Origin of the sequence: Salicola sp. Rm-C-2C1-2, assembly GCF_040196175.1 — a bacterium.
Classification (GTDB): Bacteria; Pseudomonadota; Gammaproteobacteria; order Pseudomonadales; family Oleiphilaceae; genus Halospina.
Map to the genome: position 1 here is coordinate 971,782 of NZ_JBEFNF010000001.1, position 114,730 is coordinate 1,086,511.

Annotated in this window: 99 protein-coding genes, 4 tRNA genes and 2 pseudogenes (2 of these 105 running past the window's edge); 49 read left to right on the forward strand and 56 right to left on the reverse strand. The window is 59.4% G+C overall.

Features of this window, described 5'->3' with window-relative positions; genetic code table 11:
• Nucleotides 1-4,926: the 3' portion of an excinuclease ABC subunit UvrA gene (gene uvrA, locus AAF659_RS04425; protein ID WP_349750475.1), read on the forward strand. It extends 627 nt beyond the left edge of the window; 4,926 of the gene's 5,553 nt are visible here — the last part of the coding sequence; the start codon falls outside the window, past its left edge; the stop codon is at nt 4,924-4,926.
• 85 nt (nt 4,927-5,011) lie between these two features.
• On the opposite strand, the gene AAF659_RS04430 is transcribed toward uvrA, so the two are convergent.
• Nucleotides 5,012-5,374 (reverse strand): thiol-disulfide oxidoreductase DCC family protein, encoded by a 363-nt coding sequence (locus AAF659_RS04430; protein ID WP_349750476.1) that lies wholly within the window; start codon nt 5,372-5,374, stop codon nt 5,012-5,014.
• A gap of 135 nt (nt 5,375-5,509) precedes the next feature.
• On the opposite strand from AAF659_RS04430, the gene AAF659_RS04435 reads away from it, so the two are divergent.
• The gene (locus AAF659_RS04435; protein ID WP_349750477.1) at nt 5,510-6,325 is read left to right on the forward strand and encodes a RibD family protein; all 816 of its coding nucleotides are present in this window, start codon (nt 5,510-5,512) and stop codon (nt 6,323-6,325) included.
• Here AAF659_RS04435 and AAF659_RS04440 read toward each other — a convergent pair.
• The 4 genes from AAF659_RS04440 to AAF659_RS04455 are packed head-to-tail and all read right to left on the reverse strand — an operon-like array spanning nt 6,288 to nt 10,479.
• Nucleotides 6,288-7,178, reverse strand: coding sequence for a lysylphosphatidylglycerol synthase transmembrane domain-containing protein (locus tag AAF659_RS04440; protein WP_349750478.1), 891 nt, complete (start codon nt 7,176-7,178; stop codon nt 6,288-6,290). The genes AAF659_RS04435 and AAF659_RS04440 overlap by 38 nt on opposite strands.
• The gene (locus tag AAF659_RS04445) at nt 7,175-9,079 is read right to left on the reverse strand and encodes a glycosyltransferase (protein ID WP_349750479.1); all 1,905 of its coding nucleotides are present in this window, start codon (nt 9,077-9,079) and stop codon (nt 7,175-7,177) included. The genes AAF659_RS04440 and AAF659_RS04445 overlap by 4 nt, the downstream gene beginning before the upstream one ends.
• Nucleotides 9,066-9,464, reverse strand: coding sequence for a 6-pyruvoyl trahydropterin synthase family protein (locus tag AAF659_RS04450; RefSeq protein ID WP_349750480.1), 399 nt, complete (start codon nt 9,462-9,464; stop codon nt 9,066-9,068). The genes AAF659_RS04445 and AAF659_RS04450 overlap by 14 nt, the downstream gene beginning before the upstream one ends.
• Before the next feature lie 13 nt (nt 9,465-9,477).
• Complete coding sequence (locus tag AAF659_RS04455) at nt 9,478-10,479, reverse strand: zinc-dependent alcohol dehydrogenase (RefSeq protein WP_349750481.1); 1,002 nt, start codon at nt 10,477-10,479, stop codon at nt 9,478-9,480.
• A gap of 70 nt (nt 10,480-10,549) precedes the next feature.
• Here AAF659_RS04455 and AAF659_RS04460 point away from each other — a divergent pair, with 70 nt between their 5' ends.
• Both AAF659_RS04460 and AAF659_RS04465 read left to right on the forward strand, forming a co-directional pair.
• Complete coding sequence (locus AAF659_RS04460) at nt 10,550-11,296, forward strand: CDP-alcohol phosphatidyltransferase family protein (protein ID WP_349750482.1); 747 nt, start codon at nt 10,550-10,552, stop codon at nt 11,294-11,296.
• Entirely contained in the window at nt 11,265-11,891 is a 627-nt protein-coding gene (locus AAF659_RS04465; RefSeq protein WP_349750483.1) for a YceI family protein, read from the forward strand. Before AAF659_RS04460 ends, AAF659_RS04465 begins: the two co-directional genes overlap by 32 nt.
• Here the strand turns inward: AAF659_RS04465 and AAF659_RS04470 are convergent.
• A complete protein-coding gene (locus AAF659_RS04470; protein ID WP_349750484.1) occupies nt 11,804-12,214 on the reverse strand; it encodes a DUF7352 domain-containing protein in 411 nt (136 codons plus the stop codon). The genes AAF659_RS04465 and AAF659_RS04470 overlap by 88 nt on opposite strands.
• A gap of 97 nt (nt 12,215-12,311) precedes the next feature.
• On the reverse strand, nt 12,312-13,196 hold the full coding sequence (locus tag AAF659_RS04475) for a LysR family transcriptional regulator (RefSeq protein WP_349750485.1): 885 nt from the start codon (nt 13,194-13,196) through the stop codon (nt 12,312-12,314).
• 139 nt (nt 13,197-13,335) lie between these two features.
• Here AAF659_RS04475 and AAF659_RS04480 point away from each other — a divergent pair, with 139 nt between their 5' ends.
• The gene (locus tag AAF659_RS04480) at nt 13,336-14,175 is read left to right on the forward strand and encodes a histone deacetylase family protein (protein WP_349750486.1); all 840 of its coding nucleotides are present in this window, start codon (nt 13,336-13,338) and stop codon (nt 14,173-14,175) included.
• Here AAF659_RS04480 and AAF659_RS04485 read toward each other — a convergent pair.
• From AAF659_RS04485 to AAF659_RS04500, 4 genes are all read right to left on the reverse strand, one after another.
• Complete coding sequence (locus AAF659_RS04485; protein ID WP_349750487.1) at nt 14,166-14,561, reverse strand: group III truncated hemoglobin; 396 nt, start codon at nt 14,559-14,561, stop codon at nt 14,166-14,168. The two genes, AAF659_RS04480 and AAF659_RS04485, sit on opposite strands and share 10 nt — an antisense overlap.
• A 128-nt stretch (nt 14,562-14,689) precedes the next feature.
• Nucleotides 14,690-16,387: a choline dehydrogenase gene (betA, locus tag AAF659_RS04490; RefSeq protein ID WP_349750488.1), complete on the reverse strand. Its 1,698-nt coding sequence runs from the start codon at nt 16,385-16,387 to the stop codon at nt 14,690-14,692.
• 20 nt (nt 16,388-16,407) lie between these two features.
• Nucleotides 16,408-18,450, reverse strand: coding sequence for a choline BCCT transporter BetT (betT, locus tag AAF659_RS04495; protein ID WP_349750489.1), 2,043 nt, complete (start codon nt 18,448-18,450; stop codon nt 16,408-16,410).
• A 288-nt stretch (nt 18,451-18,738) separates the two neighbouring features.
• Nucleotides 18,739-18,828 (reverse strand) — tRNA-Ser (locus AAF659_RS04500).
• A 156-nt stretch (nt 18,829-18,984) separates the two neighbouring features.
• On the opposite strand from AAF659_RS04500, the gene AAF659_RS04505 reads away from it, so the two are divergent.
• Nucleotides 18,985-20,115: an aminotransferase class V-fold PLP-dependent enzyme gene (locus AAF659_RS04505; RefSeq protein WP_349750490.1), complete on the forward strand. Its 1,131-nt coding sequence runs from the start codon at nt 18,985-18,987 to the stop codon at nt 20,113-20,115.
• 9 nt (nt 20,116-20,124) lie between these two features.
• Nucleotides 20,125-20,874 carry a sulfite exporter TauE/SafE family protein gene (locus tag AAF659_RS04510; protein ID WP_349750491.1) on the forward strand — a complete coding sequence of 250 codons (750 nt, stop codon included), beginning with the start codon at nt 20,125-20,127 and terminating at the stop codon, nt 20,872-20,874.
• Here AAF659_RS04510 and AAF659_RS04520 read toward each other — a convergent pair.
• Nucleotides 20,875-22,289: pseudogene (locus tag AAF659_RS04520) on the reverse strand (alanine/glycine:cation symporter family protein).
• Between the two features lie 80 nt (nt 22,290-22,369).
• On the opposite strand from AAF659_RS04520, the gene AAF659_RS04525 reads away from it, so the two are divergent.
• The 5 genes from AAF659_RS04525 to pgsA all read left to right on the forward strand — a co-directional run bounded on the left by AAF659_RS04525 (nt 22,370) and on the right by pgsA (nt 27,379).
• The gene (locus AAF659_RS04525; RefSeq protein WP_349750494.1) at nt 22,370-23,656 is read left to right on the forward strand and encodes a lactate 2-monooxygenase; all 1,287 of its coding nucleotides are present in this window, start codon (nt 22,370-22,372) and stop codon (nt 23,654-23,656) included.
• An 86-nt stretch (nt 23,657-23,742) separates the two neighbouring features.
• Nucleotides 23,743-24,321, forward strand: coding sequence for a hypothetical protein (locus tag AAF659_RS04530; RefSeq protein WP_349750495.1), 579 nt, complete (start codon nt 23,743-23,745; stop codon nt 24,319-24,321).
• Between the two features lie 24 nt (nt 24,322-24,345).
• On the forward strand, nt 24,346-24,996 hold the full coding sequence (gene uvrY / locus AAF659_RS04535) for a UvrY/SirA/GacA family response regulator transcription factor (RefSeq protein ID WP_349750496.1): 651 nt from the start codon (nt 24,346-24,348) through the stop codon (nt 24,994-24,996).
• Nucleotides 24,986-26,830 (forward strand): excinuclease ABC subunit UvrC, encoded by a 1,845-nt coding sequence (gene uvrC / locus AAF659_RS04540; RefSeq protein WP_349750497.1) that lies wholly within the window; start codon nt 24,986-24,988, stop codon nt 26,828-26,830. The genes uvrY and uvrC overlap by 11 nt, the downstream gene beginning before the upstream one ends.
• Nucleotides 26,831-26,833: 3 nt before the next feature.
• Entirely contained in the window at nt 26,834-27,379 is a 546-nt protein-coding gene (gene pgsA, locus AAF659_RS04545) for a CDP-diacylglycerol--glycerol-3-phosphate 3-phosphatidyltransferase (RefSeq protein WP_349750498.1), read from the forward strand.
• On the opposite strand, the gene AAF659_RS04550 is transcribed toward pgsA, so the two are convergent.
• Complete coding sequence (locus tag AAF659_RS04550) at nt 27,340-28,641, reverse strand: sensor domain-containing diguanylate cyclase (protein WP_349750499.1); 1,302 nt, start codon at nt 28,639-28,641, stop codon at nt 27,340-27,342. The two genes, pgsA and AAF659_RS04550, sit on opposite strands and share 40 nt — an antisense overlap.
• A 210-nt stretch (nt 28,642-28,851) precedes the next feature.
• On the opposite strand from AAF659_RS04550, the gene recC reads away from it, so the two are divergent.
• The 6 genes and pseudogenes from recC (at nt 28,852) to AAF659_RS04580 (ending at nt 39,633) form a co-directional block, all read left to right on the forward strand.
• Entirely contained in the window at nt 28,852-32,094 is a 3,243-nt protein-coding gene (gene recC, locus AAF659_RS04555) for an exodeoxyribonuclease V subunit gamma (protein ID WP_349750500.1), read from the forward strand.
• Nucleotides 32,094-35,540, forward strand: a complete 3,447-nt coding sequence (locus AAF659_RS04560; RefSeq protein WP_349750501.1) for a UvrD-helicase domain-containing protein — start codon at nt 32,094-32,096, stop codon at nt 35,538-35,540. Before recC ends, AAF659_RS04560 begins: the two co-directional genes overlap by 1 nt.
• Nucleotides 35,537-37,366 (forward strand): exodeoxyribonuclease V subunit alpha, encoded by a 1,830-nt coding sequence (recD, locus tag AAF659_RS04565; protein ID WP_349750502.1) that lies wholly within the window; start codon nt 35,537-35,539, stop codon nt 37,364-37,366. The genes AAF659_RS04560 and recD overlap by 4 nt, the downstream gene beginning before the upstream one ends.
• 21 nt (nt 37,367-37,387) lie before the next feature.
• Entirely contained in the window at nt 37,388-37,552 is a 165-nt protein-coding gene (locus tag AAF659_RS04570) for a hypothetical protein (RefSeq protein WP_349750759.1), read from the forward strand.
• Nucleotides 37,497-38,073, forward strand: a pseudogene (locus AAF659_RS04575) (alpha-hydroxy-acid oxidizing protein); the annotation flags it as partial. The gene AAF659_RS04570 and the pseudogene AAF659_RS04575, both read left to right, overlap by 56 nt.
• Nucleotides 38,074-38,280: 207 nt before the next feature.
• The gene (locus tag AAF659_RS04580) at nt 38,281-39,633 is read left to right on the forward strand and encodes a TrpB-like pyridoxal phosphate-dependent enzyme (protein ID WP_349750503.1); all 1,353 of its coding nucleotides are present in this window, start codon (nt 38,281-38,283) and stop codon (nt 39,631-39,633) included.
• 29 nt (nt 39,634-39,662) lie between these two features.
• Here AAF659_RS04580 and AAF659_RS04585 read toward each other — a convergent pair whose 3' ends face one another.
• The 4 genes from AAF659_RS04585 to pyp form a co-directional block, all read right to left on the reverse strand.
• A complete protein-coding gene (locus tag AAF659_RS04585; protein ID WP_349750504.1) occupies nt 39,663-40,136 on the reverse strand; it encodes a Dps family protein in 474 nt (157 codons plus the stop codon).
• Nucleotides 40,137-40,240: 104 nt separating this feature from the next.
• Nucleotides 40,241-41,815, reverse strand: coding sequence for an HAL/PAL/TAL family ammonia-lyase (locus AAF659_RS04590; RefSeq protein WP_349750505.1), 1,575 nt, complete (start codon nt 41,813-41,815; stop codon nt 40,241-40,243).
• On the reverse strand, nt 41,805-42,980 hold the full coding sequence (locus AAF659_RS04595; RefSeq protein ID WP_349750506.1) for an AMP-binding enzyme: 1,176 nt from the start codon (nt 42,978-42,980) through the stop codon (nt 41,805-41,807). The genes AAF659_RS04590 and AAF659_RS04595 overlap by 11 nt, the downstream gene beginning before the upstream one ends.
• Nucleotides 42,980-43,357, reverse strand: coding sequence for a photoactive yellow protein (gene pyp, locus AAF659_RS04600; protein WP_349750507.1), 378 nt, complete (start codon nt 43,355-43,357; stop codon nt 42,980-42,982). The genes AAF659_RS04595 and pyp overlap by 1 nt, the downstream gene beginning before the upstream one ends.
• A 239-nt stretch (nt 43,358-43,596) precedes the next feature.
• Between pyp and AAF659_RS04605 the strand changes: the two genes are divergently transcribed.
• The 5 genes from AAF659_RS04605 (at nt 43,597) to AAF659_RS04625 (ending at nt 48,673) form a co-directional block, all read left to right on the forward strand.
• Nucleotides 43,597-43,672: transfer RNA gene (locus AAF659_RS04605), tRNA-Gly, on the forward strand.
• 18 nt (nt 43,673-43,690) lie between these two features.
• Nucleotides 43,691-43,764: transfer RNA gene (locus tag AAF659_RS04610), tRNA-Cys, on the forward strand.
• Between the two features lie 440 nt (nt 43,765-44,204).
• Nucleotides 44,205-45,902: a VRR-NUC domain-containing protein gene (locus tag AAF659_RS04615; protein ID WP_349750508.1), complete on the forward strand. Its 1,698-nt coding sequence runs from the start codon at nt 44,205-44,207 to the stop codon at nt 45,900-45,902.
• Entirely contained in the window at nt 45,902-48,151 is a 2,250-nt protein-coding gene (locus AAF659_RS04620) for an ATP-dependent DNA helicase (protein ID WP_349750509.1), read from the forward strand. The genes AAF659_RS04615 and AAF659_RS04620 overlap by 1 nt, the downstream gene beginning before the upstream one ends.
• 231 nt (nt 48,152-48,382) lie before the next feature.
• Complete coding sequence (locus tag AAF659_RS04625; protein WP_349750510.1) at nt 48,383-48,673, forward strand: cytochrome c oxidase subunit 3 family protein; 291 nt, start codon at nt 48,383-48,385, stop codon at nt 48,671-48,673.
• 5 nt (nt 48,674-48,678) lie between these two features.
• Here AAF659_RS04625 and AAF659_RS04630 read toward each other — a convergent pair whose 3' ends face one another.
• A complete protein-coding gene (locus AAF659_RS04630; RefSeq protein ID WP_349750511.1) occupies nt 48,679-49,023 on the reverse strand; it encodes a DUF6482 family protein in 345 nt (114 codons plus the stop codon).
• 81 nt (nt 49,024-49,104) lie between these two features.
• Nucleotides 49,105-50,523 (reverse strand): aminotransferase-like domain-containing protein, encoded by a 1,419-nt coding sequence (locus AAF659_RS04635; protein ID WP_349750512.1) that lies wholly within the window; start codon nt 50,521-50,523, stop codon nt 49,105-49,107.
• 319 nt (nt 50,524-50,842) lie between these two features.
• On the opposite strand from AAF659_RS04635, the gene AAF659_RS04640 reads away from it, so the two are divergent.
• Both AAF659_RS04640 and AAF659_RS04645 read left to right on the forward strand, forming a co-directional pair.
• Nucleotides 50,843-51,619 carry a class I SAM-dependent methyltransferase gene (locus AAF659_RS04640; RefSeq protein ID WP_349750513.1) on the forward strand — a complete coding sequence of 259 codons (777 nt, stop codon included), beginning with the start codon at nt 50,843-50,845 and terminating at the stop codon, nt 51,617-51,619.
• 111 nt (nt 51,620-51,730) lie between these two features.
• Nucleotides 51,731-51,816, forward strand: a tRNA-Leu gene (locus tag AAF659_RS04645).
• A gap of 24 nt (nt 51,817-51,840) precedes the next feature.
• On the opposite strand, the gene AAF659_RS04650 is transcribed toward AAF659_RS04645, so the two are convergent.
• From AAF659_RS04650 to AAF659_RS04670, 5 genes are all read right to left on the reverse strand, one after another.
• Nucleotides 51,841-54,516, reverse strand: coding sequence for a tetratricopeptide repeat protein (locus AAF659_RS04650; RefSeq protein WP_349750514.1), 2,676 nt, complete (start codon nt 54,514-54,516; stop codon nt 51,841-51,843).
• Nucleotides 54,513-55,904 (reverse strand): PEP-CTERM-box response regulator transcription factor, encoded by a 1,392-nt coding sequence (prsR, locus tag AAF659_RS04655; RefSeq protein WP_349750515.1) that lies wholly within the window; start codon nt 55,902-55,904, stop codon nt 54,513-54,515. The genes AAF659_RS04650 and prsR overlap by 4 nt, the downstream gene beginning before the upstream one ends.
• An 88-nt stretch (nt 55,905-55,992) precedes the next feature.
• Complete coding sequence (gene prsK, locus AAF659_RS04660; RefSeq protein ID WP_349750516.1) at nt 55,993-58,086, reverse strand: XrtA/PEP-CTERM system histidine kinase PrsK; 2,094 nt, start codon at nt 58,084-58,086, stop codon at nt 55,993-55,995.
• Between the two features lie 36 nt (nt 58,087-58,122).
• Complete coding sequence (locus AAF659_RS04665) at nt 58,123-59,076, reverse strand: SDR family oxidoreductase (RefSeq protein ID WP_349750517.1); 954 nt, start codon at nt 59,074-59,076, stop codon at nt 58,123-58,125.
• The gene (locus AAF659_RS04670) at nt 59,073-59,891 is read right to left on the reverse strand and encodes a lysophospholipid acyltransferase family protein (RefSeq protein WP_349750518.1); all 819 of its coding nucleotides are present in this window, start codon (nt 59,889-59,891) and stop codon (nt 59,073-59,075) included. Before AAF659_RS04670 ends, AAF659_RS04665 begins: the two co-directional genes overlap by 4 nt.
• 63 nt (nt 59,892-59,954) lie before the next feature.
• Between AAF659_RS04670 and AAF659_RS04675 the strand changes: the two genes are divergently transcribed.
• On the forward strand, nt 59,955-60,380 hold the full coding sequence (locus tag AAF659_RS04675; protein ID WP_349750519.1) for a phasin family protein: 426 nt from the start codon (nt 59,955-59,957) through the stop codon (nt 60,378-60,380).
• A gap of 6 nt (nt 60,381-60,386) precedes the next feature.
• Here the strand turns inward: AAF659_RS04675 and AAF659_RS04680 are convergent, their stop codons facing one another.
• The 11 genes from AAF659_RS04680 to AAF659_RS04730 form a co-directional block, all read right to left on the reverse strand.
• Nucleotides 60,387-61,013 carry a TetR/AcrR family transcriptional regulator gene (locus AAF659_RS04680; protein ID WP_349750520.1) on the reverse strand — a complete coding sequence of 209 codons (627 nt, stop codon included), beginning with the start codon at nt 61,011-61,013 and terminating at the stop codon, nt 60,387-60,389.
• Nucleotides 61,014-61,039: 26 nt separating this feature from the next.
• Nucleotides 61,040-61,852, reverse strand: coding sequence for an exodeoxyribonuclease III (gene xthA, locus AAF659_RS04685; protein ID WP_349750752.1), 813 nt, complete (start codon nt 61,850-61,852; stop codon nt 61,040-61,042).
• Between the two features lie 84 nt (nt 61,853-61,936).
• The gene (locus tag AAF659_RS04690) at nt 61,937-62,680 is read right to left on the reverse strand and encodes a hypothetical protein (protein ID WP_349750521.1); all 744 of its coding nucleotides are present in this window, start codon (nt 62,678-62,680) and stop codon (nt 61,937-61,939) included.
• Entirely contained in the window at nt 62,664-63,200 is a 537-nt protein-coding gene (locus tag AAF659_RS04695) for a DUF2878 domain-containing protein (RefSeq protein ID WP_349750522.1), read from the reverse strand. The genes AAF659_RS04690 and AAF659_RS04695 overlap by 17 nt, the downstream gene beginning before the upstream one ends.
• A 2-nt stretch (nt 63,201-63,202) precedes the next feature.
• The gene (locus AAF659_RS04700) at nt 63,203-64,483 is read right to left on the reverse strand and encodes a class I SAM-dependent methyltransferase (protein ID WP_349750523.1); all 1,281 of its coding nucleotides are present in this window, start codon (nt 64,481-64,483) and stop codon (nt 63,203-63,205) included.
• On the reverse strand, nt 64,471-65,352 hold the full coding sequence (locus AAF659_RS04705) for a DUF1365 domain-containing protein (RefSeq protein WP_349750524.1): 882 nt from the start codon (nt 65,350-65,352) through the stop codon (nt 64,471-64,473). The genes AAF659_RS04700 and AAF659_RS04705 overlap by 13 nt, the downstream gene beginning before the upstream one ends.
• A complete protein-coding gene (locus AAF659_RS04710) occupies nt 65,352-66,614 on the reverse strand; it encodes an NAD(P)/FAD-dependent oxidoreductase (protein WP_349750525.1) in 1,263 nt (420 codons plus the stop codon). Before AAF659_RS04710 ends, AAF659_RS04705 begins: the two co-directional genes overlap by 1 nt.
• A gap of 8 nt (nt 66,615-66,622) precedes the next feature.
• Nucleotides 66,623-67,435: an SDR family NAD(P)-dependent oxidoreductase gene (locus AAF659_RS04715; protein ID WP_349750526.1), complete on the reverse strand. Its 813-nt coding sequence runs from the start codon at nt 67,433-67,435 to the stop codon at nt 66,623-66,625.
• Nucleotides 67,411-67,842 carry a nuclear transport factor 2 family protein gene (locus AAF659_RS04720; RefSeq protein WP_349750527.1) on the reverse strand — a complete coding sequence of 144 codons (432 nt, stop codon included), beginning with the start codon at nt 67,840-67,842 and terminating at the stop codon, nt 67,411-67,413. Before AAF659_RS04720 ends, AAF659_RS04715 begins: the two co-directional genes overlap by 25 nt.
• The gene (locus AAF659_RS04725) at nt 67,826-68,791 is read right to left on the reverse strand and encodes an acyl-CoA desaturase (protein WP_349750528.1); all 966 of its coding nucleotides are present in this window, start codon (nt 68,789-68,791) and stop codon (nt 67,826-67,828) included. The genes AAF659_RS04720 and AAF659_RS04725 overlap by 17 nt, the downstream gene beginning before the upstream one ends.
• A gap of 141 nt (nt 68,792-68,932) precedes the next feature.
• A complete protein-coding gene (locus tag AAF659_RS04730) occupies nt 68,933-70,399 on the reverse strand; it encodes an HD domain-containing protein (RefSeq protein WP_349750529.1) in 1,467 nt (488 codons plus the stop codon).
• A gap of 114 nt (nt 70,400-70,513) precedes the next feature.
• Here AAF659_RS04730 and AAF659_RS04735 point away from each other — a divergent pair, with 114 nt between their 5' ends.
• The 3 genes from AAF659_RS04735 to AAF659_RS04745 are packed head-to-tail and all read left to right on the forward strand — an operon-like array spanning nt 70,514 to nt 73,255.
• Complete coding sequence (locus tag AAF659_RS04735) at nt 70,514-71,701, forward strand: PP2C family protein-serine/threonine phosphatase (RefSeq protein WP_349750530.1); 1,188 nt, start codon at nt 70,514-70,516, stop codon at nt 71,699-71,701.
• The gene (locus AAF659_RS04740; RefSeq protein WP_349750531.1) at nt 71,694-72,182 is read left to right on the forward strand and encodes an STAS domain-containing protein; all 489 of its coding nucleotides are present in this window, start codon (nt 71,694-71,696) and stop codon (nt 72,180-72,182) included. Before AAF659_RS04735 ends, AAF659_RS04740 begins: the two co-directional genes overlap by 8 nt.
• Nucleotides 72,183-72,214: 32 nt before the next feature.
• A complete protein-coding gene (locus AAF659_RS04745; protein WP_349750532.1) occupies nt 72,215-73,255 on the forward strand; it encodes an NAD(P)H-dependent glycerol-3-phosphate dehydrogenase in 1,041 nt (346 codons plus the stop codon).
• Here the strand turns inward: AAF659_RS04745 and AAF659_RS04750 are convergent.
• The gene (locus AAF659_RS04750) at nt 73,244-74,419 is read right to left on the reverse strand and encodes an aminotransferase class V-fold PLP-dependent enzyme (protein WP_349750533.1); all 1,176 of its coding nucleotides are present in this window, start codon (nt 74,417-74,419) and stop codon (nt 73,244-73,246) included. The genes AAF659_RS04745 and AAF659_RS04750 overlap by 12 nt on opposite strands.
• A 95-nt stretch (nt 74,420-74,514) precedes the next feature.
• Here AAF659_RS04750 and AAF659_RS04755 point away from each other — a divergent pair, with 95 nt between their 5' ends.
• On the forward strand, nt 74,515-75,096 hold the full coding sequence (locus tag AAF659_RS04755) for a DUF1285 domain-containing protein (protein ID WP_349750534.1): 582 nt from the start codon (nt 74,515-74,517) through the stop codon (nt 75,094-75,096).
• 176 nt (nt 75,097-75,272) lie between these two features.
• Complete coding sequence (locus AAF659_RS04760) at nt 75,273-75,728, forward strand: FKBP-type peptidyl-prolyl cis-trans isomerase (protein ID WP_349750535.1); 456 nt, start codon at nt 75,273-75,275, stop codon at nt 75,726-75,728.
• A gap of 88 nt (nt 75,729-75,816) precedes the next feature.
• On the opposite strand, the gene AAF659_RS04765 is transcribed toward AAF659_RS04760, so the two are convergent.
• Entirely contained in the window at nt 75,817-77,472 is a 1,656-nt protein-coding gene (locus AAF659_RS04765) for an electron transfer flavoprotein-ubiquinone oxidoreductase (protein WP_349750536.1), read from the reverse strand.
• Between the two features lie 224 nt (nt 77,473-77,696).
• Here AAF659_RS04765 and AAF659_RS04770 point away from each other — a divergent pair, with 224 nt between their 5' ends.
• The 4 genes from AAF659_RS04770 to AAF659_RS04785 all read left to right on the forward strand — a co-directional run bounded on the left by AAF659_RS04770 (nt 77,697) and on the right by AAF659_RS04785 (nt 81,599).
• Nucleotides 77,697-78,446, forward strand: a complete 750-nt coding sequence (locus tag AAF659_RS04770; RefSeq protein WP_349750537.1) for an electron transfer flavoprotein subunit beta/FixA family protein — start codon at nt 77,697-77,699, stop codon at nt 78,444-78,446.
• On the forward strand, nt 78,447-79,388 hold the full coding sequence (locus AAF659_RS04775; protein ID WP_349750538.1) for an electron transfer flavoprotein subunit alpha/FixB family protein: 942 nt from the start codon (nt 78,447-78,449) through the stop codon (nt 79,386-79,388).
• An 89-nt stretch (nt 79,389-79,477) separates the two neighbouring features.
• Nucleotides 79,478-79,912 (forward strand): ion channel, encoded by a 435-nt coding sequence (locus AAF659_RS04780; RefSeq protein WP_349750539.1) that lies wholly within the window; start codon nt 79,478-79,480, stop codon nt 79,910-79,912.
• A 121-nt stretch (nt 79,913-80,033) separates the two neighbouring features.
• Entirely contained in the window at nt 80,034-81,599 is a 1,566-nt protein-coding gene (locus tag AAF659_RS04785) for a cation:proton antiporter domain-containing protein (RefSeq protein ID WP_349750540.1), read from the forward strand.
• A gap of 5 nt (nt 81,600-81,604) precedes the next feature.
• On the opposite strand, the gene AAF659_RS04790 is transcribed toward AAF659_RS04785, so the two are convergent.
• The 9 genes from AAF659_RS04790 to AAF659_RS04830 all read right to left on the reverse strand — a co-directional run bounded on the left by AAF659_RS04790 (nt 81,605) and on the right by AAF659_RS04830 (nt 91,846).
• Nucleotides 81,605-83,578, reverse strand: a complete 1,974-nt coding sequence (locus AAF659_RS04790; RefSeq protein ID WP_349750541.1) for an acetoacetate--CoA ligase — start codon at nt 83,576-83,578, stop codon at nt 81,605-81,607.
• 33 nt (nt 83,579-83,611) lie between these two features.
• On the reverse strand, nt 83,612-84,502 hold the full coding sequence (locus AAF659_RS04795) for a hydroxymethylglutaryl-CoA lyase (protein ID WP_349750542.1): 891 nt from the start codon (nt 84,500-84,502) through the stop codon (nt 83,612-83,614).
• Nucleotides 84,499-86,511: an acetyl/propionyl/methylcrotonyl-CoA carboxylase subunit alpha gene (locus AAF659_RS04800; protein ID WP_349750543.1), complete on the reverse strand. Its 2,013-nt coding sequence runs from the start codon at nt 86,509-86,511 to the stop codon at nt 84,499-84,501. The genes AAF659_RS04795 and AAF659_RS04800 overlap by 4 nt, the downstream gene beginning before the upstream one ends.
• On the reverse strand, nt 86,504-87,313 hold the full coding sequence (locus AAF659_RS04805; RefSeq protein ID WP_349750544.1) for an enoyl-CoA hydratase-related protein: 810 nt from the start codon (nt 87,311-87,313) through the stop codon (nt 86,504-86,506). The genes AAF659_RS04800 and AAF659_RS04805 overlap by 8 nt, the downstream gene beginning before the upstream one ends.
• Before the next feature lie 10 nt (nt 87,314-87,323).
• Nucleotides 87,324-88,931, reverse strand: coding sequence for a carboxyl transferase domain-containing protein (locus tag AAF659_RS04810; protein WP_349750545.1), 1,608 nt, complete (start codon nt 88,929-88,931; stop codon nt 87,324-87,326).
• A gap of 3 nt (nt 88,932-88,934) precedes the next feature.
• Nucleotides 88,935-90,098, reverse strand: coding sequence for an isovaleryl-CoA dehydrogenase (locus AAF659_RS04815; protein ID WP_349750546.1), 1,164 nt, complete (start codon nt 90,096-90,098; stop codon nt 88,935-88,937).
• A 12-nt stretch (nt 90,099-90,110) separates the two neighbouring features.
• On the reverse strand, nt 90,111-90,506 hold the full coding sequence (locus AAF659_RS04820) for a MerR family transcriptional regulator (protein WP_349750547.1): 396 nt from the start codon (nt 90,504-90,506) through the stop codon (nt 90,111-90,113).
• 74 nt (nt 90,507-90,580) lie between these two features.
• Nucleotides 90,581-91,213: a transglutaminase-like cysteine peptidase gene (locus AAF659_RS04825; RefSeq protein ID WP_349750548.1), complete on the reverse strand. Its 633-nt coding sequence runs from the start codon at nt 91,211-91,213 to the stop codon at nt 90,581-90,583.
• Nucleotides 91,214-91,228: 15 nt separating this feature from the next.
• Nucleotides 91,229-91,846, reverse strand: a complete 618-nt coding sequence (locus AAF659_RS04830) for a type II secretion system protein N (protein ID WP_349750550.1) — start codon at nt 91,844-91,846, stop codon at nt 91,229-91,231.
• Between the two features lie 96 nt (nt 91,847-91,942).
• Between AAF659_RS04830 and gspE the strand changes: the two genes are divergently transcribed.
• From gspE to gorA, 10 genes are read left to right on the forward strand one after another with little or no spacing between them, the layout of a single operon-like run.
• The gene (gene gspE / locus AAF659_RS04835; protein ID WP_349750551.1) at nt 91,943-93,442 is read left to right on the forward strand and encodes a type II secretion system ATPase GspE; all 1,500 of its coding nucleotides are present in this window, start codon (nt 91,943-91,945) and stop codon (nt 93,440-93,442) included.
• A 3-nt stretch (nt 93,443-93,445) separates the two neighbouring features.
• Nucleotides 93,446-94,654: a type II secretion system inner membrane protein GspF gene (gene gspF, locus AAF659_RS04840; protein ID WP_349750552.1), complete on the forward strand. Its 1,209-nt coding sequence runs from the start codon at nt 93,446-93,448 to the stop codon at nt 94,652-94,654.
• Between the two features lie 5 nt (nt 94,655-94,659).
• A complete protein-coding gene (gspG, locus tag AAF659_RS04845) occupies nt 94,660-95,097 on the forward strand; it encodes a type II secretion system major pseudopilin GspG (RefSeq protein ID WP_349750553.1) in 438 nt (145 codons plus the stop codon).
• Between the two features lie 7 nt (nt 95,098-95,104).
• Nucleotides 95,105-95,653 (forward strand): type II secretion system minor pseudopilin GspH, encoded by a 549-nt coding sequence (gene gspH / locus AAF659_RS04850; protein ID WP_349750554.1) that lies wholly within the window; start codon nt 95,105-95,107, stop codon nt 95,651-95,653.
• Nucleotides 95,653-96,045, forward strand: a complete 393-nt coding sequence (gene gspI, locus AAF659_RS04855) for a type II secretion system minor pseudopilin GspI (RefSeq protein ID WP_349750555.1) — start codon at nt 95,653-95,655, stop codon at nt 96,043-96,045. The genes gspH and gspI overlap by 1 nt, the downstream gene beginning before the upstream one ends.
• Complete coding sequence (gspJ, locus tag AAF659_RS04860) at nt 96,042-96,746, forward strand: type II secretion system minor pseudopilin GspJ (RefSeq protein ID WP_349750556.1); 705 nt, start codon at nt 96,042-96,044, stop codon at nt 96,744-96,746. Before gspI ends, gspJ begins: the two co-directional genes overlap by 4 nt.
• Complete coding sequence (gspK, locus tag AAF659_RS04865; protein WP_349750557.1) at nt 96,743-97,777, forward strand: type II secretion system minor pseudopilin GspK; 1,035 nt, start codon at nt 96,743-96,745, stop codon at nt 97,775-97,777. Before gspJ ends, gspK begins: the two co-directional genes overlap by 4 nt.
• A gap of 34 nt (nt 97,778-97,811) precedes the next feature.
• Nucleotides 97,812-99,107: a type II secretion system protein GspL gene (gene gspL / locus AAF659_RS04870; protein ID WP_349750558.1), complete on the forward strand. Its 1,296-nt coding sequence runs from the start codon at nt 97,812-97,814 to the stop codon at nt 99,105-99,107.
• Nucleotides 99,107-99,625: a type II secretion system protein M gene (locus tag AAF659_RS04875; protein WP_349750559.1), complete on the forward strand. Its 519-nt coding sequence runs from the start codon at nt 99,107-99,109 to the stop codon at nt 99,623-99,625. The genes gspL and AAF659_RS04875 overlap by 1 nt, the downstream gene beginning before the upstream one ends.
• 13 nt (nt 99,626-99,638) lie before the next feature.
• Nucleotides 99,639-101,003 carry a glutathione-disulfide reductase gene (gorA, locus tag AAF659_RS04880; protein WP_349750560.1) on the forward strand — a complete coding sequence of 455 codons (1,365 nt, stop codon included), beginning with the start codon at nt 99,639-99,641 and terminating at the stop codon, nt 101,001-101,003.
• 8 nt (nt 101,004-101,011) lie between these two features.
• Here gorA and AAF659_RS04885 read toward each other — a convergent pair whose 3' ends face one another.
• From AAF659_RS04885 to AAF659_RS04910, 6 genes are read right to left on the reverse strand one after another with little or no spacing between them, the layout of a single operon-like run.
• A complete protein-coding gene (locus AAF659_RS04885) occupies nt 101,012-102,949 on the reverse strand; it encodes a HAMP domain-containing hybrid sensor histidine kinase/response regulator (protein WP_349750561.1) in 1,938 nt (645 codons plus the stop codon).
• Nucleotides 102,946-103,902: a hypothetical protein gene (locus AAF659_RS04890; protein WP_349750562.1), complete on the reverse strand. Its 957-nt coding sequence runs from the start codon at nt 103,900-103,902 to the stop codon at nt 102,946-102,948. The genes AAF659_RS04885 and AAF659_RS04890 overlap by 4 nt, the downstream gene beginning before the upstream one ends.
• A gap of 11 nt (nt 103,903-103,913) precedes the next feature.
• A complete protein-coding gene (locus AAF659_RS04895; RefSeq protein ID WP_349750563.1) occupies nt 103,914-106,007 on the reverse strand; it encodes a TonB-dependent receptor plug domain-containing protein in 2,094 nt (697 codons plus the stop codon).
• 19 nt (nt 106,008-106,026) lie between these two features.
• Complete coding sequence (locus AAF659_RS04900; protein ID WP_349750564.1) at nt 106,027-106,779, reverse strand: SDR family oxidoreductase; 753 nt, start codon at nt 106,777-106,779, stop codon at nt 106,027-106,029.
• Nucleotides 106,776-107,969 (reverse strand): 1-acyl-sn-glycerol-3-phosphate acyltransferase, encoded by a 1,194-nt coding sequence (locus tag AAF659_RS04905; protein WP_349750565.1) that lies wholly within the window; start codon nt 107,967-107,969, stop codon nt 106,776-106,778. The genes AAF659_RS04900 and AAF659_RS04905 overlap by 4 nt, the downstream gene beginning before the upstream one ends.
• A gap of 55 nt (nt 107,970-108,024) precedes the next feature.
• On the reverse strand, nt 108,025-108,240 hold the full coding sequence (locus AAF659_RS04910) for a helix-turn-helix domain-containing protein (RefSeq protein WP_349750566.1): 216 nt from the start codon (nt 108,238-108,240) through the stop codon (nt 108,025-108,027).
• A gap of 420 nt (nt 108,241-108,660) precedes the next feature.
• Between AAF659_RS04910 and AAF659_RS04915 the strand changes: the two genes are divergently transcribed.
• Nucleotides 108,661-110,667 (forward strand): transglycosylase SLT domain-containing protein, encoded by a 2,007-nt coding sequence (locus tag AAF659_RS04915; protein WP_349750567.1) that lies wholly within the window; start codon nt 108,661-108,663, stop codon nt 110,665-110,667.
• A 6-nt stretch (nt 110,668-110,673) separates the two neighbouring features.
• Here the strand turns inward: AAF659_RS04915 and AAF659_RS04920 are convergent, their stop codons facing one another.
• The 4 genes from AAF659_RS04920 to AAF659_RS15105 all read right to left on the reverse strand — a co-directional run bounded on the left by AAF659_RS04920 (nt 110,674) and on the right by AAF659_RS15105 (nt 111,644).
• Nucleotides 110,674-111,210 (reverse strand): DUF4442 domain-containing protein, encoded by a 537-nt coding sequence (locus AAF659_RS04920; RefSeq protein ID WP_349750568.1) that lies wholly within the window; start codon nt 111,208-111,210, stop codon nt 110,674-110,676.
• 13 nt (nt 111,211-111,223) lie between these two features.
• A complete protein-coding gene (locus AAF659_RS04925; RefSeq protein WP_349750569.1) occupies nt 111,224-111,367 on the reverse strand; it encodes a hypothetical protein in 144 nt (47 codons plus the stop codon).
• Between the two features lie 66 nt (nt 111,368-111,433).
• Nucleotides 111,434-111,583 (reverse strand): hypothetical protein, encoded by a 150-nt coding sequence (locus tag AAF659_RS04930; RefSeq protein WP_349750571.1) that lies wholly within the window; start codon nt 111,581-111,583, stop codon nt 111,434-111,436.
• Nucleotides 111,561-111,644, reverse strand: coding sequence for a HAMP domain-containing protein (locus tag AAF659_RS15105; protein ID WP_502949196.1), 84 nt, complete (start codon nt 111,642-111,644; stop codon nt 111,561-111,563). Before AAF659_RS15105 ends, AAF659_RS04930 begins: the two co-directional genes overlap by 23 nt.
• 262 nt (nt 111,645-111,906) lie before the next feature.
• Here AAF659_RS15105 and AAF659_RS04935 point away from each other — a divergent pair, with 262 nt between their 5' ends.
• From AAF659_RS04935 to AAF659_RS04945, 3 genes are all read left to right on the forward strand, one after another.
• Nucleotides 111,907-113,436, forward strand: a complete 1,530-nt coding sequence (locus AAF659_RS04935; protein WP_349750572.1) for a GNAT family N-acetyltransferase — start codon at nt 111,907-111,909, stop codon at nt 113,434-113,436.
• Nucleotides 113,437-113,511: 75 nt separating this feature from the next.
• Entirely contained in the window at nt 113,512-113,985 is a 474-nt protein-coding gene (locus AAF659_RS04940; RefSeq protein ID WP_349750573.1) for a helix-hairpin-helix domain-containing protein, read from the forward strand.
• A 205-nt stretch (nt 113,986-114,190) separates the two neighbouring features.
• Nucleotides 114,191-114,730, forward strand: partial view of a putative bifunctional diguanylate cyclase/phosphodiesterase gene (locus tag AAF659_RS04945; RefSeq protein WP_349750575.1) — the 5' portion only. 1,293 nt of this gene lie beyond the right edge of the window; only the first 540 of its 1,833 coding nucleotides appear in the window; it begins with the start codon at nt 114,191-114,193; its stop codon lies beyond the right edge, outside the window.

Below are 114,730 nucleotides of genomic sequence, written 5' to 3' on the forward strand. Positions count from 1 at the left end.
GTCGAAGGGGCGTTACGGGCCGGGCAGGGCCGGATCATCGCGCAGCCTCTCAATGACAACCGCGAACCCGAGGCGGAGTGGCTCTATTCCCGGGGCCTGCACTGCCCGGACTGCGACCGGGACTACACCGACCCCATTCCCAACAGCTTCTCGTTCAATTCCCCCATGGGAGCCTGTGAGGAGTGCCGGGGTTTCGGGCGCGTCATGGGCATTGACTACCGACTGGTAATCCCGGACGACTCGAAATCAATTGAAGAAGGCGCCGTAAAGCCCTGGCAGACAGAGAGTTATTCCGAGTGTCAGCAGGATCTTCTGAAGAAGTGTCGTCTGGAAGGGGTGGCCACAGACATCGCCTGGCGGGAGTTGCCCGAGGCCGATCGCCAGTGGGTGATTGAGGGCGACAAGGACTGGCGCTGGAACGTCAGCCGTGGCGGCTGGTACGGCGTGCGGCGCTTCTTCGACTACCTGGAGAGCAAGTCCTACAAGATGCACATCCGGGTGCTGCTCTCGCGTTACCGTTCCTACGACCGCTGCCCGGCCTGCCATGGGGCGCGCCTCAAGACCGAATCCCTGCTCTGGCGCCTGGGCTCAGAGGCGGACGTGGATGCGGTTGTCGCGCCCAGCGAGCGCTTCCGGCCCATGGGCGTGACCCTGCCGCAGGAGACACTGGAACAGCAGCCGGGCCTCAACCTTGCGGACCTGATGAACCTGCCACTGGGGAGGCTGGCGGCGCTCTTTGACCGGATCGAGCTGCCCGCGCCCCTGGACGAGGCTGCAGATTTGCTGCTGGCGGCCATCCGCGCCCGCATCGGTTATCTGGTGGCTGTTGGGCTGGATTACCTGACCCTGGACCGCCAGTCGCGCACACTGTCAGGCGGCGAGGTCCAGCGCATCAACCTGACCACGGCTCTCGGCACCTCGCTGGTGAACACCCTGTTCGTTCTGGACGAGCCCAGCATTGGCCTGCACCCGCGGGACATGGACCGCATCATCGGCGTTATGCACCGCCTGCGTGACGCCGGCAACTCTCTGCTGGTGGTGGAGCATGATCCCCAGGTGATGCAGGCCGCAGACCGCATCATCGACATGGGGCCGGGCCCGGGCGAGCAGGGCGGCCGCATCGTGTTCGAAGGGGGGCCGGACACTCTGATGCGAGAGGGTCAGTCATTGACCGCCGACTACCTGACCGGGCGGCGGCAGGTGAATGCCATTGAGCACGGCGCCCAGGCGGCGACGGTAGATCCTGACGATGCCGTCCGCATCCGTGGCGCCCGGGAGCATAACCTGAAAGACCTGGACGTGGATCTTCCATTGAACGCGCTGGTCGTCCTTACCGGTGTCAGCGGGTCCGGGAAGTCTACCCTGATGGAAAGCGTCCTGTACCGCGCTGTGGCCGAGCTCAAGGGTCATCCTGGGGAGGTTTCCGGACTCCATGACGCCATCGAAGGTCATGAGCGTATCGACGACGCGGTGCTCATTGACCAGTCACCCATTGGTCGGACCACGCGCTCCACGCCAGCCAGCTACGTGGGCGCCTTCGACGCCATCCGCAACGTGTTCGTGGGCCTTCCGGAAGCGAAAGAGCGGGGCTACAGCCTCGGCACCTTCAGTTTCAATGCCGGCAATGGTCGCTGCCCCACCTGTGGCGGCAACGGCTTTGAGCACGTGGAGATGCAGTTCCTGAGCGACGTCTACCTGCGGTGCCCGGACTGCGATGGCCGCCGCTTCCGCCCCGAGATTCTGGAAGTAACGCTGCCTCCCTCAACGGAAAGCCCGGTGCCGCCGCAGTCCATCGCGGGTGTGCTGGAAATGTCCGTGAACCAGGCGGTGAGCTTCTTTGCGGACTACCCGAAAGTCCTGCAGGGCCTGGAGCCACTGCAGGCCGTGGGCCTGGGCTACATGAGCCTGGGCCAGCCGGTGCCGACACTGTCCGGAGGCGAAGCCCAGCGCCTGAAACTGGCCGGGCATCTGGCGAAAGCCGCCGGGCGCAAGAGCGCCAGTGGCCACCTGCTGTTCCTGTTCGATGAGCCCACCACCGGTCTGCACATGGACGACGTGGCCACACTGCTCGGGGCCTTCCGGCGGTTACTCGCCGAAGGCCACTCCCTGGCGGTGATCGAGCACAACCAGGACCTGATGGCGGCTGCTGACTGGCTCATCGACCTGGGGCCTGAAGGCGGCGACCGGGGCGGGGAGCTGATCGCCAGCGGCACACCGGAACAGGTGATGGCGGTGACTGAAAGCCACACCGGGAAAGCACTCCGGGACTATCTGGGCCACACCACGGAGGCGGAAACCCAGCCCATGGTGGCCGAGGCGCCGGCACCGTACAGCGGCGACCCGGATGCCATCACCATCCACCATGCGCGCGAGCACAACCTCAAGAACGTGGACATCCGGATCCCGCGCAACCAGATGACCGTTCTCACTGGATTGTCCGGTTCCGGCAAGAGCACCGTGGCCTTCGACATTGTCTTCAATGAGGGCCAGCGGCGGTACCTGGAGTCCCTCAACGCCTACGCCCGCCAGTTCGTCCAGCCCGCTTCAAGGCCGGATGTGGATGCAGTCTTCGGCATTCCGCCCACGGTGGCGATTGAGCAGCGCACCAGCCGGGGCGGGCGCAAGAGCACGGTGGCCACCATGACCGAGCTCTACCACTTCCTGCGGTTGCTGTTCGTGAAACTGGGCACCCAGTACTGCCCGGCGTGTGTGCTGCCGATCGACGAGCAGACGCCGGAAGCCATCCGCGCCCGCATCCTGCGCGATGCGCGGGGGCAGGAGGCAACCCTGCTGGCGCCCATGGTGGTGGCGCGCAAGGGCTACTACACGGATCTGGCCACCTGGGCTGGCAAGAAGGGTTTTGACCATCTGCGCGTGGACGGCGAATACCAGCCCACCGCCAACTGGCCGCGATTGGCCCGGCATCAGGAGCACGACATTGACCTGCCCATGGGCACGCTCAACGTCAGCCCCGGCAATGAGGCGACGCTGGACCGTCTGATCGGCGAGGCGCTGGCCTATGGCGATGGCACCATGAAGCTGCTGACGGATGCCGGCGAGACCATCTTCTCCACCGAGCGCGCCTGCCCCGGCTGCGGGCGCAGCTTCCCGGAGCTGGACCCGCGCCTTTTCTCCTACAACTCCAAGCACGGCTGGTGCCCGTCCTGTTATGGAACCGGGTTGGCGCTGAGTGGTTTCGATGAGGACCAGACCGGAGAAGAGGCTGTGTGGCTGGAGGCAGATGACGACCAGGAAACAGGTGTCTGCCGCGCCTGTGCCGGGCGTCGCCTCAAGCCAGAGGCGCTGTCGGTCTACTTCCGGGAGCGCAACATTGCTGAGTATACGGCGCAGTCCGTGAAAGAGGCGGCGGACCGCTTCGAGGCCTTGGCGCTAACCGGACGTGATGCGGAGGTCGCTCAGGACATCATGCCGGAGATCCGTACGCGGCTGGACTTCCTGCAGCAGGTGGGACTGGCCTATCTGAACCTGGACCGCGCCGCGCCCACGCTCTCCGGCGGCGAGGCCCAGCGCATCCGCATCGCGGCCCAGCTGGGCTCCAACCTCCAGGGCGTGTGCTACATCCTGGATGAGCCCACCATCGGCCTGCACCCGCGCGACAACCGCATGCTTCTGGACACCCTCGGCCGTTTGGAAGGCAAGGGCAACACCATTTTGGTGGTGGAGCACGATGAGGACACCATACGCCGCGCCGAGCACGTGATTGATCTCGGACCGGGTGCCGGCGTCAACGGCGGGCGGGTGGTTGCCGAAGGCACGGTTGCAGAACTCGAAGCCAATCCTGAGTCCACCACCGGCCGTTGCCTGTCGGACCCCATCCGGCATCCGCTGATCGCTGAGGACCGCCGGCCCGTCGAGGCCGAGAAATGGCTTTATGTAAGCGAGGCCAGTCTGCACAACCTGCGCGGCGTGGACGTGCGCCTGCCGCTGGAACGGCTGGTCTGCGTGACTGGCGTATCCGGCTCTGGTAAGAGTTCACTGGTGCGCGGCATCCTTCATGACAACCTGCGGGTGCTGAACGCCGCGGGGCGGGATAAGAAACCCACCACAAGGGGCTGCCGGCGCATCGAGGGCTGGCAGGCGCTGGATCGGGTCTTCGAGGTGGACCAGACGCCCATCGGCAAGACGCCCCGCTCTTGTCCGGCGACTTACGTGGGCATCTGGGACAACATCCGCAAACTTTTTGCCGGTACCGAGGAAGCCCGTCTGCGCGGCTACAATGCCGGCCGCTTCTCGTTTAACACAAAAGAAGGCCGCTGCCCGGGCTGTGACGGCCAGGGCCTGAAGCGGGTGGAAATGAACTTCCTGCCGGATGTGTCCGTGCCTTGTGAGGTCTGTGGCGGCGATCGGTTTACGCCCGAAACCCTGGCTGTAACCTATGGCGGTAAGCACATCGGCGAGGTACTGCGCATGAGCGTGGACGAGGGCGTGGAGTTCTTCCGCGCCCACTCAAAAATCCACCATGCACTTGAATTGATGCAGGCGGTGGGGCTGGGCTACCTGAGCCTGGGCCAGCCGAGCCCGACGCTGTCTGGGGGCGAGGCCCAGCGCTTGAAGCTGGTCACCGAGCTCGCCCGGGCACGGCCGGACGTGCGCCGCCAGAGCCAGCCCCATACGCTCTACATTCTGGATGAGCCTACGGTCGGGCTGCACATGGCGGATGTGGAACGCCTCATCCATGTGTTGCACCGGCTGGTGGATGCGGGCAACAGCGTAATGCTGATTGAGCACAATCTGGACCTGATCGCCGAGGCGGACTGGGTGCTGGACATGGGCCCGGACGGCGGCGATGGCGGCGGTCGGGTGGTCGCCGAGGGTGCGCCCGAGACGCTGATGAAAAACGGCCATGAAAGTGAAACCGCGCGCGTGCTCAGCGACTTCCTGGCCGAAAGGTCTCGCCATGGCTGAGGAGCTGGAAATCCGTCGATGACAGGCCGGCGGCTTCCCGTGCTTGCCTGAGATGCTCGGGAGGTTCGTCCAGCGGCCTTGTGATTCAATGACCGGAGGGTGGCACAGTACAGCCGTAGCGCTGGCAGTAACGCCGCTCAGCCCAGCGGCCATAGGCCGCCTCGGCCAGTGATCGAACGCCCGGGATCAACAGCAGACGGAACACAAAGCCGAAGGGCGTATGGCACCAGGTCTGAACCGTTGCGTGGAGCCCAGTGCGGTAAATGCCCTCGTCGTCGAGCAGATGCAGCCGTTGAAGAAGGTGCTCCCGGGGAACGCCGGGCCAGGAGTCGGGGTTCTCAAGCCCGTGTACATCGATCAGTCTCAGGTCGGCATCCCCGATGCGCCGAAGGAGATTGATTTCTTTCATGCAGAGAGGACATTGACCATCGTAGAACAGCGTATCCATGAAGTGTTCCCATAAACAAAGTAGATACTAATCATTTACGGTAGCGCGCTCCAGGTGGACCAGCAGCAGTCCATAAAACGGTTTTCAGCGTAATCAGTACAGACTGGTTGCCCGCGTAAAGGCTGGCAGAGTTCTATGCAGACCATTGAACGAGTCTGGGAAATGATACTGGGAGCCGGAGTCAGGCGGCGGACTCTACCCGAAGACGTGGCATACACTGAGCCATCGTGGGCGGAACAGCTCCTGCGCGTGTTCCGGCCTCTCTGCCCTGGAGACAGCGGCTGGGTGATCGGGCAGCTGGGGCAGAGCCTGGATGGCCGTATTGCCACGGCTTCGGGCGCCTCCCGTTATATTAACGGGGATGATGGGCTGACCCATCTGCACCGGCTACGGGCGGTCGCCGATGCCGTTGTGGTGGGCGCCGGAACCGCGCTTGAGGATAATCCCCGTCTCACGGTCAGGCGTGTGGCCGGAGCGCAGCCCGTGCGCGTGGTTGTGGACCGCAGGGATCGTTTGCCCGTTGATCACCATCTACTTGCCGATGAAGGCGCACCCACCCTTCATCTGGTAGCGGGGGATGCCATTCCGGAGCGTGACCGGCCCTGCCCAGAAGCCGGTGTTACTCGCGTTCCCTGCTTGGATCCGGAGTGCGAGACCATTGATCCGGATCGCGTTCTGGCAGTGCTGGCGCGTTTCGGCCTCACGCGTGTCTTTGTGGAAGGCGGCGGCAGAACGGTTTCGGCGTTCCTGACGGCCGGCCGGCTTGACCGCCTGCATGTAATGGTCGCACCCATGATCATTGGCAGCGGCTATCCGGCCTTCACGCTTCCTGCGGTCGACCGGTTACAGGATGCCATCTGGCCCGAGGCCCAGGTGGTGAATCTTGGCAGTGACGTGCTGTTTGACCTTGATCTCAGGCGTTCCGGGGCGGCTCACCGGGTGCAGGAATAAGGCCTGGCAGACTGCCCACAAGGATGGCCACCCCATAGGCAATGCTGAGCGCCACACCCTCGCTGGCGGGAAAGCCGGCCAGGGGCCAGAGCGCCGCCGCAACCCCTTCGCGAACACCCCAACCCGCAATGCTTACTGGCAGTACCATGCTCAGAAGAAGGCAGGCATGCAGGGCGAGCTTTTCCAGTGTGAGCGCCTGACTGGCGATGCCGGCATCGAGCAGTGCCAGGGTGGCGAAGTAGGTAGCCACCACGGCTGCGGATAGACCAAGCTGGATGACAGGCGCGGGCCAGCGCAGCAGCGAAGCACAGATATCACTACGCAGGAGGGCGCTATAGTCCCGTATACCCGGCAGGCGCAGTGCGGCGAGCATCAAAAGCAGGCCCACGGCAAGACTACAGCCCCATCGGCCGCTAAGGCCCGTGTCTGGTAACGCAAAGGGCGGTGCCATGGCCACGAGTGCAACAATGGTGAGCAGAAGGGCCAGCTGGCCGGAGAGGCGCTCAAGCAGCACGCTGTGGGCCGCCGCGCTGGTACGTGCTTGCGGATGCCGGACGCGCCAGGCGCGCTCTACGTCACCCAGAACCCCGCCCGGCATGACCTGGTTGACCAGTGTTGCCCGGTAATAAGCGATGACACTCTCCTGAGCCTCCAGAGGCAGGCCCAAACGGTGGGCGGTATAACGCCAGCGCAGGGCGGAAAGCACCACCTGCGGTACTGACAGGGCAAGGGCGGCAACCAGGCTCCAGGCCGGCAGGCGCTGCAGCACTGTGCCCACGTCCCGGGGCTCAATGGTTATCGCCACCAACCCCAGAAGGACCAGGCTGACCAGGAGCCGACCGTAACGCCTCATGATCGCTGCGTTCCGGAGGGTGGCAGTGCCAGCAGGTCCAGATGATCCACTCGTATCTGCAGCTGCCCGTCCCGGGCCTGTGCATGGCGCAGGGCCCGCCACTCGTTAATGCGGGACCGCTCCCCAGGCGCCTGTTCACGGGCGGCCTCGCACCATCCCGTCATCAGGGCCTGCTGGAGATCGGAATGATGGTGGTCCAACTCCCAGGGGCTGGCTTCGGTAAAAACCTCAAAACCATGCGCGCTCAGGGCTGCGGACAGGAATCCTGTGGCATCAGGGCCGGCGGCGCTGCCGGTGCCCTTGTCCCGGTGCTGGTGGTTATTGACGGTATCGCGAAGCCATTGATCGCGTGAATCAGAAGGTTGCACCTCAAAGTTGCCGCAGTAGCTGAGAACTATCAGCAGCGGAGCCCGACGTTGGGCGGCGGTCCGCGCGAGGGTTTGAAGCCAGTCCGGGCTCATCAGGTCGAGCAGGGCTGAGGCGGTGATCAGGTCTGCCTTCTCCGGAATGACCTCGTCCAGGTTCGACGCAGTAACCTCTTCCTGAAGCCAGCGAGTGGTCGTGTCATTGCCCGCTTCGGGGTGGTAAATGGTGGGGCGCAGAGCGGCGTCCGGTTCCACCATCAGCCACTGCTGGGGATCAGGGAGCCGGGGAGCCAGATAGCGCTGGTTCGAGCCTGTCCCCGCGCCAAGATCACAGATTGTGAGGGGCGCTTCCAGGGTGCTGAGGTAATCCCCGAGTCTGGCGGTTAAACGCTCACTGCGAGCCGCATGGTCGGCCGGCTCACGCAGCTGGAGCCAGTCCGCCTCGAAGACGGCGCTGCCATGTTCCCGGCGGTTCACCCTCAGGGCATTCTCGAATTCCTGTGCTGCCGTGGACCAGGCCCGGAGGGTGCGGGCTGAATCGCAGGCCGCACGAGCCTGGCTGTATAGCTGGTCCGGGTGCTCGAGCCAGAGGCGGATATGGTCTCCGATGACCCTGTGGTCCTCTGCGGGATGCAGGCGGATGCCGGGGCGATCAGCAGTCTCAGAAAGGGCGCCACCATCGGAGCTCAGCACTGGCAGGCCAGCGGCAAGGGCTTCATCGATCACCATGCCATAGCCCTCGTAGCGGGCGGGCAGTATAAAGCCGTGGGCGCGTCGCCAGAGGGCGGCCAGGGCGTCTTCATCCAGTTCGCCGGTGAGTGTGACCTGATCCTTGAGATCGTACCCGGCCAGCATGTCGCGGAGACGTGCGGTGAAGTCCGAGTCCCTCGTGGTGCTTCCCGCCAGGGTCAGGTGCCAGTTGGCGCCGGCGATTGGCGCTAGGGCTTCGGCAAGAATATCCTGCCCCTTACGGGGCGCCAGGTGAGCGACGCAGAGCAGCTCGAGTCGAGTGCTCGGATCCCGGCGTTCGCGCGGCGCGGGTAGCTGCGCAATGGCAACGCCCGGGGGAATGACTGTGACGTCCGTTTGATGGAATCCGTACGCCACCAGTTCACGGGCCGTGCTCCGGCTCGTGGTCACGATGGCGCTCATGCTAGCGAGCGCGCGCCGCTCATTGTCGAACAGGTTCGCTCGGGTCTCCTCCGTCAGGCCTGTTTCGAGCGCCAGAGGATGATGGATGAGCGCAATCAGCTGAAGCCGCTGTGCATGAGGCGCAACCGCCTCTGGCAGGCCACCGAGCGCCAGTCCGTCAATTACCACGGTGGCTTTTTCAGGGAGGCCCTGCAGGCATTGGTCCATGGCTTGCAGGGCCTTGTCGTCCGCAACCGGGAACCGGCCGGGTAGGCCCACAATTCGGACAGACCAGCCTCGGGCCTCCAATGCCTCCGCCAGGTGCCGCACGTAGCCGTAGCCGCCGGTACGCTGTCCGGGATCCCCCGGCACGATGAAGGTCAGTCCGTGTTCAGAGTTCGCCACGGTAGCTGGCCCAGGCGATATGGGATTCGCTCAGTGTGATGTCAAGCGCCGCTACACCGTGGGCGGATTGACCCAGGCGGCCCGCCTTTATCGCTTCGGCGAGCCGCTGGAAGACGATCCCAGCCATGAACTCCGTGGTGGTGTTGCGGCCCTTAAGGTCCGGGTGCTCGTCCAGGTTGCGCATGTTGAACTCGCCCAGGACCTCTCCGAGAACCTGTGTAGCCAGGCCAATGTCCACGACCAGGTTATTGTCATCAAGCTGGGGCCGCTCAAAGGTGGCATCCACCACGTAGGTTGCCCCGTGCAGGGCCTGGGCGGGGCCGAAGGCCTCACCGGTAAAACTGTGGGCGATCATCATGTGCTGTCGAACAGTCAGTCGGTACATGGCATCCTCGGGGTCAGTGGTTTTCCGGGTAGTGCACCCGGTGGCAAAGGGCAGTGCTGTCGTTGCGGCAGAGGGCTGCCATGGTTTCGGGCAGCGCCTCGAAGTTGCTCTCGCCGTCAATGAGTACGTCCAGTTCCACGTGCGTGAGCAGCGACAGGGCCAGCTCCAGGCGATCACGGTGTGACCATGCCGGACGCCTTTCGGGGCTGACATGGCCAACCTGACTGGCCCTGAGGGTCAGGCGGCGGGAATGGAAGGCACCACCCAGCGGGACGTTGACCGGTTGATCGCCATACCAGCTCATCTCGATGATCCGGCCCTCGGTGCCCGCAAGGGCGATGGCGTGGTCGAGGCCTGCCGGGTTGCCGCTGGCGTGGATCACCAAGTCATGGTCATCACTGCGCAGATCCGGGTCAAAATGTACGCCCAGTGCCTCAAGGATGCGCTGACGGGAAGGTTCCGTATCCACGGCTGTCACCCGGGTGCCCGGCAGGCGCTGGCAGAGCCAGGCCATGAGGGCGCCAACAACGCCACAGCCAACAACGGCGATGCGCTCGCCAATGGCGGCCTGTGCATCCCAGACGCCGTTGATGGCGGTTTCCATATTGGCCGTGAGGACGGCGCGTTCGGCTGGTACGCTGTCCGGTAACGGCACAACTGCGGAGACCGGCACCCGGAAACGCGTCTGGTGCGGGAACAGGCTGAAAACGGTGCAGCCCTGCAGTTCCGCGGGCCCCTGGACCACACGACCGACATTACTGTAGCCGTGGCGCACCGGCCACGGGAACTCACCTGCCTGGAAGGGTGCACGCATGCGCTCATGCTCCGAGTAGGGGATGCGGCCATTGAAAACCAGGGACTCGGTGCCACGGCTGATGCCAGTGTATAGGGTGGCGACCTCCACCGTTGGCTCGCTCTCCGGGGCGTCCAGGTCCGGGTTGGTGGGCTGGATCTCCCCCAGGGCTGGGCCAGTGATCCAGAATGCGCGTACTCTAGGGTTGGGTTCAGCGTTCATGCTTGGCGCCTTTAGGTTTTGGTCAGCGTTATTATTGACCTTGACGCGGGGTTGCGGCAAAGGGGATCAGATGGCCATTTGGAAAGGGATAGAGCGCAACGGTGTCAGCGAGGAGCTGCTGCTGATAGCCGTGTCCTTCGCCGTCATTACGGGCGGGTTCTGGTACTGGATCGGTATGCCGCTGGGGTTACTGGTCGTACCGATCTTTGGGTATGTGCTGCTTGCGGGGTTGGTCATGGCCGGGATAGAAGGGCAGCAGGGCCTTGGCCCCGCCAACAGGGTGACTTTCTACCGGGCGCTGGGCGTGCTCGCCCTTTTGAGCGTTCTGGGGGAGCCTCAGGTGCTGGCTCGATTCCAGTGGGCCTGGGTGATACTTGCGCTCGCGGTCCTCATTCTGGACGGCCTGGATGGCTATCTGGCTCGACGCTTCCGCGAGAGCTCGGCGTTCGGGGCAAGGTTTGATATGGAAGTGGACGCAGCGCTTACCCTGACGCTTTGCCTGGGAGTCTGGGTACTCGACATCACAGGGCCCTGGGTGCTTGTTCTGGGTCTGATGCGCTACCTGTTCGTTGCCGCAGGCTGGGTATGGCGCTGGGTCAATCACCCCTTGCCCGAGAGCTTCCGGCGTAAGACCATCTGTGTATGGCAGATTGCCAGCCTTGTGATCGTCCTGGTGCCGGTCACGCCGTTATGGCTTGCGGTCTGGATACTGGCGCCGGCACTGGCGCTGCTGGCGTACTCATTCACCGTGGATCTGGCCTGGCTTTACCGGGCGGGAGGACAGCATGAAATGCACGGGCACGGCTCTCAAACGTAACGCACTCGCAGCGGCCATCCTGGCCGGGGGAATGGTAATCAGCGGCAATGCGGTTGCGGAGCCACAAAAGTACACCATCGATGATGAGCACTTCACCATGACCTTCAAGGTCATGCACATTGGTTATGCCCGGGTGATCGGGATGTTCCGGGAAGTGGAGGGGCAATTCGTCTATGACCCGGAGAAACAGACCGTAAGCGACGGCGAGGTCGTTTTCCAGGCGGACAGCGTGTTCACCAACCACGAGGAGCGGGACGAGCATCTACGGGGCGAGGACTTCCTGAACGTCTCAGAGCACCCGGAAATCCGCTTCGAGGTTACGGGCTTCGAGATGACCGGAGAATCCACCGGGAAGCTGACCGGAGACCTGTCGATGCTGGGCAAGACGAACCCGGTAACTCTGGATGTTGTACTGAACAAGGCGGCAGAGTACCCCATCGGACATGGTGACTATACCCTGGGGCTTTCAGCGCACGCAGTGATCGAGCGCAGTGACTGGGGGATGACCTATGGGATTGCGGACGAACTGGTGGGGGATGAGGTGCGATTGCAGTTCGAGTTTGAGGCCAATCGCAACGATGGCGGCTGGTTCTGAGGGCTGCTCTCTGAGGCCGACGCCGGTGGGCGGGCACCCTTCTGGCCAGCGAACCGAATGAACACGTGATAGGCTTCAGGCGCATGGGTGTCGAGAGCGGTGCCCACGTAGCCGAAATCATCCCCGATGGGCTGCCCCGAGGCGATGACCCGGAACTCCACCCTCGACTCGGGCGTCCCCGCTTTCAGGGGAATCTCTACCCAGAGGTGAACCCGGTTCTCGGCCGGAATGTACTCGGTGCGCACAACCCGGAAACCATCGGTCAGTGTCAGAGAGGTATCGTTGTCAGAGGCATCGAGGCGGTACTTGAGGATGGTTTTCATGGCCGGTCTCCTCTGTTGGTGACAGGCTCAGTATCATTGGCTGATTGCATCCAATAAATAAGGTTTTCTAAGTTTCTATGGCGAAAAAATCTGATGATCAGCCGCCGGAGCAGATGGCCTTTATCCCCGGGTGACGCATCCCTTCCACGCCATAAAGGGCATAGATCTGGTCGCGTACGGTCTCAATGCTCGCGATCTCTTCGACCTGGTACTGGCGGCAGACTTCCTCGCGGATCAGTGTCGGGGCGGCGAACACGCCGAGTCCAGTACGGCCAAATACCTTGATCAGGGCACTGTCATCAATTTCCGCGGCTTCTCGCACACGGATGCCCTGGTCGCGGAACCACTGCATGAGCTGCTGGTAGTAGGGCGCATCCAGGGCGCTGGCAAGAAAAGGAAAAGCGTCCAGACTGGCGGGGAATCCCGGCGCCAGACGTTGCGCCAGAGATGGTTCCGCAAACAGGCTGATAGCGGATTGGCTTAGGGGATTCAGATACCAGCGGAAATCCTCTTCCCCTGCCGGTGGTCTGTCCGTGATCACTACATCCAGATCATGGCGGGCCAGGGCACCGGTGAGGTCTTCCGGGGTCCCGGTGCGGCATCTGAGGGTGACGGGCGTGGCGATATCAAGTGCTGGCGCAATCACCCGGTAGGCAAACAGCTTGTGGATTGAGGCCACGATGCCAACTCGCAGCTTGCGTGCCGGTGCCGCATCCGCGTCGTCCAGCCATGCTTCCAGTTCCTCCGCGGTGCGGAACATCGGGTCGGCATACTGGAAAACTGTGCGCCCGGTATCGGTCATGAGCAGACGGCGACCGCGGCGCTCAAAGAGGCGTGTTCCCAGATCTGCCTCGAAGGTACTGATCTGACCGCTCAGTGTCTGTGGCGCAAGGTCCAGTGCCTCGGCGGCTCGTGCGATTGAACCTTCCCGGGCCACCACCCAGAAATGGTGCAGATGACGGTAATTCAGCCGTTGGCGCACGTCTGGTCCTCCTTCAGGTTGGCAAGGCTTCGGGTCCCTTATACAGTTATACGATCCCTGAGTGAAAGGTCTTCTTGTGGTTCCAATCATCCATCACCCGTGCTACAGCTTCCCGTTCCCGGGGTCACATCGCTTTCCCATGAGCAAGTTCGGCCTGCTCATGGAGCATCTCAGCGAAACCGGGATCGCCACTGCGGCCAATCGCTTCCGGCCAGGGCGCTGCCGTCGCGACTGGCTGCACGCGGTGCACTGCCCGGATTACATCGAGCGCTTCCGCAACAACTGGCTCACTCACCGGGAACTCAAGCGGGTAAATCTGCCTTGGAGCGAAGGGCTGGTCCGTCGCACATTGACGTCACCGGCCGGCACGGTTCTGACAGCGCAGCTGGCCCTTCACTATGGGGTCGCCTGCCATCAGGCCGGCGGCACCCATCACGCCCAGTACAATGTTGCTGCTGGGTTCTGTATTATCAATGACCTGGCCGTGGCATCCCATGTTCTGGTTGAACACAATCGACTGGAGCGGATCCTGATTTTCGATTGCGATGTACATCAGGGCGATGGCACTGCGCGCCTGCTGGCGGATGAGCCACGCGCCGTCACCTGTTCCATTCACTGTGGCCGGAATTTCCCCTTCACCAAGGCCCTGAGCGATGTGGACGTGGCCCTTCCGGATGGGCTGGAGGACGACGATTACCTGAACGAGGTTTCCGACTGTCTGCACGCGCAGCTGGACCGATGGCAGCCTGATTTGGTGCTGTACGCGGCGGGTGTGGACATCTACTCAGGAGACCCATTGGGGCGTCTGAGGGTCAGCGAAGAAGGCATCCGGCGTCGGGAGGCGCTGGTTCTGGATACCCTGAAAAAGCGCCAGATTCCCGTGGCGAGCGTTATCGCGGGTGGCTATGACGATGACCGGCAAGCACTGGCGCGCCGCCACGCAATTGTGACTGAACAGGCATACCGACTCTACCTCTGAGTCTCCAGCAGCCAAGTCTGTAGATTGATCAGGATGCGGTCCGCAACCCGGTGCGCCTTATCGGCATAAGGCCCCTCGAACAGCTCGTTCACAGTCGCATGGAAGTGTGCCCCCCAGCGTTCAAAATGTTGCGGCTCCAATGGCTGCTTCGCATGCACCGCTTCATGTTTTGCAACCATGTTCTGTGTGTACGCGCCGCGCTCGCCCAGCAGCATCTTGCGCCAATAGGCCTCAATGGTGGGCAGATGATGATCGAGGTCGACGCCAGCGGTTTCCAGAAATACGGGCGCCATGACCGGGTCGTCCAAGAGCCGGCCGTAGAAAGTCTGAACCAGTTGGTGGATGGCTTCAGGGCTGTCGAGATCGGTTTCCGGTCGCTGATCCAAGGGCATCGGTTCCAAGCTTAGCTGTCCGCATCTGGTTCAAAGTCTGCCACCTGGTTCCGGGCATAGCAATTGCCCGGAAGCTATTGGGTCGATGGTGCATTGTGCCTTGAATCATTGGCGACTGGGCGTCATTTCGCCTCGCGTGCAGGTGAGCCTTCACGCTGCTGCGCCTGCCAGCTCGGAGCGTAGTAGACATCCGCTTGAGACGGCGGCAGCGGCTCGCGACCCAGAATATGGTCGGCCGCTTTTTCGCCGATCATGATGGTTGGGGCGTTGATATTGCCGTTAGTAACAGTGGGCATGATGGATGAGTCCACCACGCGCAGGTTCTCCACGCCGCGCACACGACATTCCGGATCTACTACCGCCATGTCGTCCTCGCCCATGCGGCAGGTTCCGCAAGGATGATAGGCGGTCTCCGCACTTCGGGCGACCCAGTCGTCAATCTCATCGTCGGTCTGGACTTCCTTGCCTGGCGAGACTTCGTTGCCTCGATAGGGATCAAACGCCGGCTGAGCAAAAAGTTCACGGGTCAGGCGCAGCCCGTCGCGGTAAGCCTGCTTGTCCGCTTCCTCGGTCAGGTAGTTGAACTGCATCCGGGGTGGATCTGATGGATCCGCCGACCGCAGCCAGACACGACCGCGACTGTAGGGCTTGTTGGCGCCCAGGTGCACCTGGAAGCCGTGTCCCTTGACCGCGCTGGAGCCGTCGTAGGCGATGGCGCCGGCGAGGAAGTGGTATTGCAGGTCCGGGTATTGGAGGCCGGCGCGACTACGGATGTAGCCGTTGGATTCGAACTGGTTGCTGGCGCCCAGGCCGGTTTTGGTCAGGAGCCACCGGGCCCCGATCCACCCTTGGGCAATGGGGTTGAGCCAACCGTTCAGCGTGATTTTCTGCGTACAGCGCTGCTGAACCCAGACCTCAAGATGATCCTGCAGGTTTTCGCCCACGCCAGGCAGATCCTTGACGACCTCAATGCCATGCTCGCGCAGCTGCTGGGCTGGGCCAATGCCTGAGAGCATGAGCAGCTTGGGCGAATTGAAAGCGCTGGCGGACAGGATGACTTCCTTGCGCGCACGCACCCGCACGAATTTGTTGTGCTGTTTGTATTCCACACCTACGGCGCGCTGACCTTCCATGATCACGCGCTGCGTGTGTGCGTGCATTTCCAGTTGAAGGTTATCGCGTTTCAGGGCGGGCTTGAGATAGGCGTTGGCTGTGGATGCACGCACGCCATTTTGCACCGTCATATCCATGCGACAGAAGCCTTCCTGACGGTAGCCGTTATAGTCGCCGGTCTGGCCGTATCCGGCTTGCTCGCCCGCCTCTATAAAGGCGCGGTAGAGTGGGTTACGCATGTTATTACCGTTGCATACGCCCAGCGGTCCGCCGGTGCCGCGGTAGTCGTCCGCGCCATAGATGCAGTCCTCGGCGCGCTGGAAGTAGGGCAGTACATCCGAGTAGTCCCAACCGCGGGCACCGCGTTCCGCCCATTCAGCAAAATCCCCGGCAGAGCCGCGAACATAGGCCATGCCATTGATCGACGAGGAGCCGCCGATTACCTTGCCCCGGGCCTGATGAAGGCAGCGGTCATGCAGCCCCGGCTCCGGCTCCGTGTGCAGGCCCCAGTCAAAGCGGGGTTTGTTCAGAGGGATGGAGAAAGCAGTGGGCATCTGGATGAAGATGGAGTTGTCTTTGCCACCGAACTCCAGCACTAAGACCTGATGGGTCCCATCCCGGCTCAGCCTGTCTGCCAGAACGGAGCCGGCAGAGCCGGCCCCCACGATGACGTAATCGAATTCCCGGTCAAAGTGCTGTTCACTCATGATCTGCCCTCGGTTCCTGTTTATTCCCCGCTTTGGTTGCGTTGGCCCGGCATGGAGACATCGCCAGGCGCTTCCCGGCACCGTTGCAGATAGTCCATGTGACGCTCGTACTGATCAAGAATGTCCTCAATGATCTGGGACTGGGTATAGTCCATCAGGTCGTAGCCCTGACCGCCTTCTGCCAGATGCACCTCAAGCTGGCAATAGTCGTTGTGCTCGGCGTGGGGCCGGATAGCGAAGGCGGGCATGGTCGCCATACGGGGCCAGACCTGATAGGTGAACAGGCCGTCCTCGCCCAGATCCACGTCGAGCTCCAGATGCCGGAGGTCGTCATCCCAGCCGCTGGTCCTGGCTTCCACACCCCGTTCGCGCAGTTCGTGTTCGATCTCGCCCATTGCCGGTTTTACGGTCTGCTCAAGAAAGCGCATGGCCTGATTGTAGTCCGGGAAACTGATGGCCCGGGTCAGGCGCTGACGCCAAGTGGGCGCATTGACGTCCGTGCCGGCGAAGGCGCCCGCCGGGGCTGGCCTTGGACGGCGATGCTTGAGCGACTCGGTCTTCAGCGCTTTGTAGAGCCCCACCATGATGAAGAAAAGCACTACCGAGAACGGCAGCCCCATGATCACAACTGTGCTCTGGAGTGCGTGCAGGCCACCGGCCATCAGCAGTGCCAGGGTGAGGAGACCGATGATGGAGGCCCAGAGAATGCGCATCCAAACCGGTGCGTCATGGTTCACATCCTTCAGGATAGAGGTGAAGTTTGACAGTACCAGTGCGCCTGAGTCGCCGGAGGTGACAAAGAACACGATCGCCAGGATGGAAACCACAATCGTAGTCAGCCCTGCCCAGGGCAGGCTTTCCATGAACATGTAGATCGACGATGCCGGATTGTTCATCGCCTGTTGGCCAAAGGATTCGGCGCCATTCATGACCATGTCGATAGCGCTGTTCCCCATGATGGACATCCATACCATCATGAAGGTCATGGGCAGAATAAGCGTTCCGACCGTGAACTGCCGGATGGTTCGGCCGCGTGAAATGCGCGCCAGGAAAAGCCCTACAAAGGGACCCCAGGCAATCCACCAGGCCCAGAAGAAGATGGTCCAGCCATTGAGCCAGTCGGTGGGTTGATCATAGGCATAGGTGTTGAACGACATACTGATGAACCCGGTAATGTAATCGCCGATGTTCATCACCAGGGCGTTCAGCAGAAAGATGGTGGGTCCGGCGACCAGTACGAAGATCACCAGCAGCGCAGCCAGCAGCATATTGAATTCGGACAGCCGGCGAATGCCTTTTTCCACACCGCTCACGGCCGAAAGAGTAGCGAAAATCACGATCATGAGCACCAGTAAGGCCTGAACCCAGGTGGTTTCCGGCAGGCCGAACAATTCGGCCAGGCCGTAGTTCAACTGGATCACACCGATACCCAGGCTGGTGGCAATGCCGAACACCGTGCCCAGCACCGCGGCGATGTCCACTACATGGCCGATAGGGCCGTAAATGCCGCGCCCGAAGATGGGGTACAGGGCTGATCGAATCGTCAGTGGCAGGTTATGGCGATAACTGAAATAGGCCAGGGACATACCTACCAGGGTATAGATGCCCCAGCCGGATACGCCCCAGTGCAGAAAAGTCAGCTCCATTGCATGGCGAGCTGCTTCGACGGTCCCGCCCTCGCCCTGTGGGGGTGCCAAGAACTGGGAAACCGGCTCGGCAATGCAGAAGAACAGCAGGTCAATGCCGATGCCGGCGGCAAATAGCATCGACGCCCAGGACACGATATTGAATTCCGGTTTGGAGTGGTCCGGGCCCAGGCGGATATCGCCAAAGCGTGAGGCTGCGATGATGATCACGAAAGCCAGATAGGCTACTACCGTGAGGAAGTAATACCAGCCGAAGGTGTTCGAGACCCATCCCAGCACGGTGTTGATTGCGCCTTCCGCCGAACCCGTAAAGAACATGGTCCAGAGCGCGAAGAGCACGATCAGAACGGATGATGCGAAGAAAACGGTTGGATTGAGCCGGTCGCGGGCTTCGGCCGCTGGGGCCTGTTGATCCATACGGTAACTCCCCAATTTTTATTTGTGGTTTTCAATCGTCGGGATGTTATCCCACCCAAGCTACCTTGGGCTATCGGTACTTAATCTTGGTATCTGATATGTCGAGTCGAGCGTAATTTGGACTTCGTGACCCGGTATCCAGAATCTCCTAGTACCAATAAGCTGAAATCAGAATAACTAAGAGTTAAGCGTAGCAGTCAAGAAAGCAGGGGAGCGTTATTGTTTCCGGATCTCGGTTGAACGGATGTCCAACTCGGGGGAAGCGCACTGCAGGCCAGTCTCTGGAAATGGCGGAGAGGGAGGGATTCGAACCCTCGGACCGCTTACACGGTCGCCGGTTTTCGAGACCGGTGCAATCGTCCACTCTGCCACCTCTCCGCAGCAAGGGTCGTATTCTAACGGCTCTGCGGCGCGGCGAAAAGCCAGGACTATTCAGGCTTTTTGCCGCTGGAAAGCGTCTCCTCAGGTGGAGGGGAGGACTGGAAGATGTTAGAAATAGGCTCTTCTCTTTTCGGCCTTAGGAGTGTCTGAACCATGTCAAAGCAGATTCCGATCGTTGATTCCGAAGGACTTCTGGAGTACTCAGTGGTATTCAACGACCGTTCCCTGAATCATATGAGTAAGGAATTTCAGGGGGTTATGAATGACATCTCAGGCACTCTGAAAAGCGTCTATAATGCCAGTGCGACTATCGTAGTGCCTGGCGGTGGGAGCTATGGCATGGAGGCGGTGGCGCGTCAGTTCGCCAATGACGCAGGTTGCCTGATTGTACGCAACGGCTGGTTCAGCTATCGCTGGAGTCAAATTCTGGACGCCGGGCGCATCGCCTCGGAAACTACTGTGCACAAGGCCCGCCAGCTGGAGGAGGGCAGTCAGGTTCCATTCCGTCCAGCGCCGCTGGACGAGGTCGTTGCTTCGATCCGCGAGAACAAGCCGGAGGTTGTGTTTGCGCCCCATGTAGAGACAGCCGCGGGCTTGCGGCTGCCTGATGAGTACCTGAAAAAGGTGGCGGGTGCGGCCCATGAAGTGGGCGCGATCTTCGTGCTTGATTGTGTGGCATCGGGTGCACTCTGGGTGGATATGCAGAGCATCGGAGTGGACGTGTTGATCAGTGCCCCCCAGAAGGGCTGGAGTGCTTCACCCTGTGCGGCGCTGGTGATGCTCAGTGACCGGGGCCTGGAACGGCTGCAATCGACGACCAGCAGCAGCTTTGCCTGTGATCTGAAAAAATGGCACCAGATCATGCAGGCTTATGACAATGGTGGTCATGCTTACCACGCCACCATGCCCACTGATGCGCTGAAAGACTTCCGGGATGCCATGAATGAGACGGTCAATGACGGTCTGGATGCGACCCGGGCGCGTCAGGAAGAGCTTGGGCGCCGCGTACGCGGGCTGTTTGCCGAGCGCGGGTTCGTAAGCGTTGCCGCCGAGGGTTTTGAGGCTCCAGGCGTTGTGGTGCTCTATACAGAGCGTGATGATTTCCATAAGGGCAGCGGCTTCATCGGCCAGGGTCTGCAGACGGCTGCTGGCGTGCCCCTGGCCTGCGATGAGCGGGATGATTACAAAACGTTCCGGATTGGCTTGTTTGGGCTGGATAAACTGCGCAATAGTGATCGGGCTGTTGACTGGCTTGCGCAAGCGTTGGACGGTCTCGGCGTCTGAAACCCTGCCGTGATCGAGTCATTTCTGCCGCCCTCTTTGGACCCGCTAACAGCGGGTCTGCTTCTGGCGGCCTCGCTGCTCACATCTATGATTACCGCCGCCCTTGGGGCAGGGGGTGGGGTTCTACTACTGGGGTTGATGGCCGTATGGCTACCGCCTGTGGCCATTGTTCCGGTGCATGGCCTGATTCAGCTCGGCTCGAATGCCGGACGCTTCGCGATGACCTGGCGCCGGGCAGACTGGGGAGCACTGGCCGCTTTTGCGCCCGGCGTTATAATCGGCATGGCAGCAGGGGCCCTGTTGCTGGTACGACTGCCGGAGCAGGTCTGGCAGATCACCATCGCCGGTTTCATTCTGTTTCTTTGCTGGGGGCCATCACTGGCGTCGGCGGCGCTGGGGCGCTCCGGTATCATGCTGGCCTCGATGGTAACCAGCTTCATTACTCTGTTTGTAGGGGCTACAGGGCCGTTTGTGGCCGCCTTCATCAAGCAGCTCCACAGCGACCGATTCCGCACCATTGCCACCTTTTCCGGGGCCATGTTGCTTCAGCATCTTCCCAAGGCGCTGGTGTTCACCATGGCAGGCTTCAGTTTTCTTGAATGGCTTCCCTGGGGTGCCGCGATGATCGCCTGCGGTCTCGCCGGCACCCGTCTCGGGCTGAACCTGGTCCATCGCATGGGCGATCATACTTTCCAGCGGCTGTTCAGCGTCATCCTGACGCTGTTGGCGTTGCGCCTGCTATGGCAGGCACTGCCCTGATCACTCCCAGATCTCTTTTTCCACACGGTCTTCCAGCTCTGGATAGTTGCTGAGCCGGAAACGCGGAATGTGGCCCTGTTTGCGCTGGGCCAGGTAATCCCGTGTGAGTTTCACGACAGTGCCGGATAGGAAGACGATGGCGATCAGGTTCACTGTGGCCATCAGACCCATTGAGGCGTCGGCGGTATTAAAGACAGTGATTACTGCCTGATAGCCGCCCCAGATCACCATGGCCAGCGCCGCGCAACGCAGGGCATAGATCCAGCCCCGGGAGCGGGCGCCAAGGTAGACCAACGCGTTTTCGGCGTAGGAGTAATTGGCGACAATTGAAGTGAATGCGAAGAACATGATGGCAACAGCGATGAACTCACCGCCCAGGTCGCCAAGATGAATCTCCATGGCAAGCTGCGTCAGTTCTGCACCGGTGACCTCCGTGCCACCCTCCATAACCCCGGAAGCAGGATCATCACGGCCGTTGCGGTGCAGATTACAATGGTATCCACAAAGACCGCAAAGCCCTGAATCAATCCCTGAGAGGAAGGATGATGCGGCACCGGTGTGGCGGTAGCGGCAATGTTTGGCGCCGACCCCATGCCCGCCTCGTTGGAAAACAGACCGCGTTTGATGCCGTTGAGCATGGCGGCTGTAATGGAGCCCGCAGCGCCGCCGGCAGCTTCGCCGAAGCCGAATGCGTTCTGTACAATGCTGGCGAGAATGCCGGGAACCTCGGTGATATTAAGGACCATGATTCCGACGGCGAGGAGAACGTAGAGGCCCGCCATGATGGGAACAATCAGCTCCGCAAAGCGCGCGATGGAGCGCAGCCCACCGAAGATCACCAGGCCGGCGACAGCGGCCACTATGATGCCAACAATTCCCTGATTGACGCCGAAGGCGCCCTCAACGGCGGTGGCGATGGCGTTGGACTGGACGGCATTGAATACGAGACCGAAAGAAAGAATCAGCGAGAGGGCAAATATAACCCCTGCCCAGGGCGCTTTCAGCCCACGTGCCATATAGAAGGCGGGACCACCCCGGTATTGGCCATCACTATCACGGACCTTGTAAAGCTGCGCCAGGGTACTTTCCGCGTAACCTGTCGCCATGCCCACGAGCGCCACCATCCACATCCAAAAGATGGCTCCGGCGCCGCCTAGATAGAGGGCTACCGCCACGCCTGCCAGATTACCCGTGCCCACGCGCGAGGCAAGACTGGTACAGACAGCCTGGAACGGCGAGATCCCGGATTTATCACTCTGGCGGGAGCCGCGGATGGCGCGGATCATCTCCCCGAAATTGACGAACTGCAGGAAGCCCAGACGGATGGTGAAGAACACCCCGACGCCCAGCAGGCCGTAGACGAGAATGTAGTTCCAGAAGATGGTATTCAGAAAGCCGACAATGGATTCCAACAAAGCACAAACTCTTGCAGGTAATTGGTTAGGTGGTATTTTGACTGTTCGCCATCAAATAATAGCAGTAGAGCAGGCTACAGATGAATGACAACAATAAAGAAATGGTTATTCCGACACTGGATCGCCAGCGTGAAATCTATCTAAACGGATTGAGCGGTGATCGCCCGAGCGTTCCCGTGGATTACAATGAACTCCAGGTGCGTGCTGAGCGCGCTCTGACGCCGGAAGCCTATGCCTATATCGCCGGGGGCGCTGGTCATGAGCACACTATGGATAGCAACCGCGAGGCGTTCAGTGAGCACCGTATCCTGCCACGCATGCTTAATGATGTCTCGCAGCGTGATACCAGTGTTACGCTTTTCGGGCGAAAGCTACCTAGTCCGATGTTGTTGAGTCCCATCGGGGTAATGGAGATGGTGGACTCCAAAGGCGATGAGCTGGTGGGACGGGCCGCCGCCTCGGAGCAGGTCCCCATGATCTTTTCGAACCAGGCTTCCCAGCCCATGGAGACTGTTGCAGGGGCTATGGGCGATGGGCCCCGCTGGTTCCAGCTCTATTGGAGCAAATCCGATAACCTGGTGAAAAGCCTGGTCACGCGTGCCGAGAAGGCCGGCTGCGAGGCCATCGTTGTGACCCTCGATACCACTGTTCTGGGCTGGCGCACCCGGGACCTGGACTTGGCCTATCTGCCGTTTCTGCGCGGTAAGGGTATTGCGCAGTACACGAGTGATCCGGTGTTTCTCGAACGCCTTGAGCAGGCTGTTCAGGAAGATGCCGACGGGGCTCCCAAACCACGGGTAACCATGGAAACGCTCAAGGTGCTGCGCGAAGTAGCCCAGGCCTGGCCGGGCGGCACATTGGAGGGGCTGCGCTCGGGTAAGGCGAGGGCCGCGGTTCAGGAGTTCATCAATACCTATTCCCGCCCCTCGCTGACGTGGGATGACCTCGCCATGCTGCGTGAACACACCCGTCTTCCAATTGTGCTCAAGGGCATACTGCACCCGGAGGATGCCCGAATGGCAGTGGAATACGGCATGGATGGTGTGATGGTTTCAAATCACGGTGGTCGTCAGGTCGACGGCGCTGTATCAAGCTTCGAGATGCTGCCGCGTGTGGTGGAGGCCGTTCAGGGTCGGGTGCCCGTAATCATGGACAGCGGCATCCGGGGTGGCGCTGATGTATTCAAAGCGCTCGCCATGGGGGCTACAGCCGTGGGGATTGGTCGACCCTGGGTCTATGGGCTGTCCCTCGATGGTGAAGAGGGTGTGCGGCAGGTGCTGCGCAACCTGAAAACCGATTTTGAACTGACCATGGGCCTGGCGGGCTGTGCATCCACTGGCGAGATTTCGCCGGAAAACCTGTCATGACCAACAATCCGGGCAACTGCTGTTGCCGTCTCTCCCTTTAGGTTTCACAATTCAGAACGATGGCGGATCCGAATGGGGATAAACGGATGATGGTCAGGCCTCTGTATACCTTTGCTGCGGCCCTGGTACTACTATTGGCTGCATTGCCGGCGATCGCTCAGCCGCTCTCGGATGCGCGGATTGAGCGTTTTATTGCGAGTCTGGGTGACCTTGACCAACTGGCGGAGCGGGTCGAGCAAACCGATATGTTCGGGAGCATGGGCCAGGAGATCCAGAAGGCGGCTCGTGAGGGCGAATTCCGCCCCATGCATGTCATGATTGAGAAGATGCGCAACCATGACATGCATGGCGAATTCGCCGCGATGGTTTCCGAGCATGGATTCAAGCGGCCCGAGGACTGGGCCGACACCAGTGACCGCATCATGCGGGCCCTGACGGCCATGGAGCTGAAAAAACACAATCAAGACGATGTGCAGGCCGAGATGAGCACCATGATGGAACAGATGAAAAACAACCCCAATATCTCGAAGGAGCAGCGCAAGCGCATGCGCCAGCAAATGGAGCAGGCCATGGCAGGGATGAAGGCGATGACCGACGCACCCGAAGCGGATATCAAAGCTGTGCGTCCTTATCGTGATCGCATACGCCGGGCGATGAACGACTGAATCCAGTCAGCGGGAGGCAATAGCGTGATACGGATTCTGGTTGTGGATGATCATGAGCTCGTGCGTACCGGCATAACGCGTATGCTGGAGGACGATGGCGAGATCGAGATCATGGGGGAGGCTGACTCCGGTGAAACGGCCGTCGAGCAGGTCCGGCGAGACCCGCCAGACGTGGTGCTTATGGATCTTCGGATGCCAGGAATCGGCGGGTTGGAAGCCATGCGGCAGATTCACCGCATCAACGATGACGTGCGAGTGATTGCGGTGACGGCCTGTGCAGACGATCCTTACCCCACCCGGGTGATGCAGGGTGGCGCTCACGCTTACATCACCAAAGGCGCGGAGTTGCAGGAGATGCTTCAAGCCGTGCGACGCGCGTCGCTTGGGCAGCGCTACATAAGCCCGGAGATCGCCCAGAAAATGGCGCTGGGTAAGGTCAATGGCGGTACCGAAGAGTTCAGTGCGTTTGATGAGCTTTCGGAACGTGAGCTCCAGATTGCCACCATGATTGTTCAGGGGCAGAAGGTTCAGGTGATCTCAGACAAACTCTGTGTCAGCCCCAAGACCGTGAACACCTACCGTTATCGCATTTTTGAGAAACTTGGGATCGACAGCGACGTTGAGCTGACGCTGAAGGCGGTGAAATACGGCCTGTTGGATGCCGATGAAGTCTGAAACCGCTGACTCCTTTGATGCCGCGGCTTTTCTTAAGCAGGTTACTGAAAAACCGGGCGTCTACCAGATGTACGATGCCAACGGTGATATTCTCTACGTTGGCAAAGCAGCCAATCTGCGTAAACGGCTCGCGAGTTACTTCCGGAAACAGGGACAGGCGGTCAAGACGCAGTCGCTGGTGAGCCGGATCGCGGACATCCAGGTTACGGTTACTGCGAGTGAGACCGAGGCGCTGCTGCTGGAGCAGAACCTCATCAAGTCCCAGCGCCCGCCTTACAACATCCTTCTGCGGGACGACAAATCCTACCCCTACATTTATCTCTCCAATCACAGGGATTACCCATCGCTGACTTTCCGGCGCGGCAAGAGTAAGCGGGATAAAGGCACCTTTTTTGGGCCTTTTCCCTCCGGTAGCGCGGTACGCGAGAGCCTGAACATCCTCCAGAAAGTATTCCGCATCCGTAACTGCAGCGAGAGCTACTTCCGCAACCGCTCACGACCGTGTCTTCAGTATCAGATCAACCGCTGCACCGCGCCCTGTGTGGGCATGATCTCACCGGAGGAATATCAGCAGGATGTGCGCCGCGCCAGGCTGTTCCTGCAGGGTAAGAACCCTGAGATTATTCAGGAGCTCATGGATGCGATGGAACAGGCATCCACCAGTCTTGATTTTGAGCGTGCGGCCCAGTTCCGTGATCAGATCAACTACCTGCGCCAGGTGCAGGAGCAGCAGGCCATTGAAGGGGGCAGTGCGGAGCTCGACGTGATCGGCCTCAGCCAGGAGGCCGGTGTCGTCTGCGTGGTGGTGCTTTCCGTCAGGGGCGGTCGTATTGTGGGCACCCAGCATTTTTTCCCCCGGCTATCCATGGACCAGGCTGAAAGCGAACTCATTACCGCCTTCATCGGTCAGTTCTACCTGGGTGAGGACAACCCGCGCGAGATCCCCAGAGAAATTATTGTGGGGGATGAGATACCAGACCGGGAGGTTCTTGACCAGGCGCTTTCCAACCAGGCGGGGCGGGACACGCGGGTACGCCACCGGGTCCGTGATGAGCGCCGACGCTGGTTGCAGATGGCTCGCACCAATGCCGAGGAAACGCTCCGCAGCCATCTCTCGAATAAAGAGACCGTCTACCGCCGTCTGCTGGCGCTTCGGGAACTTTTGGAGATGACCGAGGTCCCGGCGCGGATGGAGTGTTTTGATATCAGCCACAGCCAGGGCGAGAACACGGTCGCATCCTGCGTGGTTTTTGACGAGAATGGCCCCCTTAAGAGCGATTACCGACTTTATAATATTGAAGGCGAAACAGCCGGAGACGACTATGCAGCGATGGGGCAGGTTCTGCGGCGACGCTATCGGCGGATCAAAGCCGGTGATGGCAAGCGTCCGGATCTGGTGTTCATCGACGGTGGGCTTGGTCAGCTCAATGTCGCACGGGCGGTGTTTGAGGAACTGGGGATAGATGATATTACCCTGATTGGCGTGGCCAAGGGCGAGGCGCGCAGAGCGGGTATGGAGGAGTTGATCGAGGCGCTGACTGAGAGCCGTTTTCGGGTGCCGCCGGATTCGCCGGCGCTGCATCTGGTGCAGCATATACGAGACGAAGCTCATCGGTTCGCCATAACCGGCCACCGGCAACGCCGCGATAAGAAGCGCAGCAGCTCGACTCTTGAGGGGATTCCCGGGGTGGGGCCGCGCCGGCGCAAAGACCTGATAAACTACTTCGGTGGGCTGCAGGAGCTCCGTAAGGCCAGCGTTGGTGAAATTGCCAAGGTGCGAGGAATAAGTGGGAGCCTGGCCGAATCCATTCACGCAGCACTGCATAACGAGTAACGCATGAATCTACCCAACATACTTACCTTCTCACGGATCGCCATGATCCCTCTGTTCGTCCTGGTGTTTTTCATGCCGTTCCAGTGGGTTTACATGGCCAGCGCCATCATTTTCGCGGTGGCAGCGCTTACTGATTGGCTGGATGGTTTCCTGGCCCGTCGCTGGGACCAGTCAACGCCCCTGGGCGCCTTTCTGGATCCTGTCGCAGACAAACTGATGGTGGCCGTGGCTCTGGCTCTCCTGATCCACGATTATGGCTCGACGTTGCTGACCATACCGGCAATTGTGATCATTGGGCGAGAGATTGTGATCTCGGCGCTACGCGAGTGGATGGCGGAGATGGGCAAGCGAGCCAGTGTCGCGGTGTCGCTCATCGGTAAGCTTAAGACAGGCTTCCAGATGGTGGCTATCGTGATGCTTCTGGCCTATCCGCCGGGTGAGCCGGTTGCCATGGCAGGACTCGTGATGCTGGCACTAGCGGCCGCGCTCACGCTTTGGTCAATGTGCGTCTATCTGAAGGCCGCCTGGGAAGAAATCAAGGCTACCTGATTGCGGCCTGAGCTTTTGGCTTGGTACAGGGTGCTGTCGGCGCGTTGGATGAATCTTCTGAGTCCTTCCATCCGGTTGTACTCGGAAACGCCAATGCTCATTGTGATCGGGGTGTCACCAACCCTGATGTAGGCGGAGGTGGTTTGGCGAAGCGTCTCAGCCACCTGCTGAGCTCCCTCATGCCCCGTTTCAGGGAGGATTACGAAGAATTCCTCACCGCCCCAGCGGCCCATCGAGTCCGTCGAGCGCAGGCGCTCGGTGAGCGCGACCCCCACCTGAATGAGCACTTGATCGCCCACGTCATGACCATGGTGGTCATTGACCCACTTGAAGTGATCCAGATCCAGCGCCAGCAATGACAGGGGCGATCCCGTGCGGTGAGCGCGATTGATCTCCTCTTCTAGGATCTGTTCCGTACGGCGCCGGTTGGGCAGCCCGGTAAGCTGGTCCTCGTGCGCCATGCGCTCAAGTTGCTGCTGAAGCTGACGGGGTTCAGTCATATCCCGGGAGAAACCAATGAAACCGGTGAAGGTGCCGTCCTCGTCGAGCAGGGGAAGCTTCTGCGTTTCATAGATGCGGGTATTGCCGTGCTGATCAGTGATTTCTTCTTCGTCGGATTGGCGCTCACGGGTCGTCAGAATCCGTTCATCAAGCAGCCGACAGCTTTCCGCGGAGTCAGTGGGCAGAATGTCCTCATCCCGGCTACCGATGATCATCTCCGCCTCATGGCCATAGAGACAGGCGGTATGCTGATTCAGGTAAACGTAACGCCTGTCGGTATCCTTCAGATAGATGCAGGCGGGGGCGTGGTCGAGAACCGTTTCAAGGAGCTTCTGCTTTTCGCGCAGAGCTTTCTCAAGCTGGATCTTCTCGGTGATGTCGGTGGATACGCCCGTCATGCCCCGGATGGTACCGTCTTTATCGTAAAGGGGGCGTTTGATGGTCCAGAACCAGCGTTCTTCGCCGCTTGCCGCAATGATGTTGCGTTCCTGGGTTTCGATCGTTTGCCCGTAGAGCAGTACCTGCTCGTCATTCTCACCCAGGTCGTTGGACACATCGAGGGCGAAGAAGGCGCTGTCGTCGCGTCCAATGATGTCTTCCTTGGCGCGGCCAAACAGAGCCTGTACTTTTGCGTTGGCGTAGGTATAACAGCCATTGCAGTCCTTCATGAAAATATAGGACCCAATGCTGTCCAATGTTGTGTGCAAATCATCCAGTTGCTGCCGGGCATCCGTGGGGGCTGTTAATTCCCGAGTCTCCATGACAACGTTTCCCTTGTTGGATGGATATTAACCGTAGAGATTACTTCAGTTGGATTGCTGATGCAAAAATGCCGTCAAAGGACTCTGACAATGTCAGTTTGATGGTGACTGCGACAGTTTATGTCGTGAGCCTCCGCCACTATGGTCGAGTGGGCGCATGGGCTATCCTTCCTGTCGTCTCAATCAAGGACTGCCCCCAGGAGCAACCGGATGATCCACACGTTTCCCGGCAATCAGCTGGAACACCTCGTTGGGCCGCTCGCCAGGTTGCTGGCGATACCGGTTGCCAACCCGCTCCAGCCGGATGTGATCATGGTTCAGCATCCAGGGATGGCGCACTGGCTCAACATGGAACTTGCCAGTGAATCATCGAGGCGGATTGCGATGAACCTGGAGTACCCGCTGCCGGTGCGGTATTTCTGGACCCTCATCCGTTGCATCCTGGGCCCTGAGCGTATGCCGGAGATCTCTCCCTATCAGCGTGAGATCCTGGTGTGGCGCCTGTATGCCCTGCTGGGATCGGAGACCGTGACACGCGACCCGGCCTTTGATGAACCTACGCGCTACTGGCAACAACAGAGCCCGCGTCAGCAGCCGCTGCGCCGTTTTCAGCTGGCTGGCGAATTAGCGGATCTGTATGAGCAGTACCTGATGTATCGCCCGGACTGGATCCGGGAGTGGGACGCGGGCCAGGGCGAACACTGGCAGGCTCAGCTCTGGCAACAGCTGGTTGCGCAGCAGCCGGATCACCCGCTCCGGCTTATGGATGAGGCACGCGAGCGTCTGATGACACCGGTAGAGGCATTGCCAGAGCGCCTGTTCATCTTCGGCATCAACAGCCTGGCGCCTCTGTGGCTGGAATTCATCAGCGAGGTATCGCGCAGGGCAGGGGTGGATTTCCATATCCTGTACCTCAACCCCTCGGACGAGTACTGGGGGGATACCATCAGCGATAAACAGGCAGCCCGCCAGCGCGCACGCTGGCTCGAGGAGCACGATGATGAAACCGGGCTGATACTGGACACCGGTAACCCTCTTCTGACGGGGCTCGGGCACCAGGGGCAGCAGTTTGTGCGTCTTCTCAGCGAGGTGGCGGACGAAGAAGTGCCCTTGTTCACCGAACACGCCGAGGACCATCTGCTTGCGAGGCTTCAGAGCGATGTGCTGCATCTGCGTGATGGCCGCGAGGCACCTGACGACCACTGTTGTGACGACAGCGTTAGTGTGGTCAGTGGCCATAGTGCGCTGCGCGAGGTTCAGGCTCTGCATGACTGGCTTTTGCATCGGTTCAATGAGGATCCGGAGCTGGCACCACGGGACGTTGTGGTGATGTGCCCCAATGTTGAAGAGTACGCTCCTTTTGTGGAGGCCGTGTTCGCCGGGCGGGGGGAAGCCATCTCCGAGCGGGTTCCGCCATTGCCCAGCTCCATTGCGGATCGCAACCCAGGGGATGCGGACCCGGCCGTGGCGGCCTTCATTGAAATGCTGTCGCTGCCCGACGCCCGCTTTGAGGTGAGTCGGGTGATCAGCTGGCTCCAGGTGCCTGCCATACAGCAGCGCTTCGGGTTCGACACCGAGCAGATCACTGAGCTCAGCCAATGGCTTAATGCGGCTGCCATCCATTGGGGACTGGACCAGCAGCACAAGCAGCAGTGGCTCGGCGAGGGGGCCAGTGAACGCTATAGCTGGGATCAGGGCCTTGAGCGGCTGCTGATCGGCTTCGCCTGGGGCGATGATGAGGTGGTGTTGCGCGGGCGGCTGCTGCTGCCTCTGGTGGAGGGCAACGACGCGGTAGTGCTTGGGCGGCTTGTTGCCTTCCTTCGCACGCTCAAAGCATTGCGACGGGACATGCTTGAAATTCGCGCCATCAGTGACTGGCAGACATTTCTTCATGAGCGCCTGCGTCTGGCCCTTTTCAGCGCTGAACGCAGCCATGAATGGATTCACGAGCAGCTCCGTGAGGTGATCCGGGAGCTGGGGCAATACGCGAGCGAAGCGGCTTTTACGGATCCGGTTCCGCTGGCAGTGATTCGCCATGCCCTTGAACAGAACCTGCAGAGTCCCGCCCGTACCGGGCGCCAGTTCATGACCGGTCAGATCACGGTCTGTTCCATGGTGCCCATGCGCTCCATCCCGTTCCGGATCGTGGCGATTCTGGGGCTGAACGACGGCGCATTTCCACGCCAACGGCCCCCGTTGGGCTTTGATCTGATGGCCAATGACCATCCTCGTCCCGGCGACCGGTCCCGACGTGGGGATGACCGCTATCTGTTTCTGGAAGCCATCCTGTCGGCCCGGGATCATCTGTACCTGAGCTTCCAGGGCCGGGATGTGAACACCAATGCTGCGCGCCAGCCGTCTCTGGTTCTCACGGAGCTGATGAATTACCTGGAGGGCGCCACTGGCTGGCATCGTGATGCCATCAGGGTGCTGCCACTGCAGCCGTTCAGCGCGGCCAATTACCAGCGGCGGGAACCGAGTTTTGATCCGGGCTGGCTGCGCCTTACCCAGACGCGCGCGGCCACTGAGCAGGTACAGCGCCTGCCCGCGCCTGAGACAGAGCCGCAGAGCCTGCCTCTGGTGCAGCTGATCCGGGCCCTGGAGAATCCGGCCCGCCATCATGCGCATCAGCGCCTCAGTCTTTATCTTGAGGCATCCGAGTTGCCTGAGGTTGAGGACGTGGAGCCTTTCGCCGCCAATCACCTCAGTCGTTATCGGATCCAGGAGGCGTTGATCCACTGCCAGCTCGAGGGTAGCGATAGCACGCCCGTTCTGGAACGCGCGCGCCTTTCCGGCGAGCTGCCGGAGCATGCACCCATGGCCTCGCAGCTCGCTGACTGGCAAGAGCAGGCAAGGCGATTTGCAGCATCGCTGGAAACCTCGGGTGTCGGTGGTGTCCAACACCAGGACGTGGAGCACACCATTGAAGACGTACCACTGGCAGCGGAACTTCCGCTGGCCCCCGACGGACGTGTGATTTTTTGGCGCATGGCCAACCCCAAGGGGAAAGATGTACTACGGCTCTGGACCCATCACTTGATCGCCAACCTCAGCAATCAACGAACCTCTGTCAGCCTGCATCGGGGTGGCGAGGGCGCGCTGAGGGTATTAAAGCTTGAACCGATCACACCGCAAGAGGCAGAAAAACAGCTTGCCGCTTTGCTGAAGGCATGGCGGGAGAGCTTATGCGAGCCCTCTCAGCTGCATGGGGATCTGCTGCCTGCAGTAGCCAGAAAGGGCGCTGATGCGGATGAGGTGAAACGGCTGAAAGCATTGCGTGATGCGTGGCTGGGCGACAGCTATAACGGCTTCCCAGGAGTAAAGGACGATGCCTACATGGCGTGGTTCTATAACGAAGCAATTGAACCAGAAGCCCTTCTGGCCGCCATGGATAACCTCTACGGGCATCTGCTGGCCACCCTGACGATCACTGACACCACGGAGGTGGCCTGATGCAGGAACTGGACGTCACCCATCTGCCGCTGGACGGCATCCATCTGATCGAGGCCAGCGCGGGCACCGGCAAGACCTATAATATCACCCGTCTGTACCTGCGCCTGCTGTTGGAGCGGGAACTGGAGGTGCAGAAGCTGCTGGTCATGACGTTTACCCGTGCCGCCACAGCTGAGCTCAAAGGGCGTCTGGCAGATGAAATACATCGGGCTCATGAGCAGTGGGAGGAGCTGGACGACCCCTTTTATGCCGCGCTCCGGGCACGCTTCCCGGATACTGCCAGGGTTAAGGCCCGCCTTCGCCATGCCGCATTGCACATGGATGAAGCCGCCATCTACACCATCCACAGCTTCTGCCGGCGGGCGCTGACCCAGGAAGCGTTCACCAGCGGCATCAGCTTTGAGGCGGCCATGGAGGTCGACAGCAGCGGCCTGGTGCGAGAGGCATTGCAGGACTGGTACCGCCAGCAAGCGCAGAGTCCTGACTTTCAGCAGCTGTATGACTATCAGCCCACGCCTGAGGCCTTCGCGAAGGTCTGGGAAAACACCATCAAAGGAGCGGCAACACTTGCCGAACCTGATGTGCCCGATCTGGAAGAGGCCTGGCAGGCCTTCTGCCGCCGCTGGCCGGAGGAACGTGAAGCTTTCGCGACCCTGAATGTCGCCTCGCGGAAAACAGCCGAAACCAAGGCCGGTTGGCAGGCCGTTCAGGACGAGCTTGAGCGCCTCAGTGGTATGGTCTGGGATGGCAACATCCCAGAGGTGTTTCAGGGGCGATTTTTGAAGGATGCTTTCAGCAGTGAAAGGAAAAAGCAGGCCATGCCGGCGCTGTATGAGCTGGCCAGTGGCATTGCCGGTCTCAAACGGGCCCGGGATGCCTGGTGGGCCTGGAAGGGCGTGACCTTTGCGCGTGAGCATCTGGCTGCCAGCAAGGACAGGCTTGACCAGCTGGATTTCAGCGATCTTATCCGTCGTCTCAGCGAACAGCTGGCGTCATCGGAGCGTGGACCGGCTCTGGCTCAGAGCCTGGGTGAGCAGTTTCCGGTGGCGTTGGTGGATGAATTCCAGGATACAGACCCTGATCAGTACGCCATCCTGCAGCGCCTTTACGGGCAGGCCGCGGATCAGGGCCGGATGCTGTGTATGATCGGCGATCCCAAGCAGGCCATTTACGGCTTCCGTGGAGGCGATGTCTTTGCCTATCTCACTGCCCGTAATGATGCAGACTATCAGTGGGTGATGGGGGCCAATTACCGCTCTGCACCTGAGGTCATCGGCGGCTACAATCGGCTCTTCCATGGTCAAACTGTCCCGGCGGACCCCCGTGAGGCGGATCCGCATGACAGAATTTTCGGCTACGGCATCCAATACCCGCCGGTCAGCGCCGGCAGACCGGATCGTGAGCCAGTACGGGGGCCGACAGGGCGGTCGGCCTTCCAATGGGGGCTGCTGCCGGTACAGGACGATATCGAAGGGCTGAACAGCAAGGGCAATGGCTACACGAAGGAAGGCCAAAAACCACTGGCCCGATGGACCGCCCGGGAAATACTGCGTCTGCTGGGCGAGGCAACGATTGATGGCAGCAGGGTGGCGCCAGGGGATATTGCGATTCTGGTGCGCGACCGCAATGAAGCCGCCATCATGCAGCAAGCGCTCACCGCTCAAGGCCTGGAATCCGTCTACCTCAGCGCCCGTGACAATGTGCTCGAAAGCCCGGAATCGCTGGAGCTGCTGCGGGCACTGCAGGGGATTCTCAATCTCGAGGATGATCGCCAGCTGATGGCCGCCCTGGCGAGCAGTCTTTTCGGCTACAATACACGCCAGCTTTTTGATCTGCGCAACAGTGAGCGTGAATGGGCCAGGCAGCTGGAAGAGGTCACAGCGCTGCGTGAACGCTGGCATCGCAAGGGGTTCATGAGCATGGCGCTGCAGCTGCTGCAGTCACGGGCGCAGCCGGAACCCGCTCGACACGAACGCAGCCTAACCAATCTGATGCACCTGATGGAACTGCTGCAGGAGGCCAGCCAGCAGCACCGCCAGCCGGAAGCGCTACTGCACTGGTTTGAGCAGGCCCGCAGGGACACCACCGTTAAGAACACGGAACTGCGGCTGGAAAGTGACGGCCACCTGGTGCGCGTAGTGACGATGCACGGGGCCAAGGGCCTGGAGTACCCCGTTGTTTTCCTACCATTTGTCAGCTTCGGCAAGCAGAGCCAGCAGGGGCGGGACCTGATGGTGCGCTACCATGACCCGCAGGATCAAAGCGCTCATCTGGTGCTGAATCCGTCGGATGAGCAGATCGAGTGGTCACGGCAAGAGGAAGCGGCGGAGGCCATACGGCTGCTGTACGTGGCTGCAACGCGAGGCGAGCGCCGGGTTTATTTGCTGGCGGCCGCGTTTGATCAGCTGGCGCCATCGCCTCTGGCGCGCTGTCTCCAGATCAGTAGTTTCGAGGCACTTGACGAATCAGTGCGCGAGCAAGTCAGGCAAGGGGCCTGTGGGGTGCTGGATATCACCCTCGTCGATGAGCCGGTCAGCGGTGCGCCGGAACCGCCACCACAGGACGGCCTGGAGGCCGCTGAATTCCGAGGCCGCATTGAGAGGGACTGGTGGCTGTCGTCATTCTCGGCGCTCACCCGTAATGCCCGCCATGGCGGTGCCAGTGCCCGCGATCGGGACCAGGGCGAACTGGAGGAGGTGGCACCTCATGGAGATGTGGAAAATATCCGGTTTTCGCTCCCAAAAGGGGCTGAGGCCGGCAACCTGTTGCACGATGTGCTGGAGTGGTTGGATTTCAGCAATCCGGATCTGGACGGGGTTCTGGATCAGGCGGAAAGACGCTATCCGGGGCTGCTGCACCCCAGCGACGTCCTACGTGATCCCGTGAAAGCCTGGTTGCGCGATATCCTGGCAGTGGCGTTACCCAGTGGCGCCACTCTGGGCGCTCTGACGCGGGATAAGACTCTGCGTGAAAGTGAATTCTATTTCCCGATGAACGCGCATCAGAATCCGCCGCTTGGCCGTATCCTGGCCCAGCACCGGGACTGTACCGCGTCTGTCACACTGCCGCCGGCAGCCACCCTGAAAGGCATGCTTCATGGGTTCATCGACCTGGTCTACGAGTGGCAGGGGCGATATTACATTGTCGACTACAAGTCCAATCACCTGGGTAACGGCTTCGGCTATTATCACTCGGAGGCACTGACAACCAATATGCGTCAGAGCTTTTACGACCTTCAGTACCTGCTCTATATGCTGGCTCTGCACCGCTTCCTGCGGATCCGGATCCCGGATTACGACCCTCGGCAGCATCTCGGGGGCGTGCATTATCTTTATCTGCGCGGCATAGCGCCGGGCCGTGACACCGGTATCCACGCACGGGAACCGGACCTGGCCGCGCTGTTCGCCCTGGATGCTCTGTTCGAGGGGCGGGAGATGGCGGTATGAGCGCGGTTCTCAACTCGTTGCGGGAAGGCGAGGCCCCGGAAGTCATCGACCAAGCGCTGGCCGATGCGGTGTGCGAGTGGATCGGCTGTCGGGAGGACTGGTTCCGACATACGCTGATGGCCGTCAGCGAGGCACTGCAGGAAGGTCATACTTGCCTGCACCTGCCGTATTGGGCGGGCCAGACCCGCTGGCAGAGCGACATCTCCTCGGGTATCCAGTTGCTGGAGCTAGCTGATTGGCGGGAAAGACTGCAGGCGTTGGCCATTAGGCCAGACGACAACGCGCCCGTGGTGTTTGAACAGGACCGTTTTTACCTGCGCCGTTACTGGCGTTTCGAGACGGAAGTGGCGTCGTCCATCCGCAAGCGTTTGGCGGTCACCGAGAATGTTGATGCATCCAGCGCCCGGGCAACCCTTGAGCGGCTCTTTCCCAGTGGGGAAGGGCGGAGCGGGCCCGACTGGCAGAAGGTTGCCGCGGCCAATGCCCTGTTGCAGCGCTTCAGCGTGATCGCCGGCGGGCCCGGCACCGGCAAGACGCATACGGTCACACGGTTGCTGGCACTGCTGATTGAAACGACGGCCTCTGATAGCAGCGGGACTCTCCGGGTGCATCTTGCAGCGCCCACCGGTAAGGCGGCCCAGCGCCTGGCACAATCGGTGGTGAAGGCACGTTCAGGACTTGCCCCGGACGTGGATGACCAAGTACATCAGGCCATCCCCCAAGAAGCCACTACGCTGCACCGGCTACTGGGCGTGATTCCGAACAGCCATCGCTTCCGTCACAATGAAGACAATCCGCTCAACGTGGACATACTGGTGGTGGATGAGATCTCCATGGTGGACCTGCCCCTGATGGCCCGCCTGTTCCGGGCTTTGCCGCCGAAGTGCCGGGTGATTCTGCTCGGGGACGCAGACCAGCTGCCATCGGTCGCCGCGGGGTCGGTACTGGCGGATCTGGCGCCTAGAGATGTAGCAGTCTATAGCTCCGAACGCTGCCGGCAGCTCGCCACACTCGGCATTGATCTTGACCCCGCCGACGGCGGTTCGGGCGGGGCGGACTACCTGAGCTTGCTGAGGGAGAGTCGGCGGTTCGAAGGCAGCAGTGGTATCGGCCAGCTTGCCGCTGCGGCCATCAGTGGCGATGGCGAGGGCACGCTCAACGTCTTACGTGGCGCCTATGACGATGTGGTCTGGCACGCCGGGGATGCGCTGTCCGAGCAGCTTGCGTTCTGGACGGAACAGCAGTTCCGGCCCGTTACTGAAGCCGGCAATCTGGAGGAAGCCTTCGAGCGGCTGCGGGCCTTCCGCGTCCTCTGTCCGGCTCGGATCGGCCCCAATGGTGTCCACGCCATCAATGAACGCGTCACCGCTGCGCTCAACCGGGAGCGCCAGCGTTTCTTCCGTGGGCAGCCCATCATGATTACGCGTAACCATTACGGGCTCGGTCTCTATAATGGCGATATCGGCCTGATCTGGCCGGATGAGCCGGAGCGCAAAGGCGAGACACCGCCGTTGCTGGCCTGGTTTCCGGGCGAAGAGGGTTTTACTCCCATGGCGCCCGGGCGGCTGCCGGACCATGAAACGGTCTACGCGATGACTATCCACAAAACACAGGGCTCGGAATTCGATGCCGTGGCCCTGGTGCTGCCCGAAAGGCCGTCCGCCATTGTCAGCCGGGAGCTGATCTATACTGGGGTTACCCGTGCCCGTTCCCGGCTGACGGTGATTGGAAGCGAACCCGTCTGGCGTGCCGGCATCAGCCGGGTGGTGGAGCGCCATTCCGGTCTCGGTGTACGGCTCAGGGCCGGAAAAGCTGAACACAGCTGAACGAGACAGGGGCTGCATCCAATGATCATTTCCTCAACCCTGGATTACCGCGAGGCGGCTCGCCGCCGGCTTCCGCCGTTCCTGTTCCACTACATCGATGGTGCCAGCTACGATAAACACACCCTGCGGCGCAACATCCCATCCCTCCTGGGCCTGGCATGTGGGGGTTCGGGGGCGCCCCTATGATCTCGGCAATGTCTCCACCTATCTCGGGTAGACGATCAGCCTGGAGGACTACGTGGGCTGGCTCGGCAGGAACTTCGACCCGTCCATTGGCTGGAAGGATCTTGAGTGGATCCGCGAGTTCTGGGAGGGCTCAATGGTGATCAAGGGCATCCTGGATCCCGAGGACGCCCGGGATGCGGTGCGTTTCGGTGCCGATGGCATCGTTGTTTCCAACCACGGCGGCCGTTAGCTCGACGGGGCCCTTTCCAGCGCCCGCGCCATGCCCATGATCGCGGACGCGGTGGGGGAAGACATCACACTCCTCGCCGATTCCGGTATCCGTTCCGGACTGGATGTGGTGCGCATGCTTGCCCAGGGAGCTGACGGCGTTCTGCTCGGTCTATGCACTCGCCACAGCCGGAGAAAGGGGCGTCACGCGTCTTCTGGATATCATCGAGAGTGAGATGCGTGTGGCGATGACGCTGACCGGTGCGCGCGCTGTAGGGGAAATCTCTCGCGAGAGCCTGGTTGCACTGCCGTAGTGCTGGTACTGGAGAGCGTTAATGGGTAGTACCAGGTCATGTCGAACCCGGCTGGCTGGGCTTATGTTTAGTAGGCCCTCAATAGGCGACCGTTGCTGGCTTTCCGGTTAATCATCAATTCCGTTCGCATGTGCCCGATGACGCTCGCTTTCGGCCCGGGTATCATGTCCCACGTTTTCAACATCAACATTGAATCCGGGACCCACGATGACCACCAAGTTCCTGCTCAACGAAAGCCGTATTCCCACCCACTGGTATAACCTTCAGGCCGATCTGCCTGAACCATTGCCGCCGGTTCTCAATCCCGGAACCCATGATCCGGTTACACCAACCGATCTGGAGCCCTTGTTTCCGGCATCGCTGATTGAGCAGGAAGTGACCACGGAGAGGGAAGTTCCGATTCCGGAACCGGTGCGTGAGGTCTACCGTCAATGGCGCCCCGCGCCCCTGTATCGTGCGCACGCTCTGGAGAAAGCGCTGGGAACCCCCGCACGCATCTACTATAAGTACGAAGGTGTGAGCCCTGCCGGCAGCCATAAACCCAATAGCGCCATTCCGCAGGCTTTTTTCAACCGCGAGGCGGGTATTCGGCGTCTGACTACCGAAACCGGCGCTGGACAGTGGGGCACATCGATTGCTTATGCCGGAGCGTTGATGGACATGGATGTGCAGGTGTTCCAGGTGCGGGTCTCCTATGACCAGAAACCTTACCGCCGGGCGGTTATGGAGACCTATGGCGCGCGCTGCATTGCCTCGCCCTCAAATGAGACCGAGTTCGGCCGCAGCGTGCTCGCGGAGAATCCGGCTCACACGGGCAGCCTTGGTATTGCCATTTCGGAGGCGGTGGAGGTGGCGGCGCAAGACCCGGGCACCAAGTATGCTCTGGGGTCGGTACTGAACCATGTTCTGCTGCACCAGACCGTCATCGGCCAGGAGACCATGGAGCAGATGGCGATGACCGGAGACTCTCCGGATGTGATCGTTGGCTGCACCGGTGGCGGTTCCAACTTCGCCGGTTTCGCCTTCCCGTTCATCGGCCAGTCACTGCGCGGCGGTGACAGCCCCCGCGTTGTGGCGGTGGAACCCTCCTCATGCCCGACGCTGACCCGTGGCCAGTATGCCTATGATTATGGCGACACCGCGAAAATGACGCCGCTGACGCGCATGCATACTTTGGGGTCAGGCTTTACGCCGCCCGGTTTCCATGCCGGGGGGCTGCGTTATCACGGCATGGCGCCGCTGGTCTCGCATGCGAAACAACTGGGCCTGTTTGAGGCGGTCGCCTATCCCCAGAAGGCTTGTTTCGAGGCGGGGATCCTGTTCGCGCGCAATGAAGGGATCGTGCCCGCTCCAGAGGCCAACCATGCCGTACGTGGTGCTATCGACGAGGCCATTCGATGCCGTGAGCAGGGAAATGGCGAGACCATCCTGTTCAATCTCTGCGGTCACGGCCACTTTGACATGGCAGCCTATACGTCCTATTTCGCAGGCGACCTCAGCGACCATGAATACAGTGATGAGGAGCTGGCTATGGCCCTGTCGGGCCTGCCCTCCGTATGAACACGAGCGTCTGGTCGCTTTTGAAAGCCCTATTCGCCCAGAAAGCTGCTGTACATCCAAGCGGTCTTTTCCTGTTGAGTGATGTAGTCACTCATCAGGGAATTCGTGCCTTCATCACTAGCCGCGGTGGACGCTTCCAGAATATTTCGCTCCAGCTTGATCAGGGCCGAAAGTCCATCGAGGATCTCCTGCACGCATTGGCGCCCGTCGGTGACACTCGTTCGTTCCGGGATCTGGGATAGTTTGACGTATTCTGAATAGGCATGGACGGGCCGATAGCCAAGCGTCAGGATGCGTTCCGCAATCTCGTCCACCTTGAGGAGAAGGTCGGTGTAAAGCTCCTCGAACTTGGTGTGGAGTTCGAAGAATTTGTCGCCCTTAATGTTCCAGTGGTACCCGCGCACGTTCATGTAGAAGATCTGATAATGAGCCAGAAGCTCGTTCAGCTGGTCTGCAAGGGCTCGAGCCTTTGTTTCTTCTATGCCTATGAGATTGGTCGACATGGGTGCTCCTCGCTTTTCAGGATCTATTGTGGTGTGCTTTGGAAAGAATGACGGCTGATCTGCGGCTCTTCAACCTCGTGTAAGCGTTGGGTGAATAGGAAGGCTCAATCGGGGTCATGCTTGAGGTCGAGTTGAGTTGGAATCGCCCATGGAGATCGCATGGATTCTGCCGTTTTTTCAATGTCTTCAGACAGTGCTCGGTCATTGGTGAGCGGCGGTGATCGGTCACGAACCCAGGCCATCATCTGCCGGGTTGCGGTAGAGAGCAGGCTGTCGTCGGCCCGCAGCTCCAGGGCCTGAACGGCCATCAGCGCGTCGATGGCAAGCAGCCGATAGAGCAATGATAAAAGATGATAAGTGCGTCTTGCCCCAATGGTCCCCATAGTCACTACGTCCTGGTTATCACCATTGGTCGGGATGGATTGGATTGAAGCAGGTGTCGCCTGGGTTCGCATCTCTGCCAGTAGGGCGCTTGCGGTGACCTGAGCCCCCATGAAGCCACTTTGAAGGCCGGTATCCGAGCCCTGCAGGAAAGCTGGTAATCCCTGATTGAGACGAGGATTGGCGAGCCGGGCGATGCGCCGTTCCGCATGGACGGCCAGCGTGATGACTCCATTCGCCAGCGCATCCGAGGCAAAGGCTACGTGCTGACCGTAGAAGTTGCCACCATGCAGTGCCTGGTCCAGCGTAGCCGGCAGTATAGGGTTGTCAGTCACACTGTTGAGTTCCGTGTTTACAACCTGGCTATGCCAGTCCAGCTGGTCGGCCACTGCGCCGAGAAGCTGCGGCGCGCAACGCAGGCTGTAAGGATCCTGTATGGGCGCATTGAGCTGTTGCAGGATATCTGTTGCGACCTGACCCTCATCCGTCGTGGGGTAGGGGGGGCTTTCGTCCAGAGCCGCGAGCCAGCAATGGAGCTTCTGCTGGCCCGGATGTGGCCGCACCTGGCCAAACGCATGGTGCCACGCCTCGCGTCGCCCGTTCAGGGCTTGCGCGTGAGCTACTGTGGTCAACGCGCTCCAGCGCAATGCGCGATCTGCAAGACAGTCATTGAGCGCTGCAATGCCGGTCATGGCGGAGGTCCCATTAACCAGAGCAAGAGCATCTTTGCCCCCTGGCTCGAAAGGCTCCAGGCCAAGCCGTTCAAGGACCTGTGCCGCAGGCTCTGCTTCTCGGCCATGGTGGCGGATCCAGCCTTTTCCCATTAGAGCGCCGGTGATATGTGCCAGGGGTGTAAGATCACCGCTGGCACCCACGGTTCCCATGGCTGGAACCAGTGGAAGAGCGTCCTCACTGAGGCAGGTCAGCAGATGGGCCAGAGCGTCCGGTTCAATACCAGAGGCACCCAGGCTGAGGGCGCTGACGCGTGCGGCCATGGTGGCGCGGGTCTGTTCTGAGCTGAGCGCCTCACCAACACCCGCGCTCAGGTGCGCCACAAGGTTACGCTGCAGAGCCTCACTGTGATCATTGCCCACGAGTGTGTTGGCCAATGGCCCGTAGCCGGTTGTCACGCCATAAATGAGGCGGTTTTCAGACTGGTAGCGGGTGAGTCGTTGGTGGCTTTCCTGTATGCGATGCCAGGCTGTTTCCTCAAGAAGCAGGGGAGTGCCCAAGGCAACATGCTCCACGGCTTCAGTTGTCGCATCGCCCCCCGCCCAGCGGATCGCCTTACCAGTCACTCAGTTTCCCCAATTCATTGCGTGGCAGCATCTCGCCGAAATCAAAGCGCACCGGTCGTTCCGGCGCCGTGAGATGGTCCTGTGCCCATCGCCGTAGAGACTGTTCCAATGTTTCGGTATCCGAGTCAGCATCCGGTACGACGAATGCCTTGAGCCGGACACCATTGCCTGTGTCGAAAGGTCGAACCGTGCAGTCTGTAACGTCCGCCTGGTTTTTCAGCGCTTCCGCCACGGCAGTGGGATCAACGTTGGTACCAGCAACCTGAACGGCGCCATCCCGTCTATCCCCGGGGATCAAAGTCCGCTCATCGACCCATTCCAAAGTGTCAGGAGCATCAATGGTAGTGCTGAGGGGCCGTAGATACAGTCGATCCCCATCTCCATCGTCTGCACAATCCCAATGATCCAGAAGCTTGAAGGGCACACCCGGGTCGCACCGCCACCCAATTCCAGCGGTCTCCGACGAGCCATAGACCTCGGTCATGGAGTCAAGGCCCTGGCACCTGAGAGCTCGGATCAAATCCGGCGGGCAGGGCGCGGTGGATGTCACTCCGGCAATGCCCTGGTTGAAGCCCGTGCGGCGCCCGCTGCGATAGCGCCACCATTCTGGAAACCCGACGATAAGATCACCAGAGACGGGATCCAGTCCCTGCTGCTGGGCCACATCATTATGGTAATAGGGAATACCAAGGTTATCTGCCAATAGCGGCCCCCAAATGAATCCATAGATGTGGTGAGGTGGCGCGATTCCAATTATGCGGCGTCGGTCGTAAAAGTGTTCAGCGATCAGCACAGCCTCCGCCTCCAGATGCGGAATCGGGCGACGGTTGATTTTGGGGTCTCCGGTGGTACCGCCTGAGCGGAACCCGATCTGAGTCGTCCCTTGCTCGAGTGACTCCGTAATCAGCCCCAGCCATTGCTCGATGGTATCTCGTCGAAGCAGCCATTCATCGAGCCCGCTGGTTTCCAGATCAAAAAACTCATTGACAACCCTGGCCAGCGAAAGTTGCTCAATGGAATCCACAGCCAGGGGGCCATCTCTGAGGGGCCCGCCGGCAACTGCTTTGGCCACAAGTTCGCCTGTACTGGCGTTACGTTGTTTGGCCAGTTCGCTGCCAATGAGGTGGCTCAGGACCGCAAGGGTGTTTTCTGTGCTGAGCTTCATTACACGCGCTTGACGAAGATCCAGTAACTATCGTCACTCAGGGATTTTTTCATGTGCACTTTTACTTTCGTCGGCTTCATCTGATAGTCGAAAGTGTACTCAAACATGGTGCTCAGATTACCGCTCTTAACGCCTTCCTGAAACTTGCCGAAAAAATCATCAGTCTTGGTGCAGGGAGCAACGTCGGTGAAGAAGTTCTTGCCGATCACATCTTCAGGCTTACGCCCCGTGATCTCGCCTTCAGCCTTGTTGTAACTGATGATCTTGCCATTTTTATCAAGATTAATTGCACCAAAGGCAAGGTTATCAATGTCTTTGTCGCTCATTTCTGAAAGCTTGTTGCCGATATCGTCAGATCCGAAGTTTACGCGTTCCATGGGAACCTCCTGTGCTGTTTTGTTGGTTGCGTCAAGCTGTACGTGAAGAATACGCCGTGGAGACCAATTGTGTGTGTAAGAATATGTAACATCTGCTTGGTCGGGCGAATCCCAATTCCAAGGCGGACCCGGGGTCAGGGTCTGATCGGCTGTTTGTAGCCTGGCACCTGTTGACGCCGGGAATCGCATCAGTACAATACTCACCTGTTGTTGAGGAAGGCGCCACACCTTCCCGAATAGCGGGAATAGCTCAGCTGGTAGAGCACCACCTTGCCAAGGTGGATGTCGCGAGTTCGAATCTCGTTTCCCGCTCCAACTTCTCTTACCTTCCCAGGCGCGATGGCAGAGTGGTTATGCGACGGACTGCAACTCCGTTTACGTCGGTTCGATTCCGGCTCGCGCCTCCAGAAATCTCCCCAAGACCTTTGGCTTTAGCGTCAAGCCTGCCCCACAAGCTCTAAGCGATACTCGCGGTCATTGCCGGCAGATTTGATTCAATCGCCTCGTGGATGACAATGAACCGGAGGATATCCCGTTCCAAGATTCCATCCCGGGCCTGACGCAGCTTCCAACGGTCTGAGTCGGATTACTGGGTGCCAGGATATTACTGGGTGCCAGGATCAGGACGACTCGGTTTTTCTACCGCAGATCAGAGAATGAATCGATTTCCGACCATAGAAACCAGAAACAGGCTTAAAATGGCAAGAGCGAGGAAGCTCAGGATAACCATAGAAGGGCCTCAGGTGGCGACTTTCCCGGTGAGTGACTCTGTTGCTATTGTCGTAGAGCTGTCGACTCTTTCAGAGTATGTGTAAGGTTCCACAGAACCATCACTTTGGCAAGCGTTATGACAACATTCCCTGACAGGCGAACGCCCCAGTCTGCGGTGTCCACGGCCGATCTGGATGACCCGCTTTATTACCTGAAAAACTTCGAGACGGTGGTGAACTGGGTCGCGGGTCACTACGGCGATCTGCTGCTGGATGACGAGCAGACCCGATTGGATGATTTCCACTGTCTAAGTCGCGCTGCCCAGGGCCTTCTGGTTCGTATGGTGATGCGTCGGGGGGAATGTTTCCGGGGGGATCGACTGGACTATTGCGAGTTGGGAGTCCCTGAAACAAAAGTCATCGAGGAGCTGGTTGCTGCCGGCTGGGTTGACCAGGACCCGCAGCTGACGCTGGAGCAGCTCTTCCATCTCTTCACTCTGCATGAACTGCGCTTGTTTATGGCGGATTCTCTGCACCAGGCGGGTGTTTCGCGAAGTCTCCCTAAAACCCGTTTGCTGGCGGCGCTGAAACAGCGGTTCCCCGAGGCGCAGCCGAGTGCAACCTGGGGCCTGCCGGCCAAGGTGGTCAGGCTCCGGGACATGGCGCTGTTTGAGCGGGTGCGACTGATGTTCTTCGGCAACCTGCGTCAGGGCTGGCAGGATTTTGTGCTGGTGGAGCTCGGTTATCACAGTTATGAGCAGGTCCCTGTCACCGCTGATTCGCGGGCCTTTGATCAACGCCGAGACGTGGACTGCTACCTGCTGATGGAACAATGCCGGGAACGCCTGGATGCCGGTGAAACGCCGGCAAGCGTCTGGTGCGATCTTCCCTGCCCCCGGGACGACAATGCCTGGCTGGAAAACCGCCGTGGCCGGTTGCTGTTCGAATTGGGCCGTCTTGCCGAACGTGAGGGAAATCGCGACCTGGCCCTGAATGCCTTCACCGCCAGCCGACATAGGGAAGCGCGGCTCAAGGCCATCCGGCTGCTGGAACGAATGAAGGATTTTGACAGAGCCTGGACACGGGCCAGTGATGCTTGGCAGTCCCCGCGTGACGAGGCGGAAGAACGTGGGCTGGAGCGGCTGCTCAAGCGCCTGAGCAAGCGGCTGGATCGACCGGTCCTGCTGTCGTCGGTGGCGCCGGCCTCCATCCGGGAATGGCAACTCGTGTTGCCGTTTGTGGATTCAGCCCCGGTGGAAGTGGCGGTAATGCAGTATCTGAGCTCGGAGCCGGCGCCCGTTTACTACGTTGAAAATACACTGCTGAGCGGGCTCTTTGGCCTGCTTTGCTGGCCGGCCCTCTACGCACCCCTGCCGGGGGCGTTTTTTCATCCGTTCCATAACGGTCCGGCGGATCTCTATCGAGAGGACTTTGTCGAACGCCGCCGTAATCTGTTTGAGGATTGCCTGGGGTCGCTGCGAGACGGTCATTATGGGACTCGGATCCGTCAGGCCTGGCGGGACAAACAGGGCATCAACTGCCCCTTTGTATTCTGGCCCGCGCTGAACGAATCGCTGCTCGATGAAGCACTGGCGAGATTGCCCGCCAAGCATCTGGAGTTGGTGTTCCGTCGCTTTCTGGGGGATCTTCGCAACCATCGCAGCGGCTTGCCGGATCTTATCCGTTTTCATGACGAGACCCCGGGGTATGAAATGATCGAAGTGAAAGGGCCGGGCGATCGCCTTCAGGATCACCAGCGCCGCTGGCTCGAATTCTTCAGCGCCCACGACATCCCTGCGTCGGTCTGTCACGTTCGATGGAGCGATACTGATTAATGCGAGTCGCAGTTCGAACCCTGTGCGAATTCGCCGCAAGGACCGGCGATCTGGATTACCGCTACACCCCCTCACCCACATCGGAGGAAGGCATTGCCGGCCATGCCCGGGTCCAGGCCCGCCGGGGAACGGATTATCACAGCGAATACCAAGTCAGTGGCAGCTGCGAGGGGGTGGCGCTGACAGGCCGCATTGATGGTTATGACCCGGTCGTTGGCCGCATCGAGGAGATCAAAACCCATCGCGGTGACCTGGACCGGCTCTCCGGGGCCCAGAAGACCCTTCATCGTGCGCAGCTCCGCGCCTATGGCGCCCTGCTGTGCGACCAGGAAGGCCGGGATGAGCTAGAACTGGCCCTGATCTACTACGACACCGCTCGTGACCGGGAAACACCGCTTGTGGAGCGTGCCACACGCGCTGAGCTCCAGGGGGAGCTGCGCGCGTTAAGTGAGCGTTTCCTTACCTGGTGGCGCAATGAGGAAAGACACCGGCAAGCGCGCGATAAGGCCCTGGGTAGCCTGGGCTTTCCGCACAAACGCTTCCGCAGTGGTCAGCGGGGGCTGGCTGAAGCTGTGTATCGAAACGGCGTCAGGCACCACACTCTGATGCTTGAAGCCCCCACGGGTCTCGGCAAAACGCTGGGCACTCTCTATCCCGCCCTGATGGCGATGCCTCGGGCCAACCAGGACCGGCTCTTTTACCTTACGGCGCGTAACACCACCCGTCGAATGGCGCTCGAGAGCATCCAGGCATTGTATGAATACCAGCAGGACCCGCTGCCCCTGCGAGTACTGGAGCTGGTGGCCAAGGAGCATGCCTGCGAACATCCGGACAAGGCCTGCCATGGTGAATCCTGCCCCCTGGCGTCGGGATTTTTCGACCGACTGCCTCTGGCCCGCGAAGCGGCTGCTAATCACCGAGGATTGCTCACCCAGGACGTTTTGGCGGATATCGCCGCTGCTCACAACATCTGCCCTTACTTTCTGGGTCATGAGATGGCGCGCTGGAGTGATGTGACCGTGGCGGACGTCAATCGATTTTTCGATCAAAGCGCTCTGCTGCACGGACTTGTTCGCCAGAATGACTGGAAAGCCAGTGTGCTGATCGACGAGGCCCAGAACCTGATTGATCGGGCCCGGGGCATGTACTCCGTGGAACTCAGTCAGGCGCGCCTGCTTCGGGCACGCCGTCAGCCGCCGACCGGTCTGAAGTCTCCCATGGACCGGGTGGCCCGGGCATGGCAATCGCTCGCCAGAGAGCAGTCGGACGACACGCCGGTTTTTCTCGATGCCATCCCGCAGGCGCTTGTGGGCGCACTGCTCGGGCTGATCTCGGCCATCACCGATTACCTCACCGAGCATCCACCGGATACCGAGTTGCAGGAACTGCTGTTCGAAAGCCTCGCCTTCACCCGGTTGGCGGAATCCTTCGGTGATCACTCGCTGTGCCAGTGGGAGAAGCAGGGGCGGGGCAAAGGAGTGCTGCGCATCCAGAACCTGATCCCGGCGGATTTCCTGGCACCACGCTTTGCGTCGGCGGACAGCCTCACGCTTTTCTCCGCCACCCTGTCGCCGGGCGTCTATCACCGGGACCTGCTTGGCCTGCCGGAGGCAACCCATTGGCAGTCGCTACCCAGCCCTTTCAGCGCCGAGCAATTGCGGGTTCGGATGGCGCCCCATATCAGCACTCGAAAAGCGGATCGGGACGCTTCCCTCAAGCCCATAGCCCGGATCATTGCTGACCAGTTCCGCGAGAAACCGGGCAACTACCTGGCCTTTTTCAGCAGCTTCGCCTACATGGAGGCCGTCGAAAGCGCGTTGGAGGCGCAGGATTCGGAGATTCCCAGGGTCTGCCAGAGGCCTGGCATGTCCGTTGACCAGCGACACCAATTCCTAGATTCGTTTACCACGGACAGCCAAAAGGTGGGCTTCGGTGTGCTGGGCGGCATATTCGGTGAAGGCATTGATCTACCCGGTGAGCGTCTCATTGGCGCATTTATTGTCACGCTCGGTCTACCGCCTTTTGATCCCTGGCATGAGGTCCTGAAAGAACGGCTCCAGCGGCGTTTCTCTGCAGGCTATGAGTACACTTACCTCTATCCGGGGCTGCAGAAGGTTGCCCAGGCAGCGGGGCGGGTCATCCGAACCGACAGGGACGAGGGCCTCATCTGGCTTATTGATGATCGATTTGCCTTGCCGCGAGTCCGACAGATGCTGCCGGGGTGGTGGTTTGGTGTTCCTACTGAGTGACTCTGAACACCAGTTGCAGCGTTACTCATGCGTCATTAATATTCAAAAAATATGTATGTTAGCAGGGCTATCGGATGAGCATCGATGCGGATGTCGTCGACGCAACGCGGGACGATCTGGCTGATATACTCGCGAAACAGGAGACCTTTCTTTACGTGGATGTGCCGAAACTCGGGCTTTTCTGATGGAGGATCCAGAAACCGAAAACAGTGACTGGGGGCCCTGGCGTCGTTGCCCGGCAATCCGCTGATGTGGGTGCTGATTCTCGGCGCATTGGCGGATAACAGGGTCACTGCGTGCAGACGCTGGCTGATCGCCGGTCTGGCTCTGGAAAGCCTTTTCTGTGTCGTCAAGGTCGTGGAGTACGGATTCAAGATGGATCAGGGGCTGACGCCTGCCACTAATACCTTCTTCACTTATTACTACATGCTGACGGGCTTCCACTTTAACGACTCTGGTCGTATTTGCAGGCTACACGCTGAGCCAACCAGGTATTATAGGTTAAACCACAGCGGCACCTGAAAGGCTCAAGTGAAGGCGATGCGGGTGCCATGAGCCAGCATCTCGTCCTGATTCGGGGCATGACCCGAGACGCCGATCATTTCATCACCACACTGATCACTCCAGGTGAGAACACCATGAGTCAGGCCAATACTGCCAAGTAGATCCCGGATCTTGCCGGTTCCGTGAAAAGTGAGCGTGCGACCCTGATCGTCACACAGCTGGGTGTTGCTGTCGCCATCGTGGATGCGCACTGTGTAAATGCCATCCATGGATTGCACCTCGACCAAGGGCGATAGACCCTGGGAAATGGCATTGGACAGCTGTTTCAGGGTTACGTGGTTGCCAAGCTGGTAGGCTTCGATAGCCATGATGCCGCCTCTCTAATCTGATGGTTCGTTGTAGATTAAAACTTGCACGGTTCTGAAAGCAATTCCTGAACTGCCCTTTACTCAGAGCCGTTTTCGGGTGAGGCGTCCCAGCCTTGCGATGGCTGCGTCGACACGGTCCGCATCCGCGACCCCGCAGTTCACCCTGAGATACCGCTGGAACCGATCTGTTGGGGAAAACAGGGGGCCGGGCGCTATGCTGATCCCTTCGTTGAGCGCCTGCTGCTGTAGATTGAGTGTGTTCGCAGGGTCCGGAAGCTCCACCCAGAGAACAAACCCCCCCCGTGGCCGGCTGACGCGGCTCCCCCGCGGAAAGTGCTCCTGGATGCCCCGGGCAACCCGGTTGACCTGGCGCTGATAGATCCGCCGGATTCGCCGCAGGTAACGATCGTAACCGCCCTGATCCAGAAAACGCGCTAACGCAAGCGTCTGCAGTGTTGGGGCAGCCTGGTTGGTCGCATACTTGAGATAGGTGAGCTGTTCCCGGTAGCGCCCGGGAACCGCCCAACCAATACGCATACCGGAACCAAGCGTCTTGGAGAAGGAGCTGCAGTACAGAACACCACCGTCTGAGTCCCAGGCCTTAGCCGCCCAGGGGCGCTCACCACTGAATCCCAGCTCGCCATAGATGTCATCCTCAATAAGCGGAATAGCATGATCCGCCAGCAGCTTGACCGTGGATTCCTTACGGGCATTTGAGGCGAGGTGGCCCAATGGGTTGCCGTAGTTGGGCATCGCCACGCAGGCCTGTATGGGCCAACGCTGGATGGCGCTTTCCAGGGTTTCTGGGTGGATGCCGCCTCCGGGATCGGTGGGCAGTTCCAGTGCCCGCATGCCCTGAGATTCAATAGCCTGAAGAATTCCATAATAGGTAGGGGACTCGATGGCGATTATATCACCCGGGCTGGCTACGGCTCTCAGACTCAACGAAATTGCTTCCTGGCAGCCATTGGTGATGACTACGTCATCCGGGCTGATATGGGACCCCGCAGCCGCCATGCGTCGTGCGACCTGAACACGCAAAGACTCATCACCGGGTGGAAAATCGTAAACTGCGACACGGTTGCGGTGAACCCGACGCGCATGGCCGATGCAGCGGTCCAGAGCGGTCAGCGGTAGCAGTTGGGGATCGGGCACGGCTGTTCCGAGCGGCAGGATTCCTGGGGTGCCGTGATGCCGGATCAGCTCCAGAACGCGTGCCTGACCAGTAACCAGTGTTGGGCCATCTTCGGTGCTTTCCGGTTTGCGCCATTCAGCTGGCGCCGCATCAGGTTCCTGGACGAAAAACCCCGAACGGGGGCGGGCACGGATAATACCGCGGTCCTCAAGCAGTTGGCAGGCTTCAACCGCCGTAGCCAGACTCACACCGAATTGCTGGGAAAGCTTCCTGACACCAGGTAGTCGGTCGCCGGGGCTGTAGACATTGTCCTCAATTTGCTGGGCAATCTGTCCGGCCACATCTTCATAGAGCCATTTAGTCATTAGTACGTCCAGATAGGTGATTGGGTCGCTTCCATAAGGGGAAACCGAAAACTGTTATGGTTTCTTTTTTACGTTTCTGCATCTGTACCGTCAAACAGGATCCGCGTAGAGTTCGTCTTGGTCGTGGTCGGACGCCGGCATCAAACCCGCCCGGCGTTCCCGTTCCCATCGCTGGCCAGCCTGGTCCTTCAGGCGGTGGTGCCAACCACCTACCGATGGGGAAGCGGTATGCAACACCTGCATACGGTAACCACGGCAGGACTCCCTAAAAGATTCAAGCGGATGCTCCTGCGGACCAATTTTCAAGGAGAAATGAATCATGACAGCTGTAGAAAATGCGAATGCCGGCGAGCAGTACGAGCAGTATACGCCCAGTTTTGCGGAATACTGGGATGATCTGGTCGGCTGGGATGATCGCCTGGAGCGCGATGGACCATTCTACGAACGGCTGCTTAGGGCCCACGGTGCAAAAGATGTCGCCGACGTTGCCACTGGCACCGGCGTCAATGGGGTGGCCCTCGCGTTGGCGGGCTTCAACGTCACCGCCACTGACGGTTCAGATAACATGCTGGAAAAGGCCCGGGAGAACGCCAAGGCGCGTGGCGCGACTTTCGCTGATTCCCGCGTTGCTGACTGGCTGACTCTGGACGATACTCTGGGCAAGGAAAAATACGATGCCATCGTATGCCTCGGTAACTCCTTTACCCACCTGTTTGACCACGAGCAACGCCGCGATGCCCTGCACGCCATGTTCCGGACACTGCGCCCGGGCGGCATGCTGATCATCGATCACCGTAACTACGACACCATGCTGGACGAGGGCTACAGCTCCAAGCATACATACAACTATTGCGGTGACGGTGTGGATGTAGGCCCGGCCCAGCTGCATCGTCGCCTGGCCCAGTTCCATTACACCTTCAAGGACGGCCGCACTTTCCAGCTCAATATGTATCCGCTGCGTCAGAACTACGTGACACACCTTCTTGAAGACGCAGGCTTCGTCAACGTTGAGCGCTATGGCGATATGCAGCGTCCGTTCATCCTGAACCAGGTGGACTTCATCCAGCAGGTTGCCTTCCGTCCGCCGGAAGCCTGAAATCTGCTGAATGACTAAGTAGAAAACCCCACGGCTCCGGCCGTGGGGTTTTCTACTTAAGGGGTATCGATTGCGTTTGCTGGCAGGGGTTTATACAATTCGTCTGCTTATGCGGCTGTGGTGGAATGGGTAGACACTAGCGACTTAAAATCGCTTGCCTTTATGGCGTGCCGGTTCAAGTCCGGCCAGCCGCACCATCCTTTTTTTTGTTGAATGCTGTCTCAGCGTACGAGTTCGTTAGCCCGGGCCTCATTGCCTGCTTCCCGGTGGGCTTCGGCGAGATGCTCCCTGATTTCAATGGCATCCGGCGCCAACTCGTGGGCCGATTCAAGCACCTCGATGCTTTTGCCGACATTGCCATTGCGGAAAAGTATCCATCCGTAGGTGTCCACAATGGAAGCAGCTTCCGGATTGTTGTTGTACGCTTTTTGCGCCAGTTCCAGTGCCCGTTCCGGATCGTCTTCATGAATCAGCCAGGCGAGGTTGTTCAGTGCAACCGCATTCTCTGGTGACAGCTCAAGCGTGCGTTTGTAGGCCTGGCGGGCAGCTTTCAGGTTGTCCGCGCTCTGCTCAAGCATGGCCAGGTCAAGATGAAGGCGGGAGGTCTTCGGGAAGCGCTTGATCGCTCCCTCAAGCACATCAATCGCGCGCCGTTCGCGGTCTGCTTGGCGCAGCGCGCGGACCTGATGCACAACAGTCTGTGGGGAATCGGCCTTATCCCTTGCAAGCTGGTACAGGTCAACAGCCTGGTCGTAACGACCCTGATCCGCCATGTATTCAGCCTCCAGCAGGAAGGGCCGGGCAGAGTCCGGGTGCTGGGTCTTAGTCGTGCGCAGGATATCACGGGCATCTGAGGCTCGGTCCGCTTCAAACTGGAGGCGGGCCTCAAACAGGGCGAGGCTTTCATGTTTGCCATAGTGTTGCCGGCCCTGGCGCACCAGGGCCCTGGTGCGGTCGTTTTTGCCTTGGCGCTCGGCAGTACGGGCAGCGGTCAAATAAGCACCGGCAATCATCGAGGCTTGCTGCCTGCTGTCATTAAGGCGGTCTTCGATCGCGGTAACCAGCTCGGAAGCCCGTTCATCATTGCCACGGTTCAGGGCCGCCTCAAGCAGATAGCGAAGCGGTGCGGTCGCTGATTCGCTTTGGTCCGCGATGCGCGCCAGGAATGCGCGGGCCGTATCTTCTGCATCGTGGTTCGCGGCAATGGAGACAAAATCCTGAATATAGGCGGAGTTATCCGGCGCAAGCTCAATGGCACGGCGCAAGTGCTCAAGGGCAGGATCCGCGTTGCCGGCCCTGGCCTCCAGAGCGCCCAGGGCATGGTGACTAGCCGGTGAATCATCCATCTTGATGGCTTGCCGGTAACGTTCGCGAGCGGTTGCGGACTCCCCGCGGAGCTGAGCAAGGTCGCCTGCGAGGTTGCGGGCGAACACGCTGTCGGGCTGGTCCTCAAGCCATTGATTCACAACCTCGCTGGCTGTTTCGTGATCGCCGTTTTCCGCGAAGAGACGGGCGAGTAACGCGCGCGGCTGCTGAGCCGCAGGTGTCTTTTCAATGGCGGTCTCAAGCTGTTCACGGGCCTCTCCATGCTCGCCCTGCGCCGCCAGATACCGGGCAAATCGAACCCGAAGATCCGTGTTGTCCGGAGCCATCGTCAGAGACTGTTCAATCAGGTCCCGCCCCAGCTGACTTTCTCCACTGCTCAGTGCCGCGATACCAATCAGTGCCACCACGCCAGGGTCATTGCCCTCAGGATCGAGGTTCTCCAGCATCTTTCGGGCTTGTTCCGGACGTTGCAGCTGTATCCGGGCGGCTGCCAGCATCTTGGTCAATTCACCGGACTCTGCCTTGTCAGAGTATTCAGCCAGCAGTGGCTCGGCATCGTCCATGCGCCCCTGCTGAAAGCGGATGACCCCTAAGAGGATACCGGCCTGGTCATGACCGGGAGCCTGGGCAAGAACCTCTTCAAGATGACCGGCGGCTGTTTCAAAATTGCCTTCGCTATAGGCCTCACGAGCAGCGTCCATGCCAGAGCGCAACGTCCCGGGTGCCGAGTTAGCCAGCATCTCTTCGTACACGAAAGCCTGGGAGGCATTGCCATTCTCGCGCAGCACTTCGATCAGGGCGGTGATGGTTTCGTACTTACGGCGCGTCATCACATCATAGCGCCCAATGTCCTCAAGAGCCTTAGTGTAGGCTTCAGCGGCCGCCTCATTTCGGCCTTCCTGATGGGCGACCTGCCCCCGCCAGAGCCAGACTTCCGCATCCTTCGCGTTCTGCTGCTTTGCCGCTTTCAGGTGGTCACGAGCCTTTGCGGTGTTACCCTGCTGCCAGGCAAGCCGTGACAGACCCAGATGAGCCATGACCGCGCCCGAGTCGGCGTTCAGGACCTGTTCGTAGGCATCTCTGGCAGCGGTGGTATTGCCTGCTTGGCGATGGGCATCCCCGGTGAGACGCTGCGCCTTCAGTTTCTGGCTCTGCTCCGGGTCACGAAGTGCGCTGAGGGCCTCAATGGCACCCTGCCAGTTCTCCTGGATCAGCCTTGCGCGAGCACGTGCCAGCGCCATGCGGTTGAGGTTGCCACGGTGCTCAGGGTTGTCACGGTCAATACGTTTGGCCAGTTCATCAAGCCGGCGCTCCGCGGTTCCACCATCACCGGCAGTGATCAGGTTATTGATTACGAGAAAGTAGGGCTCAAACTGCTCCGGTTGCAGATCCATGGCATTGCGGGCTTCCTGGGTGCTTGCCTTGAGCTCGCCCTGATCCTGAAAGAAGCGTGCCTGATCCATGTGGCTCAGGTATTCGACTTCCGCCTGGCTCATCTGGTCATCATTGCTGCAACCAGCCAGAGCCGCGAGCAGCAGTAATAGCACCGGCCAGGATTGGCGATGTTTCATTGGTGAACCCCCTGAGCGACCGAGGTCGCAATACTGTGCTTGTCGGTGAGGTTATAGAGCGTGGGTCGGGTCACACCCAGAAGCCGTGCTGCCTGGGCCATGTTGTAATCGGCACACTGGAGGGCTTGGGTGATGGCACGTCTCTCTGCATCCTCGCGCACCTGACGCAGGTTAAGCGCTGACGCTGCGTCGTTTTCCGCGGGATCCAATTCCAGGTCTGGGGCGGTGATGCGTTTGCCTTCGGCCATGATGGTGGCGCGCTTGACCTTGTTGATCATCTCTCTGACGTTGCCTGGCCAGTGGTAGGCGCGTACTGAATGTAGGGCATCCTCCGAGAAGGTGAGGCCGGTGCGTTGCATCTGACTGGAGAACTCCCTCAGAAGGGATTGGGCGATCAGAACGGCATCGCCTTCACGTTCCCTCAGAGCGGGGACTGGGACGGTGATTTCGCTCAACCGGTAATACAGGTCCTCCCTGAAATGTTGGTTGCTGATCAGGGTTTCAAGATCCTGGTGGGTGGCGGCTACCACACGCACATCCACCGGTATCGGGCGCACGCCGCCGACCCGCTCAATGACGCGTTCCTGTAGAAACCGCAGCATTTTCACCTGCAGGGCTGGCGGCATGTCACCGATCTCATCGAGGAAAAGGGTGCCGCCGTGAGCGGCTTCCACCTTGCCCTGTTTGCTCTGACTGGCGCCGGTGAAGGCCCCTTTCTCATATCCGAAGAGTTCGCTCTCAAGGAGGTTTTCGGGGATCGCGGCGCAGTTGATGGCTGCGAAAGGCTTGTTCCGTCTGGGGCTCAGATCATGCAAAGCCCGCGCCAGAACCTCTTTGCCGGTACCTGTCTCACCAGTAATCAGGGTGGTTACGTCCGCGGGCGCAATCTTCTCGATAGTCCGGCAGGTCGCCATCATCTGCGGGCTCGAGGCGATAATGCCCTTAAGGCGGACACCGTTATCGCCGACGGCAAGGCGTTCGTTCTCGCGCTCGAGTTCGTAGAGGCGGAAAGCGCGGTTGACAACGAAGTTGAGAATGTCACTGTCAAGAGGCTTCTGGTAAAAGTCAGCGGCGCCCATGCCTACGGCTCTCACCGCGTTCTCCCGGTCTTCGCGGCCAGTAACAACGATGACCTTGATGGCCGGAGCCAGGGTAAGCATGTCCTGCAACAGACGGAACCCTTCGCTGGCGCCGCCAGGCTCCGGGGGAAGCCCCAGATCCAGTGTCACGACCTGGGGTTCAGAACGTCGCAAAGCGGCCATCGCCTCCTCACGGTCTTCAGCGACGGTCACTGTGGTGTACTCATCAAAACACCAGCGCATCTGGCTCTGAAGGCCAGGGTCATCTTCGACGATGAGCAGACTACGGGATACGGCATTTCCCTGCATGGTTTTTCCTTACTGCGGCCAGCGCAGTCAACGCGTCCTTAGATTGAGCGTATGCCTCTTACGGCCCGATTCCAATAGTGGATGATAGTTAACGTGACTCCTGCGGCATTTCAACCTCCGCAGAGGTCTCGGATGCGGATAATGGCAGCTGGATGGTGAAGCACGAACCCAGCCCTGGTTCACTGGTCACATCCATGGCACCTCCGATCTGCCTGACGTATTCCTGTGCCTGGTACGCGCCGATGCCCATACCCGTCAGCCCTTTGGTGCTCTGAAAAGGGCGGAATAGTGAGTCCCTAATGAAGCTCTCGCTCATGCCATAGCCGGTATCCTGAATGAACAGGACAGCGGCGTCGCGGCTCGTCTTGAGGGTAAGGCTGACATCACCGTCACGAGCCGTAGCGTCCTGGGCATTCTGGACCAGGTGGGCGAGTACGTTCTGTAGCTGCTGCGGATCGGCACGCACAATGACGCTGGTCTCGGGGCCCTCATAGACCGGTGCTGGCTCCTGGGCGTTGCGCTGGCGGGTCACCTGCTGCGCGAGTTCAGCCACGTCCAGTTCGATCTCCCGCTCTTCGGTCTCCGGTTGCCGGATGTGCTCCACGAGACGGGACATTTTGTTTACCGCATGATCCGTGGTGGCGATCATGTCATCGATGAACTGTGGATTGTGCCGGTGTTTCGGGGCATTGCTGACCAGCAGGGATAGTTGCGCGATCAGTGTCTTGAGGTCGTGAACCATGAATGCGGAAGCCTTATTGACCGCCTCAAACTGCATGGCCCGGGATAGCCGGCTCTGGGCATCAGCCTGGGCAAGGAAGTTGCTGAGCTGGCGCCCAACAACACGGATCAGGTCAAAATTCTCCCAGTTGAGATCGACACGGGTGAAGGGGGATCCAACCAGTGCAATGCCGTAGAGTTCACGTCCAAGATAGAGAGGAATGATCAGCCACTGGTCACTGAATTCGAGAATAGCGTCCGGGATTTCCAGAAGGTTGTAGCGCACAGGATCCACTGTGTACTCATCCATGTCGAGGATCCATTCGCGTTCCCGGAAGAATCGCACGAGCTCAGCGTCGTCGTCGATCTGGGTATGTTTGGGAGCCATCAGGCCGACACAAGCCTGCAGGGCAAAATAGCCCTGGTCACCGCGCAACCAGAGAGCCCCGGTCCGGCTCTCGACCAGCCCTGCCAGTGTGCGTATGGCCCGCTCGGGCAGGGGAGGGTCTTCGTTAAGATTGCTGAAGGTTTCCGTCATCTTCAGCCATTCGTCGCGGTAATCGTATTTATAGTCAAAAAAGTTCTGGCTGATGAACATCATGACCCGGGCTCGGAACCAGTGGGAGCTCATCAATAGGACAAACATCAGGGCAAATCCCGCGACAAACACGATCTGCAGCCCCTCTCCCCATTCACCACCTGCCAGCCGGACGTAGTAACCTCCGACGGCGACAATCAGGAGGTAGATGCCGCCGAATACCAGAGTGCCTGCGTGGTAAACGAAGGTACGTGACAGCTGCAGCTGGACCGGCTGACGGCGGGCGTTGATTAGGTTGACCGCGAACAGGGGTGCGACCAGTGCATTGACCGCACCGCGGGCGTCCCACAAGCCATTGGAGATGCGATTGAAAAGCAGCGCATCAGCGTAGAGCAGGAATTCAAAGACGAAGATACCCGCAATGCCAAAGCAGATATAGCGGATGCTGGAGCGCCCGTAGGCCGAAGCATTCCGCCAGATCTGTTCCAGCACAGAGATCCCCAGCAGTGAAATGGCGAGCTGGGCGAACAGCATGGCACGAGCTGAGAGAATAGCCCCACTCAGAACCCATCCGAGCAATACGGAGAGCGTCAGTAGAACGAGAATTGCCAGAAGGGCGCCGCTGGCGAATACCAGCATACGGCGTGAAACGCGGCTGTTATCCCGTGCGTCGCGTACCAGAGCGAACAGAACCAGTATCCAGGCCGTATTGCGGGCCAGTTCGGCGAGATAGCGCAGGACGAAGTCCGGCCACCCCCAGAGTGACTGGGCCGCTATGGCGACAGCCCAGATCGCGGTTAAAGTGGTCGCAAGAAAAAGGACCTGATCCGTTCTGCGCCGCAGGTAACGGTAAGCGGTGAATGCTGCCAGCACTCCGTAGACCAGAGCGGCTGCAAGATGGCTGACAACACCGAATTCCAGCAACTGTTACTCCCTTTGCTCATTCGGAGTCGCGTGCGTTCAGGATTGGTACCGAAGCTCGCGATAGTAACGGAAGATTGTTTCCAGCTGGCGTCCTGGTTCGAACTGGAAACGATGGGCGAACTGACGCCCGTCAATAATGACAGGATACTTGAAAAAATCCATCAGATACGAGGGGAAGCGTCGCATATTGAGCGTCCGCAGCATCGTCTTGGGGAGGACCGGCGGGATCGAGGGAACAGGAATCGGGCGGCAGCCACAGGCCTCGAGCGCATCACGATAGTCCACCCAGTCTTCGGGTGCCACGTTGAAAATGCCAGTATGGGGTTGGCGGTAGGCGGTCTCGATGGCCCGGGCCATATCCTCGCTGTGAATGAATTGCATCATGGGCGAGAAACCTGCCATAACAGGCGCATTGCGAGAGGCCAGCAGCCGGCTCATGGTGTTGCGCACACCAGGACCGACGATATTGCACGGTCGCAGGATGGTGATGTTGAGCTCAGGGTTGCGCCACAGGTAGATGGTCGCGAGGTTCTCCAGCTCTACAGAGTCCACCAGATCCATGCTCAACCCGGCACTTTTCAGTGGATAGGATTCATCGATCAATGCTGGATTAAACGCGTTCGCACCGTAGACATGATAGGTGGAAAGAACAATGACTCGCCTGACTCCGTAGCGATTGCTCAGAGAGAGCAAGCGATCCGTACCAAGGACATTGGCATTGTAACGGCTCAGCCGGGTTCCTTGGCTGGACATGATGCGTCCGAGATGAATGACACCGTCAAAACGATAGCGCCGGAACAGATCCTCGAAACCGCGCTTCTGGAAATCAACTCGGTAACTTGGAACATCCGGTCCGAGCCAGACCTCCTGGCGAAAATCCACCGCTACGATTTGGTAATCGTTGCGCAGGCGCTGGATCACCTGCTGGGCGAGAGCGCCGCCAGCGCCCGTAACCAGCAAGGTAGGTCGGCTGTCCGTCGAGTCGCTCAAAACACCCGCTCCCGTTCACTCAGACCCTGATCAATCAGATTACTGATGGCATTACGGACCTGATCCACATGCCGCGCCAGGGCCTCCTCGGTCATTTCGGTGGCCGGCTCAAAGCGCATGGGCTCCCCGAAACGCAGCAGTACCCGGCTCGGAAGAACTACCGGAGCGGCCACTGGTACATAGGGTACGCCAAGCCAGCGGGCCAGCGGGCGGATATTGCCGAAGGCCGGCATCGTCTCCTCACATCCGACCACCCCGACTGGAACCACGGTTGCGTTGTGTTCCATGGCCAGGCGCATGAAGCCACTGCCGAAACGCTTAAGCTGATAACGTTCGCGATAGGGCTTGCCGGAGCCACGGATGCCTTCCGGGAAAACGATGATTGCCTCACCGTTTTCCAGCATGCGCGCACAGTTCGCCGGATCTCCCAGAACCGCACCTACCTGGTTCAGCAGATTGCCCAGCCAGGGCACTGTCGGGAAAAAGCGCTCGATCATGGCGCGTGGAAGACGAGGGTTGCGGCCTCTATTGGCGATGGTATAGCCGATCATGAGCCCGTCCAGAGGCAGCTGACCGCTATGATTGGCCACAAGCAACACTGGTCCCTCGGGTGGTACGTTGTCCTCGCCACGACTGTCAACACGGAACCAGCGGTCATGCACCGGCCGTACCAGTGTCATGCCGATTTTTGCTGCATCCTCCTGAAACCCCCAAGGATCATGCCCCAGACTGCCCGTGGTCTTGCGTAGGCGATCCACTTGGTGCTCAATCGCTTCAGGCACAATCTGCTTCTTCAGGTATTGTCTCAGTTTCATGCCAGGCCCCGGGTTCAGGTATAATAGGATTTTTACAGAAAGCATGCGCCGGAGTCCAAGCCCATGGCGGAAGAGCAAGACGACAATCCCAATAATGAAACCAGCCAGGAGCAGCAGCTGGCGGACCGGATCAAGGATTCAGCGCGCCAGATCTGGCTGGCCGGACTCGGAGCTTATACCAAAGCGGAAGAAGACGCCGAGCGTTTCTTTGAGCGACTGGTCAAAGAGGGCGAGGACATCGAGGAACGTACTCGGGGCGCCGTAAACCGGCAAGTGAAAGCAGTTGAGGACAGTGTAGGAGAGGTGCGTGACCGCGCCTCGGGTACCTGGAGTCGGCTTGAGTCGGTATTCGATCAAAGGGTCTCAAGGGCCGTGGACCGACTGGGCATTCCCACTCCGGGGCGAGTCCGCGAACTGGAGCAGCAGGTTCAGAAACTTCAGGAGGATGTGGATGAACTGCGGACAGAGCTGAAGCGACGCGATGACTGACGCCGTCTAGTAGAGATAATTCTTGCTCATCGCCTCCAGTGCCTCGCGCTCCTCAGCGCGCAGGTAGGGGGCGACCAGTACCATGACCTGATAGACCCCCCGTCCCAGATCTACGGCATCTTTCTCGTTCAAGTGGGATAGCATCTCAAAACTGAGCCAGTAATTCAGAGTCAACACAATCTGGTGGCACAGGGCTTCAACCTCCTGATCGCTTGCCAGGAGGATGCCCTGTTCCCGCAAACTTGCACAGATCCGGCGGCTCGCCTGATACTTCTGTTTCACAATGCGCTGAAAACTTGGCTGCAGGATAGGGTAACGCGACAGGACGTTCACCAGATCCTGGTACAGGAAGCGATAACGGGCGATGGTTTCGAACAGCAGGTGCAGAAAGAGCCATTGGTCATCGACCGAGATCTCCACCTCGGGTACCGCCAGAAGTTCCTGGATTTCATGCTCATAGCGATCGTAAAGCTGGGTAACGATGTCGCTTTTGCTCTTGAAGTGGTAATACAGGTTACCCGGACTGATATTGATCTCGTCCGCGATTTGCAGCGTAGTTACGTTGGATTCCCCGCCCGCATTGAACAGTTCCAGGCTGGCGTCGAGAATCCGGTCACGGGTCTTGCGCTTCATGGGGCCGCACCATCCCAGTGCAGGATTTACCGACGGAAATCCGCCCATACCGGACAGTGGTCCGAGGGCTTGGTCATCCTCCGGATACTGTAGGAAATACCGCCGTCTGTCACGCGCTCAGCGAGAGCCTGTGTTGCCAGGATCAGGTCAATACGCAGACCACGCTTGGGGTCACGCTCGAAACCGCGGCTGCGGTAGTCAAACCAGCTGAAGTCATCCGTGGTCTCAGGGTAAAGGCAACGGTACACATCATTCAGCCCCCAGCCCTTGAGCTGTTGCAGCCACTCCCGCTCTTCCGGCAGGAAGGAGCACTTGCCTTCGCGCAGCCAGCGTTTGCGGTTGTCCTCACCGATACCCACATCCAGATCAGTGCTGGATATGTTGAGATCCCCCATCACCATCAGGGGATGCTCGGGCGAATACTGCTCGCGCAGCAGCCTTTGCAGGTCCTGATAGAAGCGTTCCTTGGCCGGAAACTTGGTGGGATGATCCCGACTTTCGCCCTGCGGAAAGTAGCCGTTGATCACGGTCACTGTTTTATCGCCAGCAGGAATATCCGCGGTAATCAGCCGCCGCTGCGCCTCATCGTCGTCCCAGGGGTAGCCTCGCTGGACCCGTACCGGCTCGTTCCGGCTCATCAGCGCCACACCGTAATGGCCCTTCTGGCCGAACCAGTTCACGTAATAGCCCAGCTTTTCCACCTCTGCCGCGGGAAACTGGTTATCCGCCACCTTGGTTTCCTGAAGCCCGATTACATCAGGCTGGTAATCATTGACGAGCTGCTCGAGCTGATGCATCCGCGCTCGGATGCCGTTAACATTAAAGGTGACAAAGCGCATAAGTTCAGGATCTTTCTGCATGTGTGGTCGTCATCGGATGTAACGGCGAAACACCCTACCACAGCTTGAGAGGAGGTGCAGGTTTCAGTGGCAGCCGGGTGCACTGTCATGGTCATAGTGTATGTGAGCCCGAAAATTGTCCTCAGGAGTGCGCAGGATATTGGTGAGTCCGTGAAAATCTGTGAGCTGACGCTGTTCATTGAAGGCGAGGTGGATAGGGTCCACAAACCAGCTGGAGACCCAGCCTGCCACACTGATCCGGAAAACATGCTTGCCTTCAAGCGCCTCTTTTTCAGCGGGTTCGGCCTTGAAGGCGTAAAATTTGCCTCTCGTAGGTGCCAGGAACCCTATCTGCACTGTTTTACCGTCTGCCACCAGCGTTTGCCAGTTCTGCCGCACCATCACCTCGAATCCAGCGTCAATCACGCCATTATCCGGCGCCTGCACGCGGTAGCTGGTCTCCTCCCCGCTGCTTGAGCGGTACTGGATCCGGACATGCTCATCCTCGGGGTTGCTGACCTGCATCCGCTCCCCGAAGCGCTTGTCCTCAAGCGTGAAGCTGGGGCGTGCAGGGGCATCCCCGTAGTCGATGGTTTTGTCCGCAATAATGTCCCCCTCGGGGCTGCGGTAGGTCACCTCATGATTACTGGGTTCCCAGAATCCGTCACGGCACTCGCCGGTTTGCACGTGGTGCTCAGTGTAGACCGTTGCACCCGTTTCCAGTGATTCGGCTGTCCCCTCGAATCGAATTGTCTGCTCCGCAGAAGCGATCACTGCACCGCCTGCTAAAAGCAGTCCAATGGCAATGCAGTTACCAGCGTTGCTCAACAAAGGGGGCCTCCTCAATGGATTCCAGCCACTGACTGATGCGGACCAGTACGGGATAGACCAGCCCCCATCCCACACCGATTGCCACGATTCCCCAGAGGCCGTAACCGATCTCAATGGTACCGACACGCTCGGCTGCGCCATAGGCGAGTGCGCCGGCGAAAGGTGGCAAGCCAAACAGAACCAGCCGGTAGTGGCGCATCCAGTACAAGCAGTGGTTTACAGCAGTAGCGAATACCGCCCAGAGCATCACCAGCCAGACGGGAATCATGCCGCTGTCGAAAGCCCCTTCATAGCCCGGAAATCTGAGGATTCCGAGGTTCTGGTGGACTACATCGAGAACACTCCCGAGCACGGTCGCCATAAGAATGAACCGGAATTCGCGCTGCGCAAAGGTGCTGATGAACATCAGGTGCGTCGCGACGATTGCCACGGCCACAAGGGCCGCCAGCTGACTGGGGTAGAGCACGGCTACGAACCACCCGAGCTGGAACAAGATGAAGTTCGCAAGACTGCGCATTATCACGTGCTCCTATCAGTCAGGTTGCCACCGGCAACAATGCAGGGACGACGGTTGTCGGGCTTGCCCATCAGCAGCTGTATGTTGCCTATGCGCCGCTCGCTGAAGCCTGCCTGGCAATAGGCGAAGTAATACCGCCAAAGGCGGAGAAAGGCATCTGAATAGCCGAGGCTGCTGATAGCGTCCCGGTTGGCTTCGAAGCGCTCACGCCAGCAGTCCAGAGTGCGTGCGTAGTGCAGGCCAATGTCTTCGGCGTGACTGAAAACCAGATCCGAGTGGTCGCGGACCGCAGCGAGTATTGCGCCCAGTGATGGAATAAAACTGCCGGGGAATATATAGCGCTGGATGAAATCCACGTTCTTCAGGGCACGCTCGTAGCGCTGCTCCGGGAGCGTGATAGCCTGGATCAGAGCGAGACCATCCGGCTCGAGCAGCGCGCTGAGTTGCTCCATGTATTCGCCCAGAAACTGCGGGCCCACGGCCTCGATCATCTCGATGGAAACGAGCTTGTCGTAAGTGCCCTCGAGATTGCGGTAATCCTCGAAAAGGAGGGTGACACGATCCTCAAGCCCCTCGGCGGCGATCTGTTCGCGGGCCCATTCGTGTTGCTGAGCGGATATGGTCGTAGTGGTGACGTGGCAGCCATAGTGGCGTGCGGCGTGCAGGGCAAAGCCGCCCCAGCCGGTGCCGATCTCCACCACTTGGTCATTAGGGTGAAGGGCCAGCTTCTGGCAGATGCGATCCAGCTTGTAACGGGACGCTTCTTCGAGGGTACTCTCTGGCGACGGAAAAATGGCGGCCGAATACATCATCGTCGGATCGAGGAAGTGCGCAAACAAATCGTTGCCGAGATCGTAGTGCGCCTCGATGTTCTTGCGCGCGCCGGTACGTGTGTTGCGGTTGAGCCAGTGCAGTGACCGGCGCGCCGGGCGGGCGACCCAGGAGACCCTATCCTCGAAGCCGTTCATGCGGTCATTGTTGCGGGCGAAGAGGCGCAGCAGGCCAACCAGATCAGGCGAATCCCAATCGCCGGCGACATAAGCCTCGGCGGCACCGATGCTTCCCCCGGAGACCATATCGCGCCAGGCAGAGGGGTCGTGCACGGTCAGCTGCACCGGATAGTGAATGCCGTCGTCGCGTCCGAACCAGGTTTCTCGGTCGCCTTCGGTTACGCACAGCTGACCCTGTCCCAGGTTACGCAGTGTGGTCGCAACCATTGCGCGCGCCCAGTGATCGATGGGGGCGAGTGAAGAGCGGATGTTTGAGGTTTTCAGATTTTCCATGATGTAACCGTTCCGAACTGATTCGATGGTGCGTTGTCCGAGCCTGACAGCCCAGGTTCAAGATTGCTGGCGGATGCTCCTTGCCACTGTGGGTGATCGTGGAAAACCGCGCCTTTGCGCCAGAGCCGGAAAGCGTTCAGGTGGATACCCAGGCTGGCTTTGATGGTTTCCATGGGGAAACGCCGCAACGCATGCTGCGCCACCTGCGTGGTAAGCTGCTGACGGTTCACCGCCAGGGTGGCGTCGAAAACCTTGCCCTCGCCGCCGCGCACGTTCATGTGTATTTGCAGACCGTTAGGATGAAACCCGAATAGCCAGTCGTAGTCCTGTTCCATGGGATTGAAGGGGGACACATGAAAATGCTTGGCGAAGCGGTATCGTAGCGAACGCCAGCCATTGGTCGTCTCCGTAATAGCGCCGCCCGTAAGCACATAGCTGTGCCGCTGCTTCCAGGGCGTATTGGTGATCTGGGCCAGGATCGCTTCAGGAACCGGATTCGGATGTGAGTCCGCGTATTCGGAGTAGCAGAAATAGAAACTTACAGGGTTGAAGATCCACCCCCCGTAGCGCGGATGGGTTACCAGTTCAATAGGCCCGGCGGGCCGTTTGCCGGTGGCAATTTCCACATGCCGCCGCACTGCGCCTTCAAGCGACCCGTTGCCCGGCTGGAAGTAGTCTCTGCGCCGGAACCAGACCCGATTGAGTCGGCGGGTGGCGATACCAGAATGCAGGGCGGGGAGCTGATCCCATTCATCCAGCCGGATGGCGTACATCCCGAGCGGGTAATCAAACGCATGCCTCACTGGCGTCATGCGTCGGTGGCGGATGCTGCCTTCCAGAAACTGGCTCTTGAGGGCCTCACCAGTCATCACAGCGTTTCTCCCAGTGCCTCACACACACGAAGGGCGCTTTGCACCCCATCCTCGTGGAAGCCGTTAAACCAATAGGCACCACAGTAATGGGTACGATGCTGGCCTCCGATACGTTCATACTGGTTCTGGGCATCGACGCCTTCCAGTGTGAAGCGCGGATGTGAGTAGCTGAACCGCTTGATGATGCGCGCAGGATCAATGTCGTGCGCACGGTTCAGTGTCACACAGAAGGTTTCAGGCGCATCGCGGAAATTCTGCAGGATGTTCATGTTGTAGGTGACAGAAACCGCCTCATCCGGGGACGCCGGCAGGTGATAGTTCCAGGCTGCCCAGGCGCGACGGTTGTTTGGCAGTACGCCGGTGTCGGTGTGCAGAATCACATCGTTTGACTGATAGGGCAGGGCACCGAGGATGTGGCGTTCATCGTCCGTGGCCCGCGCCAGCATGGCCAGCGCCTGATCCGCGTGAGTGGCGATGATGACCTGATCAAAGTGCTCATTGCCACGCCGGGAGGTCAGGGTGACGCCTTCGTTATCCCGTGTGATGGCGTTGACCGGCGTCTGGGTGTACACGCGCTCACCCAGCGGCTTGACCAGCCCGGGAATATAGGCCTCGGAGCCGCCCTGGATGACCCGCCAGGTGGGACGATCCGCGACTGACAGCATGCCGTGGTTGTTGAAAAAACGCAGGAAAAATCGTAATGGGAACCGATCCATATCGCTCTCTGAGGCTGACCAGATCGCGGCGCCCATTGGAATGATGTAATGCTGGCGGAAATACTGCGAAAAGCGGTGACGTTCCAGGTAGTGACCAAGTGTTTCATCCGCACTGATCCGGTCATCGACAAGGTCATCCCGGGTGAGGCGGTTGAACCTCAGAATCTCACGGACCATGTTCAGAAAGCGAGCGTTAATGAGGTTGCTGCGCTGGGCAAAGAGAGCGTTCAGGCTGGTGCCGTTGTACTCAAGGCCGGTAGCGCCTCCGTGCACGCTGAAGCTCATGCTGGATGGCTCGGAGGCCACGCCAATGCGGTTCATGATCCGCATAAAATCCGGATAGGTCCAATCGTTGTAGACAATGAAGCCGGTGTTGACGGGCCAGTATTGGCCCGCGGCTTGCACGTGCTCAGTGTTGGTGTGACCTCCCAGCTCTTGCTTGGCCTCGTAAAGGTGAACTTCATGGCTGCGGCTTAAAAGCCAGCTGCACACAAGGCCCGAGATGCCACTGCCAATAACGGCGATACGCTGTGGGTTGCTCATGGTGGAGATCAGCTTGTCTCCTGGGCGTTGCGGGCCATGCTCGCGGCCATACGGTCACGCATGGATCGCGGCAGGCAGGTCATCAGTTTCAGCATGAGCGTGAAACGCTTGGGAAAGTGGATATCGGGTTTGTGCCTGGTGAGATCGCGCACCATGATGCGAGCAGCATCCTCCGCTTCCATCAAAAACGGCATCGAAAAATCGTTCTGGTCTGTAAGCGGAGTACGGACAAAACCAGGGGAAACGAGCGAAACATCAATCCCTTCACTCGTCAGGTCCGCACGCAGGGATTCAGTGAGGTAGGCGAGGCCGGCTTTGGAGGCACCGTAGGCTTCTGCGCGAGTGAAAGGAAACCACCAGGCGGATGAACCGACAACGGCAAGCAATGGTTTACGCTCATGCCTTGGACTGGTTCGCAGAACAGGCAGTACCGCCCCTATGGCACGGGCTGTTCCCACGACGTTGGTATTAACCACCCGTGAGACCAGTTCGGCATCAAAATCCGGAAGATCCATGTATTCACAGGTGCCCGCATTCAGTATTGCCCAGTCGATGGGCGCCATGGAACTCAGCTGTTCGCTGAAATATCGACAATCATCAATGCTGGTCACGTCGCCTGGCAACGGGATGACTGAGGGGCCATATTCGGCCGCGATCTCATCCAGTTTCTGGCGGCTGCGGCCAGTGGCAATAACCCTGTGCCCCTGCTTCACGAGCTCCGCCAGCACGGCAAGACCAATGCCGGAAGTCGCTCCAGTGAGCCAGACAGTGAGGCTGTTTATACCGTACTCATTGCTCATGCTGCTCTGCTCCTGATCCATTGAATGATCCGCCCAATCAATGGAATGTTCTCGTAGAGAAGTTTGCCCGCGTCGTAGTAATCGCGGTGAAAAATGATCAAGTCGTCCTGCCCCTGCAAAAGGCTTACGCCTTCAACGAAAAACGCTTTGCCGCCAGCCAATCTCGGGTGCTCAAGCGTCATGCTCCATGGCAACAAAACACTGTGGGCGTTCTTAGCAGACTCGCCGAAGTCGAACTCACACCGAGTGACGTTGGTGTAAGCAGAGCGCAGATAACTGGCAAGTGCCTCTGTGCCCCGGCGCTCGGTCAGCGGATCCCGAAACAGAACCCGATCGTGGTAACACTCGTCCATCAACTTATCGATGTCAGGTGGCGTATCGTTAAACAGTGTCTGGAAGCGGCTAACCTGCTTACTGCTTAGCATCATAGCTATGCCTCTGACGATCCCTCTCAAGTGTCTCTTCATAGACGGCTTTAGGAATCGGTTTTAAGTTATGGATGATTCCCACTTTTTCGAGCAACCAAAGCATGTAGAAGGTGATATCGATCTCCCACCAGCGAAAGCCCTGACGTGCGGAAGTGGGCCACCGATGGTGATTGTTATGCCAGCCTTCGCCCAGGGTGAGCAGAGCCAGAAAGAAGTTGTTCCGGCTGTCGTCTGCTGTTTGGAAACGGCGGCGCCCCCAGACGTGGGCCAGTGAGTTGATGGAGACGGTGCCGTGGAAGACCGCAACCGTGGAAATAAAGAACCCCCAGACGGTCAGCTGTGGACCACTGGTACCCAGCCATGGAGCCCAGGTGGCGAGCGCCTCACCCAACGCATAAATGCCGATCAGGCAGGCAAGGGGAACGATAGCGTCGAAACGGTTAAGAAATTTCAGCTCCGGATAGCGCGCCCAGTCGCCGACGCGCCGATAATCGGTCAGGAAGGCCGCGTCGCAGGTAAACCACCCCACATGTGACCACCAGAAGCCTTGCTGCTCCGGCGAATGAAGGTCTTGTTCGGTGTCGGAATGCTGATGATGGTGGCGGTGATGGGCCGCCCACCAGAGAGGCCCACGCTGTACGGCGCTGGAGCCAATCACGGCAAACACGAACTGCCAGAAGCGGTTGGTACTGAATGTCTTGTGAGCGAAATACCGGTGGTAGAAGCCGGTTATGGCAAACATCCGTAGTACGAAAAAGCCGATCGCGAACCAGAGCGCGATGGGGCTGAACCCTACCCAGATCACACCCAGGCAGCCGAGATGCAATGCAATAAACGGAATGATCCTGATCCAATTAAGGCGGGTACTGGTCCTGTCAATATGTTCGGCGCCGGCTTCGGAGTCGAACCAACGCAGGATGCTGTAAAAAAGGTTGCGTGCCTGTGCCATGATGCGATTGCCTGCTGAAATGGAGGTTACTCTGATTGTGTTGCTTTAAATCACGAAGTAAAAGGCTATACGCCGGACGCTGGTGGCCGGATCAGGGGATTCTGCCGTCAGCGCATTGATCGACGTGATTGTCGAAACCAATCAGCTCCGGAGAGGCTCGGGCAACCGATAGAAATGGACAATGGTGCTGTCGGCGAATTTCTGGAAGAAGGTGGACATATCCGTGATCCGTTCCAGGTGGCGTTTTCCGGTTATCGCATCCTTGGCAAGGACCTGGATGCCATCAAAGTAGTCACGGATGTGCGAGAACCGGGCATGCATGGTGCAGGAGACGATTTGCTCTAGCGGTGAACCCAGCGCCTCTGAAAGGTAGTAGCGGTGGGCCTCAATCGCCTCCGTGTCCAGTCCTTCCTGCGTATCCAGATGAATCAGGCGGATTCTGTCGACGACGCAGCGTGAGCAGCTGGCTTGGTTGGCGCGGGCCTTGCGACGGAAAGCCTCCCAGAAAAACGTATCCGTGACCTCCGCAAAGTTGCGGATATCTCCCAGGCAGTCATCCACCCAGTCCAGTATGTCCTGATCTTCCAGAACTTCGTTGATGGCCTGGCGCAGCAGCCAATCGAAGCCCAGGGCGGTTTTATGGGCATAGACCTTGCGATACATTTGATAACGGGAATAGACGAAGTCTTCCATCGCCCCGAGGCCTTTCTGGGTTACTGCCAGTCCGAGCCAGGGGGAGTCCAGACTCCACCCGAAACGCAGGTTGTTCAGCAGGTGATCCAGATTGAAACCACCAATGGTTACTGAGGAGTGGAAGCCGTCACGCAGCATGTAGTCCGCACGGTCGGCATCAATCTCGCCAGAGACGACCGACGACAGCAGATCCATCACCAACCGGGGAATGGCCGCGTCCTCAAGTGCTCCGGCTTGCGCATCCGGGCCGGCAATGAAGGCCCAGAACGTGCGCGCGTAATGCTGGAAGCGCTCACCGGGCGAGGGTTCAGTGGTCTCCATGACCCCGAGCACATCCTGGATCTCGATGCCGAAGCGCCCTGGCAGGTCCATATCCGAGAGCACCTCCCAGGCGATGCGTACCGAGTAGTGCTCATGCTCCAGCACGCGTGGTTCTTCCGGGTAGAAAGCGCTGACGTCAATCTCTTGCCATAGCTGTGCGAAGCGCCCTGGGGCCTGCATCAGTCGCTGTATACGGTCGGCTTGATTGAATTGGTGCGAAAAGCTGGAGTGGCCGCTGTCGTGCAGCAAACAGGCCAGACGGATGACCTTGGCCATGTAGTCGATCGCGTCCAGCTGCTCAAAAGTCATTTCGGGGTGACGGCTGAGCTGGCGTTCTCTGAGGTAGGCGTCCATCATGGCGCGGAACATCCGGTCGCCCACGTGCATCACCCCAATGCTGTGTAGAAACCGCGAATGGGTGGCTCCTGGGAAAACCAGGCTCAGGATGTCGTTCTGGCAGATGTTGCGCAGGCGCTGGAAGAGGCGGTGATCGATGACCTCGACTTCATGGCGGTGGAGGCGGATGCCCCCGTGGACCGGATCCATAATGAGTTTGTCATAGGCTCCAAGAAGGTCGTCCAGGGCACTTCGCATAGGGCTTTCCGCTTGCCTAAGTTACATAACAAGGCCAGACTCTAGCACACCAATCACGCCCGCGTACTATCACCGCGGCGGGCCGGATATTTGCTGTCGCTGGGAGCGGTGTCCATGTCCACCCGCACGGAACAGATTCTGATCATTGACCCGGATGCTGGCAGCCGCAAAGAGCTGTGCCGCCATCTCCAGAACCGGGGCTATTACGTGACCGCCTGTGAGAGCCTCGCGGAGGGCCTGGTGAGCCTCGGCGATGCCCCCCCAGACGTGATTTTTGCGGATCTTCTGCCACAACCTATCGGAGAGCTGGCGCAACAAGCAGCCATTGGTGAAGTGGAAGTGCCTGTCATTGCGCTGATGACCGCTGAAACAGCTCGAGAGGTGGTTGCCGCTATGCGCGCCGGCGCCTCGGAGGTGGTGCTCAAACCACTGCAGGACAAAAGCTTTGTGGATGACGCGCTGGGCAAGCTTTTTGAGCGGGTGCGGGTAGCGCGGCTCAACGAGGTCTACCGTGAGGAGCTCGAGCGCAAGAACCTGAACCTGCGGGAAGGGATTTCTGAGCTGCGGGCAGACCAGAGCGCCGGGCGCAAAGTTCAGATGAAAATGCTCCCTGATCCGGATCAAGAGATGGCGGGAGTGTTTGTCACCCACCGGATCAAGCCATCGCTGTATCTCAGCGGTGATTTTCTGGACTACATGAAACTGGATGATCATCTCAGTCTAGTGTATATCGCGGATGTCTCCGGTCATGGCGCCAGCAGCGCGTTCGTTACTGTACTCCTGAAAAACCTCACCAATCGGCTTCAGCGCAATTTCCGGCGCGGCTCGAGCGAGGATATTCTGGATCCTGAGCGGTTCCTGCAGCGGGTCAATCACGAACTTCTGGAAACCGGGCTCGGCAAACACGTCACCCTTTTTGTGGCGCTGGTTGATAGCCGCCAGGGTGAGTTGCGCTATTCCGTTGGCGGCCACTTCCCCATGCCGATTCTGCTGGATGATCAGGGGGCCCGCTTTCTGGAAGGCAGCGGCCTGCCCGTGGGGCTCTTCAGCGAGCCGGATTGGAAACATTACAGCGAGCCGCTTAACCAGGGGTTCCGCCTGATTCTATTTTCTGACGGCATTCTTGAAGTGATCCATGCCCCAAGCCTGGATCAGAAGGAAAAACGGTTACTTGAACTCGTGCAATCTGGGCGTCACACTGTCGAAAGACTCAGTGAGTCGTTACAGATCGAGGCAATGGAAGAACTTCCCGATGACATTGCCATAGTGACGGTGACCGACGGGCGTGCTGCTGATGAGTGATTGCAAGATCCTGCAGGCTCAGGAGCGGGGTATATACGTACTCAAGTTCATCGGAGAAGTGCGTCTCAACCTCTGCTCGACGCTGGATCAGATCATTGAAGAGATGTTCAGCAACCCCGAGTTCCGGACGGTGGTCGTGGATCTCACTGAGACGGAGGTGATCGACAGCACCACGCTAGGGCTGCTGGCTAAGATCGCCATGGCGTCCGAAGAACGCAGTCACTTCCTGCCCACGCTTATTACCACCAACCCGGACGTCACCCGCATTATCCATTCCATGGGGTTCGATCGCATTTTTCTGATCGTGCGTGAGCCTGCGCGGGATCCCGAGGAGCTCGAAGAGATTCCGCTGATGCGCGCCAGCGAGCAGGAAGTGCGTGATAAGGTGTTGGATGCACACCGGACCCTGATGAGTATGAACCATCACAATCAGGAACAGTTCCAGAACCTGGTGCACGCTCTGGAATGCGAAGCCCCCTGAACCCATCTACAAGGACCGAATAAGCCCGTCTCATGGAGAACGCGATTCAGACCACTGTACTGGGTGGCGGTAGTTTCGGTACCACCGTGGCCCAAGTGTTGGCAGAGAACGGTCATCCTGTCCAGCTTTGGATGCGCAGTGCCGAGCAGGCAGAGGCCATCCGCCGCACCCGTATCAATCACCAGTATTTCCCCGATCTAGAGCTGCATTCACGGATTGAGCCAACAACTGACATGGGGGCAGCCATTGAACAGGCGGAACTGGTCTTTGTGGCGCTCCCAAGTAAGGTATTCCGCGAGGTAATCCGTGGGGCTGCCGACCATTTCAGTGAGCAGCAGATGGTTGTGAGTCTGACCAAGGGGATCGAGCGCGACGGCTTCCGGCTGATGAGCCAGGTCCTTACGGAGGAGCTGCCCGGCGTCAGTGTCGGGGTGCTCAGTGGGCCCAACCTGGCTGGTGAATTGGTGCAGCATGAGATTACGGCATCCGTGATTGCCTCTCAGGACCGGCATCTCAGGGAGCGGGTCCAGAAGGCGCTGGGGAACGCTTATTTGCGGATCTATGCCAACCTGGATGTGTACGGCGTTGAATTGGGCGGCGCCCTTAAAAACATCTATGCCGTAATCTCCGGGCTGGCAGACGCGCGTGGCATGGGTGAGAACACCAAATCCATGCTCATCACCCGCAGCTTAGCGGAGATGAGCCGGTTTGCCGTGAGCATGGGCGCCAATCCGATGACCTTTCTGGGCCTCGCCGGCGTCGGCGATCTGATGGTGACCTGCAGTTCCAGCTTGAGCCGCAACCATCGGGTTGGTTATGCCGTCGGCCGGGGTAGAACTCTGGAGGAGGCGGTCACGGAACTTGGTCAGGTCGCGGAGGGGGTGCGAACCCTCGAGCTGGTCCATGAGAAAGCGATCGAACTGGGCGTGTACATGCCACTGGTGCGCGGGCTTTACGGGATTCTCTATCGGGGTGCGTCCATTGAGGATGTAGTGAGTGCACTCATGAACGCTACCCAGAACAGCGATGTGGAATTCATTCTGCCACGCCAGGATGAGGGCTCAGTTATATGACAAGCCCAGCCTTACAAGGGTCTCAACGGTATCAAGCGCCTGCTCCAGTGCCGTATAAGGGGTATAGAAGTGCGGCGAAAACCGTACGCCGCCGCCGCGGTTGGCGCAGATAACCTGGTGCTCCGCCAGTCTCTGGCAGAGCTGGCGGCTGTCGCGCCCTGATGCCTGAACGGTGTGGATGCCCAGCCGTCGATGGGGGTCTCGTGGCGTGACCGGTGTAATGCCGGCAATCTGATTCAGCCCGGTAGCCAGGTGGCTGATACGCTGATCAATCCGTTCTCTGATCTGAGGCAACCCCACTTCCAGCAGAAGGCCAGTGCTGGCCTCAAGTGCATGCGCTGCAAGCAGGTTGGGGCTGCCACACTCAAAGCGCCGCGCGTCGGCCGCTGGTTCCCAGTCCTTGCGATCGTAGTTGCCGCGGTCCGCGACCATGTGCCAGCCGTATTCGTAGAGCGTCAGCGATTCCCGCCACTCCGGGGCCACGTAGAAAAATGCCAGACCCTCCGGGCCCAGCATCCACTTGTGGCCATCCGCCATGGCGAAGTGGGCGCCAATCGCCTGCACATCCACTGGCTCCGCGCCTGCGCTCTGAATGGCATCCAGACAGAACAGAATCCCATGGCTTTCACAGAGTGCCCCCAGGTGAGCTGCATCAAGACGAAGTCCGGAGCCATACTGAACCGAGCTGACCGACAGCAGCCGTGTTCTGTCACTGATCAGGTCCTCAATAGCGCCTTCCGGCGTAACCTCCTGGCGACCAACGTCCGCCACTCTTAGTTTGACGCCCCGTTTGGCCAACGATTCCCAAACAATCCGGTTGGAAGGGAATTCCTGGCTGGTAATGATGACTTCATCCCCTTCTTTCCAATCGAGGCCTGCGGCTACCATGGACAGCGCCTCGGACGTGTTCTTGCATAGTGCAATGTCCTGGGCGGACGGAGCGTTGATCAGTAAAGCCAGGTTGTGCCGAAGCTGATTCTCAACACTGAGCCATTGGGGGTAGCGCGTCGCCCCCAGTCGACTGTTCTCCTCCGAAAAGCGGATGACCGCGTCACTGGCTCGCTGGGGCCAGGGTGCCACGGCCGCATGGTTGAGGTAGGCAAGCCCTGTATCAATAGGGAATTCGTTGAGCAGCTGTGTGGCTGAAAAGCGCTCTGTCATCATTCTTCTCCGTCATATCCCGTCCCTTATTGAAGGGGCGCGCTCGCACCGCTAGTATCGGACCCTGTTTACACACCGATTGTGCCGGAGGGCTTAAAATGGGGGTACCCAATTCCCAAGAGGAACTGGCCGGGCAATTCGAACATGTCGCCCAGTACGATACAACCGGACAGGGACCACCAGTGGATGAGTGGGACCCTGCATTCACGGACGATCTGGAGCTGTTCATCAGTCGCAGTGGGCGGTGGTTCTTTCAGGGTAGGGCAGTTACGCGGTCCGCGATGCGTAGACTTTTTGCCTCTATAATGCGACGTGAGTCAGATGGTTATTATTATCTTTTGACACCGCATGAGAAGTATCGGATACAGGTAGAGGACGTGCCTTTCCTCGCACACAGCGTTGAACAGGAGGGAGAGGGCGACGCACGTGTGCTGTATTTGCAGACAGACGTCGAAGATCAGTTCCCGATTGGGGAATCCCATCCACTCATCGTTCGAACTGATCAAAGCAGTGGTGAGCCCCAGCCATACGTAATGGTTCGTCGTGGCCTCCAGGCACGGATCGAGCGCAGCGCGTTTTACCATCTGACTGAGTTGGCAGAAGAGAGAACCATCAATGGTGCCGTTCACTTGGGGGTTGTGAGCCAGGGCAGTTTTTTCTCGCTGGGCCGTATTAGTTGAACCGGTTTTCAAAGCCGCCGTTATTTTCTATCATAGAGCTTGGGTGCCTGTACTGAGCAGCACCCTTGCGTTCCGGATCGTCGTAAGTCCCTCTGTACAGGCCGCTGTTCAGCAACACTTTCGATCCACCGCATTATCTGATTACGACGTTTCTGTCCCACACGCAAGGAGTCAACATGACCGAATCCCGTGTCGTCACCATCCATTACACCCTCAAGAATGATGAGGGTGAGGTTCTGGATTCTTCCCGCGAGCGCGAACCGCTCAGCTATCTGGAGGGTGCCGAGAACATCATCAGTGGTTTGGAAGAAGCACTGACCGACAAGGGCCAGGGTGAGGAAACCCAGGTATCACTGGATCCGGAGAACGCTTATGGTGAAGTCCGCGAAGAGCTGGTTCAGCCTGTGCCGAGTTCCGCGTTTGAAGGCGTAGAGAAAGTCGAGCCCGGCATGCAGTTTCAGGCGGAGACCCCCGGCGGTCCGCAGATCGTGCGCGTGGTATCCGTTGAAGACGAGACCGTGACCATCGATGCAAACCATCCGCTCGCCGGCCAGCGTCTGCATTTTGACGTTGAAGTGATGGATACGCGTGAGCCGTCCGACGAAGAGAAAGAGCACGGCCACGTGCACTGACTTTTGTGTCATGCACTGAATCATCAGCGTTTTCAGCGCAACGGATATGAAAAAGGCGACCCTCGGGTCGCCTTTTTTGATGCACCCCTTACATATTGGGGTAGTTGGGGCCACCCCCGCCTTCCGGGACCACCCAGCGGATGTTCTGGGCCGGATCCTTGATGTCGCAGGTTTTGCAGTGGATGCAGTTCTGCGCGTTGATCTGGAACTTTTTACCACTGCCATCCTCGGCATCCACCACCTCGTACACGCCTACTGGGCAGTAGCGCTGCGCCGGTTCGTCGTAGGTAGGTAGGTTGTCGCGGATCGGCACCTCGGGATTTTTCAGCTGGAGGTGGCACGGCTGGTCTTCTTCATGGTTCGTGTTCGACATGAACGCCGAAGACAGCCGATCAAAGGTGAGGCTATTGTCGGGTTTGGGGTAATCAACCTTGCGGCACTCAGAGGCTGGCTTGAGCGCCGCGTGATCCGGCGTCGTATCATGGAAGGTGATCGGCAAGGGCCGGCGCAGGACATTCTGTTCCAGGAAGGCGATGCCACCACCGATAACGGTGCCGAATTTGTGCATGGCCGGGCTGAAATTGCGCTCGTTGAACAGCTCTCTGTAGAGCCAGCTGTTGCCGAATTTTTCACCAAAGCTGGTCAGGTCATCGCCACCCTCGGTGCCTTTCTGTATTGCCTCGAACACCGCTTCAGCGCCCAGCATGCCCGACTTCATGGCAGTGTGTGAGCCCTTGATCTTGGACGAGTTAAGAGTGCCTGCGTCACACCCCAGAAGTAGCCCTCCGGGGAAGCTCATCTTGGGCAGACTGTTGAAGCCTCCCTTGGTGATGGCGCGGGCGCCAAAGGAGACGCGTTTGCCGCCTTCAAGGTGCTGCTTGATGGCTGGATGAGTCTTCATCCGCTGAAATTCCTCGAACGGCGACACGTAGGGGTTCGAGTAGGACAAGTCTGTGATCAGCCCGACATAGACCTGGCCGTTTTCCAGATGGTAAAGGAAACCGCCGCCGGTAGAGCCGGTTTCGGACAGCGGCCAGCCTGCGGTGTGCACAACCAGGCCGGGCTCGTGCTTCGCCGGATCAATGTCCCACAGCTCTTTGATGCCGAGGCCGTAATGCTGCGGATCTTTGCCCTCATCAAGGTTGAACTGTTCCAGCAGTTCCTTGCCCAGGTGCCCCCGACAGCCTTCGCTGAACAGGGTGTATTTCGCCCGCAGCTCCATGGACGGCATGTAGCCATCCTTGTGGTTGCCTTCGTTGTCGACACCGAATTCGCCGGTCACTATGCCCTTGACAACACCATCCTCGTAGAGGATTTCTGAAGCTGGGAAACCGGGGTAGATTTCCACGCCCAGCTGCTCGGCCTGTTCGCCCAGCCAGCGACAGAGATTCGCAAGACTGATGATGTAGTTGCCGTGGTTGTGCATGTTCTTGGGCACCAGGGCATTAGGTGCCTTGCGCGTGGTGTCAGGGCCACGCAGGAAGTGAATCTCATCTCGCGTGACCGGCGTGTTCAGTGGCGCATCGCGCTCTTTCCAGTCCGGAAAGAGTTCATTCAGGCTGGTCGGTTCGAAAACCGTCCCCGCGATAATATGGGCACCGACCTCGGAACCCTTTTCGACAACGCAGACGGTCAACTCCTGTTCCGCCTCGTTCGCTAGTTGCTGGATGCGGCAGGCAGCCGAAAGCCCGGCCGGCCCGGCTCCCACAATCAGGACGTCAAACTCCATCGATTCGCGTTCCACGACAGTCTCCTCAGGGTTTCCAATGGGCAATCTATGGCTTTACGTTGCCATAGGATATATTATCATGGAAATCAAACAAACGTTTGTTTGAATAACATTGGCTGATGGCATCCCGTTTGTCGAGCTATTGACCCCCTGTGATTTTGTCCTCAGTATTAGGGCGCTGTTGCCGGGGATGCCCGCCGCATTAACATTTTAAACCCATGGCAGGATACGAGGAATCTATGAAGGTTCTGGTCGCTGTAAAACGAGTGATTGACTACAACGTCAAGGTTCGCGTAAAGCCGGACAACACCGGCGTGGACCTTTCCAATGTCAAGATGGCAATGAATCCTTTCTGCGAGATTGCCGTTGAAGAAGCGGTACGTCTCAAGGAAAAGGGCGTCGCCACTGAAATTGTCGCCGTCACTATCGGCTCGAAGGTCAGCCAGGAACAGCTGCGCACCGCACTTGCCCTGGGCGCAGACCGCGCCATTCAGGTCGAGACGGACGAGGACGTTCAGTCCCTGGACGCTGCCAAGATGCTGAAGGCTGTAGTGGACAAAGAGCAGCCGAATCTTGTGATCATGGGCAAGCAGTCCATTGATACTGATAACAACCAGACTGGTCAGATGCTGGCCCAGCTGGCGGGCATGCCCCAGGGCACCTTCGCCTCAGAAGTTGATGTGGAAGGTGAGAAAGTCAAGGTCACACGTGAGATTGACGGCGGCCTGATGACTGTCTCTCTGAACCTGCCGGCAGTGGTTACCACCGATCTGCGTCTGAACGAACCGCGCTATGCTTCGCTTCCCAACATTATGAAGGCCAAGAAGAAGCCGCTTGAAACGGTCAGCCCGGCGGATCTGGGTGTCGACATCGCGCCGCGCCTCAAGACGCTTAAAGTTGAAGAGCCACAGCCACGTCAGCCCGGCATCAAGGTTGAAAGCGTTGAGGAGCTGGTCGACAAACTGAAGAACGAAGCGAAGGTGATTTAAATGAGTACACTGGTTATTGCAGATCACAATAAGGGTGAGCTCGCCGGTTCCACTCTGAGCGTCATCGCCGCGGCGAAGGCCATTGGTGGTGACATCGATGTTCTGGTTGCCGGCACGGATATTGGCGGTGTTGCTGAACAAGCTGCCAAGGTGGATGGGGTCAATAAAGTACTCAGCGCTGATAACGCTGCCTATGCACATCACCTCGCTGAAAATCTGAGCCTTCTGATTGCCGAAGTGGGCAGAGGCTATAGTCATCTTCTGGCGTCTGCAGGAACGGTGGGTAAGGATACGATGCCCCGGGTTGCAGCTATGCTGGATGTCGCGCAGGTTTCGGACATCATGGGTGTGCACTCTGAAGACACCTTCCTGCGCCCGATCTACGCCGGTAACGCCCTCGCGACGGTTCAGTCAGAAGACAGTGTCAAGGTTGTCACAGTGCGCACGACGAGCTTTGACACAGTTGCTGCGGAAGGAGGAAGTGCTTCGATCGAGTCGGTCGATGCGGCCCACGATGCAGGCATTTCGGAGTTTGTCAGCGAAGATATCCAGGAGTCTGACCGTCCGGATCTGGCCTCCGCTGGCGTCGTTATCTCGGGAGGCCGGGGTATGCAGAATGGCGACAACTTCAAGATGCTGGAATCGGTAGCGGATGTGCTTGGGGCTGCTATCGGCGCTTCCCGTGCGGCCGTCGACGCCGGCTTTGTACCCAATGACATGCAGGTTGGGCAGACCGGTAAGATCGTAGCACCTGACCTTTACATTGCTGTCGGCATCTCCGGTGCCATCCAGCACTGGGCCGGAATGAGCGATTCCAAGGTCATTGTGGCCATCAACAAGGACGAGGATGCTCCCATTTTCCAGGTGGCGGACTACGGCCTTGTGGCGGATCTGTTCGAGGCAGTGCCGCAGTTTGAGGAAGAGCTCAAGAAAGTGGTCTGATAAACCTTCTCTTCTGTAGCAGGCTAAAATGTAAGCCGTACCCTCAGGGGTGCGGCTTTTCTGTGTATAACGACTCACAAAGTGGCCACATGCTGACGCAAACGCACGCAATTATTCTCGTTGCAACGCTTGTGGCGCTGATTGCCTCTGTCGTTATTCACTGCACGGTAGCGACCGCTCTAATGCGACGCTTCGACGGCGTCACCTCCAAACAATCCACATCGATGGTGATTATGGTGCTGGGACTGTTCGTCGCTCATGTTGTCGAGATCGTATTGTTTGGCGCGATCTCTTGGCTGCTATCCCAGCTTGGTGGGGCAGGCTCTTTGGCCGGTGGACCAGTGTCGACAATCATGGACTACATTTACTTTTCCACTGTGACCTATACCACCCTCGGCTATGGGGAAATTTACCCGGTTGGCGCTATTCGTTTCATCTTTGGAACAGAAGCTCTGATCGGTTTCATGCTGATCACCTGGTCCGCATCGGTTACCTTTCTGCAAATGCAACGCCTCTGGCGCTGACCACTGGCTTACGGACACGATGCCATGCATCTCCGCGGTGACGCAGGGATCAATGCTACAATTAGACTTTCAAACGCTCCGGTCGACTCTTTCCGCAACCATCAGGACTTTTGGGTAGTCAATGATAATCGAAGTTGTCTCTCTTTCGTTCGCGTTTGTTTTCGGTCTTCTCGTCCGTCAGGTTGGTCTACCGCCCCTCGTGGGCTTCCTTGCCGCCGGTTTTGCCCTGAATGTGTGGGGGCCATCATTCGGCCTGCCTCCGCGGGCCGGGCCCTTTTTGGATCATGTAGCCCATTTAGGGGTACTGCTCCTGCTGTTCACGGTGGGACTGAAGCTTAAGCTCAGGCACCTTGTTGAGCCTGCCGTTGTTGGTGGGGCGCTGCTGCATTTCACGGTCAGCGTCAGCATTTTCGGGGCAGGGGTGCTTCTGTTTCTGGACATCGAACTGGCAAATGCCCTGTTACTGGCTACAGCGTTGGCCTTTTCGAGCACTGTTCTCGCCGCCAAGGTGCTTGAGGCTAAAGGTGAACTTCGATCCTTCCACGGGCGTGTGGCCATCGGTATCCTCATCCTACAGGACCTGATCGCACTGGTGGTGCTCAGTGTTGCGGGCGGGCAAACGCCCTCCATCTGGGCACCTGTGGTACTTGTACTGCCCCTGCTTCGACCCGCGATACACTGGCTCATGGACGTGGCAGGTCACGAGGAACTGTTGGTGCTGATGGGCGTGGTGCTGGCGGTTGCAGTGGGTGGTTATGGCTTTGAAGTGGTCGGGCTCAGCTCGGAGGTCGGAGCGCTTGCCATGGGAGCGCTCCTGGCGAACCATGCCCGTGCCCAGGAACTTGCCCATTCGCTCTGGGGCCTCAAAGAGATCCTGCTCGTGGGGTTCTTTCTACAGATTGGTATGTCAGGCCTGCCAGATACCCAGGCGTTGGTGTTCGCTCTGGGGATGGCGGTAATCATGCCGCTCAAAGGCCTTTTATTCTTTGCGCTGCTCATACTGTTCCGCCTGCGGGCGCGCAATGCTTTTCTGGGAGCGCTCAGTCTGACCAGCTACAGCGAGTTCGGTCTGATTGTGGCAGCCAGTGTGCTGGAGGAGTGGCTGGTGCCGCTGGCCATCACCGTCGCAGTGTCCTTCCTGATCGCGGCACCGCTGAACCGCCTTGCCCATCCGCTGTTTGACCGGCTGGAGCTGCGCCTGCGGCGATACGAACGTAAAAGTTATCATCCGGACGAACAGCCGGTTTCCATCGGAGCCGCGGAGATCCTGGTTGTGGGCATGGGCCGTACCGGTCAATCAGCCTTTAACTCCGTCAACTCGGCCGGGAAAACCGTGGTCGGTATGGACGCGGACCCGGACAAGGTTGAAAAACAACGCAGTAAGGGGTGGGACGTGGTTTATGCCGATGCCGAGGATATTGAGCTCTGGCAGGGTCTTGATTTCACGGGGCTGCAGGCTGTGATCCTGGCCATGCCGCATCTTGAGGGTAAGGTTGTTGCCGCCCGAAACCTGCGCAAGATGGGATTCACAGGCCCTATTGTAGCGAACGCGTTCCATGATGATGAGGCAACCCCTCTGCAACGGGCCGGGGTTTCCGAGACCTATCAGGCCATGGCGGGTGCTGGCATCGGCATCGCCGACAAGACCCGGGAGGCGTTAGCTGTGGCGGGACAACCCGCCACCTGAGGTATCTAGTCCTGAAGCGCCGGGTGTCCTACAAAGTGCGCCAGAGCTTCCGGGTTGGCCAGGGCCTCCCGGTTGTGCACGGTCTCGCCATGGATGACCTGGCGCACTGCCAGCTCTACGATCTTGCCGCTCAGCGTCCGTGGTATGTCCTGGACCTGCAGGATCAGGGCCGGCACATGCCGAGGTGTGGTGTTTTCCCGAAGGGTTACACGGATGCGCGCGCGCAGTTCATCCGAAAGTTCCTCGCCCTCACGCAGACGCACAAACAGAACCACACGCTGATCGTCCTCCCATTGTTGGCCTACGGCTATGGATTCCAGCACCTCGTCCAGCTTCTCGACCTGACGGTAGATCTCGGCGGTGCCGATGCGTACGCCGCCCGGGTTGAGCACCGCATCGGCACGGCCGTGGATGATCATGCCCTGCTGGGCTGGTGCTGAATCCGTGGCCGGACGGTCGCGGATCTCGCCGAAGTCGCCGTGCGCCCAGGTGCCCTCAAAGCGACTGAAATAGGCTTTGTGGAAGCGTTCGCCGCCCGGATCCTTCCAGAACCCGACCGGCATGGAGGGGAAGGGCGCACGGCAGACGAGTTCGCCTTTTTCTCCTGTTACCGGTTGGCCACCGTCGTTGTAGATGGCTACGTCCATTCCCAGCCCGAGGCACTGGAGTTCGCCCCGGTAGACCGGCAGCGTCGGGTTGCCGAGGGCAAAGCAGGAGACGATGTCGGTGCCGCCGGAAATGGAGGACAGGCAGACGTCCGGCTTAACGTCCCGGTGAACGTAATCGAAACTCTCATGGGCCAGCGGGCTGCCGGTTGAGAGAATCGCTTTCAGCGGATCCAGACCGTGGGTCTCACGGGGTTTGAGGCCGTTTTTCTCACATGCGGCGTAGTATTTAGCGCTGGCGCCGAAGACGGTGATGCCGTGTTCCTCAGCGAGGTTCCAGAGCACCTCCGAGGTGGGCGCCATGGGCGAGCCGTCGTAGAGCACGGCCGTTGCGCCCAGCGCTAGAGTGCTGACCAGCCAATTCCACATCATCCAGCCAGTGGTGGTGTAGTAAAAGACCACGTCGTCTTGGTCCACATCCGTGTGCAGCCCCAGTTCCTTGAGGTGCTGGAGAAGAGTGCCGCCGACGCCGTGGATAATGCACTTGGGGGCGCCCGTGGTGCCCGAGGAGTAGAGGATGTAGAGCGGGTCATCGAAGGCCACTGGGGTGAAGCCGGCGGCGGGCTCGCTCTGGAGGGCTTCGGCCCAGTCCATGGCGCTGTCCTGGAGCTGCCAGGGGTATTCCGGGTGGTTGTTGACGCGGACCTGCAACCGGAGTTCGGGCAGGGCGTCGGCGAGCTGCTGCACACGTTCGCGGGTGTCGATGCCCCTGCCGTTGTATTGGTAGCCGTTGACGGCGAGCAGCGCCTTGGGTTGGATCTGGCCGAAGCGTTCGAGCACGCCCTGGTAGCCGAAGTCCGGGGAGCAGGAGGACCAGACGGCGCCCAGGCGGGCGGTGGCAAGCATGCCAATAACGGCTTCGAGGCCATTGGTGATGAAGGCGGCGACGCGATCGCCTTTGGTGATGCCGTGTTCCTGGAGGGTACCGGCGAGGCGGGCGCTGGCTTCGCGCAGTTCGCCGTAGGTGATCTGTCGGCCGCGGCCGTCTTCGCGCTGTTCGATGAGGGCGACGCGGTCGGGTTCGCCGCGCAGGAGGTTCTCGGCGAAGTTGAGGCGGGCGCCGCCGAACCAGGTGGCGCCGGGCATCTGGTCGCCGTTTTCGAGGATGCGGCGGGCCTGGTATTGGCCGCGAACGTCGAAGTATTGCCAGATGGTTTCCCAGAAATCGGCCGGGTTCTGGGTGCTCCATTGGTGGAGACTTTGCCAGGTGTTGCCGGGAGTGTGGCCCTGGGTGTGGAGCCAGTTGTGGTAGTGGGTGATTCGGCTGGTCTGGATGCGGTCGTTTGTTGGGGTCCAGATGGGTTGGTCTGTCATTTTCGGTGGATCCCTGTTGGTTTTACCTTCAGTTTAACATTGCATGGCTTGTGCGACTTTCGAGGGCGTACGTCGGTTGAGGGTCTCACAGATCTCGTTGCCAATGCGGCAAACCGCCTGTAGGTCGACGCCAGTGCTCAGGCCCTGGCCTTCGAGCAGGTAGAGCAGGTCCTCGGTAGCGAGATTGCCGGAGGCGCCTGGGGCGTAGGGGCAGCCGCCGAGGCCGGCGACGGCGCTGTCGAACGTTCGGATGCCGCGGTTGAGGCCCTGGAGGATATTGGCAAGGGCCTGGCCGTAGGTGTCGTGGCAGTGCAGGGCGAGGCGTTCGACCGGAATGCTTGGGAGTACGGCATCGAGGACAGAGTCTATTTCCCTGGGGCGGGCGACACCGATGGTGTCGCCGAGGGAGATGTCGTTGCAGCCCAGTTCGAGGAGGCGTTCGGCGACGTCCGCGACGTTGCCCGGTGCGATGCGGCCGGCATAGGGACAGTCGAGGACGGTGGAGATGTAGCCGCGTACGTGGATGCCCGCATTGTTGGCGGCTTCGACCAGTGGGGCGAAGCGCTCAAGGCTCGCTGTGATGGTGCAGTTGATGTTTTTCTGCGTGAAGGCATCGGAGGCGGCGGTGAACACGGCAATGCGGTCGACGTTGGCGGCCAGGGCGGCGTCGAGGCCTTTCTGGTTGGGGATCAGGGCTTCGATTGAGAGGCCGGAGCGGCGCCGGATGCTGGCGATGACCTGGTCGGTATCGGCCATTTGAGGCACCCATTTCGGCGAAACGAAACTGCCGGCCTCGATGCGGTTGAGGCCGGCTTCCGCCAGCGCGTTGAACCAGCGGGCGCGGGTGGTAGCGTCCACGGGGATGCTTTCGTTCTGGAGGCCGTCGCGGAGGCCGACTTCGACGATTTCGGCGTGATCACTCATGGGGGGTCCCCGTTTGGTTCGAAGGCGATCAGGGTCTGGCCGGAGCTGAGGCTGTCGCCTTCGCTGCAGTAGAGTTCCGTTACGATGCCCTCGGCTGGGGCGGTGATGGTATGTTCCATTTTCATGGCTTCCATGACCACCAGGGGCTGGCCCTTGGTCGCATGGTCGCCGGCTGCGCAGTGCAGGGCGACGACTCGGCCGTGCATGGGGGCGGTGAGGGTGGCGCTGTCTTCCTTCGTCAGATCCATTTCCGGATGATTGACGCGTACGGCCCAGGATTCGCCCTCGGCGAACAGGGTGACGCCTGCCGGTGAGCAGCTTATGGCTTTGAGGGTCAGTTCCCGGCGCGCCTGGTCAAGCGTTTCAATCACGACTGTGCCCTGGTGGCCCTGGCGTTGCCAGCGCAGGGTGAGGGTTTGGCTGAGGCCTCGGAGCGAAGCGTACCGCCAGCCGCTGGATACGGGCTGCAGTGCGTACTCGATCGTGTGGCGCTCACCCTGGTGGATTTCGACACGCTGCCAGGGCTCGCCCACAAGGCGCCAGCCGGTGAACGTGCTCCATGGGTCCGTTGAGGTGGTGGCGGCTGCCGGCTGTTTGAGCCAGAGCCAACCCAACAGGCCCAAGGCCACCGAGGTGTCCCCGTCAATCGCCGGCACCACCAGATCGGCTTCATGTTGGTCCACAAAATGCGTCTTTAGATCCCTGTTGATAAACGAATCATGGCCAAGTATCCGGCATAGGTAACCAACGTTGATGGCGAAGCCACCCAAGTGGTAGTGGGTCAGGGCATGCCGGAGTCGGGTGATAGCCTCCTGGCGGTCCCTGCCATGGGCGATCACTTTGGCTAGCATGGGGTCGTAGTGGTTGGAAACGGTCACCCCCTGGGCAATACCGGAATCGACTCGGATGCCTTGCGTACCTACGGGTTCGTTCAGGTACTGGACACGGCCGCTGGTTGGCAGGAAGCTGTGGTCCGGATCCTCGGCGTAGACACGTGCTTCCACGGCATGACCGTTGATCTGCAGTCCTTCCTGGGGCCAGGGCAGGGGTTCACCCAGGGCAATGCGGATCTGCCATTCTACGAGATCGAGACCGGTGATGGCCTCGGTTACCGGGTGTTCCACCTGCAGGCGCGTGTTCATTTCCATGAAGTAGAAGTGCCCGTCGGGCCCCAGCAGAAACTCCACGGTGCCAGCGTTGCGATAGCCGATGGCATGAGCACAGCGCAGAGCAGCGTTGGCCATGGCCTCGCGGGTGGGGTCTGTAAGATCAGGGGCCGGCGCCTCTTCCAGGATCTTCTGATGGCGGCGTTGGATGGAGCAGTCGCGGTCGAACACGTGGCGGCCATTGCCGTGATGGTCGAACAGGACCTGGACTTCTACATGACGGGGGTGGTCCACGAAGCGTTCCAGAAGGACCTGGTCGTTGCCAAAGGCAACGCTGGCCTCGCGTTGGACCCCGTCCAGGGCATTGCGCAGCTCGCCGAATTCGCGCACCACGCGCATGCCCTTGCCACCTCCACCAGCGCTGGCCTTGATCAGTAGCGGCAGGCCAATGCGATGGGCTTCGGATTCGAGGTAATCCAGGGACTGGTCATCGCCATGGTAGCCGGGCACCAGCGGTACACCAGCATCTTCCATCAGCCGCTTGGCGGCTGTCTTGTCGCCCATGGCGGCAATCGCGTCGGTCCCCGGGCCGACAAATTGGATCCCCTCGGCTTCGCAGCGTCGGACCAGTCCCGTGCTCTCCGACAGGAACCCATAGCCGGGATGGATCAGGTCGGCGCCGGTCTCCCGGGCGGCCTGAAGAATGCGCTCCGGATCCAGGTAGGATTCGCGGGCGGATGCGGGGCCGATAGGCACGGCCTGATCCGCCTCGGCCACAAACGGCGCTCCGCGATCCGCTTCTGAATGAACGGCCACGGTGCGCAGCCCCATAAGGCGCGCGGTGCGCATGATGCGAGCGGCGATCTCGCCCCGGTTGGCGATCAGCAGGGTATGGTCACTCATGAGCGCCGGCCTTCCGCCACGCGGGGGTTTCCTTTTGCATGAAGGCCCGCAGGCCCTCCTGGCCTTCGGTGTCGGTGCGCACCCGGGCGATGATGGAGGCAGTGAACTCATCCACGCCATCGTCGGCGGCCGGATCGTGCAGCCGGCGCACCAAGTGCTTGCACTCGGCCTGGGCCTCGGGGCCCGCCTGCATCAGCTGAGCCGCCATTGCTTCGACCCGTTCATCAAGCGCCCCTGGGGCGGCCAACTCATGGATCAGCCCAAGCGAGTGAGCCTGTTCCGCCTCGATCAGTTCCGCACTGAGCATGTAGCGCCGGGCCTGGCGCTGGCCCAGAGTGCGCACCACATAGGGGCCGATGGTGGCCGGTACCAGTCCGAGGCGCACCTCGCTCAGGCAGAACCGGGCGTCAGTGGCGGCAATGGCAATGTCAGAGCAGCAGATCAGTCCTAGAGCGCCTCCGAAAGCAGCGCCCTGGACCCGGGTCAGCGTGGGTTTGGGGCATTCGTCCAGCAGGCGCATGAGGTGGGCGAGCGCCAGGGCGTCCTGGCGGTTCTCTTCGGCGGTCATAGCGGCGGTGGACTGCATCCATTCCAGGTCGGCGCCGGCGGAGAAATGCTTGCCTTCGGCGGCCAGCAGAACCGCGCGGACGTCATTATCCTGCGCCGCCGCCTCAATGGCGGTGCTCAGTTCACCGATGATCGACGCATTGAAAGCGTTCCGTTTGTTCGCACGGTTGAGCCGGATGCGGCGCAATCCTTGGTGGGGCGTATCGACCAGCACGGTAGGGTCATTGTCGCTCATATCAAGCTCCTTACATCCGGAAAACGCCGTAGCGCGTGTCGGCCTCGGGGGCGTTCAGTGCCGCGGACAGGGCGAGGGCAATCACCTCCCGGGTTTTGACCGGGTCGATGATGCCGTCGTCCCAGAGCCGGGCGCTGGCGTAGTAGGGGTGGGACTGGCGTTCGAACTGCTCGATGACAGGCTGCTTGAACGCCTGTTCATCCTCGTTGGACCAGGTGTCGCCCTGGCGCTCGATGGCACTGCGTTTCACGTCCGCGAGAACCCCGGCAGCCTGTTCGCCGCCCATCACGGCAATGCGCGCGTTGGGCCACATGAACAGGAAGCGCGGCTCGTAGGCACGCCCGCACATGCCGTAGTTACCGGCGCCGAAGCTGCCGCCGATGATGACGGTGAACTTGGGCACCCCGGCGCAGGCCACCGCATTGACCAGCTTCGCGCCGTGGCGGGCGATGCCGCCCTGTTCCGCCTCGCGCCCAACCATGAAACCGGTGATATTCTGCAGGAACACCAGCGGGATGCCGCGCTGGCAGCACAGTTCCACGAAGTGCGCCCCCTTCTGGGAGGATTCCGAGAAAAGGATGCCGTTGTTGGCGATGATGCCCACGGGCATGCCGGCCCAGTGCGCAAACCCACACACCAGGGTGGTTCCGAAGCGGGCCTTGAATTCGTCGAATTCGGAGCCGTCCACCAGCCGGGCGATGATCTCGCGCACATCGTAGGGTGTCTTGAGGTCCGTGGGTACGATGCCGTAGAGCTCTCCCGCTGGGTAGAGCGGCTCTTTGGGCTCACGCCGCTGCAGCCAGTCGCCCTTGTGCCAGTTGAGATTGCCGATGCAGGCACGGGCACGCTCCAGCGCATCCTCCTCGCTGTGGGCGAGATGGTCCGCCAACCCAGAGGTGCTGGTATGCATGGCGGCACCGCCCAGCTCCTCGGCGGAGACGGTTTCACCGGTGGCCGCCTTGACCAGCGGCGGGCCGGCCAGATAAACCGTGCTCTGGCCTTCGACCATGATGGCCTCGTCCGCCATGGCGGGCACGTAAGCGCCACCGGCAGTGCAGGGGCCCATGACCACGGCGATCTGGGGGATGCTGTTGGCCGAGAGATTGGCCTGGCGGAAAAAGATATGGCCGAAGTGGTCGTGATCCGGGAAGACCTCGTCCTGCTGGGGCAGATTGGCTCCGCCCGAGTCCACCAGGTAAATGCAGGGCAGGTGGTTCTCGGCGGCAATGGTCTGGGCCCGGAGGTGTTTCTTGACGGTCAGCGGGAAGTAGGTGCCGCCCTTGACGGTGGCGTCGTTGCCCAGAATCATGCATTCGACGCCGTTGACCCGCCCGATACCGCCCACGGCACCGGCGGCCGGAACCTCGCCCTCGTAGACCTGATAGGCCGCCATGGGTGCCAGCTCCAGAAAGGGGGAGCCGGGATCCAGAAGGCGGTTGATGCGCTCGCGCACCGGCAGCTTACCCTTGCTCCGGTGGCGTTCCCGGGCCTTTTCGCCGCCGCCTTCCCGGACGGTCTCAAGTTTTTCCGTCAGGTCATCGACCAGCCCCTGCATGTGCTCGCGGCGTTCCTGGAAAAGGACATCCTCGGTGCTGATCCGGGATTCAAGAATGGTCATGACTCACTCCGTTTCCTTGAAGAGTTCCCGTCCGATCAGCATACGCCTGATTTCCTGGGTGCCAGCACCGATCTCGTAGAGCTTGGCGTCGCGCAGCAGCCGGCCTGAGGCGTACTCGTTGATGTAACCGTTGCCGCCCAGAATCTGGATGGCTTCCAGCGCCATTTTTGTGGCCTTCTCGGAGCAGTAGAGGATGGCTCCAGCGGCGTCCTTGCGGGTCGTCTCGCCCCGGTCACAGGCGGCCGCCACGGTGTACAAGTAGGAGCGGCAGACGTTGAGCTCGGTGTACATATCCGCGACCTTGGCCTGGACCAGCTGAAACTCGCCGATGGCCTGACCGAACTGCTTGCGTTCGTGCACGTAGGGCAGAACCAGGTCCAGACAGGCCTGCATGATGCCCACTGGGCCACCGGCCAGCACGACGCGCTCGTAGTCCAGCCCTGACATCAGCACTCGCGCGCCATCGTTCTCGGCGCCCAGAATGTTCTCTGCGGGGACCCAGGCATCCTGAAAGATCAGCTCGGAGGTGTTGGATCCGCGCATGCCGAGTTTGTCGAGCTTGGGGCCCTGGCTGAAACCGGGCGTATCCCTTCCGACGAGGAAGGCGGTAATGCCTTTGGCTTCCTTCTCCGGATCGGTTTTGGCGTAAATCACGTAGACGTCCGCATCCGGGCCGTTGGTGATCCACATCTTGCTGCCGTTCAGGCGATAGCCGTCACCCTCTCGGGTGGCGCGAAGCTTCATGCTGACCACATCCGATCCCGCATTGGGTTCGCTCATCGCCAGTGCGCCGACGTGTTCGCCGGTCATCAGTTTCGGCAGGTAGCTTGCTTTCTGTTCGCCACTGCCGTTGCGGAAGATCTGGTTAACGCAGAGGTTGGAGTGGGCGCCATAGCTTAGGCCTACGGAGCCAGAGGCCCGGCTGATCTCCTCCATGGCGATGGTGTGGGCGAGGTAGCCCATGCCAGTGCCGCCGTCGGATTCCGAGACGGTCATGCCTAGCAGTCCCATATCGCCCAGCTTGGGCCAGAGATCCCGGGGGAAGGCGTTGTCGTTGTCGATGGCCGCTGCCCGCGGAGCGATCTCGCCCTGGGCGAACTGGCGCACCTGATCCTGCAACATGACGGTGGTATCGTCGAGATTGAAGCTGAGGCCTGGATAGGTCATGGGTACTCCGGATTATTGTTGTTGGTTACGGTTCATGGTGTCGAGGCAGCGCTGCTCCGCCTCCTCAAGCTCCATCTGCATCAGCTGGAGCTCGCGCATCTGGTCGTTCAGCTGTTCACGTCGATCGCGAATTTTTTTCAGTAAGGCATTGAGTTGCCGTTCATTTCCGGATTCCGGGTCGTACATTTCGATGATGTCCCGGGACTCGGCCAGGCTGAACCCCAGGCGTTTGCCCCGCAGAATAAGCTTGAGCTTGACCCTGTCAGCATCGCTGTAGATGCGCTGTTGGCCCTCGCGCCTTGGGTCAAGAAGGCCGGCTTCTTCATAGAAGCGGATGGTGCGGGTGGTGATGTCGAACTCTCGCGCCAGGTCGCTGATGGTGTAGGTTGTCTGGCTTTCCGCACTCATGGAACGATCCTTTAACTATAACGTTGACGTTAACGTAAAGGTTAAAGCGCTCGCAATCGTGAAGAGAGATGGAATCAGTCCCCAGTGATGCTGAGCATGCGGTCGCGGAGATGACGCCACTGCTGAACCTCGTCGGCGCTGCCAACACGACGGTCTGAACGTTCATCTCGGCTCAACCAGAGATCGGTGCCATTGAAGCTGTACACGGGTTTGAGATCGGTGCGCCGGGAGGCGGGCTGGATCTGATTGACCAGGTTATCAAGGATCAAGGGCTCGGCGTTGGGGTCGGGATACCAGGCGAGCACCATGTGCGCCTGCTCTAGATGGATTGCATCCACGTAGGTGATACGCAGGCGTTTTTCGGGCACTCCCATGGCGCGCAGCGTCATGTACTTGGCGTTGGCAAACTCCTCGCAGTCGCCGGCATCGGTGGCAAGGAACTCGACAGGGGTGGCCCAGTAATCCCTGAGGCCCCAATGGTCGATGTCCCAGACGAATTCACGCTTATTAAAGAAATGGTTGACGGCCAGAACCTGTTCGGTCTCCGTGACGTCACGGTGTTGTTCAATGAGCTCGTCCCAGTCAGTCAATCGCTGCTTTGCCGCGTTGCCGTACTCACGCTGGACGTATTCCAATAGATCCTTGCCCAGGTCGATACCGTGGGCGAGGCCAGTGAGCAGTACCGCCATAACCAGACCCAGGCGCATAGAACGGATTCCGGATTAGTTGCTGAGCCGTTCACGGAGTTTATTAAGTCGGCTCCGGACGTCACTGGAACGATCAGCGGAGGGCGCCGCGCCTTCCGTTGCGTCGCTGTCACTGTTGTTCGGTGACGAGCGCTGGTTGCTGCCCAGCGCCAGCCGGTTCCCTTCATTTTCGGGAAAAGTAAGGGTTTCCAGCGCACCAGCACGCTCAATGACGATCCGGCGCTGACGCACTTCGCGCAAGCTGGCATTGCCGGGCAGGGCATCACCAATACGATAGACTTTGGTCTCGCCATCAGGTCCCTCTACGAGTGCACTATCGGTTTCATCCGTGTCTCCCGCCATTACACCCCGGAGCACGAGCTGCAGGTTGGTTTCCGGAAGGGTCTCCGCACGTTCCACAGGTTCGTCGGTCTGGTCTCCGGCGGTGCCGAAAAAGGCCAGCTGCTCCAACTGAGGCGGGGCAGCATCCCTTTCCCGACTGCTGTCCGTCGAAGCGTTATCTCTGGCAACGGCCTGCGGCGTAGCGGAAACGTTTTCTCTCATCCGGAGCCCCTGCCAACCAATCAGTGCCAGTATTGCCACAGCGAGCACTGCTGCTGTGACCACGGGGATGGCATTAATGCGTTTTTCCATGGACAATCAGCCCTTTCCGGTGACCGGGAATGATGGTTGCCTTCATTATCCCGGGATACTAACGTAACCACAAACCAACACCGCACGGTTTGCGATATGGGCGAAACCCTGAACGACACGCGCACCACGGAAGCCAGACTGCCCTTCAGTTTTGCCCGACGCAATGGCGTTGTGCTTACCCGGGATGATGAGGGTGAACTGGAATTGCTGGTGCGGCCGGGAGCATCGGCCCGGGCTATTGCCGAAGCCACCCGTCTGAGTCGAGGGCGCGCCCGGCTTCGGGAAATGGAAGCCGAGGCGTTTGATGATGCACTGACTCGTGCGTACCAGAACGATTCCGAGGAAGCCATGCAAATGGTGGAGGGGATTGGCGAGGATATGGATCTCGCTAGCCTTGCGGAATCGGTTCCGGAAACGGAAGACCTTATGGAACAGGAGGATGACGCACCGGTTATCCGCCTGATTAATGCCATTCTTACCGAAGCGATCAAGAGTGGTGCTTCGGACGTTCACATCGAGACCTATGAAAAACGGTTGGTAGTGCGTTTCCGGGTGGACGGGGTGCTGCGGGAAGTAGTCCAGCCCAAGCGGGCTCTGGCACCACTGCTGGTCTCGCGCATCAAGGTTATGGCGCGGCTGGATATCGCCGAGAAACGGGTGCCTCAGGACGGGCGCATTTCGCTGCGCGTGGCCGGGCGGGAGGTAGACATCCGGGTGTCCACCATGCCGTCTTCCAATGGCGAACGCGTGGTGCTGCGCCTGCTGGACAAGGAGGCCGGGCTTCTGGAGCTGGATTCCATCGGAATGTCCGAGCGGGATCTGAGCCTGGTCAAGAATCTGGTGAACCGCCCCTACGGCATCATTCTGGTCACTGGTCCCACAGGATCGGGTAAGACCACAACACTCTATGGCGCTCTGAGCGAGATCAATGATCGCTCGCGCAATATCCTGACCGTTGAAGACCCAATCGAATACAACCTGCCCGGTATTGGACAGACCCAGGTGAACCCCAAGGTGGACATGACCTTTGCACGGGGCCTGAGGGCGATCCTGCGCCAGGATCCGGACGTGGTCATGATCGGCGAGATCCGGGACCTGGAAACCGCCGAAATCGCGGTACAGGCCAGCCTGACCGGCCACTTGGTGCTGTCCACACTGCATACGAATACTGCGACTGGCGCCATTACGCGCCTGATTGACATGGGCGTGGAGCCTTTCCTGATCTCCTCAAGCCTCGCTGGTATTGTTGCCCAGCGCCTGGTACGGATGCTGTGTACGGAATGCCGCCAACCCTATACACCAGATGCCACCGAATGCCGCTTCCTGAACGCCGATCCTGACAACCCACCCACCATCTATCACAACGGGGGCTGTGATGCCTGTAACCAGCTGGGTTACCGGGGGCGTATGGGGATCTACGAAGTGGTTGGCATCGATGAGGGGCTCCGGACCCTGATCCATGATCGGGCCGCAGAGCAGTCCCTGGAACAGGCAGCACGTGAGCGCGGACCCAGCATCCATACTGATGGTGTAAGCAAGATCCTTAACGGCACCACCACGGTAGAGGAAGTGCTGCGGGTGACGCACCGGGGATGATTCATGGCAGCATTTGAATTCAAGGCGCTAGACGCCCGTGGTAAGCAGAAGAAAGGCGTTCTGGAGGCCGACAGTTCGCGTGCTGTTCGCCAGCAGTTGCGAGACCGGGGTTGGGCACCGCTGGAGGTGTCACCGACGCAAGAGCGCCAGCAGGGGACCGGGTTCTCCCTGGGCAGGGGGCTGTCGGCTGCCGACCTGGCGCTGGTTACACGCCAGCTGGCCACTTTGATCCAGTCCGGCATACCCGTTGAACAGGCCCTTGCCGCCATTGCCAACCAGGCCGACAAACCGCGTATCAAGAGCATGATGCTGGCTGTTCGTGCCAAAGTGCTGGAAGGTCATACGCTGGCTGGCAGCCTGGGGGAGTTCCCCTCCGCATTTCCGCAGCTGTACCGCGCAACGGTGGCTGCCGGCGAGCATGCCGGGCATATGGATCTGGTACTCAACCGCCTTGCTGACTACACCGAAGCCCGTCAGGAGGCCCGGCAGAAGATCCAGCTGGCGGCCATCTATCCAGTAATACTGACCTTCGTAGCCATTGCTATCGTCATCTTCCTGCTGACCTATGTGGTGCCGGACATCATTGATGTGTTTGTGCGCAGTGGGCAGGAGCTACCGCCGCTGACCAAAGGACTGCTGGCGGTCAGCAGCTTCTTTGTGGATTGGGGATGGCTTTTGCTGATACTGCTGGTGGTTGGGGGGATCGCTTTCCGGATCGCAATGCGCCGCCCGTCTTTCCGCCTCAGGTTTCATCGCCAGCTACTTCATGTACCCTTTATCTCCCGATTGAGCCGAGGCATGAATACAGCCCGTTTCGCCAGTACTGTGAGCATTCTCACAAGCAGTGGCGTACCGTTGGTGGAGGCAATGCGTATTGCTGGCGAGGTATTGTCCAATGAGTACCTGAAAGAACGGATCCGGGAAGCGACGCAATCGGTGAGTGAGGGTGGGTCGCTGAAGAATGCTCTGGAGAATACCGGCTACTTTCCGCCGATGATGATCCACATGATCGGCAGTGGTGAGGCCAGTGGCGAATTGGACCAGATGCTCGAACGCACAGCTACACACCAGGAGAACGATCTTCAGGGCAAGATTTCCGCTCTGGTCGGGCTTTTTGAGCCCCTAATGCTGCTGGTGATGGGAGGGGTGGTACTGATCATCGTTCTGGCGATCATGCTGCCAATCATGAATATGAGCCAACTAATGGGTTGATGATAATGACGCAAGCAAATCGTAGTCGTGGTTTCACACTGATTGAGATCATGGTGGTAATGGTGATCCTCGGGCTTCTGGTCGCGCTGGTGGCTCCAAACATCATGGGCCGCGGGGATGAGGCAAGGGTCACCGCCGCCGAGGCCCAGCTGCGCAACATCAGCAGCGCTCTGGACCTTTACCGATTGGATAACAGTCATTATCCGTCTACTGAACAGGGGCTTGATGCGTTGGTGGAGAAACCCGGTGGCTCTCCAGAACCCTCCAACTGGAATCCGGATGGCTATATGAGTGCGATCCCCAAAGATCCCTGGGGTAATGATTACCAATATGTACAACCGGGTTCCGAAGGCCCCTACGATCTTTACTCCTACGGAGCGGACGGCCGCGAGGGCGGTGAAGGCGTGAATGGCGACATCAGCGTCTGGGACGTGGAAGAGTAGATCCGGCATGGAGCGTTGTCAGCGACTATCGGGGTTCACTCTCATTGAGCTGATGGTGGTGCTTGTTGTGGTGAGCCTGCTGATCAGCCTTGTGGGGCTCAGCGTTGGCGGCGGCGGGGAAAGGCGCGAGCTGGAGGAGATGACGCGCAGTCTCTATCTCAGGATGCAGGCGGCTTCCGAGCAAGCTGTCATGACCAATCGTGAGATCGGCATACGGTTCCGCGAAGAGGGCTATGGCTTTGTCGAACTGGATCGTAACCAGGGCCAGTGGGCGCCCCTTCCGCGCGGCGGTCTTGCTGGAGGCAGCCTGCCCGAATGGGTAGAGCTTGATCTGATGACCGATGGTGGTGAAGCGCAGGCCCTGGAAACGGACGATGATGAAGAGCAATCGCAGCCGGATCTAGTGTTTTTCTCCTCAGGCGAATCCACTGCTTTTGACCTCTACCTCTGGTGGGAAGGAGCGTCCGATGGAAGCGCACAGATTTTGACCAGTGATGGCGCAACCGGGGTTGAATGGCTCCAGCCCGGTGACGAGGACTACAGGGGGCGCCTGTAATGCCTGTTGGAGCGGGACGCGCCCGCGGTTTTACGCTCATGGAGGTGATGATTGCGCTGATGATTTTCGGACTCCTGGCTGCCATGCTGCAGCAGGTGGCCTCCGGGTACATGAGCAACTACCGGCGGATTGAAAGTCAGACCATGGCTTCCTGGATCGCCCAGAACCGTCTCACTGAAATGCGCCTTCAGGATCAGATGCCCGCGACCGGTCAATCGGATGATGAACTGGAATTCGGAGGCCACGAGTGGGAAGTGGAGACCGACGTCAGTAATACTGAGGACTCCGCAATACGGCGAGTGGAGATCACCCTTTACCGCGTGCAACCGAATCATGGCAACCCAGTGCAGCAGTTGGTTTTCACAGGTTTTCTGGGGCAGCGTAACCGATGAGGACAAGCAAGCGGGAACACGGGTTTACCCTGCTCGAGGTTCTGATCGCGGTATTCATCACCAGTATGATTTCGCTCGGCGTCTGGCAGGTCATGAATACCTTGATGGCTTCCCGTGACGGTATTGAGCGGGTTTCCGGCGCCTTCCGCGATGTTCAGCAAACCATTTCCCTGCTGGAGCGGGATCTGCTTCAGGCCGTTAAACGGCCCGTAAAGGATGCCTATGGTGAACGCCTTCCGGCACTGACGAGCCGCAGGAGCGGCGCGGATCTGGAGCTGACGCGCCAGGGATGGCGCAACCCGCTTGGGGACAAGCGCAGCCAGCTCCAGCGTGTGGCCTGGGAGTATCAGGAAATCGAGGAACGTCTGATCCGTCGCTATTGGCCGGTTCTGGACCGTGCTCAGAGTACCCAGAGCCGGGAGCAGGCGGTGCTAGAGAATGTCGGATCCGTAGAGGTACGGTTCCGCGACCCTAATGGCCAGTGGCTGAGCGAGTGGCCGGCTGACAGCGGAAGCAGCGGTGGATTTGCTGAAGCTGAAGGCACCGATGTCCTCCGAATGCCCTTGCCACGTGCGGTAGAGGTGGTGATCGAGCATCAGCGTTTTGGGACACTGCGCCGGGTCGTGGCGCTGGGTGAATCCATGGCGCTCAGCAGCGGTCGGGGCGACCCGAATGGTGACGATGGGGAGAGCAACGAATGAAACCCGCGCGCTTTAATGGCGAAAAGGGCGTGGCGTTGATCATCGTCCTGATGGCGTTCGCGCTCGGTTCCATCCTGGCCTCGGGGATGCTGTCGCGCCAGAGCGTGATGATTCGGGGCGCAACCACCTACCTGGCCCAGAATGACGCCCGGAGCCTGGCTTTCGGAGCAGAAGCGTTCGCGCGCCAGTTTCTCGCACGCGATCTTGAGGGTAGCGGCAAAACCCAGGATAAAGACAGCAGCAGTGGCCAAGGAGAAACCACCACTGGACAGGAGGTGGATCATCCCAATGAGGACTGGGCGCGTAACGCTCTGACGCTGCCAGTGGAGCAGGGGGTGATCGAAGCCCAGATCAATGACCTGCGTGGTCGCCTGAACCTCAATGCGCTGACGGAGGTTGATGGCACGGTAAACAAACGCCAGCGCGACAGGCTGGACCGGCTGCTACGTGCGCTGGAAATCCGCAACGTGCGCACCGAGACCTTCATCGACTGGGTGGACGCGGATGATCAGCGTACCGGCGGGGCTGGCGCTGAGGACAGTGATTACATGCTCCTGGATCCAGCCTATAGGGCCGCCGATCAGCCCTTTGTGAGCGTAACCGAAGTCCGGCTTCTTGACGGTATGAGCGAGGCATCCTATCAGCGACTGCGTCCACATATCACGGTTCTGCCGAACCGGGACGGTAGCCTCAATGTCAACTTCGCTTCGCCCCTCGTGATACGCTCACTGCATGATCGCATCACCGAGGGGCAGGCGGAGAGCGTTCATGAGACGCTGCGAGAGTCGCCGGTGGAGGACGTGGAGGCGTTCCTGGCACTGCCCGAGTTCGCTGGCTTGGGGCTGGAGGCGGACGGTCTTGGAGTAAGCACGGACTTCTTTGAAATCGCCGCAAAAGTCAGCGTCAGTGGTACAGTGTTCCGGATGGTTTCAAAGGTCCAGCGCACGCGCGACGGTCAGGTCAGGGTGTTGTCCCGGGATACCGGCAGGAACCAGCTGATCACTAAGGAACAGATTCAGGCGTCTGAATAGACGCATTTGCACAGGGCTAGAGCAGACGGATGATATGGCCTATCAACTCTACATAAGAGCGGGAACCGAAGCCGGTGAAAACGCCGACGCCGAACGGTTTGAATGGGTGCTATTGGATGCCTCCGGCAGTAATGCCGGTGAAGGCCAGGGGGAGACCCGGGATACACTGGAAGCCAAGCTTCAGTCGATTGGCGTGGAAGCCGCCGAGGTCATCGGGATTATACCGGCGTTTGACGTAACGCCCTGTTCCGCGCGTATTCCCGGCCGCCAGAAGCGCATGATCCGGCAGGCGCTACCTTTTGCCGTAGAAGAACAGCTGGCACAGGATATTGATTCTGTTCATCTGGCTCTTGGCGAACAGACACATAATGAATGGCAGGTAGCAGCGATTGATCGGGAGCGTATGGATGTCTACGCAGCCTGGTTCGAAACCTTCGGCTATCCGGTTCAGGCTATCCATGCGGATGCCATGCTGCTGCCTGTCGCCCAGCACCAATGGACCATCCTGGTGGAGGAAAACCAGGCGTTGATCCGGCAACGTGATGACAGCTGGTACGAAGTGCCTGTCGAGGGTCTGGGTGTGTTCATGGACTCTCTGATTGAGGCTTATGGTGGCGAAACACCGCCGGGCGTCTGTCTTCTGGCAACACCGCAGGCGGCGGAAGTACACCGGATGGCACTCGCTTCACTGGAGCAGCACCCGGATGCGCTCATCCATGTGGAAACCCTTGAGCAACCGCCTCTGCGTCTGATGGTTGCAAGTCTGGCTGAAGGAGACGCGCAAGCAATCAACCTCTGCCAGGGCGAGCACGGAGCGCACGCAAGCGGGCACTCACCCCTGTGGCGCTGGCGTGCCGTCGCCGTTGTGGCTGTTATCGGCCTTGTAGCCCAGCTTGGTTTCATGGCTGCGGAAGGTGTCTACTACCGCAATCAGGCGGAGCGCTTTGATGAACAGGCCGTCTCAATCTACCGTGACTACTTTCCGGATGACAGTCGTACCCATGCCGGCAATCTGCAGCGCGTTGTCCAGGGCAAAATGCGTGCAGCCAGCGAAGGTGGTGGCGGCGGTGATTTGCTGGCCATGCTGAGAGCAACAGGGCAACAGTATCAGCGTCTTGATGAGCCGCAGAGCCTTCGCTTTGACGCCATCCAGTTCAGCCGCAGCCGGGGTGAACTGCGGGTCGAGCTCCGCGGCCAAAGCTTCGCCCAGCTTGATACCATGCGGAACGGACTCAGCAGCTCTGGTTTCAATGCCCGTATTGGCTCCGTCGTCAACAATGACGATGGCACCGAGGCGCGGCTCACGGTCAGACAGGGAGGTTCAGGATAATGCCTGAGATAATCCGCAAGATCCCGGCAGCGCGCTCCGCCATTGCCCATTACGAGCAACTGAGCAACCGGGACAGGCGCGCCCTTCAAATCATGCTTGTAGCACTGGCACTGGCCATTCTGTACCTCGGGATCTGGCGCCCGATTGTGGAGTTCAGAGGCGAAGGTTATGAGCGGATGCAACAGGCGCGTGAGAGGGTAGCTTGGGTCAGCGCCCGCGAACAGGACCTGAAACGCATTGCCCAGAAAGGCGAGTCCGGGCAGGGTGCCTCGCTTGGTGATGCGGATCTGCTCAAGACGGTAACCGAGTCAGCCGATCGATCGGGTCTGCCGTTGCAGCGCTTTGAACCCAGTGGTGATGACGCTATGCGGCTGTGGCTGGAGGCCGTGCCGTTTACGGATCTGACCCAGTGGCTGGCCCATCTGCAGAGCAAGTATGGACTGGCCGTCGATCAGGCCTCGCTGGATAGAACCAAAAAACCCGGTCTGGTGGATGCCCGCCTGACCCTCGCACCCTGATTCGGAGGAAAAAGTGTCGAATTCCCCTGATTACGATCTTATTGTCATCGGAGCTGGCTCCGGGGGCGTCCGTCTCGCGCGTATGGCCTCCCAGTCCGGAGCGCACGTTGCCATTGTGGAATCCGCAGATCTCGGGGGGACCTGCGTCAATGTGGGCTGCGTGCCTAAAAAGCTCTTCGTTTACGGCGCCCATGTGAGAGAAGACATTGAGGATGCCAGGGGGTATGGATTTGATGTCGCGGATGAAGCCATCCGATTTGACTGGGCGACCCTGAGAGATAATAAGACCAGTGAGATCCAGCGCCTCAATGGCATTTATCGGCGACTGATCGATAACGCCGGAGTGACCCTTATTGAGGGCACAGCCAGCATTGAGGATGCTGGCACCGTGCAGATTGACGGTACTGTCCTGACAACCGAGCGCATTGCCATCAGCACCGGCAGTAAAGCGGTAGTTCCGGATATCCCCGGAAGTGAGCATGCTCTTATTTCAGATCACATGTTCTATCTGGACGAACTCCCTGAAACAGCAACCGTCTGGGGTGGTGGCTATATCGCCGTGGAGTTTGCCGGCATCCTTGCAGGGCTTGGCGTCCAGACGACGCTGATCTACCGGGGCGAGCGTTTTCTGCGCGGCTTCGACGGTGACATCCGGGAGCATGTAGCCCACGAAATGGCTCGTAAGGGCGTTGATCTGCGTTTCAATACCAATATTAACGCCATAACCTCAACCGCCGAGGGTTATGAACTGGCCCTGACAGACGGCACCACTCACCGGACCGGGCTTGTACTGGCCGCGACCGGGCGTGTCCCGCGCACCGAAGGCCTGGGGCTGGAATCCTTGGGGGTCGCGACCGATGATGGCGGCGCTATCATCACCGATGATCATTTCCGGACCAGTGTTTCCGGCATCCATGCTTTGGGCGACGTCATTGGCACCCCCCAGCTGACCCCGATAGCCATTGAGCAGGCCATGGTGATGGTCGATCAGCTTTATGGCAGTGGAAGTAAGCGTATGGATTACACCCATATCCCGACCGCCGTGTTCTGCCAACCGCCAATCGGTACTGTCGGACTCTCCGAGCAAGAGGCGCGGGAGGCCGGTTATTCCGTCACAATTTACCGCACCTCATTCCGTCCGATGAAGCACACGCTCTCCGGCCGTGAAGAGAAGGCGCTGATGAAGCTGGTCGTTGATTCGTTCACAGATCAGGTCCTGGGGGCTCATATGGTAGGCCCCGAAGCGGGTGAGATGATGCAGGGCATCGCTGTGGCGCTGAAAGCCGGCGCCACCAAGGCGGTATTTGACAGCACTGTCGGAATCCACCCGACTTCAGCAGAAGAATTTGTGACCATGCGTGAGCCGGCCACCGACTGAACCTACGGCTATAGCGGGAGCACCCGCCTCAGTGTGTCTCGCAGGCCATCACGTCGGACCGGTTTGGGCATATAGGCGTCCATACCCACCTCCAGGCAGGACTCCTCAGTGTCTGGCAGTACGTCCGCAGTCATCGCGATCACCGGCGTCTGCGGGCTCTGAGTGCGGCGTTCACAGGCTCGTATCCGGCGCGTCGCCTCCCAGCCATCCATGCCCGGCATCTGACAGTCCATGAGGATAACATCATAGCGGTGGCCGCTTTCGCAGATGTCGTCCACCGCGGCTGCCCCATTGGAGGCACAGCGCACATGGAATCCCAGATTTTCCAGCTGACGGGCAGCGACGCGCTGATTGACTGGGTGGTCCTCAACAACGAGTGCCTCGTGAACTCCGGAATCCAGAGAAGAAGCGGTTGTGGGGATATCGCCTTCGGCATCCGGATCGGGCGCCCACTCCCGCACCTTCATCGGGATCACAAAGCGGAATCTGCTGCCACATCCCGGCTCCGAATCGACGGCAATATGCCCTCCCATCAGCTCCACCAGGCGCTGGACCAGTGGCAGGCCGAGACCAGTACCGCTACTGCAGCGTGACGACGGCGAATCCAGCCGTTCGAAGCTGTCAAACATGTCCCCCAGTCTTTCAGTTGGTATACCCGCTCCGCTGTCACTGACCTCGCAGATCAGTGTTCCCTCGATTTCGTCGTCCAGGCGCCAGGTGGCCGTGATCGTTACCTCGCCTTCAGGCGTGAATTTGATGGCGTTGCCGATCAAATGCGCAAGAACCTGACGCAGGCGCCCCGGGTCGCCAAATACCTCCGGTGTTGTCTCCCAGTCGCCCTCAAGCTTCAGGCGGTAGCTGAGGTGGCTGAGTTCGGCGTCGTGGCGGAAGGAGGCAAAACAGTTTTCGATGACACTCTTAGGATCGAAGGGGGTATCCTCAAGCTCCAGACGACCGCGCTCGATACGGGAAAAATCCAGGAGGTCGTTGATGATGACCAGTAGATCTTCGGTGGAACGACGTGCGGTAACAACATAGTCCTGCTGGTTGGGGGCGAGTGCTTCCTCTTCGAGAAGCTGAAGCATACCGATCACTCCGTGAAGCGGAGTGCGCAGCTCATGGCTCATCATGGCCAGAAAGTCAGATTTGGCACGACTGGCCTGTTCGGCTTTGTCCCGAGCCTGAGCCAGCTCCTGAAAGCTGATCTCCTGTTCCTTCTCTGCTGAACGCAGACGCTGAGTCATCGCCTCCACCGCCTGCTGTAGAGATTGGATCTCACGTGCCACGCTGGGTTCGCGTCCAGTAAAGTCCGGGGCGGCGTCCGGTAGTTTCTGCACGTTGTCGGCAAGCCGCTCAATGGGCCGGCTCAGGCGCTGAGCGAGACGACCTGAAAACAGGAATGTGGCCGCGAAAAGAATCAACCCGATGCCGGCAGAGGTCCAGAGTATGTCCCGCTGCTCGCCCGCCAGCTCAGCCTCAGAAACCGCAATCTGGATCTTGCCGAGGCGGCGACCATCGTTTTCCTGCCAATCGTCGGTGGCCATGGAATTGACCCCGTTTCGCCGCCCTACGGCATCAAGGTTGATTGCGGTCTGTCGTACTGGGCTTGTGAAATGGTGCACCGTTGCATCCGGTGGGGATGCTTCAGAAACGACTGCCAGCACATCGCCGTTGCGGTTGATCACCTCAATGCGGTGAGCGGCGGAGCGTTTCAGAGTCTGGCTGATGATACCGTTGAGTTCGGCCTGGTTACCGGAAATCAGAGGGAACTCAACAGCAGGGCCGAGATTGTCCGCAGTCAGCTGAGTGCTACGGAAAAGGCTTTGGCGCGCATCCTCCAGTCGTGCCTGAGTAAAGAACAGCAACATCAGCACAAACATGGCGACGGCGGGCAGCATGCCAAGCAGCAGCAGGCAGTGATAGAGGGTCCAGCGGACGTTTTTCATGGTTCGTCCTCCTGGTGGCGCGTAAGGGTCTTTTTCAGTTCTTCTTCTGAGGGCACAAGCAGATCCATGGAGCGCGCCACTTGCTCATTGACCGCAACGCTGAACGTCCGCGGATAACGCGGGCTTTGCAACTCTCCCTCATCACGCCAATGGCGGATCAGTTCGACCGCCTCCCGGATCTGACCCCGGGAACTGGTATAGGTGGACGCTACAGCTCCAGCGTTGACAAAGGCGCGGGAGGGGCCGATAACAAGGCGGTTGCTGCGGTAACTGGTCAGCAGTAGCGGCTTGACTGTCTGGCGGTTGAAAATGCTCGGATCCGGCGTCCCCAAGAGAAAGTCGCCGTAGCTGAGCGCCCTGGCGAGATGCCGTATGAGCCGATCCTGGGAAGGGATTACGAAGACCCGTGATTCCAGCCCGATCTTACCGAGGCGGGTGCGGAGATCACTGTAACGCCCAGCCTTTTCCGGCGAGGCGAGTATGGCTGCCTTACCGGCTCTGGGGATGATCAGCTGGCCCAGCCGAGCCTGCCGAAGGAGGGGAGGATCTGAGTAGATCGCCGAGAATTGATTCTGACTCTGGATGATCGAATGGATGGCCTGAGACTCGGTGAATAGAGCCAGGATGGGCTGTTCCGGGCTGTTGGCGCGGATCTCGGACAGTGTCGCCTGACCAAGGGTGATGACCAGATCGTCAGAGCCGACGCCGGCGGATCCGGCGCGGAACACCACATCATCGAATTGCTGCGATAGCAGACGTCTTGTCTGCTCATATCTGGGGTGATCCGTGGGCGCGACTTGGATGGTTGTCGGCGACTCGGCCAGAGCGGCTCCGGCCGGGCACAGCGAGGCCAGAAGTACCAGGAGCCCCCTGCACCCCCATATCGGGCCCTTTCGCCGCCCCGCGAGGCGTGCGATCAGGCGGTTCCCTGCCTGCAAGAGTCGATTACACATAGCCTGATCCCTCAGAAACGGAGGCGCGCCTCCGCGAACAGATGATTCTGATCCGCCCAGTTATTGTCTTTCCGGTAAATAGGGTCGTTCGTCAGATAATGCCGGTAGATCGCGGCGAGTTCCACCATGGTGTTATCCAAGTGCCAGCGCTGGGCGAGACGCGTATCAAGGCGCTCAAAATGGAAGTTACGCAGCTGATCCGTAAAATAATAGGTCAGCGATCCTTTGGTACCGTTGCCAAACCGCTGGGTCCAGGCAAAACTGCCGCTGTGTCGGGCGTTCATCCGAGATTCAAGGCTAACAAATTTATCCGGGCTGGCACTGCCTGTGTATTCGCCGTCAACATCGATGTAGCCATAGGAGGCTCTCAGTAAGGTCCCATGGAAGTCCAGACTGGCCTCAACCTCTGCTCCTTTCTGGGTCATATCAACATTGTTTTCCAGATTCCATTCGCGGATGTTGGTAACCCCTGATATCAGGTTCTCCAGCGAATCACGGAAGAGCTTGATCTCGCTCTGTAGCATTCCCGTAGTCCCCAGCCTGGACTTGAAAAAATAACTTATTTCCCGCGATGTTATCTTTTCCTCTTCAAGTTCCTTGTAGGCAGGGCTGTCTGTTGTCAGCCCGAGGTCAACACGCTTACCTTCCAACGAAGAAGCTTCTTCCGGGGTGATGTTGGCCCCACGGTATTTCCAGTCTGGGCGGCTCTCGAAGGGGTCCGGTAGACGATAGGCGCGTGAGAAGACAAACCGCAGCGTCTGCCGGTCGCTCAATTGAAGGTTGACCGCACCACGCGGCGAAAAGAAGTTTCCGCCCAGGCTGTCGTCTTCCCACATGCTGCCGACATTGGTGGTCAGCCACGGGGTGAGTCCATGTTCAAGGTTGGCGAAGACACGCGTCCGATTGGTGTTGCCCTTACCGTTGAAAAAGGTATCCGATTCATATCTGTCTTCGCGGTAGCTGGCTCCGAAGACGAGCTGCGTCGCGGGTGTAAACACATTGGTATGCTGGAACTCCAGATGGGTACGCGCCTCTTCAAGATCCTCATTGAGATCAGCTTCGAAGGGAGGCTGGCCGAATGCGTTGGCAAGCGGGTCGTCGATGAAAGCCCGCCAGTCCCGTCGGCGCTCACGGGTCTGATGATAGAGCTGGATATGGAAGAACCGGTCTGGGGATGGTTCATGGTGCCACGTCACAGATCCATGCCAGTCTTCGCCTGTCACATCAGGGTTGTTTCGCGGATTGAACCCTGAGTATTCCGCTGGGTCTCCCTGCTCATAGACATCGTGGTAACCGAATTCCATGTCAAGTTGGTCTTCCGGACCGAGTGTCAGCTCCCCAGAATAGTTCAGAGACAGCGTGTCGTAGCCGTCGCGGTTATTGCGCGTCTGATCGGTCCGGCCGCCGTCAGGGTCAGGCACATACCGGAAGTCGAATCCATCGCTTCGGCGCTGGTTCGCCGAAATCCGCCAGTTCAGAGGACCGCTACGGGAGCCTACTGACGCGTAGTAGTGGCCCAACCCATCGTCGCCCCTGACCCCTTTGGTTCCCCGCAGCTCAACGCCGTGGGTATCGCTTGGAGACTGGGTGATGATGTTGATCACGGCAAGAAAGGAGTTGGCGCCATAGGCGGCAGCGTTGGGCCCTCGTGTGACCTCAATGCGGTCGATGGCATCCATGGGCACTGGCAGGTTGGTCCAGTCCATGTCCGCCAGGCTGGCGTTGTAGTAGGACCGCCCATCGACCAGAACCTGAAGTCGGCGCTGTTCAACGGCCACCGTGCCGTGATACGAGACGACCGGGTCGTTACTGCCCACGTAGCCGACGGTCATACCCGGAACCAGGCGGAACGCATCCCACAGGTTGAGCACTCCGAGATCCCGCAGCAGATCACCTTCCAGGATAGTGACAGTTCCCGGAGTTCTGGCTTTCGACTGCCTGAGGCGACTGGTGGTAAGAACTTCAGGAAACGCGCTTTCTTCCGGCTCATCTGCCGTAGCAATACTCGTGCCGTTGTGGGTTTGCGCACCCACAGCGCCCCACACCAGCGAGAAAGCCAACAGGGCAGGGGAAAGCCTCAGTATTCTGGGCGGGGCATAGCGCATATGACCATCCTCCGTACAGTCAGAGCATACGGGCCAGCATGGAGTCGGGCAGGCGTCGAAGGACAAACGCGATGGCGGTCCAGGGCCAGGGCGGTACGCAGGCTACCGGTTTACCTTTTTCGATGGCAGCCACCATCGTGCGGCAGCCCGTCTCAAGATCGACCCGGAAGGGCGCATTTTTCACGTTCTCATTGATGGCCGTGAGGATATACCCCGGAAACAGAGTGGTAACGCGGATTGGCGAAGCCTTTTTACGCAACTCCACGCGCAGACCTTCCGCCAGGGACGCCAGGCCGGTCTTCGTGGCGCTATAGACATTCATATTACCCGGCATGCCGCGAACCGCTGAAATTGAGGAAACGGCGACAAGATGCCCATAATTCTGGCGCCGGAAAATCGCCATGGCCGCCTCGAACTGGGCAAGTGCTGCTACAAAGTCCGTTTCCGCGGTCTCACGGTTGGCATCAAATCGTCCTGTACCCAGCGGCTGCCCCTTGCCGATGCCCGCATTAACCAGAATACGATCAATGTGCCCGAATGCCTCGCAGAAGTACTCGAAAACCTGGAAAACAGCATCATGATCGTTTACATCCAGGGGAGATACTCGCACGTCCACGCTTGGGTGATCACGCTGAATCTCATCCCGAAGCTGCTCAAGTTTCTGCCGCCGACGCGCGCACAGCGCGAGACTGTAACCACGCGCTGCAAACTCTCGTGCCATGCCTTCTCCGAGACCGGAACTTGCGCCAGTAATAAGAACCACGGATGTCATAAGGGAGCCTCCTCGGCAAGCGGGTCCTGCAGTTGGCGGACATCGATACCGGATGATCTCAGGAGAGCATTGGCGTAAACCCCGAGAAACCACAGGTGCTGCTCTGAAGGAATCTCGCGCAATCGAGTATCCAGCCACTCATGAGCCTGCTGGACCTCCCCATCCGAGGGCCGTTCAGCGCTGTCGGGCAGGGCGGCCGTCTGGTTTCGGGTGGCGAGTTTGTCCGCCGCCGCATGGTTGACCGGAAAAAAACGCAACAACGAAAGGATCTGAGCATCCACACTGGCCGCCACCTCACGGGCGCTATCCAGTTTTTCGCTCAGTGGCTCACCGAAAGCCACATGCACACGGCCTTTGTAGCCGGTAATACCGCGTACAATGCTTTCCATATCTTCTCCCGGGCGTTTGCTGTAGCCGCCCGTGCGGGAGTGAGATTCGAGTTCCCGTGCTTTGTCACTGTCACAGGGATCATACTCGTAAGAAATGGCCACCGGCACAATGTTCAGATCCTTCACAGCGTCTGCGATGCTGACGCTATCACGCTTATGGCTCATGTGCAGCATCTTGATAATGGCAGGATCCGTAGTGTCGATGCTGTCCTTTGCGCGCCCCTCTCGCTGGGCCATCCACACTGAATGACCGTCGCGGAGCGAGTCGCGGATGTAGGCGGAAAGCGTCAGAAATGCGTTGCGCATTTCCCGGGGATTCGAGAGGTTGCGCCGAACGATGAAGCTTTTATTGAGCCGCATCATATCCGCAACCATGGGGTTACCCACTAGGTTATCGCCGATGGCTATGCGGGTTGTGGCGTGGCTACTTTTATAGAGGACGAAGTTGACCAGCGCCGGATCCAGGACGATATCCCGGTGGCTGGATAGAAACAGACAGGACTGGTCTGCGCGCAGATTGTCCAGGCCGGACCAGGTGATAGCGTCAGTGGTATTGTGCAGACCGCGCTCAATCAGCGGCGCTACACGATGCTGCAGCTCGTCAACCGAATCAATGCTGCGCAGGAGCCTGCTCAGCTGCCAACGGACCCATAACCTCACCGGACCGGGCAAGAACCGGTGAAGCCGTTTTACTCGGAAGCGCCCGATCAGGTCCTGGAAATCAGTCCGCCTGAGCAGGCGTTCGATAACAGGCTGAACCTCATCATCCGAAAAGGGCCGGATATCGTCTGAGTGGGACATTGCCGCTCCGTTTACCAAATTCAGAACGGCAGGATAGCCATCTTTAAGCCCGGCGTCATGCCCCCAGGGGCAACAGGTCACGAACGTCGCAGTCGAGCGCCTCGGCAAGTCTGTAGACTTTTTCCAGTGTGATATTCACCTGGCCACGCTCGATACGTCCCATGTAGCTGCGATCAATTCCTGCGCGCAATGCCAACTGGTCCTGGGAAATGGCCCGAGCCCTGCGGATTTCTCGGACATTGGAACCAAACTTCTGTGCGTTGTATTTCATGACTTGCCTCTCATGAGGTCAAAACTATCCTGATTCTGCTTAAGCTGCGCTACAGTCTATAATCCTCTGACTGCCCAGCAATTTTTCAGCATTTTATATCTATTTGTTTTCATTCCCTAATTGATTGCATCGTTTCATAACTAACTGGTTCCTGAAAGCTTCAGCGGCTCGTTTGTATGCATCCTGCAACCGATAGGCGTAATTGCTTCTACCCCCTATTTAACCTTTCTTTTATTACGCATAATGTATATTATGTTAAATGATGTCTGGTTGGCCAGAAGGCAACCTGTTTTTTACATACATTACGATTTCCGGCACTCCCCATCGCATTCTGCTATAACGGATAATGCTGCGTTGCATGGAAAGCAGTCGTACGCAGCCTCAGTTACCCACCATCGGTCATTATGAGGTTGATCAGGGATGCGGCGGCTCAATCTGACTCTGCTCGGTTTCTTGGCGCTGGCTGCAGCGTCTTTCGCCCAAGCGTCGCTGGAAGCGCCTCGTCAGTCCGGGAAATCGACTCCTTTCGCTGCGCACGGAAAAAGCACAACAGCCCTGGAAAAGCAGCGCGAGCGCTATCTTGAGGCTGAACAAGCGCTTGCAAAAGGTGATATGGAAACCTACGAGTCGCTTAGCGCCGCACTAGAGGGTTACCCTCTTCATCCCTACCTGAAACTGAAAAAACTCAGAAAACGCCTTTTTGTGGCCACACCGGCCGAAATCGGGTCCATGATAGCCGAGTACGGCGACGTTCCGCTGGCCCAGACCCTGCGCAGACAGTGGCTCATCCATCTGGGGCGCAGTGGGCAATGGTCAACGCTACGGCAGGTACACGACAGCACCAGTGGAAGTGATCGACTGCGCTGCCTGTCGTTGCGCGCGCATCTCAAGGGCGGCAAGCACAGCCTGGTAATGAACCGGGTATCAGAGCTCTGGCAAAACGGCTATTCCCTGCCGAAGGCCTGTGATCCACTACTGGATTACTGGCGTGATAAAGGCGGGCTGACATCGGGGCTTGCCTGGACCCGCTTTCGTCTGGCGGTAACCAGTGGCAATGTTGGTCTGGCGCGATACCTGCGCCGTTACCTCGACCAGGACGACCGGTCGCTCTCGCGCCTTCTGATCAGTATCCACAGCAACCCTCGACGACTCAGAAAAGTCCGTGAGTTTCAGCGTAATGATGGGCGTCTTGCCCAGGTCGTCGCTTATGGTATGCGCAGGCTGGTGAACCGCAACCCGGAGCGCGCTGCGCAACTATGGCCGTTCTATCGCGGGCGTTTCTCATACGAGCCGGGGACTGTCGCGCATATTGAAAAACGCTTAGCGCTGCTTCTGGCAACCCGGTTCCACCCTGACGCTGCAACATGGCTCGCCCGGGCTCTGGCTCACGGTGAGGACCAGGCGCTGCGGGAGTGGCAGGTACGGGTAGCGCTCCGGGCTGAAGACTGGCCCAAGGTTCTGGAACGAATCAGCGCCATGAACAGGGACCTGCGCGACAAGCCCAGATGGCAATACTGGCGGGCGCGCGCGCTGGACCAGATGAGCAGGCCCGAGCCGGCCCAGAATCTTTATGAGGTGCTGGCGGGGCGCCGGACTTTCTACGGGTTCATGGCCGCCGATGAGCTGGGCTCGCCCTACTCCCTTAATCACGAGGGCGTGGCCGTGGACAGTGAAGCCATCAAGCGCGTTATGGCCATTCCCGGTGTTCGGCGTGCCCTGGAGCTGTATCGCTTGGACCGGGTAAACGCGGCACGCGCGGAATGGCGCCAGGCTATGAACGAACTAAAAGACAAGGATGTTCTGGTAGCCTCGCGCATCGCGCAGGGTTGGGGGTGGCATGAACAGGGCGTACAGGGCGCTATTGCGACCCAGGCCTGGGACCATCTGGGGATGCGTTTTCCCCTGGCTCACCGCCAGAGCTTTCACGGTGCTGCGCGGGATTACGATCTGGACGTGAACTGGCTCTATGCCCTTGCCCGGCAGGAGAGCGCCTTCCAGCCGGATGCCCGCTCCCATCGAGGCGCTTTCGGCCTGTTGCAGCTGCTGCCGTCAACGGCGCGCGAAACAGCTCAACAGGCTGGGCTCAGCTTCAAGGGCGTTGCCACTCTGCTCGACCCCAGCGCCAACATCCGCCTGGGCAGCGCGCATCTCAGCAGCCTTCTGGAGCGTTTCGATAACAATCGCATCCTCGCCACGGCAGCTTATAATGCCGGCGAATACCGTGTAAGTCAGTGGCTCGACGACGAAACCGGGGACCTGGATTCCGACATCTGGGTGGAAACCATGCCGTACCACGAAACACGCCAATACGTGCGCAATGTGATGGCGTACACCGTAATCTATGGCTATCGGCGGGGCGAACCGCCGAGCCACTTGCTCACTAAGCGCGAACTGGCGTGCATGTGCCTCGACGACGGTCCGGAGTAACCCCCCTCAGGCCGGACGCACCTGGTAGTTGGCTTGCGCCCTAGCCACGATCTCGCCACTGGTATCCTTGAGATCCAGCTCGATGATGAGTTCCGCCCTGCCGTTCGCCACAACGTCCTGCTCGATCCGCGCTTTACGCTCTGAATCCAGCGTCAGCTCTACCTCAAGGTCCGTGCGCGCCGGTTGGTCATAGAAAATGTGCAGATCCCTGAGCACCGGGATCAGCTGCCCCTCGAACTCCACCAGCGCCATGGCGCCAAAAGGAATCTCCGCAAGCAGGAACTGGGCCCCGGCGTAGACGGTACCCAGATGATTGCGGTTGCCCTTACGGGTCAGCCGTGCCCGCAGGTAGCCCTCACGCAGCTCGACCACACTGAACCCATTGCGGCTGGTGAACGGCACACTGGCAGCGATAAGGCGATTGAGCACCCCGTAACCCAGCCTCTTCTCGAATCGGGCCAAGCCGGGGACGGGCCGGCCGGCCTCCTCGAGCTGCTCGAAATAGCCCCGCACACGGGGCGCCAACGTATTGAACACCTTCATGACACGTCCTCTGTCAGACCTTGAAACGCGCTACTTTATCACGAAGTGTGCTTCCGACTTCACTGATTTCACTGCTCAAACGGTCGTTTTCCGAAGCCGTAGCAGCGTCCTGGCTCTGGTCCGCGATGCGGGTAATGGAGCTGTTGAGTTCATCCACGGCCGAGGTCTGCTGTGCCGAGGCGGTAGCGATCTGATTGGTACGGTCACCGATATCAGAAATGACCTAACTGATCCGCTCAAGGGCTTCCATGGCATCCCGCGCCTTCTTTAGCGCCAGCAGGTTGGTCTGCTCGGCAATGCCTTCAATCACCTCCAGAACGCCGGTAATTTCGCCAACATCGTTGCTAAATCTATGCCAGCTGACCAAATTCATCCCTGCTCTCCACCTCAAGCCGCTTGGTCAGATCCGCTTCGCCAGAAGCAATCTCATTCATAGCCCTGAGAAGCCGCCGCGCGGGTCTCAGCAGGATGTTGAGACTGAGGTGTATAATGATGTCGGCTCCCGCAAAGCCTTCATAGTCACCCGCTGTTACCAATCAGCAGCTTCTGGCTGAAGGACAGGGATTTCATACCGATGCTCCATTGGGTGATTCATGGACAACATAGTTGTTAACGGCCATCGTCGCGCGGGCTTGAACCTGGGTTATCATGGGCTCTGTACAAGTTGCCGACGAACGAGTAAGGAGAAAATGCTTGATGGCTCACGATGAACTTCATCTCCAGACACGCAATCTGGAACTGCGTGATTACCCGCAGCTGCGCGAACTCATGGACAGGGTCTATGACGACATTGGCGGTGCCTGGCCGCGGGATACCATCAAGCACATGATCGAGAAATTCCCGGATGGTCAGATCTGCATTGAGGATAATGGCCGGTTGGTCGCAGTAGCGCTAACCGCCCGAGTGGATTACCAGCGCTTTTCCAACCCGCACACCTACGATGATCTGGTCATGAACAATGACCGCATACTCTACAACCCGGAAGGCGACACCCTTTACGGCCTGGATGTATTCATCCACCCGGACTATCGTGGCTACCGCCTTGGGCGCCGGCTTTACGACGCGCGTAAAGAGCTGTGCCGGAGCCTGAACATGCGGGCGATCCTCGCCGGTGGCCGGATTCCGGGGTACCGCCAGCATGCGGACCAGATAAACCCTGCTGAGTACATTAAGCAGGTCCATCGCAAGGAAATCTATGATCCGATCCTCTCCTTTCAATTGTCCAACGACTTTCAGGTTAAGCGCCTTCTGCACAAATACATCCCAGAAGATGAAAAATCAAAGGGATACGCCACACTCCTCGAGTGGAACAATATCATGTTCGAGCCTCCCACCTCGGTGCTCGAAAGCCGCAAGAGCCAGGTCCGCCTGGGTGCAGTGCAGTGGCAGATGCGTGAATTCAACTCGGTTGATGAAGTGCTGCGCCAGGTGGAGTATTTCGTGGATGCGCTGTCTGACTACAAAAGCGACTTCGCTGTCTTTCCGGAATTTTTCAACGCGTCATTGATGGGGCTCACCGACCAGACGGATCAGACCAAAGCCATCCGATTCCTGGCCGCCTTCACAGAGAAATTCCGGGATGAAATGTCCCAGATGGCGGTGAGCTACAACATCAACATTGTCGCCGGCTCCATGCCGCTGTTCGAGGACGACCGCATCTATAATGTGTCGTACATGTGCCATCGTGACGGGCGCATTGACGAGCAACGCAAGATCCACATCACACCCCACGAGCGCCGCGACTGGGTGATCGAGGGCGGCAACGAGCTGGGCGTTTTCGATACCGACGCCGGTCGCGTCATGATCCAGATCTGCTATGACGTTGAGTTTCCGGAGCTGACCCGCATCGCTGCTACCCAGGAACAGGGTGTGGACATCGTTTTCGTACCCTTTTGGACGGACACCAAGAACAGCTACCTGCGCGTTCGCAACTGCGCTCAGGCCCGCGCCGTGGAAAACGAGTGCTATGTGGTCATCACCGGCAGCGTTGGTAATCTGCCCCGTGTGGAGAGCCTGGACGTGCAGTACGCCCAGTCCTCGGTGTTCTCACCCAGTGACTTCGCGTTCCCTCATGATGCGGTGATGTCCGAGTCCACTCCGAATACCGAGATGATCATGTTCTCGGATCTGGATCTGGACAAGCTGAAAGTCATCAGAGCTGAGGGTTCAGTAACTAACCTTAAGGACCGCAGGCCAGATCTTTATTCGCTGAAATGGCGGGGGTGACCTGCGCTGGTGAAATGTTAGACTACTCAAACATTAAGGGCTTTGACTCACATTAACATTCAGGGAGATAGATCGATGGGTAAGAAAAAAAAACTGGGCATCAGTTCGCTGGTTGAACGCGTTGAGCAGCTGGTCAACGATGCGCTCAAGCGGATAGATACACTGCAGAGTCAGGTGAACGACCTGCGTGAACAGATGCTGGAGCGGGTTGGATTCAGTGACAAATCCGCTGACGATCAGAAGTCCGGCACCTCAGGTGGCGGACAGAAAACCGGTCAATCCGGTAAAAGCCAATCCGGCGGCACATCCTCTCCCCAAGCTGGGTCCGGTTCCAAGAAAGCCACACAGTCCGGGAAAGGCGAGATCAAGAGTGACCTGACCCAGATCAAAGGTATTGGCCCGGCCACTGCCAAGAAGATGCAAGCTAAAGGGATCACGTCAATCAGCCAGTTAGCCAATCCCTCAGCGGATGATCAGAAGAAGCTTGAAGAGTTCCGTAAGCTGAAGAGTTTCCCAAGCTGGCAGGCTGAAGCTAAGAAGCTGCTCTGATAGCCTTTTTCAAAAGAGCCGGGGTTATCGAACCTGATCCCGGCCTCTCCCCGGTTACAAAAGAAAACATTCATTAACGCCTCTTAACACGTAAAATCTTCTTTTATCCCAACCTATTTGTGACGTAATTCCCTACGATGTAAGGGATCTTGTCTAGTGTGGAAAGCGAAACATCCGCACTAATGAACAAAAAAGGATGGCGCTCATGGCACTGGAATCCCTTCCAGCCTGGCTGACTCTCACCGTGGCGATCATTGCGGTGATTGTCACACTTGCATTGATTGCGGTCACAGCAGTGCTGAGCTTCTATCTCGTGCACTCGCGCAGAGAAAAGAGTGAGCGGGAAATCACCCTGAGAAAATTTTCCAGTGCCGTCATGAACAGCGGCGCCATGATCCTGATCACAGACGCCAACGGTAGCATCGAGTTCGTCAACGACAGGTTCTGCCAGCTCACCGGTTTTTCCCGGGACGACGTCCTCAGCCACTCTGTTGCCATGCTCAGCGCCACCATGAACCTTTCTGGTACCGAAACCGGTGTTCTGACGAACTTCCTTGATTGTCTGCAACCGCACTGGAAAGGTGAACTGCTGTGCCGCACCAACGCCAGTACGCCGCTTTGGACGGCCGTAACCACTTCATCAGTGCTGAATGATGACGCTAAGCCGGTCAATTACATCGTCTCCGCGGTGGACATCACCGAGCTCAAGCTGGCGCACGAGCGCATGGAGCAACTGGCCCTTTTT

Excerpts from the sequence above, each read along its gene's own strand:
- AAF659_RS04430 (WP_349750476.1), bottom strand. The coding sequence starts at position 5,374 with ATGGATACGCTGTTCTACGATGGTCAATGTCCTCTCTGCATGAAAGAA.
- AAF659_RS04435 (WP_349750477.1), top strand. The coding sequence starts at position 5,510 with ATGCAGACCATTGAACGAGTCTGGGAAATGATACTGGGAGCCGGAGTC.
- AAF659_RS04440 (WP_349750478.1), bottom strand. The coding sequence starts at position 7,178 with ATGAGGCGTTACGGTCGGCTCCTGGTCAGCCTGGTCCTTCTGGGGTTG.
- AAF659_RS04450 (WP_349750480.1), bottom strand. The coding sequence starts at position 9,464 with ATGTACCGACTGACTGTTCGACAGCACATGATGATCGCCCACAGTTTT.
- AAF659_RS04455 (WP_349750481.1), bottom strand. The coding sequence starts at position 10,479 with ATGAACGCTGAACCCAACCCTAGAGTACGCGCATTCTGGATCACTGGC.
- AAF659_RS04460 (WP_349750482.1), top strand. The coding sequence starts at position 10,550 with ATGGCCATTTGGAAAGGGATAGAGCGCAACGGTGTCAGCGAGGAGCTG.
- AAF659_RS04465 (WP_349750483.1), top strand. The coding sequence starts at position 11,265 with ATGAAATGCACGGGCACGGCTCTCAAACGTAACGCACTCGCAGCGGCC.
- AAF659_RS04470 (WP_349750484.1), bottom strand. The coding sequence starts at position 12,214 with ATGAAAACCATCCTCAAGTACCGCCTCGATGCCTCTGACAACGATACC.
- AAF659_RS04480 (WP_349750486.1), top strand. The coding sequence starts at position 13,336 with ATGAGCAAGTTCGGCCTGCTCATGGAGCATCTCAGCGAAACCGGGATC.
- betA (WP_349750488.1), bottom strand. The coding sequence starts at position 16,387 with ATGAGTGAACAGCACTTTGACCGGGAATTCGATTACGTCATCGTGGGG.
- betT (WP_349750489.1), bottom strand. The coding sequence starts at position 18,450 with ATGGATCAACAGGCCCCAGCGGCCGAAGCCCGCGACCGGCTCAATCCA.
- AAF659_RS04505 (WP_349750490.1), top strand. The coding sequence starts at position 18,985 with ATGTCAAAGCAGATTCCGATCGTTGATTCCGAAGGACTTCTGGAGTAC.
- AAF659_RS04525 (WP_349750494.1), top strand. The coding sequence starts at position 22,370 with ATGAATGACAACAATAAAGAAATGGTTATTCCGACACTGGATCGCCAG.
- AAF659_RS04530 (WP_349750495.1), top strand. The coding sequence starts at position 23,743 with ATGATGGTCAGGCCTCTGTATACCTTTGCTGCGGCCCTGGTACTACTA.
- uvrC (WP_349750497.1), top strand. The coding sequence starts at position 24,986 with ATGAAGTCTGAAACCGCTGACTCCTTTGATGCCGCGGCTTTTCTTAAG.
- pgsA (WP_349750498.1), top strand. The coding sequence starts at position 26,834 with ATGAATCTACCCAACATACTTACCTTCTCACGGATCGCCATGATCCCT.
- AAF659_RS04550 (WP_349750499.1), bottom strand. The coding sequence starts at position 28,641 with ATGGAGACTCGGGAATTAACAGCCCCCACGGATGCCCGGCAGCAACTG.
- recC (WP_349750500.1), top strand. The coding sequence starts at position 28,852 with ATGATCCACACGTTTCCCGGCAATCAGCTGGAACACCTCGTTGGGCCG.
- AAF659_RS04560 (WP_349750501.1), top strand. The coding sequence starts at position 32,094 with ATGCAGGAACTGGACGTCACCCATCTGCCGCTGGACGGCATCCATCTG.
- recD (WP_349750502.1), top strand. The coding sequence starts at position 35,537 with ATGAGCGCGGTTCTCAACTCGTTGCGGGAAGGCGAGGCCCCGGAAGTC.
- AAF659_RS04570 (WP_349750759.1), top strand. The coding sequence starts at position 37,388 with ATGATCATTTCCTCAACCCTGGATTACCGCGAGGCGGCTCGCCGCCGG.
- AAF659_RS04580 (WP_349750503.1), top strand. The coding sequence starts at position 38,281 with ATGACCACCAAGTTCCTGCTCAACGAAAGCCGTATTCCCACCCACTGG.
- AAF659_RS04585 (WP_349750504.1), bottom strand. The coding sequence starts at position 40,136 with ATGTCGACCAATCTCATAGGCATAGAAGAAACAAAGGCTCGAGCCCTT.
- AAF659_RS04595 (WP_349750506.1), bottom strand. The coding sequence starts at position 42,980 with ATGAAGCTCAGCACAGAAAACACCCTTGCGGTCCTGAGCCACCTCATT.
- pyp (WP_349750507.1), bottom strand. The coding sequence starts at position 43,357 with ATGGAACGCGTAAACTTCGGATCTGACGATATCGGCAACAAGCTTTCA.
- AAF659_RS04615 (WP_349750508.1), top strand. The coding sequence starts at position 44,205 with ATGACAACATTCCCTGACAGGCGAACGCCCCAGTCTGCGGTGTCCACG.
- AAF659_RS04620 (WP_349750509.1), top strand. The coding sequence starts at position 45,902 with ATGCGAGTCGCAGTTCGAACCCTGTGCGAATTCGCCGCAAGGACCGGC.
- AAF659_RS04630 (WP_349750511.1), bottom strand. The coding sequence starts at position 49,023 with ATGGCTATCGAAGCCTACCAGCTTGGCAACCACGTAACCCTGAAACAG.
- AAF659_RS04635 (WP_349750512.1), bottom strand. The coding sequence starts at position 50,523 with ATGACTAAATGGCTCTATGAAGATGTGGCCGGACAGATTGCCCAGCAA.
- AAF659_RS04640 (WP_349750513.1), top strand. The coding sequence starts at position 50,843 with ATGACAGCTGTAGAAAATGCGAATGCCGGCGAGCAGTACGAGCAGTAT.
- AAF659_RS04650 (WP_349750514.1), bottom strand. The coding sequence starts at position 54,516 with ATGAAACATCGCCAATCCTGGCCGGTGCTATTACTGCTGCTCGCGGCT.
- prsR (WP_349750515.1), bottom strand. The coding sequence starts at position 55,904 with ATGCAGGGAAATGCCGTATCCCGTAGTCTGCTCATCGTCGAAGATGAC.
- AAF659_RS04670 (WP_349750518.1), bottom strand. The coding sequence starts at position 59,891 with ATGAAACTGAGACAATACCTGAAGAAGCAGATTGTGCCTGAAGCGATT.
- AAF659_RS04675 (WP_349750519.1), top strand. The coding sequence starts at position 59,955 with ATGGCGGAAGAGCAAGACGACAATCCCAATAATGAAACCAGCCAGGAG.
- AAF659_RS04680 (WP_349750520.1), bottom strand. The coding sequence starts at position 61,013 with ATGAAGCGCAAGACCCGTGACCGGATTCTCGACGCCAGCCTGGAACTG.
- xthA (WP_349750752.1), bottom strand. The coding sequence starts at position 61,852 with ATGCGCTTTGTCACCTTTAATGTTAACGGCATCCGAGCGCGGATGCAT.
- AAF659_RS04695 (WP_349750522.1), bottom strand. The coding sequence starts at position 63,200 with ATGCGCAGTCTTGCGAACTTCATCTTGTTCCAGCTCGGGTGGTTCGTA.
- AAF659_RS04700 (WP_349750523.1), bottom strand. The coding sequence starts at position 64,483 with ATGGAAAATCTGAAAACCTCAAACATCCGCTCTTCACTCGCCCCCATC.
- AAF659_RS04705 (WP_349750524.1), bottom strand. The coding sequence starts at position 65,352 with ATGACTGGTGAGGCCCTCAAGAGCCAGTTTCTGGAAGGCAGCATCCGC.
- AAF659_RS04710 (WP_349750525.1), bottom strand. The coding sequence starts at position 66,614 with ATGAGCAACCCACAGCGTATCGCCGTTATTGGCAGTGGCATCTCGGGC.
- AAF659_RS04715 (WP_349750526.1), bottom strand. The coding sequence starts at position 67,435 with ATGGATCAGGAGCAGAGCAGCATGAGCAATGAGTACGGTATAAACAGC.
- AAF659_RS04720 (WP_349750527.1), bottom strand. The coding sequence starts at position 67,842 with ATGATGCTAAGCAGTAAGCAGGTTAGCCGCTTCCAGACACTGTTTAAC.
- AAF659_RS04725 (WP_349750528.1), bottom strand. The coding sequence starts at position 68,791 with ATGGCACAGGCACGCAACCTTTTTTACAGCATCCTGCGTTGGTTCGAC.
- AAF659_RS04730 (WP_349750529.1), bottom strand. The coding sequence starts at position 70,399 with ATGCGAAGTGCCCTGGACGACCTTCTTGGAGCCTATGACAAACTCATT.
- AAF659_RS04735 (WP_349750530.1), top strand. The coding sequence starts at position 70,514 with ATGTCCACCCGCACGGAACAGATTCTGATCATTGACCCGGATGCTGGC.
- AAF659_RS04740 (WP_349750531.1), top strand. The coding sequence starts at position 71,694 with ATGAGTGATTGCAAGATCCTGCAGGCTCAGGAGCGGGGTATATACGTA.
- AAF659_RS04745 (WP_349750532.1), top strand. The coding sequence starts at position 72,215 with ATGGAGAACGCGATTCAGACCACTGTACTGGGTGGCGGTAGTTTCGGT.
- AAF659_RS04750 (WP_349750533.1), bottom strand. The coding sequence starts at position 74,419 with ATGATGACAGAGCGCTTTTCAGCCACACAGCTGCTCAACGAATTCCCT.
- AAF659_RS04755 (WP_349750534.1), top strand. The coding sequence starts at position 74,515 with ATGGGGGTACCCAATTCCCAAGAGGAACTGGCCGGGCAATTCGAACAT.
- AAF659_RS04760 (WP_349750535.1), top strand. The coding sequence starts at position 75,273 with ATGACCGAATCCCGTGTCGTCACCATCCATTACACCCTCAAGAATGAT.
- AAF659_RS04770 (WP_349750537.1), top strand. The coding sequence starts at position 77,697 with ATGAAGGTTCTGGTCGCTGTAAAACGAGTGATTGACTACAACGTCAAG.
- AAF659_RS04775 (WP_349750538.1), top strand. The coding sequence starts at position 78,447 with ATGAGTACACTGGTTATTGCAGATCACAATAAGGGTGAGCTCGCCGGT.
- AAF659_RS04780 (WP_349750539.1), top strand. The coding sequence starts at position 79,478 with ATGCTGACGCAAACGCACGCAATTATTCTCGTTGCAACGCTTGTGGCG.
- AAF659_RS04785 (WP_349750540.1), top strand. The coding sequence starts at position 80,034 with ATGATAATCGAAGTTGTCTCTCTTTCGTTCGCGTTTGTTTTCGGTCTT.
- AAF659_RS04790 (WP_349750541.1), bottom strand. The coding sequence starts at position 83,578 with ATGACAGACCAACCCATCTGGACCCCAACAAACGACCGCATCCAGACC.
- AAF659_RS04795 (WP_349750542.1), bottom strand. The coding sequence starts at position 84,502 with ATGAGTGATCACGCCGAAATCGTCGAAGTCGGCCTCCGCGACGGCCTC.
- AAF659_RS04800 (WP_349750543.1), bottom strand. The coding sequence starts at position 86,511 with ATGAGTGACCATACCCTGCTGATCGCCAACCGGGGCGAGATCGCCGCT.
- AAF659_RS04805 (WP_349750544.1), bottom strand. The coding sequence starts at position 87,313 with ATGAGCGACAATGACCCTACCGTGCTGGTCGATACGCCCCACCAAGGA.
- AAF659_RS04810 (WP_349750545.1), bottom strand. The coding sequence starts at position 88,931 with ATGACCATTCTTGAATCCCGGATCAGCACCGAGGATGTCCTTTTCCAG.
- AAF659_RS04815 (WP_349750546.1), bottom strand. The coding sequence starts at position 90,098 with ATGACCTATCCAGGCCTCAGCTTCAATCTCGACGATACCACCGTCATG.
- AAF659_RS04820 (WP_349750547.1), bottom strand. The coding sequence starts at position 90,506 with ATGAGTGCGGAAAGCCAGACAACCTACACCATCAGCGACCTGGCGCGA.
- AAF659_RS04825 (WP_349750548.1), bottom strand. The coding sequence starts at position 91,213 with ATGCGCCTGGGTCTGGTTATGGCGGTACTGCTCACTGGCCTCGCCCAC.
- AAF659_RS04830 (WP_349750550.1), bottom strand. The coding sequence starts at position 91,846 with ATGGAAAAACGCATTAATGCCATCCCCGTGGTCACAGCAGCAGTGCTC.
- gspE (WP_349750551.1), top strand. The coding sequence starts at position 91,943 with ATGGGCGAAACCCTGAACGACACGCGCACCACGGAAGCCAGACTGCCC.
- gspF (WP_349750552.1), top strand. The coding sequence starts at position 93,446 with ATGGCAGCATTTGAATTCAAGGCGCTAGACGCCCGTGGTAAGCAGAAG.
- gspG (WP_349750553.1), top strand. The coding sequence starts at position 94,660 with ATGACGCAAGCAAATCGTAGTCGTGGTTTCACACTGATTGAGATCATG.
- gspH (WP_349750554.1), top strand. The coding sequence starts at position 95,105 with ATGGAGCGTTGTCAGCGACTATCGGGGTTCACTCTCATTGAGCTGATG.
- gspI (WP_349750555.1), top strand. The coding sequence starts at position 95,653 with ATGCCTGTTGGAGCGGGACGCGCCCGCGGTTTTACGCTCATGGAGGTG.
- gspJ (WP_349750556.1), top strand. The coding sequence starts at position 96,042 with ATGAGGACAAGCAAGCGGGAACACGGGTTTACCCTGCTCGAGGTTCTG.
- gspK (WP_349750557.1), top strand. The coding sequence starts at position 96,743 with ATGAAACCCGCGCGCTTTAATGGCGAAAAGGGCGTGGCGTTGATCATC.
- gspL (WP_349750558.1), top strand. The coding sequence starts at position 97,812 with ATGGCCTATCAACTCTACATAAGAGCGGGAACCGAAGCCGGTGAAAAC.
- AAF659_RS04875 (WP_349750559.1), top strand. The coding sequence starts at position 99,107 with ATGCCTGAGATAATCCGCAAGATCCCGGCAGCGCGCTCCGCCATTGCC.
- AAF659_RS04885 (WP_349750561.1), bottom strand. The coding sequence starts at position 102,949 with ATGAAAAACGTCCGCTGGACCCTCTATCACTGCCTGCTGCTGCTTGGC.
- AAF659_RS04890 (WP_349750562.1), bottom strand. The coding sequence starts at position 103,902 with ATGTGTAATCGACTCTTGCAGGCAGGGAACCGCCTGATCGCACGCCTC.
- AAF659_RS04895 (WP_349750563.1), bottom strand. The coding sequence starts at position 106,007 with ATGCGCTATGCCCCGCCCAGAATACTGAGGCTTTCCCCTGCCCTGTTG.
- AAF659_RS04900 (WP_349750564.1), bottom strand. The coding sequence starts at position 106,779 with ATGACATCCGTGGTTCTTATTACTGGCGCAAGTTCCGGTCTCGGAGAA.
- AAF659_RS04905 (WP_349750565.1), bottom strand. The coding sequence starts at position 107,969 with ATGTCCCACTCAGACGATATCCGGCCCTTTTCGGATGATGAGGTTCAG.
- AAF659_RS04910 (WP_349750566.1), bottom strand. The coding sequence starts at position 108,240 with ATGAAATACAACGCACAGAAGTTTGGTTCCAATGTCCGAGAAATCCGC.
- AAF659_RS04915 (WP_349750567.1), top strand. The coding sequence starts at position 108,661 with ATGCGGCGGCTCAATCTGACTCTGCTCGGTTTCTTGGCGCTGGCTGCA.
- AAF659_RS04920 (WP_349750568.1), bottom strand. The coding sequence starts at position 111,210 with ATGAAGGTGTTCAATACGTTGGCGCCCCGTGTGCGGGGCTATTTCGAG.
- AAF659_RS04930 (WP_349750571.1), bottom strand. The coding sequence starts at position 111,583 with ATGAATTTGGTCAGCTGGCATAGATTTAGCAACGATGTTGGCGAAATT.
- AAF659_RS15105 (WP_502949196.1), bottom strand. The coding sequence starts at position 111,644 with ATGAATGAGATTGCTTCTGGCGAAGCGGATCTGACCAAGCGGCTTGAG.
- AAF659_RS04935 (WP_349750572.1), top strand. The coding sequence starts at position 111,907 with ATGGCTCACGATGAACTTCATCTCCAGACACGCAATCTGGAACTGCGT.
- AAF659_RS04940 (WP_349750573.1), top strand. The coding sequence starts at position 113,512 with ATGGGTAAGAAAAAAAAACTGGGCATCAGTTCGCTGGTTGAACGCGTT.